Below are 97,566 nucleotides of genomic sequence, written 5' to 3'. Positions count from 1 at the left end.
ACCCGCCGATATCACCACAGCCCGGGCGCTTAGGCGGCGGCCGCGGCGCCCGCGGTGGGGGGGGTGTTTTTGTTGGGCCCCCCCCCCCCCCCCGGGGGGGGGGGGCCCCCCCCGCGGCCCCCCCCCCCCCCCGCCGCTCGGCCCCGCCGCCCGGCGGGCCACGAAAGGGGTACGACCATGGCGGTGGGCGACCACACCGTAGCGGTGATCGGCGCGGGCAAGATCGGCGAGCTGATGCTCTCCGGGCTGCTGCGCTCCGGCTGGCCGGTCGACCGGCTGCTGGCCACGGCCCGGCGGCCGATCCGCGCCGAGGAACTGGCCACCCGCTACGGCGTACGGGTGGTCGACAACCTGACCGCCGTCGGCGAGGCCGACGTGCTGGCCGTCGCCGTCAAGCCGCAGGACGCCGCCGCCCTGCTCGACGAGATCGGGCCGAAGGTACCCGCCGACAAGCTGGTCATCTCGCTCTGCGCCGGCCTGCCGACCAGCTTCTTCAACCGGCGGCTGCCCGAGGGCACCCCCGTGGTGCGGGTCATGACCAACACCCCGGCCCTGGTCGACCAGGCGATGAGCGCCATCTCCGCCGGCGCCCACGCCACCGGCGAGCACCTTGCCCTGGCCGAGGAGATGTTCACCCCGCTGGGCGCGACCGTCCGGGTCCCCGAGTCGCAGCAGGACGCCGTCACCGCCCTGTCCGGCTCCGGGCCGGCCTACTTCTACCTCCTCGTCGAGGCGATGGTCGACGCCGGCATCCTGCTCGGTTTGCCCCGCCAGGTCGCCCACGAGCTGATCGTGCAGACCGCGATCGGCTCGGCGGTCATGCTGCGCGACTCCGGCGAACACCCGGTCAAGCTGCGCGAGGCGGTCACCTCGCCCGCCGGCACCACCATCTCCGCCATCCGCGAGCTGGAGAACCACGGCGTACGCGCGGCGATGCTCGCGGCCCTCGAAGCGGCCCGCGACCGCGCCCGGGAACTGGCCGCCCAGTCCGAGTGAGGATCAGGTCTGCCGGCACCCGGCCCAGGCATTCTCAGCGTGGGCTGTGCGTGAGCCGCCCTGATGGGCAGCGGAGACCGCCGTCCATCGGGGAGCATCGCGCCGGTGGCGATCCCCGCGGTCAGCGGGATCGCAGTCGCCTTGATGAGTGTCATCACGCGGAACCCGGGATGAATCTTGGAAGCGGATGGCCCCTCTGGGGGCCGAAATCTTCCAAGGTCTTTGAGCTCCGGAGCTTTCAGGCGGAGACTGTCTTGGCGTCCGAGGACACGTCGCACCCGTTGCGCCGTCTCGGCGAGCCGTGCCATCAGCGCCAGCCGGGTCCGATTCTGGTTCGCGGCGTCCGCGCCGACGGCGAAGTCGCCCATCCCGACGATGGCCTCGCTTAGTCTCGTGGTGCCGCTGACCTTGATCGGCTGGCCGTTCCGATCGAGACGCTCGGGTCGGCGGGCGTGCGCGACGCGGTGGCCCGCTGGCTGCGGCTGGTGGCGGCGGACGCCGAGCTGGCGCCGTACCTCATCGGGGTCGATCGGGCCCGGCTCGCCGGGCACCTGGCGCTGACCCTCACGGTGGCGCTCGGCGGGCCGGCGGGCGACATCGCGCGGCCGGCGGCCGGGGCGTGGCGCGGCCTGGGCCTGACCGAGGAGCAGCACCGCCGCGTGGTCGATTATCTGGCCGGGGTGCTATGGGCGCTCGACGTGCCGGCCGGCGCGGTGGACGCGGCCCGGCGGGCCTTCGCCGACGAGGCCGGCGCGTGACCGCCGCCCTGGCCGCGTCGTGGTCCACCCTGCTGCGGTACGCCCGCGCGGCGGCCGACGAATTCTGGTGCGCGGTCGAGGAGCGCTGCCCGGGGCGGCTGCCGGCGAAGGAGGCGGCCGTGTTCCTCGCCGCGCTGGGGCGGCTGGCCTCCGGCGGCGACGACCCGGCGGGGCGGGCGGCGCTGCTGGCCGTGCTCGGCCACGCCTACCGCCGCCACCGCCTGCTGCCGCACCAGCATGCCGTGGAGGCCGCGCTCGCCGCCACCGTCGCCCGGCACGCCGGGGCTGGCGGCGGCGTGGGCGCAGGCCGCGCGGCGGGCGTCGGCGGCGGTGACCCGCGCCGCCGAGCGGGCCGGCGGCGGCCCGGCCTGGTGGCCGGCGCAGGTCATCGGCCACGACCGGCCCGCCGAGGGCGTCGCCATCCTGACCGTACGCCCCTGGCGACGCCTGCCCTTCCGACCCGGCCAGGCGGTGCCGGTCTGCACCGGGCGCTGGCCCGGCCGGTGGCGCTGGTATTCCCCGGCCAACGCGCCGCGCCCCGACGGCACCGTGGAGCTGCACGTCCGGGCGGTCGCGGCCGTCTCCCGCACCCTGGTCCACGTGGTACGCCCCGGCGACCCGCTCTGACTCGGCCCGCCGCGCGACGTCGGGCTGGGTCTCGACCCGGCCTCGCGGGCGGACCTGCTGCTGGTGGCCGGGGGCACCGGGCTCGCGCCGCTGCGCTCCCTCGTCGAGCAAATCGTCGCCGCGCCGGCCGGGCGGCGGGTGACCCTGGTGGTCGGCGCGCGCGCCTTCGGACCTCTACGACTCGGTCAGCCTCGACAAGCTCCAGCGCGCCCACGACTGGCTGACCCTGGTGCCGGCGTTGTCGCACGACCCGCTCGCCGGGGCGGGGGAGCGGGGCGACGCGCTGACCGTCGCGCTCGACCACTACCGGCCCGGCCAGGAGGTCTACCTGTGCGGGCCGCCGCCGATGCTGGCCGGGTCGCGGCTGCGGCTGCTCGCCGCCGGGGTCCCGGCCGAACGCATCCACCTGCCGACCGGCCCCGTCGCCTAACCCTATCGTTTTTTTCGCTTTGGCGGGTATCGTGGTGACGGGATCGATGAGGTCGGAGGGTCTTGTGACGGTGGTGCCGGCAGGCGGATCGGCGCCCAACGGTGACGAGCTGCGGCGCTTTGCCCGGCGGTCGCTGCGGGGGCGGCGGCTGCAACTGATCGTCGACGGCGGAGAGCCGGTGGACGTGCCGCCCGTGGTGGGCGAGGCGCTCGCCGAAGTCGTGTCGATCCTCGGTCGCGGGCGGCCGGTGCGGGTGATGGCGGAGAATGTCGAGCTGTCGACCGGGGAGGCCGCCGCGATCCTGGGCGTGACCCGCCCGACGGTGGTCAAGCTGATGAACGATGGCGTGCTGCCCTACACCCGCCCCAACTCCAGCCGCCGGGTCGCTTTGCACGACGTGCTGGCCTACAAGGAACGCCGGTCGAGAGCGCGTCTCGAGGCGCTGGACGAGTTGACGGCGGACGCGATCGACATGGGCGTATACGACGAAGCGATTCGGCGTGGCCGCCAGCCCTCGGACGACCAGCCGGACGAGTGACCGTCCACTGATGATCGTTGCCGTGCTGGACGCCTGTGTCCTCGTGCCCAGCGTCCTCGCCGACACGCTGCTGCGCTGCGCCGAGCAGGAGCTGTACCGCCCGCTCTGGACCCGGGCGATCCTCGACGAGGTTCGCCGGAACCTGCCGCCGTCGGTGCTCGGTGTCAAGGCCGAACGCAGGGTCGAGGTCATGCGAGAGCACTTTCCGAATGCGTTGGTCTCGGGCTATGAGCGCCTCGTCGCAGAGATGACCAACGATCCCAAAGACCGCCATGTGCTTGCCGCCGCCGTCGCGGCCGACGCGGACGTGATCGTCACCGCCAACCTCCGTGACTTTCCGGACCATGCGCTCGCGCCGTACGCCATCGAGGCGCTGCACCCGGACGACTTCCTCTGCATGCTGCTGGAGGACGACCCGGAACGGATCACCGACGTCGTCGTGCAGCAGGCCGAGGCTACCGGGAAGGGCGGCCGGCCGAAGCTCAGCGTGGACGACGTCCTGAGCGGCCTGGCCGGTTGCCGAACGATCAGGTTTGCGCACCGGGTCGCCCGCTACCTGGCCGAAGACCATTAGACCCGAACATTCCCACCATCGACACCCCTGCGCGAGACGAGACCCGTGCCCCATACTGGCGCGGTGTTCACCCTCGCCCAGGCGCGTCACCTCGTGGCCACCCTGCAACCGCGCATCGACGAGCTGATCCGGCTCCGCGCCGACCTCGCCGAGCTGCGCGCCGACCTCGCCGACGGCGGGCTGAGTCCGCTCGGCGGCCTCGCCGAGGTCAAGGGCCTGGAGGCCCGGCTGCACGGGGTCGTGGACGAGCTGCACGAGCACGACATCCAGGTCAAGGGCATCGCCCCGGTGCTGCTGGACTTCCCCGGCGAGCGGGCCGGCCGCCCGGTGCTGTGGTGCTGGCTGGAGGGCGACTCGGACGTGCGCTGGTACCACCGCGTCGAGTGCGGCTTCGCCGGCCGCCGCCGGGTGTGAAAGGAGGGGGCCCCTGTTAACGCCTACGGTCGAGAAGGGCACCCTTCTCACACCCATCCGTGGGGCGGCGGGAGGGTCAGCGCAGCGTGGCCAGCGCCGCCGGTGAGACGTTGCCGCCGCTGAGCACCAGCACCACCCGGGTGCACGGCGCGGCGGTGACCAGGCCGGTGCGCAGCGCCGCATAGGTGACGGCGGCGGACGGCTCGACCAGGAGCTTCGTCGCGTCCAGCAGCTCCCACCACGCGCCCCAGATCGCGTCCTCGGCGACCTCCACCACGTCGTCGACCAGGGCCCGGATGTGAGCCAGGGTGTGCCGGCCGGCGAAGGGGGCGGCCAGCCCGTCGGCCATCGACCGGGGCGGCGTCGCCGGGGCCGCGCCGCCGGTGCGCAGGGCGTGCCCGACGGCGTTGGCGGTGGCCGGCTCCACGCCGACGATCCGCGCGGCCGGTGCCGCCGCCCGTACCGCCGCCGCCACGCCGCTGATCAGCCCGCCGCCGCCCACCGGCACCAGGACCAACCCCGGCGGCGGGCCGTCGGCCAGGATCTCCCGGCCGATGGTGGCCTGGCCGGCGATGACGTCCGGGTCGTCGAACGGCGGCAGCAGGTGGTATCCGCGTTCCGCCGCGACGGCCTCGCAGGTGCCGAGCAGGTCGTCGGTGAGCACGACCTCGCCGCCGTACCGGCGGACCGCCTCGATCTTGGTCGGCACCGCGTGCGGCGGCATGCACACCACGGTGGGCAGGGCGTACGCCTGGCCGGCGTACGCCACGGCCATCGCGTGGTTGCCGGCCGAGAAGGCGGTCAGGCCGGCGGGTCGGCCGGCGCGTTCGGTGAGCGCGAGCAGCGCGTTGAGCACCCCGCGCGTCTTGAAGCTGCCGGTGTGTTGCAGGTTCTCCGCCTTGACCCACAGGTCGAGGCCGTACTCGTCGCCGATGCGCGTGCAGGCCAGCAGCGGGGTGCGGACCACCCGCCCGCCGATCCGCCGCTGCGCCGCCGTGATGTCGTCCGCGCTCACCAACTGCACACGGCGCAGCCTAGCCGCCGCCCGCGCCGCCTCCACCCCCTGCGCCCGCCACCGGGTACGGTCCGGGCGTGGTCACCGTGCGTCGAGCGGCCGTCGAGGACGCCGCCCAGATCGTCCGGCGCCCCGGCGCGGTCTCGGTCGCTCCACCCCAGCGGCTGTGGTGAGAAGGGACCCCTTCTATACCGAAAGCGTTAAGAAGGGGCCCTTCCTTGCACCTCAGGCGTCGGCGTAGCGGCGGGCGGCGGCGAGGGCCGCGCGCAGCTTCTCCGCGTCGACCCGCGCCGGGCGGTCGAAGTCGTTCGCCGGGTCGGCCGCATAGAGGGCGGCGTACGCGGTGGTGTCGCGCTGGAACCGCCAGCCCTCGGCGAGCGGGCCGACGTCGACCGCGTCGTACCCGAGGGAGTCGAGGAACGCGGTGACGGTGGCCTTCGCCGTGGGGTCGTCGCCGGCGATGGGCAGGGCGGTGCGGTCGGCGGCGCCGGACGGGCGGGCCAGGGCGAGCAGGTGCTTGAAGTAGATGTTGTTGAAGCCCTTCACCACGGCCGAGTCGGGCAGGTGCCGCTGGAGCAGTTCGCTGGTGGTGGTGGACTCGTCGTCCAGCTCCGGGAAGTGGCCGTCCCGCTCCGGGTAGTAGTTGTTGGTGTCGATGACGATCTTGCCGGCGAGCGGCCCGGCGGGCACCTCGCGGTAGGCCCGCAGCGGGATGGTGACGACGACGAGGTCGCCGGCCGCCGCCGCCTCGGCGGGAGTGGCCGCCCGGGCCCGCGGGCCCAGCTCCTCCACCAGGTCCTTCAGCGTCTGCGGTCCGCGCGAGTTGCTGAGCACCACGTCGTGACCGGCGGCCACCGCCAGCCGGGCCAGGGTGCCGCCGATGCTTCCGCTGCCGATGAGTCCCACAGTTGTCATGTCCCTCGACAACCGCCTCGGCCGGCGAGGTATTCCCGATCGGGTTGCTTGGTTATCGACCCCCGCCACTCCGGACGGCTGCGGACCGAGCCACCCCTATCCCGCCCGGTAGGGGATCGGTGATCTTCCATTTAGCCTGCATTCGGTGATATCTATCTCTCACTACCACTTCCCACCCCCAGGAGTGCGACGTGCGGAGATCCCGTCTCGTTACCCTCGCCGTGAGCCTCGCGGCGTCCATCGGCGCCACGCTCACGCTGGCCGTCCCCGCCCAGGCGGCGCCCACCGACCGCTACGTCGCCCTCGGCGACTCGTACGCCTCCGGCGTCGGCGCGGGCAGCTACACCTCCGAGAGCGGAAGCTGCCAGCGCAGCACCAACGCGTACCCGGCGCTCTACAACGCCAACGTCAAGCCCGCGTCGTACAAGTCGGTGGCCTGCTCCGGGGCGACCACCACGGACGTGATCAACAACCAGCTCTCCGCGCTGTCGTCGACCACCACGCTGGTCAGCGTCACCATCGGCGGCAACGACGTCGGCTTCGCCAACATCATGACCACCTGCGTGCTCTACGGCGAGAGCCAGTGCGTGGCCGCCGTGCAGGCCGCCGAGGACAAGGCGCGCGCCGAGCTGTCCGGCAAGCTCGCGAGGGTCTACAGCGGAATCAAGTCCAAGGCCCCGTCGGCGCGGGTGGTGGTGGTCGGGTACCCGGTCTTCTACCAGCTCGGCACGGTCTGCGTCGGCCTGAGCGCGAACTCGCGGGCGAAGATCAACGAGGGCATCAACCTGGTCGACGACATCACCCGCAGCGCGGCGACCTCGGCCGGCTTCACGTTCGCCGACGTCCGCTCGATCTTCGTCGGGCACCAGTTGTGCAGCTACGGCGAGAAGTGGCTGCACGCGCTCAACTTCGCCAGCATCGGCATCTCGTACCACCCGACGGCGGCCGGTCAGTCCGGCGGCTACTACCCGGTGTTCCGCTCCGCCGCCGGCTGACCCGACGGGTGCTTCCGCGAGCCCGGGACGGCTTCCGCCGCCCCGGGCTCGTCCGCGTTCGCGGGGTCAGACCGGCAGGACCTTCTCGATCGCCGCGCGCAGTTGCGGGGAGTCCGGCGTGACGGTCGGGGCGAACCGGGCCGCCACCGTGCCGTCCGGGGCCACCAGGAACTTCTCGAAGTTCCACCGCACGTCGCCGGTGTGCCCGTCGCCGTCCGGAGTGGACACCAGCGCCGCGTAGAGCGGGTGCCGGTCCGGGCCGTTGACGTCGACCTTCTCCGTGAGCGGGAAGGTGACCCCGTAGTTGACCTGGCAGAACTCGCCGATCTCGGCGGACGTGCCGGGTTCCTGGCCGGCGAACTGGTTGCACGGCACGCCGAGCACCACCAGGCCCCGGTCGGCGTACTCGGTGTGCAGGGCCTGGAGGCCGGCGTACTGGGGGGTGAGCCCGCAGCGGGAGGCCACGTTCACCACCAGCAGCGCCCTGCCCCGGTAGCGGGCGAGGTCGGCCGGGCCGCCGGTCAGGGCGTCGATCTCGGTGTCGAAGACGGTCATGGGGCGAGGCTACCCAGACAGCCGCCCGGCCGGCGTCGCGACGGCCTGCGGCCCGATTCCCGCGACTATCGACGCATGTGCATCTTGACGAACTGGTGACGGCGTGAGTAGCGTCTCACCATCCTTTTGGAAAGTTTCCTAACTGTTTGGGGAGCCGCCACATGAAGAGATCGCTCCGCCGGGCCCTCTGGGCCGGTGCCGTGGTCGCGGTGACCGCCGCGGTGGTCCCGGTGACCTCGGCGTTCGGCGCTGGCAGCGTGACCGCCACGTTCGCCAAGGTGCAGGACTGGGGGACCGGCCACGAGACCCGGGTCACCGTCACCAACGGCTCCGCCGCCAGCGTCAGCACCTGGCGCATCGAGTTCGACCTGCCCGCCGGCACCACCATCAGCAGCGCCTGGGACGCCGACGTCACCAACAGCGGCAACCACTGGGTCGCGGTGAAGAAGAGCTGGGCCGGCCCGCTCGCCCCCGGGGCGACCTTCAGCTGGGGCTACAACGGCACCGGGGCCTACAAGGCGCCGCTGAACTGCACCATCAACGGCGCGCCGTGCGGCGGGGGGACCACGCCCACCACCGCCCCGCCGACGACCGCCCCGCCCACGACCGCGCCCCCCACGACCGCCCCGCCGACCACGCCCCCGCCCACCACCACCCCGCCGACCGGCGGCAAGAAGGTCGTCGGCTACTTCGCCGAGTGGGGCGTCTACGGCCGCAACTACCACGTCAAGAACATCCACACCAGCGGCTCCGCCGCGAAGCTCACCCACATCCTGTACGCCTTCGGCAACACCACCGGCGGTCGCTGCGCCATCGGCGACAGCTACGCCGACTACGAGAAGGCGTACACCGCGGCCGACAGCGTCGACGGCGTCGCCGACACCTGGGACCAGCCGCTGCGCGGCAGCTTCAACCAGCTCCGCAAGCTGAAGAAGATGTACCCGCACCTCAAGGTGATCTGGTCCTTCGGCGGCTGGACCTGGTCGGGCGGCTTCACCCAGGCCGCGCAGAACCCGGCCGCCTTCGCCGAGAGCTGCTACAACCTGGTCGAGGACCCGCGCTGGGCCGACGTCTTCGACGGCATCGACGTCGACTGGGAGTACCCGAACGCCTGCGGCCTCACCTGCGACTCCAGCGGCCCGAACGCCTTCAAGAACGTGATCTCCGCGCTGCGCTCGAAGTTCGGCTCCTCGGCGCTGGTCACCGCCGCCATCACCGCCGACGGCAGCAACGGCGGCAAGATCGACGCCACCGACTACGCCGGGGCGATCGGCAACCTCAACTGGCTCATGCCGATGACGTACGACTACTTCGGCGCCTTCAACGCGCAGGGCCCCACCGCCCCGCACTCCCCGCTCTACTCCTACACCGGCATCCCGCAGGCGGGCTTCAACTCCGACGCCGCGATCCAGAAGCTCAAGGGCAAGGGCATCCCGGCCGACAAGCTGCTGCTCGGCATCGGCTTCTACGGCCGGGGCTGGACCGGGGTCACCCAGTCCGCGCCGGGCGGCACGGCCACCGGGGCGGCGCCGGGCACCTACGAGGCCGGCATCGAGGACTACAAGGTGCTCAAGAACACCTGCCCGGCCACGGGCACGGTCGGCGGCACCGCGTACGCCAAGTGCGGCAGCAACTGGTGGAGCTACGACACCCCGTCGACCATCGGCGGCAAGATGACGTACGCGAAGAACCAGGGCCTCGGCGGCGCGTTCTTCTGGGAGCTGTCCGGAGACACCACCAACGGCGAGCTGATCGGCGCGATCCGCGGCGGCCTCGGCTGAGGCAAGGAAGGGCCCCCTGTTAACGCATTCTGCATAGCAAGGGTCCCCTCCAATCAACCCCCCCGGGCCCGGGAACCGCACGCACGGCGGTTCCCGGGCCCGGCGCGCGTGGGCGCGGCCCGGCGTGGGCGTGGCGCGCCGGTGATGTGTCAGACTCGCCCATCGGCGGCGTCCCCGGTGCCGGGGCCGAGAAGGAGGGACGGATGGGCGTGACGAACACCAGGGTGGCCAGCAGGGCGGCGCTGGGCGCGACACTCGCGGTCCTCCCGTTCGCCCTGCTCGGCTGCGGCGACGACGGGGAGGCCGCCCAGCAGCCCGGCCGGGCGCCCGCCGAGGAGGCGGCCACGAAGTCCCGGGAGCGGGTCCAGGCGTACCTCGACGCGATGATCGCCAAGGACGTGGCCGCCGGGCGCGGCCAGCTCTGCGCGCCCGCCCAGGCGGCCTTCGACGCCGCCGCGACCGGCCCGAACGGCGACTTCGCCGATCACTTCACCGTGACCGGGGCGACGATCACCGACGTCCGCCCGGGCGAGAGCGGGCAGGAGGTCAGCACGGAGATCACCGTGACCGCCGGCTCCCGCGAGGCCACCCGGCCGCTGCTGTTCACCGTCACCCGCAGCGGCGCCGACTGGTGCGTGGCGCGCGAGGCGCCGGGCGGGAACACGCCGGAGCCGTCGGTCACCCCCTGATCACGCCCCGGGTCGGCGTTGATCTTCCAACTGCCGGAAACCGTCCCCCTCGCCCGTCGGGTGCCCGGGCGGTCGCCGTACGCTTTCCGGCATGCGCCATGAGTGGCATCAGCTGAGCCATCCCGCCGTGGGCAGCCCCGGCCTACAGACCAGCCGCCCGACCGTCGACTCCGCCGAGGACGCCGCCCTCGGCCTCGACCGCTGGCGGGAGCTGCCCCGCGCGCAGGTCCCGCCGTGGCCGGACCAGGCCCAGGTCGCCGAGGTCTGCAAGGTGCTCGACACCGTGCCGTCGGTCGTCGCGCCGTACGAGGTCGACCAGCTTCGGCGCAAGCTCGCCCTGGTCTGCGAGGGCAAGGCGTTCCTGCTCCAGGGCGGCGACTGCGCCGAGACCTTCGCCGACAACACCGAGAGCCACCTGCTGGCCAACGCCCGCACCCTGCTCCAGATGGCGATCGTGCTCACCTACGGCGCGTCCCTGCCGGTGGTCAAGGTCGCCCGGGTCGCGGGGCAATACACCAAGCCCCGGTCGCTGCCGACCGACGCCCGCGGGCTGCCGGCCTACCGCGGCGACCTGATCAACTCGCTGGAGGCCACACCGGAGGCGCGGGTCGCCGACCCGCAGCGCATGATCCGGGCGTACGCGAACTCGGCCGCCGCGATGAACATGCTCCGGGCGTACCTGGCCGGCGGGCTGGCCGACCTGCACGCGGTGCACGACTGGAACAAGGGCTTCGTCAAGAACTCCCCGGCCGGCGAGCGCTACGAGGCGATCGCCCGGGAGATCGACCGGGCCATCGCGTTCATCCAGGCGTGCGGGATGACCGAGGACGACGCGCTGCGCACGGTCACCCTCTACTGCTCCCACGAGGCCCTGGCCCTGGAGTACGACCGGGCGCTCACCCGGGTCTCCGGCACCCGGGCGTACGGGCTGTCCGGGCACTTCCTGTGGATCGGCGAGCGCACCCGGCAGATCGACGGGGCGCACATCGACTTCATCTCCCGCATCGCCAACCCGATCGGCGTGAAGCTCGGCCCGACCACCACCCCCGACGAGGCGATCGAGCTCTGCGAGAAGCTCAACCCGGAGAACGTCCCCGGCCGGCTCACGCTGATCAGCCGGATGGGCAACCACAAGGTCCGCGACACCCTGCCGCCGATCGTGGCGAAGGTCACCGCCGCCGGCGCCAAGGTGGTCTGGCAGTGCGACCCGATGCACGGCAACACCCACGAGTCCTCCAACGGCTACAAGACGCGGCACTTCGACCGCATCGTCGACGAGGTGCTCGGCTACTTCGAGGTGCACCGGGGGCTGGAGACCCACCCGGGCGGCCTGCACGTCGAGCTGACCGGCGAGGACGTCACCGAGTGCCTCGGCGGCGCGCAGGGCATCGAGGACCTGGACCTGCCCGACCGGTACGAGACCGCCTGCGACCCCCGGCTGAACACCCAGCAGTCGCTGGAGCTGGCGTTCCTCGTGGCGGAGATGCTCCGTGGCTGAGAGCGGCGTGGCTGACCGGTCGGTCGTCGACCTGCGGTCGGACACCGTGACCCGGCCCACCGCCGGGATGCGGGAGGCGATGGCCACCGCCGAGGTCGGCGACGACGTCTACGGCGAGGACCCGACGGTCAACGCCCTCGAAGCCGAGGTCGCCGCGCTGTTCGGGCACGAGGCGGCGCTGTTCGCCCCGACCGGTTCGATGGCCAACCAGATCGCCCTGCAGACGGTGGTGCCGCCCGGCGACGAACTGCTCTGCGACGCCGACGCGCACGTGGTGACGTACGAGATCGGCGCGGCGGCGGCGTACGGCGGGATCTCGTCGCGGACGTGGCCGGCGGCCGGCGCGGACCTCGACCCCGGCGTGGTCGCCGGGATGGTCCGGCCGGACGGCTACTTCGCGGTGCCGACGCGGGCGATCGCCGTCGAGCAGACCCACAACCGGGGCGGCGGCGGGGTGATCCCCCTGGCCACGCTCCGCGAGCTGCGCCGGGTCGCCGACGCCGACGGGCTCGCCCTGCACTGCGACGGGGCCCGGATCTGGCACGCCCACGTGGCCGACCGGGTGCCCCTGGCGGAGTACGGCGCGCTGTTCGACACCCTGTCCGTCTGCCTGTCCAAGGGGCTCGGCGCGCCGGTCGGCTCGCTGGTGGTGGGCAGCGCGGAGCGGATCGGGCGGGCGCGGACGATCCGCAAGCGGATGGGCGGCGGGATGCGCCAGGCCGGGGTGCTCGCCGCCGCCGGCCGGTACGCCCTCGCGCACCACGTCGACCGGCTCGCCGACGACCACGCGAAGGCGGCCCGCCTGGCGGAGGCGCTCGCCCCGTTCGGGGTGCTCGCCGCGCCGGTGCGCACGAACCTGGTCCCGCTCGACTTGACGAAGACCGAGCTGGACGCGCGGGGCCTGGCCGCCGCCGCCCGCGCCGAGGGGGTGCTGATCTCGGTGCTCGGCCCGCGCCAGGCCCGCCTGGTCACCCACCTCGACGCCGACGACGACGCGATCGACCGAGCCGCCAAGGTCCTAACCGCGATCCTGCGCCACTGACCCCACCCTGACTCCCTCACCCTGACTCCCTCACCCGGACCCCACCCCGTCGGTGATCAAGAGGTTTGCGTCATCCGGAGGGCGGACGGTGACACAAACCTCTTGATCGACAAGGCGGGGGAGGGGGGAGGGGGAGGGGCGGCGGGGCGGGGCTAGGGGTGCAGGCGCTTCAGGGTGGCGATGTCGGTGGCGTGGCCCTCGTGCCTCTCGGTCGGGGTCTCCACCACGACCGGAATGCCCGCCGTGGCGGGGTGGGCCATCAGCTCGGCGAACGCCGGCTCGCCGATGCTGCCCTTGCCGATGTTCTCGTGCCGGTCCCGGGTCGAGCCGCACAGGTCCTTCGAGTCGTTGGCGTGCACCAGCCGCAGCCGGTCCGGCCCGACCGTGGCCACCAGCGTGTCCAGGCAGGCCGTCATCCCGCCCTCGGCGGCGAGGTCGTGCCCGGCGGCCCACGCGTGGCAGGTGTCGAAGCAGACGCCCAGGCCGGGGTGGCGGTCCACCGCGTCCAGGTAGGGGCCGAGGTGCTCCACCCGGGAGGCCAGGGACCGGCCGCCGCCCGCGCTGGGCTCCACCAGCAGCAGCGGGCCGTCCGTGGCCGTGGTCTCGTCGAGCAGCGGCAGCAGCGCCTCGCGCACCTGGCGCAGGGCCGCGTCGGCGTGGCCGGCGTCGACGGCGCTGCCGGCGTGGAAGACCACGCCCCGGGCGCCGATCGCCCGCCCCCGGCGCAGCGCGTGGGCCAGGGTCTGCGCGGAACGCTCGACCGTAGCCGGGGTGGGCGAGCCCAGGTTCACCAGCAGGGACGCGTGGATGAACACGGGCACCCCGCGGGCGGCGCAGCCGTCGCGGAACAGCGCGTCCTGGGCCGGGTCGCCCGCCGGCAGCGCCCAGCCCCGGGAGTTGGACACGTAGACCTGGACGGCCTCGGAGGCGGCGGCGTCGACGTACGGCAGGGCGGCCTTCGCCAGCCCGCCCGAGGTGGGGGTGTGCGAGCCGACCGGGCGGCGGGACGCGGGCGTGCTCACAGGCACCCGATCGTGACCGGGGTGCCCGGCGGCACCTGAGAGTTCTCCCCCGGGTTCTGATACCGGACGGTGCCGTTGGGGTTGAACTGCACGGTCACCGGCAGGCCCTGGGCCTCCAGTTGCTGCTTGGCCTGCTGGCAGGGCAGGTCGACCACCCGGGGCACGACGACCTGCGGCGGGCCCTCGCTGACGTCGAGCTTGACCTGGGCGCCCTTCTCCACGCCGGTGCCGTTGGCGGGGCTCTGCCCGAGGATCTCGTCGCGCGGCTTGTCCGACTGCTTGTAGGTCTCCACCGGCACCAGGCCGAGCTGGGCCAGGGCGGTGCGGGCCTCGGCGAGGTTCTTACCGACCAGGTTGGGCACCGAGATCGGCGCCTTGCCCTTGCTGAGGATGACGGTGACCTTCGCGCCGGGCTTCACCTCGGTGCCGACCTTCGGGTCGGTGGCCACCACGACGCCCTCGGGCAGGTTGTCGTCGTAGCGGGAGCCGCCCTTGACCACCACCAGCTCGGCGCCGGTCAGGTCCGCCTCCGCCAGCTCGAAGTCCTTGCCGACCACGTCGGGCACGGGGAGCCGCTCCGGGCCCCGGGACAGGGTGAGGGTGATCGTGCCGCCCTTGACGATCCGGTCCGCCGAGGCCGGGTCCTGCGCCAGCACGGCGTCGCGGGGGACCTGCTCGTCGTAGCGGGGCTCGGCGTAGCGCAGCACGAACCCGCCCCGGCTGGCCTGCCCCTCCGCCGCGGCCCTGTCGAGGCCGACCAGCTCCGGGGCCACCGTGTACCGGCCCATGCCGAACCACCAGCCGGTGAGCGCGACGACCAGGCCGAGCACCACCAGGGCCGCGAGGACGCCCCGGCGGCCGCGCGGGTCGCCCATGATCCGGGTACGCAGCGCGGCGAGCCGCGCCATCGGCCCCTCGGGCTCGGGGGCGGCCCGCCGCCGGTGCGGGCGCTGCGGCTCGGCCTCGGGCAGCCGCGCCCAGGCGGGACGCTGCGCCGGGCGGACCGCCGCGACCACCATGGTCGGTTGCGCCACGGCGGTGGTCTCGTCGGCCACCGGGCGCAGCACGGCGGTGTGCGTGTTGGGGTTGCCCAGGTCGTCGCGGGCCACCTGCACCTCGGCCAGCAGGGCGCCGGCGTCGGTGGGGCGGGCGCCCGGGTCGCGGCGGGTGGCCCGGGCGACCAGGTCGTCGAGCGCCCGGGGCAGGCCGGGCACCAGCGTCGACGGGGCGGGCACGTCCCGGTCGACGTGCTGCCAGGCGACGTCCACCGGGCGGTCGCCGTCGTAGGGGACCCGGCCGGTGAGCATCTCGAACAGCACGATGCCGGCCGAGTAGACGTCGGTGCGGGTGTCGGAGCGGCCGTCGGTGACCAGCTCCGGGGCGACGTACGCCACGGTGGCCATGAGCTGGTTGCCCGGCTCCTCCTCGGAGCTGGCCTCCACGGCCCGGGCCAGCCCGAAGTCGGCGACCTTGACGACGCTGTCGACCAGGTTCGCCACGCCGCCGGTGGGCGCCTCGGCGACCAGCACGTTCTCCGGCTTGACGTCGCGGTGGACCAGGCCGGCGCGGTGCGCGGCGGCGATCGCGGCGAGCATCTGCTCCATGATCGCCAGCGCCTCGTCGGGGTTGAGCCGGCGGCGCTCGGCGAGCACGTCGCGCAGGGTCCGGCCCCGCACGTACTCCATCACCAGGTACGGCAGGCCGGCGTGGGTGCCCTGGTCGTAGACCGCCACCACGTTCGGGTGGGTCAGCCGGGCGATGGTCTTCGCCTCGTCGGTGAAGCGCGCCAGGAACCCGGCCATCCGGGACCGCGCCTCGGTGGCCTGGGTCGGGTGGATGATCTTGACCGCGACGGTGCGCTCCAGGCGCTCGTCGGTGGCGGTGTACACGGTCGCCATGCCGCCACGGGCCACGCGACCGCGAATGCGGTAGCGCCCGTCGAGCAGCGAGCCCAGCAACGTGTCGGCGACCTGTGTGTCCATCGGCAGGAAGTCTATGTCTCCGGAGGGTGGAGGTTGCACCGGATGCTACAGCCGGATGGCCCGACGCCCGTCGCGCCGCGCGTGTCGACCGGCCCCGGAGCCCCCGCCGGCCCTCGGCTGCGGGGCGAGGGGGGTGCCGCGCGCCGTCCGGGCGGGGGCGTGACAGGGTGATCGGGTGACCGACTCCGTACCCTCCGGCCAGGCCGCCTCCGACGCCGACCTCGCCGGCCCGACCGATCCGGCCGGCTGGCTGGCCCTGCCGGACGTCGCCGAGCGCCTCGGCCTGTCGATCAGCAAGGTCCACCAGATGATCCGGGACCGCGAGCTGCTCGCCGTGCGCCGCGACGGCGTGCGGCGGGTGCCCGCCGACCTGGTGGCCAACCGCACCGTGCTCAAGCACCTGCCCGGCGTGCTCACCCTGCTCGCCGACGCCGGCTACGACGACGAGGCGGCGCTGCGCTGGCTCTACGAGCCCGACGACACCCTCTCCGGCGGCACCCCAGCGGCCACGCTCGGCGGCGACCACGCCCGCGAGGTGAAGCGCCGCGCCCAGGCACTCGGCTTCTGACCGGTTCCGGCTGCTGGTCTTCGCTCCGGCCGGCGCGGGTCGGCCCGCGTGGCGGGCGGGTCAGTCGGTGCGGCGGGTGGCGGCGATGGCCAGGTCCACCAGCGCCTGCCGGGCCTCGGTCTCCAGGTCGACGGCCGACAGTGCGGCGAGCGCCGTCTCGGTCAGCGCCGCGATCCGCTCCTCCGTGCGGGCCAGCGCGCCGGTCGAGGCGATCAGCTCGCGCAGCCGCGCCACCCCGCCGGCGTCCAGCTCCGGATCGCCGAGCCGGTCGAGCAGCAGCGCGCGGCCCGCGTCGTCGCTCGCCGCCACGGCCGCCGCCACGAGGTACGTCCGCTTGCCCTCGCGCAGGTCGTCGCCGGCCGGCTTGCCGGTCTGCGCCGGGTCGCCGAACACCCCGAGCACGTCGTCGCGGAGCTGGAACGCCTCGCCCAGCGGCAGCCCGTACGCCGAGTAGGCCGCCCGCACGTGGGCGGGCGCGTCGGCCAGCGCCGCGCCGAGCAGCAGCGGGCGCTCGACGGTGTACTTGGCCGACTTGTACCGGGCGACCTTGCCCGCGCGCTCCACCGACGTGTCGCCGGTGGCCTGCGTCAGCACGTCGAGGTACTGCCCGACGGTGACCTCGGTGCGCATCTCGTCGAACACGGGCCGGGCCCGGGCGACGATCCGTGGGTCCAGCCCGGCGGAGTGCAGCAGCTCGTCGGACCAGACGAGGCAGAGGTCGCCGAGCAGGATCGCCGCCGCGTCGCCGAAGCCGTCGGCGTCGCCGCCCCACCCCGCCCCCCGGTGCCGGGCGGCGAAGCGCCGGTGCACCGCCGGCTCGCCGCGCCGGGTGTCCGAACGGTCCATCAGGTCGTCGTGGATCAGCGCGCTGGCCTGCACGAACTCCAGCGCGGCCAGGGCGGTGACCACCTGGTCGGCGTCGCCTCCGCCCGCCCCCCGGAACCCCCAGTACGCGAACGCGGGGCGCAGCCGCTTGCCGCCGCCCAGCACGAACGCCTCGATCGCCTCGGCCACCGGCACCAGGGCCTCGTCGACGGCCGTCAGCCAGGTGCGCTGGCCGGCAAGGAACCCGGCGAGGGCCTTGTCGACCCGTTGCCGCAGGTCGGCGCGGTCGACGGGGGATACGGGAGCAGCGTGGGTCACGCCCCGACGCTATCGGGTCGCCCGCTGGCTGCCGCATCGGCGGTGCGTGGCGTGTCACCGGCCGCTCGTGCAGGCGAGGCGGGGTGTCCGGGCGACGGGATGCCGCCGGGCCGGCGGCCCGGAGTCGGTCCGCCCGGGTGGGTTCGCCGCCGACGGGGCGCGCCGCTCGGCCCGGGTATCGAAAGTTACGACTTGACGAACGGCGTGTTATCGCTCACAGTCGATGGTCAAGGACGACGACGCCTACGGCTACCGGGCAAGCCCGCTTCGTTGGTCTTGATTGGCGTGCGCTAGGCCTGCGTACGTGATGTTAGCGCTCACATCATCGAGCGCGCGGCCGTCCCCGCGCTGCCCATCTCTGGTCATTGGAGGAGGATCATGTCTGCCCTTGGTGGATCGCCATCGATCGCGCCGCCGCCGCAGCGGCGCGGGTGGCTGTCTCGGGTCGTCGCCGCCGGCGTGTCGGCGGTGGTGCTCGGCGTGGCCGCCGCAGCCGCGGTGTCGACGCCCGCCGCCGCGGCGACGGTCGACACGAACGCGTGGTACGTGTTGGTCAACCGCAACAGCGGCAAGGCCCTGGACGTCTACAACCTGGCCACGAGCGACGGCGCGCGGATCACCCAGTGGACGCGCAACAACGGCAACCAGCAGCAGTGGCAGTTCGTGGACTCCGGCGGCGGCTACTACCGGCTGAAGTCGCGGCTGTCCGGCAAGGTGCTGGACGTCTACAACTTCTCCACCGCCAACGGCGGCAGCATCGTGCAGTGGAGCGACCTCAACGGCACGAACCAGCAGTTCCGGTTGGCCGACTCCGACGGTGGCTACGTCCGGTTCATCAACCGGAACAGCAACAAGGTGATCGAGGTGCAGGGCGCGTCGACCGCCGACGGCGGCAACATCGTGCAGTACGACGACTGGAACGGCAGCAACCAGCAGTGGCAGCTCGTCCGCGTCGACGGTGGGACGAACCCCACCACCCCGCCGCCGACGACGCCCCCGCCGGGCGGCACGTGCGACCTGCCGTCGACGTACCGGTGGTCGTCGACCGGCCCGCTGGCGCAGCCGAAGGCCGGCTGGGCGTCACTCAAGGACTTCACCATCGCCCCCTACCAGGGCAAGCAGTTGGTGTACGCCACCACCCACAGCAGCAGCGCCACCGGCGGCTGGGGTTCGATGAACTTCGGCCTTGTCGACAACCTCAACCAGCTCGGCTCGGCCAGCCAGAACACCATGAGCCAGAGCACCGTGGCGCCGTCGCTGTTCTACTTCGCGCCGAAGAACATCTGGGTCCTCGCCCACCAGTGGGGCCCGACGTCGTTCTCGTACCGCACGTCGACCAACCCCGCCAACGCCAACGGCTGGTCGGCCCCGCAGCCCCTGTCGACCGCGACGATCACCGACTCCGGCACCGGCGTGATCGACCAGACGATCATCGGCGACGACCAGAACATGTACCTGTTCTTCGCCGGCGACAACGGCAAGATCTACCGCCAGATCATGCCGATCGGGAACTTCCCGGGCAGCTTCGGCTCCAGCTACACGACCATCATGAGCGACACCTCGGAGAACATCTTCGAGGCGCCGCAGGTCTACAAGGTGCAGGGCCGCAACCAGTACCTGATGATCATCGAGGCCAGGACCAGCTCCTGGGAGCGCTACTTCCGCTCGTTCACGGCGACCAGCCTGAGCGGCACCTGGACGCCGAACGCGACGACCTACAACAACCCGTTCGCGGGCAAGGCCAACAGCGGTGCCACCTGGACCAACGACATCAGCCACGGCGAGCTGCTACGCACCAGCGCGGATCAGACGAACACGATCGACCCGTGCAACTTGCAGCTGCTGTACCAGGGGCGTTCCCCCAGCTCCGACGGCGTCGACTACGGCCTCCTGCCGTACCGGCCGGGTCTGCTGACCCTCCGCCGCTGATCCCATGACCAGGTGAGACAACGAAAGGCGGGCCGGGTTTCCACCAGGCCCGCCTTTCGGTCGAGCGGTGGGTCCGGCGTAGGCCGGGCCCGCCGCTCGACCGTTCGGCGTCAGTGGCGAGTCAGAGGCGGCAGGGCGTCAGGCGGGCCGGCTGCGCCGCCGGGCGGGGCGGGTGGCGTGCCGGGGCGGGCGCAGCCGCTCCGGGCCCCTCGGCCGCAGGCCGGCGCGGGGCGTCGGGCCGCCGGCCGGTGGGCGTGCCGGGGCGGCCGGCAGCGCCCGGTGGCGCGCGCTCCGGGCGTGCCCGGCGGCGTCGGCCAGCAGCTCCACCGGCACGGCCAGGACCACGGCCAGCCAGCCCAGCCAGAAGCCTCCCGGCACCCGGAGCTGCCGCTCCCAGCGGGACACCTCGTGCCGGCTCAGCGTGGGCACGCCCGAGGCGGCGCACAGCTCGGCGGCGAGGGCCTGCTGGCTGCGGCCCCGGGCCCGCCGGAGCCGGGCGAGCAACGGCCCGAGCGGCTCCGGGCCGGGCGGCGTGGTCGGCGTCATGGGTCCTCCGGCAGGGTCGGCGCGAGGGCGGCGTCGACCCGCGCACCAGGCGGGACCGGCGCGCCGCCGGTCGGTGCTGACCCCCGCGCGGGCCCCGTCCGCGCTACCGCCTGTCTACCCCAGGGGTACGACGATCCGCCCGGACCGCCGTCGGCGCGGGGGCTCGGGGCGGTCGCGTCAGGTGGGAAGGCCCTGGGTGCGGTGCGTCCCGACCGCTAGAGTCGGTCCATGGCTCTCGGTCTACCATCGGTCCTCCCCAATCCGCAGCCGGCGATCGGGGAGCTGATCCGTGACCGTCAGCCCACCTTCTCGTTCGAGTTCTTCCCGCCCAAGACAGCCCAGGGCGAGCGGCTGCTGTGGCAGGCGATCCGCGAGCTGGAGCCGCTGCGTCCCTCGTTCGTGTCGATCACCTACGGGGCCGGCGGGTCGACCCGGGACACCACGGTCGCGGTGACCGAGCGGATCGCCACCGAGACCACCCTGCTGCCGATGGCGCACCTCACCGCCGTCAACCACTCCGTCGCCGAGCTGCGCAACGTCATCGGCCGGCTGGCCGGCGTCGGGGTGCGCAACGTGCTGGCCGTGCGGGGCGACCCGCCGGGAGACCCGGGCGGCGAGTGGGTCCGCCACCCCGAGGGGGTGCTCTACGCCGAGGACCTGGTGCGGCTGGTGCGCGACTCCGGTGACTTCAGCGTCGGGGTGGCCGCGTTCCCCTACAAGCACCCCCGCTCACCCGACGTGGCCAGCGACACCGCGCACTTCGTGCGCAAGTGCCGGGCCGGTGCGGAGTTCGCGATCACCCAGATGTTCTTCGACGCCGACGACTACCTGCGGCTGCGGGACCGGGTGGCGGCGGCGGGCTGCGACACCCCGATCCTGGCCGGGGTGATGCCCGTCACCCAGCTCGGCACGATCGAGCGTTCCGTGCAGCTGTCCGGTGCGCCCTTCCCGCCGGCCCTGGCCGCGCGCTTCGCCGAGGTGGCCGACGACCCGGAGGCGGTCCGCCGGCTCGGCATCGAGCAGGCGGCCGAGATGTGCCGGCGGCTGCTCGACGAGGGCGTGCCCGGCATCCACTTCATCACCCTCAACCGCTCCACCGCGACCCGGGAGGTCTGGCAGCAGTTGCAGGTCGGCGCGCGGGTGTGACCCCAGTGGCGCGACACCACGGCGCCGGTGCGACGGTTGTTCCGTGGTGGGCACTTCGCTGAACTGGGACGAGTACGCGACGGCGTGGGCGCGGCTGCACGGCGGCTTCGACCCCCGGGCGGCGGCCCCGGTGGTCCGCGCCTGGCTGCGGTTCGCCTACCACGTCGGTTACGTGCTGGGCCGGCTCCGGGTCACCCCGACCGCCGTCACCGTGGCGGGGGTGCTGCTCTGCCTCTGCGTGCCGCTGTTCGCCGTCCGGCCGGTGAACGGGCCGGTGCTCGCGGCGCTGTTCGTGCTGGCCGCCTCCGTGGCCGACAGCGTCGACGGCGCGGTGGCGGTGGCCACCAACCGCACCACCCGGCTCGGCTACGTCTACGACTCGGTCGCCGACCGGCTCGGCGAGGCCGCCTGGCTGGCCGCGTTCTGGCTGGTGGGCGCGCCGGGGGCGCTGGTCGTCGCCGCCGGCGGGCTGTCCTGGCTGCACGAGTACGTCCGGGCCCGGGCGGTGTCGGCCGGGATGCGGGAGATCGGCGCGGTCACCGTGGGGGAGCGGCCCACCCGGGTCTGCGTGGCCCTGGTCGGGCTGCTGCTGTCCGGCCTGGCCGGGCTGATCGACCCGGACCTGACCGCCGGCACGATCACCATGGCCGCCGCCGTCTGGGTGCTGCTGGCCGGCTTCGGGCTGGGCCAGCTGCTCGCCGCCGTCCGCCGCGCCCTCATCGACGCCGGCTGACCCCTCGTCGAGGCCGGCTGGCCCGCCGCAGCGGGGCGTTAAGAAGGGGCCCCTGCTCTACAGAATGCGTTAACAAGGTGCCCCTCCTTACTCCCAGGCGGGGCCGATGGCGTCGGCGACGATCTGCGCGGAGAGGGCGACCATCGGCAGGCCGCCGCCGGGGTGCCCGGAACCGCCGACCAGCCACAGGCCGGCCACCGGCCCCCGGTTGGCCGGCCGCAGCAGCCCGCCGGCCGTGCCGTAGATCGCCCCGCCGGGCGTGCCGGTGGCGGCGTCCAGGTCGGCCGGGGTGCGCACCTCCCGGAACACCAGCCGGTCGCGCACGTCCACGCCGCGCTCGGCGAGCACGGCGAGGACCCGGTCGGCGTACGCGTCGGCCAGGCCCGGTCGCCGCCAGTCCACCGCGCCCGTGGCGGTGCCGTGGCGGGGCGCGTTGACCAGCACGAACCACGCCTCGTGCCCGTCGGGGCGCACCGCCGGGTCGGCGGCGACGGTGACGAAGACGGTCGGGTCGGGCGCGGGCCGGGCCCGCACGCCCCGCCCGGGGTGGCCGAAGACCGCATCGAACTCGGCGTCGTAGTCGCGCGGGAAGAACACGTTGTGGTGGGCCAGGCCGCTCCCGCCGGCCACCCCGAGCAGCAGCACGAAGCCGGCCAGGCTGCGGTCGGTGAGCCCGGCCAGCCGGCGCGGGCTGGGCAGCAGGTCCCGGTAGAGGGTCAGCGCGTCGACGTTGGCGACCACCACGTCGGCGGGCACGGGCGCGGCGACGCCGGCGAGGCGTACCCCGTGGACCCGGCCGCCCGCCGCGTCGATCCGGGTCACCGCGGCGCTGGTCTGCACGACCACGCCCAGGTCCAGGCAGCGGGTCAGCAGCGCGTCGGCGAGGGTGCCCAGGCCGCCGCGCAGATACCAGCCGCCGAACGCCAGCTCCGCGTACGGGACGGCGACCAGCGCCGCCGGGGCCCGGCGCGGGTCGGCCCCGGCGTAGGTGGCGTACCGGTCCAGCAGCATCCGCAGCCGGGGGTCGGTCAGGTGCCGGCGGCCCAGCCCGCGCAGGGTGCGCCCGGGGGCGATGGCGGCGAGGTCGCCCAGCCGCCAGGCCAGCGCGGCCAGGTCCAGCGGCGAGTCGACGGCCCGGCGCAGGACGTCGCGGTGCGAGGCGTCCCAGACCCGGGCGGCGCGCCGCCACAGCCGCTGCCAGTCCGCGGCGGCCCGGTCGCCGAACGCCGCGCCGACGCGGCCGGCGAACTCGCCCGGGTCGGCGCAGGAGTCGAGGGTGGGCCCGCCGCCGGGGAAGACGTGCCGGACGATCGGGTCCAGCGGGGCCAGGTCGAGATACTCGTCGAGCTTCGCGCCGGTCGCCTCGAACAGGTCGTGGAAGACCTCCGGGAGGGTGAGCAGGCTCGGCCCGGTGTCGAAGTGGAACGCGCCGGCCGGGGTGTCGTGGACGTGCCGGCCGAGCTTGCCGCCGACCGTGCCGGCCTGCTCGAAGACGGTCACCTCGTGCCCGGTGGCGGCCAGCCGGGCGGCGGTGGCCAGCCCACCCACCCCGGCGCCGACGACCACGATCCGCGCCATGACGCGCCCTCCTAGCTGACCGGGCGACCCCGCCAGGACAGGCGGCGTCGCTTTCGCAGATGGTACGACCGCGCGGTCAGCCAGCCGAGGACCACGACCGACACGGGGTGGCCGAGCGCGTCGGGCCACCACCGGCCGCCGGTGGCGCGGGCGCTGACCGCCCGCCCGGCCACCCCGAGCAGCCAGGCCAGCGCCGCCGCCGCCGCGACCGCCGGGACGCCCGCGACCAGGGCGGCCAGCGCCACCAGCGGGGGAGCCGTATAGAGCAGCAGCAGCGCCGCCACCACGGCCGCCGCCGCGGTCGGGTGGCCGAACGAGGCCCACAGCGACTTGGTGTAGCCGTCGCGCAGCTGCGGCCAGTCGTCGTACATCCGGCAGGTGGCCAGCCGGGAGCCGTCGGCCAGGGCGATCCGCCCGCCGGAGCGCTTGACCGCGCGGGCCAGCTCGACGTCCTCCAGCACCCGGTCGGCCACGGCGGCGTGGCCGCCGGCCGCCGCGTAGCCGGCCCGGTCGACCACGAGGAACTGCCCGCCGGCCGCCGCCAGCGACGGCCGCGGCGAGCGCTCCATCGCCCGCAGCGGCAGGAAGGTCAGCCACAGCCACTGCAACAGCGGCTGCACCAGCCGGTCCGCCGGGGTCCGGGTCACGATCTGCGGGTACGCCGACAGCAGCGTCGCCCGCGCGGCGCGCAGCTCGGCGACGGCCGCCGCCACCGCGTAGGGGGCGAGGACGACGTCGGCGTCGACGAAGGCCAGCGCGGTGGCGGCCGGGTCGGCGCGGGCGGCGAGCTGGTGGCAGGCGTGCGGCTTGCCCAGCCAGCCCGGCGGCGGTGCGACGCCGGTGAGCAGCGTGACCCGGTCGTCGCCGCCGGCGACCGCGCGGACCACGTCGGCGGTGCCGTCGGTGGAGCCGTCGTCGAGCACCACGATGCGCAGGCCGGGCACGCCGCGCTGGGCGAGCAGCGCCCGCAGGCACGGGGCGACCCGGCCGGCCTCGTCGCGCAGCGGCAGCAGCACCGCGACGGCCTCGGCGACCTCGACGGGCCCGCCGGCCGGGCGGCGCAGCCACCGGGTCGCGTTGACCCAGGTGTGCGCGGTGAGCGCGGCGACGGCGGCGAGCAGCAGCAGGACGCCGGTCATGCGGTCGCGTCGGCGGGCGGGCCCTGCTGGGGCTGCCGGCTCTGCTGGCTCTGCTGGTCCTGCTGGTCCTGCGGGCCCTGCCGGTCCTGCGGGCCCTGCCGGCGGTGGCGGCCCAGCGCCAGGGCCAGCGGGACGGCGGCGACCGCCATGCCGGCCGCGCCCCACGCCGCCGCCGCGGGCAGGCCGAGGAAGACCGCGTGCGCCAGGATGCTGGAGGCGTACGTCCACAGGTAGAGCGCGAACATCGGGGCGTCGCCGGGGCCCGCCCGGTCGACGGCCGGCCCGGCCAGCGGGCGCAGCGCCGCCATCAGCAGCACCGCGAACAGCAGCCAGCCGAGGTAGTTGCTGACGGGCACCCCGGGCAGGCCGGGCAGCGCCGGGGTGGCGTCCCGCCACACCCAGTAGCCCTCGGCGACCATCTGCGGGTCGAGGAACAGGTCCCAGGCGGCGAGCCCGACGGCGGCGAGGGCCACCCGGGCGACGCCGGGGCCGACGAGCCGGGCCGCCGTGAGCCAGGCGGGCCAGGCCATCCAGGTCCAGGCCAGGGGGATGACCAGCGGCACCCCGGCCAGCTTCGGGCCCAGCTCGCCGGAGTAGTCGTAGCTGCCGAACGGGAAGCCGGTGGCCACCCCGATGGCCTCGATGGCGAAGCCGCCCCCGGTGGCCACCGCGACCAGCGCCGCCGCCGCGCGGGGCCCCCGGGTCAGCAGCGCGTGGCCGACCGAGAGGACGTACCCGAGCACGACGGTGGCCACGGTCAGCCCGGCCCTGGTGGCACCGGCGGTGAGCGGGTAGCAGATCTGGGCCAGGACCAGCGCGCCCAGCCCCACCCAGGGCAGCAGCGGCCGGAGCCCCGGCCGGGTCACGGCGCGGCCGGGCCCGGTGTCGAGGCGGCCGGGCCGGCCGGCGCGGCGGCGGGACCGGCCCGGTCGGCAGGGCTCGCCGCCGCCGGGTCGGCCGGGGTCGGCGGGGTGAGCGGGAGGTCCCGGCCGAGGATGCCGAACGGGCGCTCGTCGCCGGGGAAGTGGAAGTGGCGCAGCACGTCGACGAAGCCGAACCGGCGGTACAGCCGCCAGGCCCGGGAGCGCTGCTCGTCGGCCTCGGGCGTGGAGAGCAGGGTGGTGCTGCCCGGCGCCATGGTGAGCAGCGCGGTGAGCTGCCGGGTGCCCAGGCGGTGCCCCTGGGCGGGCGGCCGGACGTGCAACTCGACCACCTCGAAGCAGTCGGCGAGCCAGCGCCGCCGGGCACCGGCGGTCAGCGCCCGGTGCACCTGGTCGTGCCACCACTGGCCGGGCGTGCCGAGGTAGCCGTACCCGAAGCCGGCCAGGTGCCCCTCGGAGGTGAGGCTGGCCACGGCGCGGAAGCCGGGGCGGCGCACGTGGGTGGCGATGTAGCCGCGCCGCGCCTCCAACAGGTCGGCCCGGTAGTTCATCGCCTCGCCGTAGACGGCCACCACGTCGTCCAGCCGTCGGACCAGGTCGTCCGGCGTCCAGCGCACCAGCCTCATGCCCGCCCATCCTTCGCCGTTGCCGCGTCGCCGTCGGCGACCCACCCCAGCACCGCCCGGTCGCCGACCACGTCGCGCACCTCGAACCGCGCGAAGAGCTCCTCCGCGTACCACCCCGCGGTGGGGGTGCGCGCGATCGCGGCGCGGTGCTCGGGGTGACGGTACGCGAACGCGACGAGGTCCGCCGGGTCGCGCCACACGCTGACCGTGCCCTGCCAGCCCAGCGGGGCCTCGCCGACGCCGAACCGGGCCAGCAGGCCGGGCGCGGCGTGCAGGGCGGCGGCCACCGGCGGGACGGCCCGCCAGAACGTCGCCGCCCGGCGGGCCCGCAGCCGGGCCCGGGTCAGCGCCAGCACCGGACCGGCGACCCGACCGCCGGGCGGCTCGCCGAACGGCCGCCGCCCGGACCACTCGCCCCGGCTGGTCAGCGGGCGCAGGTCGACCCGCGCCGACGAGCAGGCGACGCGGGCCCAGGAGCGGCCCACCGGCGAGGCGTCGAAGGCGGCGGCGTCGGCCACGGAGTCCCAGACGGCGAGGGCCGCCCAGCGGGTCGGGTCGGCGTCGCCGGGGCCGAAGCCGGTGCCCGTCCCGGTGCCGAGCAGCTTGCCGAACCGGACCCCGGTGGTGCGGCGCAGCCGCGCCGGGTGCGTCGCCATCCGGGCCAGCGCGCCGGGCAGGGCCGCCCGGCCGATCCGCCAGACGTGCAGGGTGACCAGCTCGGGGACGCCGCTCACGCCACCTCGGTCGCGGTGCCGCCGGTGATCCGCAGCAGCTCCGCGTACGTCGTGGGGAAGACCGCCTGGGGCACCCCGCCGGCCGCCCAGACCTCGTCGTGGTCCGCCAGGGCCACGTCGACGAGGGTGCGCAGCGGCGTGGGGTGGCCGAGCGGGGCGACCCCGCCGATCGGCTGGCCGGTGTGCGCGCGGACGAACTCGGGGGTGGCCCGGCGCAGGTGGGTGAACCCGAGGTGCGCGGCCAGGCCGGCGACGTCGACCCGGTGCGCGCCGGAGGTGAGCACCAGCAGCGGCGCGTCGTCGGCGGCGAAGACGAGCGAGTTCGCGATGGCGCCGACGGCGACGCCGAGCGCGTCGGCCGCCGCCGCGGCGGTGTGCACCGCCGCGGGCAGCAGGCGGACCTCGCTGGGCCGGCCGGAGCCGTCCCGCGCGCCCGCGGCGTCGAGGGCCGCCTGCACGGCCCGCACGTTCGGGTGTGGCTGCATGCCGCCCATTGTCCCCGCCGCCGCTGCGCCGCTGGCACCCACCCACGCCGCCGGCGGGCTACGCCGCGCCGGCCCACGCCGTCGGTCGGGCGCCCGGCCAGCCCGGGGTGGCCCGGACCTGGCCGTCGGCGGTGGCCTCGACCGGCCCCTTGCGAAGCCCTGTGCGCGTACCGGGAATCCCGGCGGTCAGCGGGCGGCGGCGGGCGCGCCGGTGACCACGGCGTCGGGCGCGGGCGGCACGGTCTGCTGCCCGGGCGGGGCGGCCCGGGCCGACTCGGCCAGCGCCACCCCGAGCAGCACCAGCGCGCCGCCGCCGAGCTGGGCGGCGTTGAGCGCCTCGCCCGCGCCGATGACGACCCAGGCGACCGCCGCGGCGAGCACCGGCTCCACCATGCCGACGATCCCGACGCTGGTCGCGGGCAGGTGCCGCATCGCGCCGGCCACCAGCAGGTACGGCACGACGGAGCCGAGCACCACCACGTACGCGCAGAGCAGCGCGACCGGCACGCCCCCGGCGCGGCCGGTCAGCGGCTCCCAGCCCCCGACGCCGGCGGTGACCGCCCGGGTGAGCAGCCCGGCCACGGCGGACCCGCCGAACGCCCAGGTGCACAGCGACAGGGTGTCCCGGCCCTGCACGCCCCGCGCCCCGAGCACGTAGTAGCCGGCCAGGAAGACCGCCGCGCCCACGCCGGCGAGCACGCCGAGGCCGTCCAGCCGCAGCCCACCCCACACCTCGGCCACGCAGCCCAGCCCGGCGAGGCTCAGCGCCAGGCCGACCCAGAGCCGGGGGCGGACCCGGTGCCGCTGGCCGAACCGGGCCCAGAGGGCGACCAGCAGCGGGGCGGAGTATTCGAACAGCAGGCCGATCCCGACCGGCAGCCGGGAGATGGCGACGAAGTAGAGCATCGGCACCAGGAAGAAGCCGGTCAGGCCGTAGCCGAGCAGCAGCGGGAGCTGCCGGGCGGTGACCCTCAGCCGGCGCGCCCCCGGACGCAGCGCGACGCTGAGCAGCAGCAGGATGGCGACCGCGCCCAGAGCCCGCAACAGGGTCAGCTGCTGCGCGTTGAGGCCGGCCCGGAGCACCAGCTTGGAGACCGTGCCGTTGACGGCGAACAGGGCTCCCGAGCCGAGCACCATCGCGACACCGAGGGCGGGGCGGGGAGTCGTCACCAGCAGAGGCTAGCGCCGCCGTGGGTTTCGGCACGCAGGCCGCCGCACGTTGCGTTTTCGTCGGGCGCGGGGTGTACTGTCAGCAGCAGTTAGAACGAGTGTTCGATTGCCTCGAACGCCCGTTCCAACAGCCCGGGACGGTGTTTCGCGGCGCCGGTCCCGGGCGGTGCGGCTCCGCGGGCCGCACCTGGGTCCCGGGCAGTCGCGAGTCCGGGCCCGTCAGGCAGGAGCGTCGCCCGCCGCCCACGACCCCCGGGCGGCGGGCGACGAACCCGCCGGTCGCCGGCCGGGTGTGGTGTGGGGAAGCGTCCACACCCGGCCGGCCCCACCCGGTGCGTCTTCCTCCGCACCACCCGACCCGGCCCGTGCCGGCGGCCCCGGCCGCCGCGTCCGGCCCCGGCCACGTGGAGGAGACAGCCCATGCCGACCAACCCGGCCCAGCCACCGACGGTGCCGGCGCACGTGCTGCCGAACCGCACCCCGGCGCAGCTCCTCGCGGTGGCCCGCCAAGGGCTGGCGGAGGCCGCCCGCACCCGCCCCGACGGCCTGCGCTACGCCGCGGCCCACCTCGCCGCCCTCCGCGCCGCCGCGGCCGTGCTCGCCGCCCGCGCCCGCCCCGCGCCGACTCGGCGACACCGCATCACCAGCGTCTGGGTCCTGCTCTGCGCCGTCGCCCCCGAGTTGGACGAGTGGGCCGCCTACTTCGCCGCCGGTGCGGGCAAGCGCGCCGCCGCCGAGGCCGGCATCCCCCGGGTGGTCAGCGCCCGCCAGGCCGACGACCTGCTCCGGGCGGCCGAGCAGTTCGTGACGGTGGTGGAGACCTCCCTCGGGCTGGCCCACCAGCCGGCGCTCGACGGCCTCGCCGCCTGACCGCCACCCGGCACTTCGAGCACTTCGAGCGACATCCCGCACTCCGACAACGACGGGCGAGGCACGACAGGGGGTAGGTCCGATGGCGGGCCGCATGGTGGTCGGTTCCGCCGCACTGGCCGGCCTGGTCCGTCCGGCGAGCGCGCCGGACCCGGCCGGGGCGCACCGGATGCTGCCGGTGGTCCCCGAGCTGACCGGCCTGCTGCCCAGCCGGGGGCTGCGCCGGGGCAGCACGATCGCGGTCGCCGCCGGCGAGCCCCGGCGCAGCGGCGGCACCTCCCTGGTGCTGGCGCTGCTCGCCGAGGCGTCCCGGGCCGGCTCGTGGTGCGCCGTGGTGGGGGTGCCGACCTTCGGCGCGGGGGCGGCGGCCGAGGCCGGCATCGCCCTGGACCGGCTCGCCCTGGTGCCGCAGCCCGGGCCGGACTGGCCCACCGTCGTCGCCGCCCTGATCGACGGGGTGGACGTGGTGGTCGCCGCCGTGCCGGCCACCGTCTCCGCCTCCGTGGCCAACCGGCTGGCCGCCCGGGCGCGGCAGCGCGGCAGCGTGCTCGTCCCGTACGGCCGGTGGGACGGCGCGGACGTCACGTTGCAGGTGGTGCGGGGCGTCTGGGAGGGGCTGGGCCAGGGCCGGGGCCGGCTGCGGCGGCGCGAGGTCACCATCTGCGCGCGGGGGCGTGGCGCGGCGGCCCGGCCCAAGGAGATCAAGGTGTGGCTCCCCGGCGCCGCGCTCACCCGGGTCATCCCCCGCCCGCCCGTCGCGTCGGGCGTCTCCGCCACCGGCCGCTCGGCCGCCGGCCGGCTCCGCCCCGTCCCGCCGTCGGCCGCGCCGCTGCGGTCGTCCGATGTGCCGTGGTCGTCCGAGTCGCCGCCGTCGCCCGCCGCGTCGCCACTGTCGTCGGCCGTCCCGCCGCCGTCGGCGTCGGCTGCCGCACCGCCCCGCCGTGGCGCGCTCACCGTGGTCGGTCCCGCGTGACCGGTGCGCCGGTGCGGACGCTGCTGCTCTGGTGCCCCGACTGGCCGGTGCTCGCCGCCGAGATCGTCGACGGGGTGCCGGCCACCGGGGCGGTGGCCGTGCTGCACGCCAACCGGGTGGTCGCCTGCTCCGAGGCGGCCCGCGCCGAGGGCGTCCGCCGGGGTCTGCGCAAGCGGGAGGCGCAGGGGCGCTGCCCCCGGCTGACCGTCGTCGACCACGACCCGGGGCGGGACGCCCGGGCCTTCGAGCCGGTGGTCGTCGCCGTCGAGGAGCTGGCCGCCGGCGTCGAGGTGGTGCGCCCCGGTGTCTGCGCGCTGGCCGCCCGGGGCCCGGCCCGCTATTTCGGCGGCGAGGAGGCGGCCGCCGAGCGCATCATCGAGCACGTCGCCCAGACCTGCGCGGTGGAGAGCCAGGTGGGCATCGCCGACGGGGTGTTCGCCGCCGGCCTGGCGGCCCGTGCCGGGCGGGTGGTGCCCCCCGGCGGCACCCCCGGTTTCCTGGCCGGCCTGCCGGTGGAGGCGCTCGGCCGGCCGGCCCTGGCCGACCTGCTGCGCCGGCTCGGCGTACGCACCCTGGGGGGCTTCGCCGCGCTGCCGGCCGGGGACGTGCTGGCCCGGTTCGGGTTCGACGGCGCGCTGGCCCACCGGCTCGCCGCCGGCGGCGACCACCGGCCGTTGGCCGTCCGCCGGCCCCCGGTGGACCTGGCCGTCACCGCCGACCACGACGAGCCGATCGACCGGGTCGACGCCGCAGCCTTCGCCGCCCGCGCGCTGGCCGAGCGGCTGCACGACCGGCTTGCCGCGCACGGGCTGGCCTGCACCCGGCTGGGCATCGAGGCGGTCACCGCCGACGGCCAGGAACTGCACCGCGTGTGGCGGCACGACGGGCTGCTCACCGCGGCGGCCGTCGCCGACCGGGTGCGGTGGCAGCTCGACGGCTGGCTCACCGGCAGCGCCGGCCGCCCCGGCGCCCGCCCGACCCGCCCGACGGCCGGGATCATCCGGCTGCGCCTGGTGCCTGACGGGGTGCTCGCCCGGGCCGACCTGCAACCCGGGCTGTGGGGGGAGACGGGCGAGGAACGCGAGCGGGCGCACCGGGCGCTGAGCCGGGTGCAGGGCCTCCTCGGCCCCGAGGCGGTGGTCACCGCGGTGCTCGGCGGCGGCCGGTCACCGGGCGACCAGGTGCGGCTGGTGCCGTGGGGCGACGAGCGGCTGCCCGCCCGCCCCGGCGACCCGCCCGGCCCCGCCCAGGCCGGGGACTCGGCCGGCTCCGCCCGTGCCGGTGGCTTGGCTGGCCCCGCCCAGGCCGGGGACTCGGCTGGTCCCGCCCAGGCCGGCGGCTTGGCCGGCCCTGCCCGTGCCGGTGGCTTGGCTGGTCCCGCCCAGGCCGGCGGCTTGGCCGGTCCCGCCCGTGCCGGTGGGGCTGGTGGGCCTGGCCTGGCCGACCGGTGTGGTGGGTCTGCCCGATCTGGTGGGGCTGCCTGGTCCGGTGGGGCTGCCCGGGGCGGTGGGGCGGCCTCGGCGGGGCGGGGCGCGTCGCCGCCGTGGCCGGGTCGGCTGCCGCCGCCCTCGCCGGCCGTGGTGCTGCCCGTCCCGCTCGCCGCGGCCGTCCACGACGCGGCCGGCGAGCCGGTCGGGGTCAGCGCGCGGCTCCAGCTCACCGCCGCCCCGGCGCGGCTGGCCGTCGGCGCGGCCCGGCCGGTGGAGATCGTCGGCTGGGCCGGCCCGTGGCCGGTGGACGAGCGCTGGTGGTCCCCGGCGGAGGCCCGCCGCCGCGCCCGGTTCCAGGTGTGCCTGGCCGACGGGGCGGCCCTCCTGCTGGCGGTCGAGTCGGGCCAGTGGCTGGTGGAGGCGATCTATGACTGACCGCCAGGCCACCCCCACGCGGCCGACCTCCGTGGATCTTGGAAGTTTCCGGCCCCTCCAGGGGCCGGAAACTTCCAAGATCTCCGTGGCTCGGGGTGCGCGGTGAGCTTTCACAATCCCGGGATGGGGTGGGGGGAGCTGGAGCGGGTGCTCTCCGGGCGGGCCGGCTCCGGGCGGGGCGGGGAGCTGGGCCAAAGCGGTGGCTCTGGGCGGGGCGGGGAGCTGGGCCAAAGCGGTGGCTCCGGGCGGGGCGGGGAGTCGGGCCAAAGCGGTGGCTCCGGGCGGGGCGGGGAGCCGGGGCGGGGCGGGCGGCACCTGCGTGCCGTGGACCCACCCGTGGTGGATCCCCTCGCCGTCGACGCCGACGGGGGCGACGGTCCCGCCTGGAGCCGCCGCCGGGGCCGGTACACGCCGCCGGCACCACCCCGCACCGGCGGCGACGGTCCAGGCGGCGGCCCGGGCAGCGGCGGCCCGGGCAGCGGCGCGGTGCCGTACGCCGAACTGCACGCGCACAGCAACTTCAGCTTCCTCGATGGGGCCAGCCACCCCGAGGAGCTGGCCGAGGAGGCGGCCCGGCTCGGGCTCACCGCGCTCGCCGTCACCGACCACGACGGCTTCTACGGTGTGGTGCGCTTCGCCGAGGCGGCCCGCGCGCTGCACCTGCCCACGGTCTTCGGCGCGGAGCTGTCCCTCGGGCTGCCCGGCCCGCAGAACGGCGAGCCCGACCCGCTCGGTGCGCACCTGCTGGTGCTCGCCCACGGCCACGAGGGGTACGCGCGGCTCGCCGCCACCATCTCCCGGGCCCAGCTGCGCGGCGGCCAGAAGGGCCGCCCCGACTACGGGGAGCTGGAGGAGGTGGCCGCCGAGCTGCGCGACCACGTGCTGGTGCTCACCGGCTGCCGCAAGGGGCACGTGCCGGCCGCGCTGCTCACCGCGGGCGTCGACGCGGCGGCCCGGGAGTTGGACCGGCTCACCGCGCTGTTCGGCGCGGAGACGGTGGCGGTGGAGCTGACCGACCACGGGCACCCGGTCGACGGCGACCGCAACGACGCGCTCGCCGCGCTGGCCCGCGCCGCCGGGCTGCCCACGGTGGCCACGAACAACGTGCACTACGCCACCCCGGGCCGCCGCCGGCTGGCCACCACCCTGGCCGCGGTGCGGGCCCGCCGCAGCCTCGACGAGATCGACGGCTGGCTGCCCGCCGCCGGCACCGCCCACCTGCGCGACGGGGCGGAGATGGCGGCGCGGTTCGCCGCGTACCCGGGCGCGGTGGCGCGGGCCGCCGAGTTCGGCGCGGAGCTGGCGTTCGACCTGCAACTGGTCGCGCCGAAGCTGCCGGCGTACCCGGTGCCGCCGGGGCACACCGAGATGAGCTGGCTGCGCGAGCTGACCATGGCCGGGGCCCACGAGCGGTACGGGCCGCCCGAGGCGCACCCCGAGGCGTACGCGCAGCTCGACCACGAGCTGCGCATGATCGACGGGCTGGGCTTCCCCGGCTACTTCCTGGTGGTCTACGACATCGTCGCGTTCTGCCGCAAGCAGGACATCTACTGCCAGGGCCGGGGGTCGGCGGCCAACTCGGCGGTCTGCTACGCGCTGCGGATCACCAACGTGGACGCGGTGCGGCACCGGCTGCTGTTCGAGCGGTTCCTCGCCCCGGAGCGCGACGGCCCGCCCGACATCGACGTGGACATCGAGTCCGACCGCCGGGAGGAGGTGATCCAGCACGTCTACGCCCGGTACGGCCGGGAGCACGCCGCCCAGGTCGCCAACGTCATCTCGTACCGGCCCCGGTCGGCGGTGCGGGACGTGGCGAAGGCGTTCGGCTTCTCGCCCGGGCAGCAGGACGCCTGGAGCAAGCAGATCGACCGCTGGGGCTCGGTGGCCGCGGTCGACGCCGAGGACATCCCCGAGCAGGTCGTGGCGTACGCCGACGCGCTCCAGACGTTCCCGAGGCACCTGGGCATCCATTCCGGCGGGATGGTGATCTGCGACCGGCCGGTGATCGAGGTCTGCCCGGTGGAGTGGGGGCGGATGCCCGGCCGCAGCGTGCTCCAGTGGGACAAGGACGACTGCGCCGCCGTCGGGCTGGTCAAGTTCGACCTGCTCGGCCTCGGCATGCTCTCCGCCCTGCACTACGGCTACGACATGATCGGCGAGACCCTCGACCTGGGCGACATGACCCTGGACGACCCCGAGGTCTACGACATGCTCTGCCGGGCCGACTCGGTGGGGGTGTTCCAGGTGGAGAGCCGCGCCCAGATGGCCACCCTGCCCCGGCTGAAGCCCCGCGAGTTCTACGACCTGGTGGTGGAGGTGGCGCTGATCCGGCCCGGCCCGATCCAGGGCGGCTCGGTGCACCCGTACATCCGGCGGCGCAACGGCCAGGAGCCGGTGACGTACCCGCACCCGCTGATGCGCAACGCGCTGGAGAAGACCCTCGGCGTGCCGCTGTTCCAGGAGCAGCTCATGCAGCTCGCCATCGACCTGGCCGGCTTCGACGCGGCGGAGGCCGACCAGCTGCGCCGGGCGATGGGGGCGAAGCGGTCGGTGCAGCGGATGGCGCGGATCGCCGACCGGCTCTACGCGGGGATGGCCGAGCGGGGCATCGCCGGCGAGCTGGCCGACGACGTCTACCGCAAGCTCACCGCGTTCGCCAGCTACGGCTTCCCGGAGAGCCACGCGATGAGCTTCGCCTACCTGGTGTACGCCAGCTCCTGGCTCAAACGCTACCACCCGGGGCCGTTCCTGGCCGCGCTGCTCAACGCCCAGCCGATGGGCTTCTACTCGCCGCAGACCCTGGTGGACGACGCGCGGCGGCACGGGGTGCAGGTGCGCCGGCCCGACGTCAACGCCAGCGGCGCGAAAGCCGTGCTGGAGTCCACCCCGGACACCCGGTGGGGCAGCGCGCCGGGCGAGCCGCCGCACGCGTGGGGGCTGGGCGGTCCGGCGGTGCGGCTCGGGCTGGGCGGGGTGCGTAACCTCGGCGATCCGGTGGCCGAGCGGATCGAGGCGGAGCGGGCGGCGCACGGGCCGTACCGTGACATGTCGGACCTGGCCCGGCGCGTGGGCCTGTCGGCCGCGCAGCTGGAGGCGCTGGCCACCGCCGACGCCTTCGCCTGCTTCGGGCTGACCCGGCGGCAGGCGCTCTGGGCCGCCGGGGCGGCGGCGCAGGACCGGCCGGGCCGGCTGCCGGGCACGGTGACCGGCGCGACCGCGCCGACGCTGCCCGGCATGGACGCGGTGGACCGCCTCGTCGCCGACGTCTGGGCGACGGGCCTGTCGCCGGAGAGCCATCCGGCCCGGTTCCTGCGCGACCGGCTCGACGCCCTCGGCGCGGTGCCGATCGCCCGGCTGGGGCGGGTGGAGCCGGGCCGGCGGATCCGCGTCGGCGGGATCGTCACCCACCGGCAGCGGCCGGGCACCGCCGGCGGGGTCACCTTCCTCAACCTGGAGGACGAGACCGGCATGCTCAACGTCACCTGCTCGCCGGGGCTGTGGCAGCGCTACCGGCAGGTGGCGCGCACCAGCGCCGCGCTGGTGGTGCGCGGCCGGTTGCAGCGGCACGAGGGGGTGACCAACCTGACCGCCGACCGGCTCGATCCGATCGAGCCGCCGGTCGCCCCGGCCTCCCGCGACTTCCGCTGACGTAAGGAGGGGCACCTTGTTAACGCTTTCTGCATAGCAGGGGCCCCCTGTTAACACCGTCGGGGCTGACTAGGCTCGACCGTGTGGAGCAGACCCGTGCCCGGTTCACCGGCCCGCCGTTGACCCCCCGTACCGCCGTCATCTGGTCGGTGCTGCGGGCCGAGCTGGAACGCCGCGCCGGCGGCCGGCTCACCGTCCTCGACGTCGGCGGCGGCACCGGCGGCTTCGCCGTGCCCCTGGCGCAGGCCGGGCACCGGGTCACCGTGGTCGACGCCAGCCCCGACGCGCTCGCCGCGCTCACCCGCCGGGCCGCCGAGGCCGGCGTCGGCGACCGGGTGCGCGCCGTGCAGGGCGACGGCGACGCCCTCGCCGGGCTGGTCGAGCCGGCCAGCGTCGACCTGGTGCTCTGCCACTCCGTGCTGGAGGTCGTCGACGACCCCGCGCCCGTCGTGACCGCGCTGGTCACCGCGTTGCGCCCGGGCGGCGCGGCGAGCGTCCTGGTGGCCGGGCAGGCCGCCGCCGCGCTCGGCCGGGCGATGAACGGCCACCTCGACGTGGCCGCCGCCCTGGCCGCCGACCCGGCCGGCACCGCCGGCCCCCGCGACACCCTGCGGCGGCGCTACGACGCCGACCGCGCCGCCGCGCTGCTGGCCGCCGCCGGCCTCACGGTCGAGGAGATCCACGGGGTACGCGTCCTGGCCGACCTCCTCCCCGCCGCCGTCGCGGACGGCCAGCAGGCCGCCCTGGTCGAGCTGGAGCGGGCCCTGGCCGCCCGGCCGCCGTACCGGGACCTGGCCGCCCAGCTGCACCTCTTCGCCCGCCGCCCGGCATGACCCCCGTCGTCCCGCCCCCCGCGGAGGAGCCCCCGGCGGGGCTCGCCGGGCCGGCCGGCCGCGGGGCCGGCGTGCCGCCCCCGCGCGGGCCCGTCGATCCGCTGGCCCCGGTGCCGCCCCGCTACGGCGGCGCGAGCCTGGCCGACGTGCTGCCCAGCGCCCTGGCGGTGCTCGGCGTGCCCGGGGCCGTCGACCTGCTCGGGCTGACGCCCGCGCTCGCCGGGGTGCGGCGGGTCGCGGTGCTGCTGGTCGACGGGCTCGGCTGGCACCAGATCCCCACCGCCGCCCCGCACGCCCCGACCCTGGCCGGGCTGGCCGCGACCGTCGGCCGCCCACTCACCTGCGGCTTCCCGTCGACCACCCCGACCAGCCTGGTGACGCTGGGCACCGGGGCCGCGCCCGGCGCGCACGGGGTGCTCGGGTTCCGGGTGCGGGTGCCCGACACCGACCGGGTGCTCAGCCACATCGAGTGGACCGGCGACCCGGAGCCGCTGCGCTGGCAGCCGGTCGCCACCCAGCTCGAACGCGCCCGCGCCGCCGGGGTCGCGGTGACCGTGGTGAGCCGCCCCGAGTACGCCGGCAGCGGGCTCACCCTGGCCGCCAACCGGGGCGGGGACTACCGGGGCGCCGCCGACGCCGACGCGCTGGCCACCGCGATGCTGGCCGCGCTGCACGCCGGGACCGGGCCGGCCCTGGTCTCCGGCTACCACCCCGACCTGGACCGGCACGGCCACCTCTCCGGCGTCGACTCGCCGCCGTGGCGGGCCGCCGCGACCGTGGTGGACGCGCTGCTCGCCCGCCTGGTCGACGGGCTGCCGCCGGACGCCGCGTTGCTGGTCACCGCCGACCACGGCCAGCTCGACGTGCCGCAGGCCGACCGGATCGACTTCGACGCCGACGACCGGCTGCGGGCCGGGGTGCGGGTGCTCGCCGGGGAGCCCCGGGTCCGCTACCTGCACGTCGCCCCGGGTGCGGCCGACGACGTGGTGGCCGCCTGGGAGGCCGTGCTCGGCGACGCGGCCCGGGTGCTGCGCCGCGAGGAGGCGGTGGCCACCGGCTGGTTCGGGCCGGTGCCCGAGGCGCACCTGGGCCGCATCGGCGACGTGGTGGTGGTCTGCCGGGGCACGTCCGCGGTGGTCGCCACCCGCTCGGAGCACCCCATGGACGCCCGCCTGGTCGCCTACCACGGGTCGGACACGGCCGCCGAGATGACCATCCCGCTGCTGGTCGTGCGCGGCTGACCGGGGCGGCGCGGCGGCGGTGCCGGCCCCGGGGGCCGCGGCGTGTCGTACCCGAGGGCTAGCCTGCGGGCATGGGTCGCAGTCAGTCGTTGCCGCGCGGCGGCGACCCGCGCTTCGGGCCCGACGGCGACGACTCCGGCAGCCCGATCCTGCACGTCGACATGGACGCCTTCTACGCCTCGGTCGAGGTGCGCCGCCGCCCCGAGCTGCGGGGCCGGCCCGTCGTGGTCGGCGGGGTCGGCCCGCGCGGCGTGGTCAGCGCCGCCAGCTACGAGGCCCGCCGGTACGGCGTCCGCAGCGCCATGCCGATCATGCGCGCCCGGGCGTTGTGCCCGCACGCGGTCTACCTGCCGCCCGACTTCGCGCAGTACACGGCGGCCTCCCGGGCGGTGATGCAGATCCTGCGGGACGTCACGCCGCTGGTCGAGCCGCTCTCGCTCGACGAGGCGTTCCTCGACGTGGCCGGGGCCCGCCGGCTGTTCGGTTCGCCCGCCGAGATCGCCCGCGGCATCCGCGCCCGGGTCGCCGACGAGCAGGGGCTGACCTGCTCGGTGGGGGTCGCGCCGAGCAAGTTCGTGGCCAAGCTCGGCTCCACCCGGGCCAAGCCCGACGGGCTGCTCGTGGTGCCGGCCGACCGGGTGCTCGACTTCCTGCGGCCCCTGCCGGTCGACGCCCTGTGGGGCGTGGGGGAGCGCTCCGCCGAGACGCTGCGCCGGCTCGGGCTGGCGACCATCGGCGACCTGGCCGAGGCGCCGCGCGGGATGCTCCGCAAGGCGCTCGGCGAGGCCGCCGCGGCCCACCTGCACGAGCTGGCCTGGGGGCGCGACCCGCGCCGGGTCAGCCCCGAGCAGGTGGAGAAGTCGATCGGCGCGGAGGTGACGTTCGACGCGGACGTGGCCGACCCGCTGGAGATCCGCCGGGCCCTGCTCGCCCTCGCCGAGAAGGTCGGCGCCCGGCTGCGCCGGGCCGGGCAGGTCGGCCGCACGGTGTCGATCAAGGTGCGCACGGCCGATTTCCGCACGGTCAGCCGGTCCCGCACCCTCGACGTGGCGACCGACACGGCGCGGGAGATGTTCGACACGGCGTGGGCCCTCTACACCGTCCTCGACCCCGGTGAGCGGATCCGCCTCGTCGGGGTGCGGATGGAGGGTCTCGCACCGGCGGGCGAGACGCCGCAGCAGCTGACCCTGGGCGCCCCCGAGCGCGGCTGGCGGGAGGCGGAGGCCGTGGCGGACGCCGCCGCCGCCCGATTCGGGCGTTCCGTCATAGGTCCGGCGAGCCTGCTCGGCCGGCGCGATCCCGGGCGAAACGAAAATCCGCCCCGCCCATAGGTCGTCCCGCTTTCCGACGCGCGACCCCCCTCGTAGACTTGTCGTTAAGCAGCCGGTTGGCTGCCACGGTCTGTCGGTCCGACCGGGCCGACCAGCGTGACCGGGGAGGAGTGCCGTGCCGCTCTCGGAGCACGAGCAGCGGCTGTTCGAGCAGATCGAGCGGTCGCTTGCCGAGGACCCAAAATTCGCCTCGGCCGTGCGTGCCAGCGATCCGCGTTTCCACGCGCGGCGTCGTCTGCTCGTCGCTGCCGGCGCGATCATCGTTGGCCTGGCTCTACTGGTCTACGGTGCGGTGATCAAGACGCCACCGCTCGCGGTGGTGGGTTTCGTCATCATGCTGGGTTCGGCGGCGTACGCGGTGCAGTCGCACCGCAAGGCGCAGTCCCCCGACCTGCACGTGGTCGGGGGGACGACCACCAGCCGACGCCGCCCGCGCGGGCGGTCCGGCCGGCGGTCGTCGTTCGTGGATCGGATGGAGGACCGGTGGCGGCAGCGCCCGGAGGGGCACCGCTGACCCGGCTCCACCGCTGATCCTCGGTTCCGCCGGCCCGGCGGGACCACGCTGATCCGGCCCGCCGACGGCGGGCCGCTGTTTCCTGTCCGCACCGGGGCCACGTGCGCTGCTTCCGCATGCGAAAAGCGCGTTCGGTGGCCGGTTGCGGTGGAATCACGTCGGCGTGTCGTGTGCTGGAAGCAGCCAACGTTCCCGGCCGCCGCCCGGCCAGCCCGTCAGCGGCCGGTGCGGGTGGCCAGCAGCCGACGTGGGCTCCAGCGCAGCAGCCGGTACCGGGCGTCGCCCGTCCTGGCCACCAGCCGGGAGGACGCGTTGCCCAGCGCCGTGCGCCAGCGCAGCAGCACCGACGGCGGCAGCACCGCCGCCAGCAGCCGGGTCCGCCGGTCGGTCCGGGTGGCGAGCGCGCCCCGGACGGCGCGCAGCGCCGGGTGCAGCTCCCCGCCCGCGAGCGGGGTGCGGGCGTACCGGGCCAGTTCCTCGGCGCGGCCCAGCAGCCGCACCGCCGTGGCGGCGGAGGCGTCCTCCCCGACGGCCTCGGTGACGAGGCGCTCGGCGGTCGCCCTCGGCGTCTCCGTCCGGTCCACCCGGACCCGGTAGTCGACCAGGGTGTCGAGCAGCTCGTCCCAGGCGGCGTGCGCGTCCGCCCGCGCCCTGTCGGGGTCCACCACCACCGTGACGGACCGGCCCGGTTCGCCGGCCGGGCCCGCGTCGGCGTCCACCGTGGCCGGTGCGAGCGTCACCGCCGGCCGGGCGGCCCGCCTGCGGCGCAGCGCCATCCGCAGCAGCGCCGGCGCGGCGAGCAGGGCCAGCAGCGCCAGCGCGCCGGCCGTCCACCAGGGCCACACCGGGGCCTGCCGGGTGGGATGGTCCGCCCCGACCGCCAGGCCGGCGTCGGTGTCCTCGTCGGCGGCGTCCGGGTCGGCGGCGTCCGGCGTCGGCGTCGAGTCGTCGGGGGCGGCCGGTGCGCCCGGCTCGGTGGCCGCCGGCTCCGGCGCGTCGATGTCCGGGGCCCACGCCGAGCGGGTGGAGCCCTGCACCCCGTACGCCGGGGTGGCGTCGAACGGCACCCAGCCCATCCCGTCGAAGTAGACCTCCGTCCAGGCGTGCAGGTTGCGGTTGGTCAGCACGTACCCCTCGTCGGTGCGGCCGGTGCCGTTGGTGAAGCCGAACGCCACCCGGGCCGGGATGCCGGCCGACCGGACCAGCCAGGCCATCGCCGCCGCGTACTGCTGGCAGAAGCCGGCCTTGTTGTTGAGGAAGTCGACGATGTCCTGGCCGCTGGTGCCGCCCTTCGTGGTCAGGCTGTAGATGAAGCCGTTGTCCGCCGAGAAGTGGTCGTAGATCGCCCGGACCTTGTCGTAGTCGGTGCTGCGGCCCCGGACCAGGTCGGCGACCAGCGTGTCGACCTGCTCGACCGGCGGGGTGACGGTCTGCTGGAGCCGGATCGGGTGGTCCGACGGCAGCGACGGGGCCCGGCGCAGCGCCGCCGGCGTGTACGTCGAGCGGACGTAGTCGAACGAGTAGCGCTTGCCGCGGGAGTTCTCCCGGTTGGAGAAGACCACCTGCTGGTTCGGGTCGTAGAGCCAGTTGCCGCTGAGCTCCGCGGTGCGCACCGGCTCGGCGTAGGCCGGCAGCAGCGGCATGTTGAGGTTCTTGGAGACCTCCACGGTGGCCTGGTACCGCGTCCGCTCGACGCCGTTGCCCGCGCCGGAGCGCTGGGTCGGGTCGGGCAGGTCCCGGGTGACGGGCCGACCGGTCGGGTTGCGCACCCGGAAGCCGTCGGGCCGCAGCTCGTCGGCGACGCCGTAGCGCAGGTAGAACGGGTTCGGCTCGTTGGTGGTCACGGTGACCATCTCGTAGACCTCGGACTGGTTCAGCTGACCGCTCAGCGAGGCGAAGAGGTCGATGCGGCCCGGGTTGCCGCCCTGGCCGTTGCCCGACCCGGTGCCGGTCCCGGCGCCCACGGCGTTGAGCAGGCCACCGGTCATCCCCGGCACCGCCAGCGGCAGCGCCACCGCCAGCACCACCCCGACCACGGCGAGCCGCCGCCCGGCGGCGGCCAACGGGGAGGACTCCCACACGTCGACGTCGCGGCCGTCGCCGGTGAACCGGCGGCCGAACCGGCGGACCCGGTCGACGTTGTCGGTGACCAGCAGCCACAGGTAGCCGGCCGCGCCGACCACGAACGGCACGGCGGGGACGCTGTCGACGTAGACGGCGACGGGCACCGAGTAGATGGCCAGCATCGGCAGCCCGGCCAGCGCCGGGCGGCGCAGGCCGACGGCGAGCACGTCGACCACCACGGCCACCCCGCCGATGCCGAGCGCGCTGACGAACAGCAGCGGGTCGGTGTCGGGCACCTTCACCCCGTACGAGCGCATGTCCACCACGGACGCGCTCAGCAGCTCGCCGAAGTGGGCGAACGTGCCCGGGGTCGGCAGGAACGCCACCAGCTCGGTGCCGGCGGGGAAGAGCCAGGCCAGCGCGAGCGTCAGCCCGCCGAGCATGCCCAGCACCTGCCCCCACAGCGGGGCCCGGACCAGCCTGGTCAGCGCGGCTGCCCCGGCGACCACCGTGACCGCGATGGCGGCCTGGATGAGCCAGGTCCACCGCTCGAAGATGGCCGACAGCGGGGCCGCCGCCAGCAGGGTCGCGGCGGCGGCCACGAAGCCGAGGTTGCGGGTCGCGGTCACGGGGGAGCCCTTTCCGGTCATCGTGCCGCCGGATCGGGCCGACAGGAGCGCCCGGCCCGGCGGATCGTCACTTGACGCCCCCGGCCACGGTCTCGGCCAGCGCGGCCCGCAGGGCGAACCCCTGCGAGCCCCGGCCGGCCTGCGGCCACAGCGCGGGCAGCCGGGCGCCGTGGTCGACCCCGACGACCCGCCACCCGCTCTGCAACAGGGCGAGCGCGGCGGCGCCGTGCGCGTGGTCGGCCTCGGCCCGGGCCCGGGGCGGAAGGTGGAGCCAGGTGGAGCTGTCCAGCAGGAAGCCGACGCAGGTCGCGCCGTTGCCGCGCAGGCCGGCGAGCAGCTCCGCCTCGGCGGTGCTCACCGTGCCGAACAGGCCGATGATCAGGCCGCCGTCGCCGCGCTGCCGGACCTGCCGCACCAGCGTGGTGATGTCGCCGCGCGGGTCGAGGCGGACCTCCGCGAGCTGGTCGAGCAGCAGCCCGTCCCCGGCGGCCTCGGTGGCGTCGACGTCCGCGCCGTCGCCGGTGACCAGGCGCAGCTTGTAGCCGGCCTGGCGCAGGTGCACGGCGATGCTGGCCGCCGCGGAGACCGCCCACTCGAAGCTGGCGGTGGGGCCGTCGCCCCGGTGGCCGTAGCCCCGGGTGTCCAGCACCACCGTCGCCCGGCTCTCCCAGGGCTGCTCCTCGCGGCGCACCATCAGCTCGCCGGTGCGGGCCGTGGACTTCCAGTGCACCCGGCGCAGGTCGTCGCCCATCCGGTACTCCCGGGTCGCCGCGTCGTCCTCGCCGTGCACCGCGACCGACCGGGCGCGGCTGGAGCCGCTGCCCGCGTACTCGCCGGGGAGCCGGACCGAGGGCAGCGGGGTGACCTGCGGGATCACCGTGAGCTGGTCGACGCTGGGGAACGACCGGGTCAGCTCGCACAGCCCGAACGGGTCGGTGAGCCGCACCACCAGCGGGCCCACCTCGTACCGGCCGCGCACGTCCGCGCGGACCGTGTACGCCACGGAGCTGGCCTGGTGCGCGCCGAGCCGCTCCAGCACCACCCGGGGCCGGCTGCCCAGGGCGTACGGCAGCCGGTCCTCCAGCAGCAGCGTGCCGGTGGGCAGGCGGGACATGTTCTGCAACCGCAGCACCACCCGGGAGCTGGCCCCGACCGGCACCCGGTGCGGGTCCAGCGACCGGTTGCAGGCCAGCTTGTAGCGGCTGCGCCCCACGTAGGCGGCGGCGAGCAGCGGCAGGACGGCGAGCAGCACGGCCACCCGGAGCAGGTCCTTCTCGCCGAGGATGACGGCGGAGACCGCCGCGGCGAGCGCGGCGGCCAGGAACGAGCGGCCGCGGGTGGTCAGGCCCCGGAGCCCGTCGCGCACGCTCACCGCCTCCGCGGCTCGTACGGGGCGCGGCCGTTGCCGTCGGCGGCGGGCCGGTTGTCGTACGGGGAACGCTGGCGGTCGTGCGGCAGCGGCAGCCGGTGCACCAGCTCGGCGACGATCGCGTCGGTGGTGCGCCGGGCGAGCTGGGCGTCGGCGGTCGGGATGATCCGGTGGGCGAGCACCGGCACCGCGAGCGCCTGCAGGTCGTCGGGGAGCACGTAGTCGCGCCCCTCCAGGGCGGCGACGGCCCGGGCGGTGCGCAGGAGCTGGAGGGTGGCCCGGGGCGACGCGCCCAGCCGCAGGTCGGGGGCCTCCCGGGTGGCGGTGACCAGGTCCACCGCGTACTGCTTCACGGCGTCGGCGACGTGCACCTCGCGGACGGTGGCGATGAGCCGGCGCACGGTGTCGGCGTCGGAGACCGCCCGCAGCTCCTGCAACGGGTCGGCCGCGCCGTGCCCGTCCAACATGGCCAGCTCCGCCTCCGGCCCCGGGTAGCCCATCGCGATGCGGGCGGTGAACCGGTCGCGCTGCGCCTCGGGCAGCGGGTAGGTCCCCTCCATCTCGATCGGGTTCTGGGTGGCGATCACCATGAACGGGGTCTGTAGCTGGTAGGTGACCCCGTCGACGGTGACCTGCCGCTCCTCCATGCACTCCAGCAGGGCGGACTGGGTCTTCGGCGAGGCCCGGTTGATCTCGTCGCCGACGACCAGGTTGGCGAAGACCGCGCCGGGGCGGAACTCGAAGTCGTGCGTCTCCTGGTTGTAGACGCTGACGCCGGTGACGTCGCTGGGCAGCAGGTCGGGGGTGAACTGGATGCGCCGCACCGAACAGTCGATGGACCGGGCGAGGGCCTTCGCCAGCTTGGTCTTGCCCACGCCCGGGACGTCCTCGATGAGGAGGTGGCCCTCGGCGAGCAGGACGGCCAGGGCGAGCCGGACGGTGGCCGTCTTGCCCTCGATGACCTGCTCGATGTTGGCCACGATGGCCTCGCTGGCGGCGCGGAACTCGTCGTGCGGCAGCAGACCGCCCACCTCGTCCCAGGTCTGTTGTGTCACGGGCCTCCTCCTCGTCGCCACGACGGCAGCTCTGTTAAGAGCACCTGGACCCGCCGTTGGGTTCGCGACGGGAGAGCCTCGTCTGCCGCAGAAATCTCACTGGCCTCTCAGGCTAACCATGTTTGTCGTGAACGCCGAACCCCGCAGCAAGTCGGTCGGTTACGCCCGGAATATTCGCTCGACGGGGGAAACGTGTCGTCACCCAACGTGAGAGGGGTGTCCCGCGTCCCGCCTCGCGGCGGCGGGCCGCGTGCCCGGCGGGCCGGCGGGGTACACTGCCCGACATGGCCGGAGTCTTCCTGCTTCTTACCGGGCCGTGCTGATGCGCTGACGCGCGACAGCACGGCGGCCCCTCCTGCGCGAGGGGCTTTTTTGCGCCCTCCACCGGGCCGGCCCGGCGAGCCGAGATTGCCGGCCCGGGTCCGGCGGGCCGAGACCGCCGGACCCGGCCCGGCGACGCCGCGACGAAGCGAACGAGGAGAGACGATGAGTGAGGCGACAGCGGCGGGCGACATCCCCCCGTACCGGTACACCGCGGCCCTGGCCGAGGAGATCGAGCAGCGCTGGCAGGACACCTGGCAGCGGGAGGGCACGTTCCACGCCCCGAACCCGACCGGGCCGCTGGCCGACCCCGGCCACCCCCGGGCCGGCGCGGAGAAGCTGTACGTGCTGGACATGTTCCCGTACCCGTCGGGGGCGGGCCTGCACGTCGGGCACCCGCTGGGCTACATCGGCACCGACTGCTTCGCGCGCTACCAGCGGATGGCCGGCCGCAACGTGCTGCACGCGATGGGCTTCGACGCGTTCGGCCTGCCCGCCGAGCAGTACGCGGTGCAGACCGGCACCCACCCCCGCACCACGACCGTGGCCAACATCGAGCGGTACAAGGCGCAGCTGCGCCGGCTGGGCCTGGCCCACGACGACCGCCGCTCGGTGGCCACCATCGACACCGACTTCTACCGCTGGACCCAGTGGATCTTCCTGCAGGTCTTCAACTCCTGGTACGACGCGGACGCCCGCAGGGCCCGGCCGGTCGCCGAGCTGATCGCCGAGTTCGCCGCAGGCGAGCGCCCGACGCCGGACGGCCGGCCGTGGGCCGAGCTGACCGACGCCGAGCGGCGGGCGATCGTCGACGGGCACCGGCTGGCGTACGTCTCGGAGGCCCCGGTGAACTGGTGCCCGGGGCTGGGCACCGTGCTGGCCAACGAGGAGGTCACCGCCGACGGCCGCTCCGACCGGGGCAACTTCCCCGTGTTCAAGCGCAACCTGAAGCAGTGGATGATGCGGATCACCGCGTACGGCGACCGGCTGCTGGAGGACCTGGACGCCCTGGACTGGCCCGAGCCGATCAAGCTGATGCAGCGCAACTGGATCGGCCGGTCCACCGGCGCGCACATCGACTTCGCCACCGACCGGGGCCCGGTGCGGGTGTTCACGACCCGCCCGGACACCATCTTCGGGGCCACCTACATGGTGCTGGCCCCCGAGCACGAGCTGGTCGACGCGCTGGTGCCGGCCGCCTGGCCGGACGGGACGCGGGACGCCTGGACCGGCGGGCACGCCAACCCCCGGGCGGCCGTCGAGGCGTACCGCAAGGCGGCGGCGGCCAAGACCGACGTGGAGCGGCAGGCCGACACGAAGGAGAAGACCGGCGTCTTCGTCGGCGCGTACGCCACCAATCCCGTCACCGGCGGGCAGATCCCGATCTTCATCGCCGACTACGTGCTGGCCGGCTACGGCACCGGCGCGATCATGGCGGTGCCGGCGCAGGACGAGCGGGACTGGGCGTTCGCCGAGGTCTTCGAGCTGCCGATCGTGCGTACCGTGCAGCCCGCCGACGGCTTCGCCGGCAAGGCGTACACCGGGGACGGGCCGGCGATCAACAGCGCCGCGCCCGAACGCGGCCTGGACCTGAACGGCCTGGGGGTCGCCGACGCGAAGGCGGCGATCATCGCGTGGCTGGAGGCCAACGGCCACGGCGCCGGCGCGACCACCTACCGGCTGCGCGACTGGCTGTTCTCCCGCCAGCGCTACTGGGGCGAGCCGTTCCCGATCGTCTACGACGCCAGCGGCGCGGCGATCGCGCTGCCCGAGTCGATGCTGCCGGTCGAGCTGCCCGAGGTCGACGACTTCTCCCCGAAGACGTTCGACCCCGACGACGCCGACAGCAATCCGGAGACCCCGCTGTCGCGCCGCCGCGACTGGGTCGAGGTCGAGCTGGACCTGGGCGACGGGCCGCAGCGCTACACCCGCGAGACCAACGTGATGCCGCAGTGGGCCGGCTCCTGCTGGTACGAGCTGCGCTACCTGGACCCGACCAACGCCGACCGGTTCGTCGACGCGGAGAACGAGCGGTACTGGATGGGCCCACGCGCCGAGGGCGACTGCGGCGGCACCGACCTGTACGTCGGCGGCGCCGAGCACGCCGTGCTGCACCTGCTGTACGCCCGCTTCTGGCACAAGGTGCTGTACGACCTGGGCCACGTGTCCAGCTTCGAGCCGTTCCGCAAGCTGTTCAACCAGGGCATGATCCAGGCGTACGCGTACACCGACGCCCGGGGCTCCTACGTGCAGGCCGAGGAGGTCGTCGAGCGCGACGGCGCCTGGTTCCTGGGCGAGGAGGAGGTGCGCCGCGAGTACGGCAAGATGGGCAAGTCGCTGAAGAACGTGGTGACCCCCGACGACATGTGCGCCGCGTACGGCGCGGACACCTTCCGGGTGTACGAGATGTCGATGGGTCCGCTGGAGGTGTCCCGCCCGTGGGAGACCCGGGCGGTCGTCGGGTCGTACCGGTTCCTGCAACGGGTCTGGCGGGCCGTCGTCGACGAGCAGACCGGCGCGACGCGGGTCACCGACGACCCGGCCGACGAGGCCACCCGGCGGCTGCTGCACAAGGTGGTCGACGGCGTCCGGGGCGACATGGAGGGGATCCGGTTCAACACCGCGATCGCCAAGCTGATCGAGCTGACCAACGCGCTGACCCGGCTGCCGGCCACGCCCCGCGAGGTGGCCGAGCCGCTGGTGCTGATGCTGGCCCCGTTCGCCCCGCACGTCGCCGAGGAGCTGTGGCGGCGGCTGGGCCACGACACCTCCCTGGCGTACGCGGACTTCCCGACCGCCGACCCGGCCCTGCTGGTCGCCGAGACGGTGACGTACCCGGTGCAGATCAACGGCAAGGTGCGCGGCCGGATCGAGGTGAGCGCCGACGCGTCCGAGGACGACGTGCGGTCGGCGGCGCTGGAGGCGGTGGCGGGCGCGCTGGCCGGCAAGCAGCCCCGCAAGGTCATCGTGGTGAAGGGCCGGATGGTCTCCGTCGTCGCCTGAGGTGCAAGGAGGGGCCCCTTGTTAACGCATTCTGCATAGCAGGGGCCCCTTATTAACTCCCCGCTGGGCGGGGCGCGGCGGCGCGGCGGTGGCGTTCCGCGCGCCACCAGCGGTGCAGCAGCACCGCGCTGGCGATCAGGCCCAGGCTCGCGGGCGCGGCGGCGTACCAGTTGACGTCGCCGGGGGAACTGGCCGCCGCGCCGAGCGCCGCGTAGCCGAACGAGGTCGGGGCGGAGGCGAGGACGCTGCCGGCGAGGTACGGCAGCACCCGCGCGCCGGTGGTGCCGTAGCCGTAGCTGACCAGCCCGTATCCGGAGATCGGCAGCAGCCGGACCGTGGCCACGCCCAGCACGCTCTGCCGGGCGAACCAGCCGTCGAGGCGGGCGAGCCGCCCGCGGGCCCGCTCGGCGACGAACTCCCGGCCCAGCGCCCGGCCGACGGCGAAGCCGAGCGCGGCGGCCAGCAGCGCCGCGCCGAGCGCGTACGCCGCGCCTTCGAGGGGACCGAAGACCGCGCCGAAGGCGAGGGTGACGAAGGTGCGCGGCACCAGGACGACCAGCAGCAGCGCCCCGCCGACGATCGCGGCGACCGGGGCGTAGCCGCCGAGGGAGTCCGCGAGCCGGGGCAGCGCCGCCGGGTCGGGCCGGGGGAGCACCGGCAGCAGCGCCGCCAGCCCGGCGAGCAGGAGCAGCAGCAGGGCGAACCGGCGCGCCGGCGGCTGCCCGAGCAGCCGCCGGGCGGCGGGAAGCAATCGTCGGGCCGCTGGCAGCAGTCGTCGGATGGCGAGCAGCAGCCGCCGGGCCGTGGGCAGCAGCCGCCGGGCGGCGGAGAGCAGCCGGCGCGGGGCCCGGGTCATGCGCGGGCGCGCCGCGGCAGCCGCCGGGCGGCCGGGATCATGCCCGGGCGGCGGCCACCGCGGCGCGGCGCTCGGCGCGGAGCCGGTCGGCCCAGGTGTCGTCCAGCGGCGGGAGCTGGTGCGCGCCGGTCGCCCAGCGCAGCAGCAGGTCGGCCAGGGCGGGGTTGCGGGCCAGGGCCGGCCCGTGCGAATACGTGCCGAGCAGCTTGCCCCGCCACGCCCCCTCGGTCGCGCCGTCGTTGCCGACCCCGGCGGTGACCCGGGCCAGCGGGGACACCCCCGGCCCGAGGTGGGTGCGGCCACCGTGGTTCTCGAAGCCGGTGAGCGCCGGCACCCCGAGCCGGGGGTCGACGTCGCCGGCCAGCTCCCCGACGGCCCGCGACGGGCCCCGGTCGGAGGAGAGGTCGAGCAGCTCCAGCCCGGCGCACTGGACGCCCTTGGCGAAGAACGAGGTGCCGAGGAGCTGGTAGCCGGCGCAGACGCCGAACACCACCGACCCCTGGGCGACGGCCCGGTGCAGGCCGCCGTCGGCCCGCAGCCGCTGCGCGCCGAGCGCCTGCGGGCCGTCCTCGCCGCCGCCGATGAGGTAGATGTCGGCGGTGGCGGGCAGCGCCTGGTCGGAGCGGACCTCCAGCACCTCCACCGGCATGCCGCGCTGCTGGGCGCGGCGCGCCAGGATCAGCATGTTGCCCCGGTCGCCGTACGTGGACAGCAGGTCGGGGTAGATCCAGACGATACGCAGGCTCTCAGTTGACACGGTCCAGCTCCGCTCGGATGTCCTGGAAGGCGGTGTAGTTGGCGATGACCTCCAGCCGGCCCGGCGGGACCGCCCGGACCGCCTCGCCGAACGTGCGGACGTGCTGGAAGGGCACGCCGTTGACGTCGAGGCGGACCGCCAGGTCGTACGCCCGGTCGCCGGTGATCAGCACCTGCCGGCCGCGCAGCGGGGCGAAGTCGACGTCGAAGAGCCAGGAGGTGTCCAGCCCGTCGGGGTCCCGGGCGTTGATGGACAGCAGCGTCGGCGCGAAGTCGGCCATGTCGAACGCCTCCAGCCAGCTCGCCGGGTTCTTCGCCAGCAGCAGCCGGATGTTGCGCCCGTCCCGCTCGACCTGGGCGTAGCGGCCGGCGACGGAGGTGACCGTGCCGAGCCGGGTGACCGCGTCGACCGGGCGGACGCCGAACTCGGCGGCGACGGCGAGGGCGGTGGCGGCGTTGCCGAGGTTGACCTTGCCGGGGAGCTGGAGCATCACCTTGTGCCAGGCGCCGGTCGGGTCGAGCACCCCGTCGTCCTCGACGGCCCACTGCGGCTCGGGCCGGCGTAGCGGGCAGCCGCTGCACCACCACTGGCCGCCGTTGCGCTGGATGGTGTGCCCGCACTCGGGGCAGACCCACGAGTCGTCGTGCCAGCGTTGGCCGGCGCTGAACCAGGTGACGTGCGGCGGCCGGATGCCCCGGGCCGGGTCGCCGGGCGGGGTGGCCGCCCACACGACCATCGGGTCGTCGGCGTTGGCGACCACCCGCACGTCGGGGTGGTTGACCAGCGCCGCGCGCCAGAGCTGCGCCATCATGGCGACCTCCTTGGCGCGGTCGAGCTGGTCGCGGGAGAGGTTGAGCAGCGCCACCACGTGCGGCTCGGTGGCCTCCAGGACCTGGGCCAGGTAGTGCTCGTCGACCTCCAGCACCGCGTACGGGGTGCTGCCGGCCTTGGCCAGCGCCGAGGTGTGGCCGGTGGGCATGTTGGCGCCGAAGGAGTTGGTGGCGACCCGGCCGAGGACGCCGACCGCCGCTGTGGTCAGGCGGGTGGTGGTGGTCTTGCCGTTGGTGCCCGAGACCAGCGCGATGGCGCGCCCCGCCGAGAGGTGGGCCAGCAGGTCGGGGTCGATCTTCAGGCCGATCCAGCCGCCGATCACCGAACCGTCGCCACGACCCGCGGCCCGGGACAGCGCCGCGGCGGTCCGCGACACGGAGCTTGCCACCTTTGCCCGCAGGGGCATCTTCGCGTCCGTCACGCGAGCGAGGTTACCGGACCGCCGCCCCCGCCAGATCGCCGCCGACGGCGAACCGTTCGGTCGGGCCGGCCGGGCGGACGGCCGGAGCGCGGTCGACCGGATGGAGTCGATCTATGTCGGGTAGTGGACGCCGGGGTGGGGGCGCCGCAGCCCTCCACTTCCCTCCACCCCCTCTGACGTGCGGTTTTGTCGGCGACGACGACGCGCCGCGCGGGCGATTCTGGTTGCGGGTGGAGGGAAGTGGAGTAGAGTGGGGACCAATGGTGAGGCCGGGAGGGCCCACCGGCCCGGGGGGAGCGGCGCCGCGAACGCCGCTGCAAGGGCGAGGGGGTTGGGCCGATGTTCCTCGGCACCCACACCCCGCGCCTGGACGACAAGGGCCGGTTGATCCTTCCGGCGAAGTTCCGGGATGAGCTGGCGGGGGGTGTCGTGATCACCAAAGGGCAGGATCGCTGTCTCTACGTCTTCCCGATGCCCGAGTTCCAGCGCATCGCCGACCAGTTGCGCGCGCAACCCATGACGAACAAGGCGGCCCGCGCCTACAGCCGGGTCTTCTTCGCCAGCGCGCACGACGAGGTCCCGGACAAGCAGGGCCGGGTCACCGTCCCGGCGCACCTGCGGGCGTACGCCGGGCTCGACCGCGACCTGGTGGTCATCGGCGCGAGCACGCGGGTGGAGGTCTGGGACAAGGCGGCCTGGGAGTCCTATCTCGCCGACAGCGAAGACGACTTCGCCGACATCGAGGAGGGGGTGCTGCCCGGCGGTCTGTAGGGCGTGACGACGCCCGACGTACTGCGAGATCTCCAGCCGCTTTCGAGTTCCTGGCACCCCTTCCCCGGTGCCAGGCGCACGATCTCCCGGAGGGCCGCGGCCTCCGGCGGGCGGGAGCGGATGGGGATCTGGCGGTACGACGGAGGCGTCGTCCGACGACAGGCGCGGAGAGAAACGGACGGTTCAACCGGTGGGGGTCGACATGGGGGAGCTTCGCGGCACGCACGTGCCCGTGCTGCTCGAGCGGTGCCTCGAGTTGCTGGCCCCCGCACTGGACAGGGGCGACCGCACGATCCACGTCGACGCCACGCTGGGCCTGGCCGGTCACGCCGAGGCGGTGCTGCAACGGCATCCGCGCACGGTGCTGATCGGGCTGGACCGGGACACCGAGGCCCTCGCCCACGCGCGGGTCCGGCTGGCCCGGTTCGCCGACCGGGTCCACCTCGAACACGCCGTCTACGACGAGCTGCCCGAGGTGTTGGCCCGGCTGGGTTACCCGGCGGTCGACGGTGTCCTGTTCGACCTGGGCGTCTCCTCGCTCCAGTTGGACGCGCCCGACCGCGGGTTCGCCTACGCCCAGGACGCGCCGCTGGACATGCGGATGGACCAGACCCGGGGGGTGACCGCCGAGGAGGTGGTCAACACCTACTCCCACCCGGACCTGGCCCGGGTGCTGCGGGTGTACGGGGAGGAGAAGTTCGCCCCGAGGATCGCCTCGGCGATCCTGCGGGAGCGGGAACGGGCCCGGATCACCTCGTCGGCGCGGCTGGCGGAACTGGTCAGGGAGAGCATTCCCGCACCAGCCCGGCGAACCGGGGGACACCCGGCCAAGAGAACGTTTCAGGCTTTACGGATCGAGGTAAACAGGGAGCTGGCGGCGCTGGAGACGGCGCTGCCGGCCGCTCTCGACAAGCTCAGCGTGGGCGGTCGCATGGTGGTCCTGTCCTACCACTCGCTGGAGGACAGGCTCACCAAGGCGGCCCTCACCGACCGGGTCCGCAGCAAGGGCCCGGTCGACCTCCCGGTCGAACTGCCCGGGTCGGGTCCGACGTTCCGGCTGCTCAGCCGGGGCGCGGAGCTGCCCGGGGAGGCGGAGGTCGCCGCGAACCCGCGTGCCGCATCGGTGCGGCTGCGGGCCGCGGAACGGATCGACCCGGATGCGCAGCGACAGGGGCGGGCCGAACGCGAACGGCCCCGCCGGCGGGTCAGGGCGATGCACCAACCGGGAACCGGATCGGCGGATCCGGGGTCGACGGGCGCAGGGACGGACGAAGAGGGGGAGGGAAGACGAAGATGAACGCTGACAAGCGCGACGGCCGGGACACCGGCGTCGGGCAGCGCGCACCGCGGTCGGGGGGCCGGATCGCGGCGCAGCGGACCACGCGGGCCGGGATGCCGGCTGCGGGGGCCGGCCGGCTCGACCGGCAGGGGGAGGCTCGCGCCCGGGGGGCGCGCGAGTTCCCGACCAACGGCAGCGCCGCGCTGCGCCCGGCCGAGCGGGTCAGCCCGGCCGAGCGGGCCCGTCCGGTGGCGACCCCGTCGCCGCGGCTGCGGGTCGCCCCGCCGCCGCCGGTGTCGGTGCCCCGGGCGCCGTTCGTGGCGCTGATCCTGGTGCTGGTCGTCGGCGGGGTGCTCGGCATCCTGCTGGTCAACACCAAGATCAACGAGAACTCGTTCCGGCTGGAGCGGCTCCAGCAGCAGCAGGCCAAGCTCGACGTGGACCAGCAGCAGCTGGAGAAGGAGATCGCCGACGCGAAGGCGCCCGGCAACCTCACCGCCACGGCCCGCCGGCTCGGCATGGTCGAGGCGGAGGAGCCGGCGTACATCCGGCTGCCGGACGGCCGGGTGATCGGGGTGCCGCAGCCGGCCAACGGCCAGCCGTCGGTCACCAGCCAGCAGGGTGCGGGAGGCTGACCGAGGTGCCGCCGAGAGCTGAGGAACCGCGCCGGGACCCCACGGGCTCCCGGCGCGGTTCGTCCCGGGCCACCGGCGGCGGGCGGGGCGAGCCGCGCACCGGCGAGCCCGGCGTGCAGGGCATCTCCGACGCGCGGGCGTACACGCCCCGGGGGCGCACCGTCCGCGAGGAGCGCCAGGCGGCGGGCCGGCCGACCGCCGGGGGCGCCGAGCAGCGACGCACCCCGCGCGCCGCCCGGGCCGGCGGCGATCCGTTCCGGCCGGCGTTGCAGGTGCTCGACGGCGGCCGGGCCGGCGGCGTACGCACCGGCCGCCGGGAGCCCGTCCCGGCCGCGCGCGCCGCGGTGGTCCGTACCGTGCCCACCCGGGCCCGGCCCGACGGCGACGATGACGCGCCGCGCCCGCCGCGCCGCCGGCCCGCCGGGCGCGGCCCACGCCGCCCCGCCCGGCCCGCCGCCGGCCGGTCGCCGCGCAAGCCCCGCAAGCCGCCCCGGCTGGCCGACCCGCGCCGCCGGCTGCGCCTGGGCACCCTGCTCGTCCTCGCGCTGTTCGCCACCATCGGCGTCCGGCTGGTCTTCCTCCAGGCGGTCGACACCCCGGCGTACGCCGGCGGCGGCCTGGCCAACCGGCTCACCCGGGTCGACCTGCCGGCCCCCCGGGGAGCGATCTACGACCGCACCGGCGCACCGCTGGCCAACAGCGTCGAGGCCCGGTACGTCTTCGCCGACCCGACCCGGGTCAAGGACCGCACGGCGACCGCGCAGGCGCTGTCGCCCCTGCTCGGCCTGCCGGCCTCCGAACTGGCCGAACGGATGAAGCCCCGCACCCTGGAGAACGGGAACGCCTCCCAGTTCGAGTACCTGGCCCGGGGCGTCGACATCCCCACCGCCAAGAAGATCGTGGCGCTCGACCTGTACGGCATCGGCGTGCACCGCGACGAGCGGCGCGAGGTGCCCGGCGGCGACCTGGCCGCCAACCTGATCGGCTTCACCAGCCAGGACATGGTCGGCCTGGAAGGGCTGGAGGCCCGCTACGACGACCTGCTGCGCGGCGAGAACGGCCGCCGGGTCTACGAGGCCGGCCAGGGCAAGCTGGACGCCCCGATCCCCGGCGGCTACAGCAGCACCACCCCCGCCAAGCCGGGCAGCTCCCTGACGCTGACCATCGAACGGGACCTCCAGTTCAAGGCGCAGCAGGTGCTCAAGACCCAGGTGGCCAGGGCGCAGGGCAGCGTCGGCGTCGCCATCGTCCTCGACGTGCCCACCGGCGAGGTGCTGGCCCAGGCCAGCCACCCCACCTACAACGCGGCGAAGCCGCAGGAGAGCGAGCCGACCGACCGGGAGGACGCGGCCACCAGCTTCGTGGTCGACCCCGGCTCGATCCACAAGGCGATCACGTTCGGCGCGGCGCTCCAGGAGGGCGTGATCACCCCCGACACGGCGCTGCCGATCCCCGACACCATCGTCCGGGGCGACACCACCTTCCGCGACACCCACCCGGCGAACGGGCGGCGGATGAGCCTGCCCGGGATGCTCGCGTACTCGTCGAACGTCGGCACCATCGAGATCGCCGACAAGCTCGGCCCGGACCGGCTGATCGACTACCAGAAGCGCTTCGGCCTCGGCCAGCCCACCGGCGAGGGCATCCCGGGGGAGGCCAGCGGCCGGCTGCTGCCCGCCCGGTCGTGGAGCGGGTCGTCGTACGGGTCGGTGCCGATCGGGCACAGCGTCGACGCCACCCCGTTGCAGATGGCCGCCGCGTACGCCGCGATCGCCAACAACGGCACGTACGTCCAGCCGCACCTGATCAAGGAGGTGATCAGCGGCAAGGACGGCAGCCGCACGCCGGGCAAGGCGCCGGTCACCCGGTCGGTGCTCAGCCCGGCCAACGCGGCGGCGCTGCGCACCATGCTGGAGGCGGTCACCACCGTCGACGGGGCCACCGGGCTCGCCGCGGCGGTGCCCGGCTACCGGGTCGCCGGCAAGACCGGCACCGGCATCCGCTACGTCGACGGCAAGCAGCAGCCCGGCGAGGTCGGCTCGTTCATCGGGATGGCCCCGGCGGACAACCCGCGCTTCGTCGTGGCGGTGTTCGTGTGGAGCCCCGGCGGCGGGGGCGGGGCGGTCGCCGCGCCCGCGTTCCGCGACATCATGGGCTTCACGCTCAGCCGCAACCGCGTCCCCCCGTCCGGCGCGCCGGCCCCCAAGTTCGAGGTCTTTCCGCGCTGACCAGGCACGGCGGGACATCATCGGTTGGTGGGGACGAACCACCGGGGCGGCTGTACGGTCGGAACCGGACGACCGGGTAGGGTCTGACGCCGTGCCCGGCAATCCACGCCCACGTTCCGTGACCGGAATCCGGCTCGGCGAACTCGCCGACCGGCTCGCCGTCGAGGCCCCCGAGGGGGCCGCCGACCCGGCGGTGACCGGGGTGACCCACGCCAGCCAGGAGGTCCGCCCCGGCGACCTGTACGCCGCGCTGCCCGGCGCCCGCCGCCACGGGGCGGAGTTCGCCGCCGCCGCCGCCACGGCCGGCGCGGTGGCCGCCCTCACCGACCCGGCCGGCGCGCCGGCGGTGGCCGCGGCGGGCCTGCCGGCGCTGGTGGTGCCCGACCCCCGCGCGGTGCTCGGCCCGCTCGCCTCCGCCGTCTACGGCGACCCCACCGCCGGCCTGACCGTCATCGGGATCACCGGCACCGCCGGCAAGACCTCCACCGCCTACCTCGTGGAGTCGGGGCTGCGCGCCGCCGGCCACGTCACGGGCCTGATCGGCACGGTGGAGACCCGGTTGGGCGACCTGGTCGTCGACAGCGTGCGCACCACCCCGGAGGCCACCGACCTGCACGCCATGCTCGCCGCCGCCCGGGAGCGCGGGGTCACCGCGCTGGTCATGGAGGTCTCCAGCCACGCCCTGGCCATGGGCCGGGTCGGCGGGGTGCGGTTCACCGTCGGCGGCTACACCAACTTCGGCTCGGACCACCTGGACTTTCACGCCGACTCGGCGGACTACTTCGCCGCGAAGGCGCAGCTCTTCGACGGGCGCTGCGCCGCCGAGGTGCTCAACCACGACGAGCCGGCGCTGCGCCCGCTGTACACCCCCGCCACGGTCAGCTACTCGGCCGCCGGCGACCCCACCGCCACCTGGTACGCCACGGACGTCGACGGCGAGGGCTACGCGCAGCGGTTCACCGCGCACGGCCCCGGCGGGCTGACCGTGCCGGCCGGGGTGGCGCTGCCCGGGCGGCACAACGTCGCCAACGCCCTGCTGGCCATCGCCGCGCTGGTCGGCGCGGGGGTGGACGCGTCCACCGCCGCCGCCGGGGTGGCCGCCTGCGGCGGGGTGCCCGGCCGGCTGGAGCTGGTCTCGGCGGCCGGGCCGGTGCGCGGCGTGGTCGACTACGCGCACAAGACCGACGCGATCGTGGCGGCCCTGGCCGCGCTGCGCGAGCTGAGCGCCGGGCGGCTGATCTGCGTCATCGGCGCCGGCGGCGACCGGGACCGCGGCAAGCGGCCGGAGATGGGCGCCGCCGCCGCCCGGGGCGCCGACGTGGTGCTGGTGACCGACGACAACCCGCGCACCGAGGAGCCGGCCGGGATCCGGGCGGAGGTGCTGGCCGGGGCGTACGCCGCCGCCACGCCGGCCCGGATCGTCGAGGTGGCCGGCCGGCGCGCGGCGATCGACGAGGCGGTCCGGCTGGCCGCCCCGGGTGACGTGGTCGCCGTGCTCGGCAAGGGGCACGAGCGTGGGCAGGAGGTGGGCGGCGAGGTGCTGCCGTTCGACGACCGTACGGAGCTGGCCGACGCGCTGCGCGCCCGCTTCGGTGACCTGGCGGGCCGGCGATGATCCCGCTGACGCTGGCCGAGGTGGCCGGGGCGGTCGGCGGCCGGCTGGTCGCCGCCGACCCCGCCGCCCGGGTGACGGGCCCGGTGGAGTTCGACTCGCGCAAGGCCGGGCCGGGCGCGCTGTTCGTCGCGTTCCCCGGCGAGAAGGTGGACGGCCACGACTACGCCGCCGCCGCGGTGGCCGCCGGCGCGGTGGCGGTGCTCGGCACCCGGGAGGTGCCCGGCGTGCCGATGGTGCTCGTCGGCGACGCGCTCGACGCGATGGGCCGGCTGGCCCGCGCGGTCGTGGACCGGCTGCCCGCGCTGACCGTGATCGGGCTGACCGGCTCGTCGGGTAAGACCACCACCAAGGACCTGATCGCCCAGCTCACCGCGCGGCTCGGCCCCACGGTGGCCCCGCCCGGGTCGTTCAACAACGAGCTGGGCCACCCGTGGACGGCGTTGCAGGCCGACGCGGACACCCGCTTCCTGGTGCTGGAGAAGGGCGCCCGGGGGGTGGGGCACGTGCGCTACCTGTGCGAGGTGGTGCCGCCGCGCATCTCCGTGGTGCTCAACGTCGGCGTGGCGCACCTCGGCGAGTTCGGCTCGGTGGAGAACATCGCGCTGGCCAAGGGCGAGCTGGTCGAGTCGCTGCCCGCCGACGGGCTGGCCGTGCTCAACGCCGACGACCCCCTCGTCGACGCGATGGCCGCCCGCACCGCCGCCCGTGTGGTGCGCTACGGCGAGGCCGCGCACGCCGACCTGCGGGCCGTGGACGTGACGCTGGACGGGCGGGGCCGTGCCGCGTACACCCTGGTCACGCCGGAGGGGAGCGCGGCCGTGCGGCTCGGGCTCACCGGCCGGCATCAGGTGTCGAACTCGCTGGCCGCCGCGGCGGTCGCCCGGGAGCTGGGCATGCCGCTGGCCGAGCTGGCCGGCGCGCTGGGCGAGCTCGGTCTGGTCTCCACCCGCCGGATGGACGTCTTCGACCGCCCCGACGGCGTGACGGTGATCGACGACTCGTACAACGCGAACCCGGCGTCCACGGCGGTGGCGCTGCGGGCGCTCGCCGGGATGCGCGGCGCGGGCCGCGCGGTCGCGGTGCTCGGCTACATGGCCGAGCTGGGGGAGTACGAACGACAGGGACACCTGGAGGTCGGCCGGCTCGCGGCCGAGCTGGGTGTGGACCGGCTGCTCGTGGTGGGCGAGCCGGCGGCGCCGATCCACGAGGGCGCGACAGCGGTAGAGGACTGGGGAGGAGGATCGGTGCTGCTCACCGATCAGGCGGCGGCCGTCGAGGTGCTGCGGAGTGAACTACGGGCGGGCGACGTCGTCCTGGTGAAGGGCTCCCGGTACCGCACCTGGGAGGTGGCCGACGCGCTGCGCGCCGACGCCACGGACGGGGGTGCCGCCGCATGAGGGCGGTGATCGTCGCCATCGGGGTGGCGTTCCTCGTCTCGCTCTTCTGCACCCCGATCGCGATCAAGGTGTTCGCCCGGCTGAAGGCCGGCCAGCCGATCCGATCGAACCTCGGGCTGGCCAGCAACGAGGGCAAGAAGGGCACGCCGACGATGGGCGGCGTGGTCTTCATCCTGGCCACGGTCATCGCGTACGTCGCCGGGCACCTCGCCCTGACCACCCTGCCGGACGCGCAGATCGCCCAGGTCGAGCCGACCATCACCGCGCTGGTCCTGCTGGGCCTGATGGTCTTCTCCGGCGCGGTCGGCTTCATCGACGACTTCCTGAAGGTCCGCAAGCGCAACAGCGGCGGGCTCAACAAGCGGGGCAAGCTGGCCGGGCAGATCCTGGTCGGCGCGGCCTTCGGCGTCGTCGCGCTCTACTTTCCCAGCAGCATGACCGACGCCAGCGGGGCGGCCACCAACACCGAGACCGTGGGCGCCACCACGCTGAGCTTCATCCGGGACATCCCCGCGCTGGACGTCACCAAGATCGGCGCGGTGGTCATCTTCATCTTCGTGGTGATGGCGGCGACCAACGGCGTGAACCTCACCGACGGCCTGGACGGCCTGGCCACCGGCGCGTCGGTGATGGTCCTCGCCGCGTACGCGCTGATCGCGTTCTGGCAGTACCGGCACTGGTGCGCCGACCCGTCGTACACGGCGAACCCGGACAACTACTGCTACACGGTGCGGGACCCGCTGGAGATCGCGCTGATCGCCGGGGCGGCGGCCGGGGCCTGCGTGGGCTTCCTGTGGTGGAACACCTCGCCGGCCCGGATTTTCATGGGCGACACCGGCGCGCTGGGCCTGGGCGGCCTGATCGCCGGCATGGCGATGTCCACCCGGACCATCCTGCTGCTGCCGATCATCGGCGGGCTCTTCGTGATCATCACGATGTCGGTGGTCATCCAGATCATCTCGTTCCGCACCACCGGCAAGCGGGTGTTCCGCATGTCGCCGCTGCAGCACCACTTCGAGCTGGCCGGCTGGAGCGAGGTCAACATCGTGGTCCGGTTCTGGATCATCGCGGGGATCGGCGTGGCCATCGCGCTCGGCCTGTTCTACAGCGACTTCCTCGCCGCGATGGGCTGAGCCGCCGGCGCGGCCCCACCCCGCGCGGCCCCACCCCGCGCGGCCCGGCGCGCTGGGCGTCAGGCGCCCGGCGCGCCGGGCGTCAAGCGCTAGGCGTTAAGAAGGGGCCCCTGCTATGCAGAATGCGTTAACAGGGGGCCCTTCCTTTCGCCCGGCGACACGCCGACCACGGCGTTCGGCCGGAACGGGCCGCTCGCATTCGCGATGATGGGCGGGTGGGGGAGGACCGAGGCGCCAGCGCGACAACGACCGACACGTCCGGCCGACGCGGCCCGGGGGGCGGCCGGGGGGCCGACCCCCCGGCCGCCGCGCCGGGTTTCGGCCTGGACGCCGCCGGCGGGCTGGCCGCGCTGCGCGGCCTGCTCGCCCGGCCCCTGGCCTCGTACTACCTGCTGATCTCCAGCGCCGGCCTGCTGCTGGTCATCGGCCTGACCATGGTCTTCTCGGCCACCAGCGTGAAGAACTACGCCGAGGAGGGCAACGCCTTCGCCGACGCCACCCAGCAGGCGATCTTCGCGGTGATCGGGGTGGTGGCGTTCTGGGTGTGCCAGCGGCTGCCGGCGAGCACCTACCGGTCGGTGGCCGGCACGGCGCTCGGCGTCGCCGTGGTGCTGCTGCTGGTGCTCAACCTGCTGCTCGCGCTCAACTCGTTCTTCGGGGTCAAGCGGGTGGGGCCGCTGGAGGCCAACCTGCTGTGGCTGTTCGTCGGCGGCGTCCAGCTCCAGCCCTCCGAGCTGGCGAAGTTCGCGCTGGTGCTGTGGGGGGCCGACGTGCTGGCCCGCAAGGGCGCCCGGCTCGGCTGGTGGAAGGAGCTGGCCACCCCGCTGTTCCCCGTGGTCGCGCTGCTGTTCGTGCTGGTCGGCTACAACGACGTCGGCACGATGCTCTGCCTGCTGGCCCTCGTCGTCGGCCTGCTCTGGGCGGCCGGGGTGCGCACCAAGGTCTTCGCCGTGCTGTCGGTGATCGGGCTGGTCGGCATCGGGCTGCTGGTCGCCGCCGCCTCGCTGGGCGCGGGCTCGGGGGAGAAGGGGGAGGAGAACTACCGGCTGGCCCGGCTCACCATCTTCTTCAACCCGCCCGAGCCCAAGGACTGCTTCGAGAACTGGTGCTACCAGCTCGTCCAGGGCCGCAACGCCATCGAGCACGGGGGCTGGTTCGGCGTCGGGCTGGGCAAGAGCAGCTTCAAGTTCGGCTGGCTGCCCGAGGCGCACAACGACTTCATCTTCGCCGTGCTCGCCGAGGAACTGGGCGTGGTCGGCTGCGTGGTGCTGATCACCCTGTTCGCGGTGCTCGGCTACACCGGGCTGCGCATCGCCCGGCGGGTGGAGGACCCGTTCCGCCGCCTCGCCGCCGCCGGGGCCACCACCTGGCTGGTCGGCCAGGCGATCATCAACATCGGCGGGGTCATCGGCCTGACGCCGATGACCGGCGTGCCGCTGCCGTTCATCTCCGACGGCGGAAGCGCCCTGGTGGTGACCCTGGCGGCGGTGGGCATGCTCGCCTCGTTCGCCCGCTGCGAACCCGACGCGGCCCGAGCCCTGCATGCCCGTCCGCCCGCCCGGTGGGTCCGACTACTCTGGGCCCCGTTGCCGCCGCTTCCCGGCCGGCGCCGTCGTCCGGCGCCGCCACCGGCGGACCGTGGGTCCGTGCCCCGGTCGCGGGCGCGGCGCGAGGACGACCAGGCCGCATCCCGTGGCGCCCGGCCGGACCGGGCCCGGGGCGGGACGGCGAGCGAGAGGAGACGCTGATGGGTCCGCTGCGTTCGGTGGTGCTCTGCGGAGGGGGCACGGGTGGGCACATCTACCCGCTGCTCGCCTTCGCCGACTGCCTGCGCCGACACGACCCGGGCGTCCGGATCACCTGCCTCGGCACACCCAAGGGCCTGGAGAACGAGCTGATCCCGCCGGCCGGTTACGACCTGCGGCAGATCCCGGCGTACCAGCTCCCCCGGTCGGTGAACATGAGCCTGGTCCGCACCCCCGACCGGATGTGGAAGGCGGCCCGCGCGGCGGGCAAGGTGATCGACGAGGTCGCCGCCGACGTGGTCGTCGGCTTCGGCGGGTACGTCTCGGTGCCCGGCTACCTGGCCGCCTGGCGGCGCGAGCTGCCGATCGTCATCCACGAGGTGAACGTGCCGCCGGGGGTGGCCAACCGGCTCGGCATGAAGTTCACGAGCAACGTCGCGGTGGGCTTCCCGCACCAGCCGGCGCAGGCCGAGGCGCTGCGCGACGCCCGGGTGGTCGGGGTGCCGCTGCGCCGGGGCATCGCCGGGCTGGACCGGGCCGCCAACGCCGCCGCCGCCCGCGCCCACTTCGGACTCCGGCCGGACCTGCCGGTCCTCTTCGTCGCCGGCGGCTCGCAGGGCGCCCGGTCGATCAACCTCGCCGTCGCGGGCGCGGCCAAGGAGCTGGCCCGGCACGGCGTGCAGGTGCTGCACGTGATGGGGGCCCGCAACGAGCCGGTGCCGATCCCCAGCGACCTGCCGGTGCCGTACGTGACGCTGCCGTACCTGTCCCAGATGGAGATCGGCTACGCCGCCGCCGACCTGATGCTCGGCCGGGGCGGGGCGATGACCTGCGCCGAGGTCGCCGCGATCGGGCTGCCCACCGTCTACGTGCCGTACCCGCACAGCAACCAGGAGCAGAAGCGCAACGCGCTGCCCGTGGTGGAGGCCGGCGGCGGGCTGCTCGTGGACGACGCCGAGCTGACCCCGGACTGGGTGGAGCGCACGATCATCCCGCTGATCCGCGACCCGCACCGGCTCGCCGCGATGGGCGCCGCCGCGGCGGCGTACGGGCGGCGCGACGGCGACGAGGCGCTGCTGAACTTCGTCTACGAGGCGGTGGCCCGATGAGGGGCGCGGCCGTCGCGACCGGAAGGTTCCCGTCATGAACACCGCGCAGTTCACCCCGGCCGGCACGCTGACCGCCGAGGACCTGGGCCGGATCCACCTGATCGGGGTCGGCGGCGTCGGCATGAGCGGGCTGGCCCGGCTGTTCCTCACCCGGGGCCTGCCGGTCTCCGGCAGCGAGCTGCGCGAGTGGCCGTCGCTGGCCGGGATGCGGGCGCTGGGCGGGACCATCCACATGACCCACGAGCCGTCCAACCTCGACGGCGTCGACACGGTCGTCTACTCCTCGGCGATCCCGCAGGACCACGTGGAGATGGCGGAGGCGCGGCGGCGCGGGCTGCGGGTGCTGCACCGCTCCGAGGCGCTCGCGGCGGCGATGACGGGCCGGCGCACGGTGGCGATCGCCGGCACCCACGGCAAGACCACCACCACCTCGATGGTGACGATGGTGCTCCAGCAGGCCGGCGCCGATCCGTCCTTCGTGATCGGTGGGGAGATCTCCGAGGTCGGCTCCGGGGCGCACCACGGCACGGGCGAGCACTTCGTGGTCGAGGCGGACGAGAGCGACCGCTCGTTCCTCATCTACCGCCCGTACGTCTCGGTGATCACCAACATCGAGGCCGACCACCTCAACACGTACGGGGACCTGGCCACGCTGGAGGCGGCGTTCGCCGAGTTCGCCCGGCTCACCGACCCCGACGGGTTCATCGTCACCTGCGCCGACGACCCGGGCGGGCGGCGGCTGGCGCAGACCCTGCGGGCCGAGGGCCGCCGGGTGCACACGTACGGCGAGGCGGCCGACGCCGACCTGCGGCTGAGCGAGGTCGTCTCCTCCGCGCAGGGGGTGCGCTACCTCGCCGAGGTCGACGGGCGCTCGCTGGGCGAGTTCCGGCTGCCGGTGCCGGGGCGGCACATGGGGCTCAACAGCGCGTCGGCGGTGCTCACCGCGTACCTGCTGGGGTTGCCCGTCGAGGCGGCGGAGGCCGCGCTCGCGGCGTTTCCCGGGGTGCGGCGGCGCTTCGAGCGCAAGGGCGTCGCCGACGGGGTGCTGGTCTACGACGAGTACGCCTACCACCCGACCTCGATGACGCTGGCGATGCGGACGCTGCGCGAGGTGGCCGGCGAGGGCCGGCTGATCGTGGTGTTCCAGCCCTACCGGCTCTACCGGACCAGGGACCTGCAGGCGGAGATCGCCGCCGCCCTGGCCATCGCCGACGAGCTGGTGCTGCTGGAGGTCTTCGGCCCCGGCGAGCTGCGCCAGCCGGGGGAGGGCGCGGTGGCGCTGCTCGCGGCGGTGGCGCTGCCGGAGGACCGGAAGGTGTTCGTCGAGGCGTGGGACGACGTGCCGGCCGAGGTGGCCCGCCGGGCGCGTCCGGGCGACGTGGTGGTGACGATGGGCGCCCCACCGATCTCGCTGATGGGCGACGAGCTGCTGGCGGCCCTGTCGGTCCGCGCCGGTGACGCCGCCGGCGGTGCGGGCGGCTCGGCGGCCACCGCCGGATGAGCCCCGGTCCGGCGCGCGGCCGCACGGCCGGGGTGGACCCGGGCGGCGGCCGGCGGGGGCCGGTGCGGCGCTGGCAGTTGGTGCGGGCCGGCTCGGACGCGGTGCCGCCGTCGACCCGGCGGTTCATGGCCCGGGCGCGGCAGCGCCGGATGCGCGCGGCGCTGCCCTGGGCGGTGACCGCCGGGGTGCTGGCCCTGGCCGCCCTGGTGGCCTGGACGGTGCTCGGCACCGGGCTGCTCGGGGTGCGCGAGGTGCGGGTGGAGGGCGCGGAGCTGGTCTCCGCGGTGGAGGTCCGCGAGGCCGCCGCGGTGCCGGACGACCAGCCGCTGGCGCGGGTCGACCTGGCCGCCGTCGCCCGGCGGATCGGCGCCCTCCCCCCGGTGGAGCGGGCGACGGTCACCCGGGACTGGCCGGGCGCGCTGGTGGTGCGGGTGGTGGAGCGCACGCCGGTGGCGGTGGTGCCGCAGGACGGGCGGTTCGCCGTGGTCGACGGGTCCGGGGTGGTGTTCCAGTCGGTGTCCCGGCAGCCGGACGGCCTGCCGGTGGTGCGGGTCGGCCGGCCGGGGCCGGCGGATCCGGGCACCCTGGCCGGGCTGGAGGTGCTGGGCGCGCTGACCCCGGAGCTGCGCGGGCAGCTCGTGGAGGTCGGCGTCGAAGGGCTGGCCCGGATCAGCCTGCGGCTGCGCGGCGACCGGACCGTCGTCTGGGGGGACACCACCCGGGGGGCGGACAAGGCCCGGGTCGCCACGGCCCTGCTCGGTCGGAAGGCCGACACGATCGACGTGAGCGCGCCGGACGTGGTCACCTTCAGGTGACCGGCGGGTCAGCGGCCCGCCCGTGGTGGCCGCCCGCGAGGCGGGCCGGCCGGCGGCGCGGGCCGAAAGATGAGGCATGGCCCTCTCCGGCGGCGACACGCCGGGCGGGTCCTTGGCTCCGGGCGTGGGGCCGCTTACGTTGCCCCGAAGAGGATCAGTAGTTGACATAACAGTAAGCCTCTAGTAGAGGGTGAGGGTTCACCTCTCGCCCTCGTTGGGGGCCCGGCCGTGTCGGCGCTGGTCTGGCCAAGCCGTGTGGGGTCGGCCCATGCCAATCTCGAAGGGAAAGGACCGGAGATGACACCTCCGCACAACTACCTGGCGGTCATCAAGGTCGTCGGCATCGGGGGCGGCGGCGTCAACGCCGTCAACCGGATGATCGAGGTTGGGCTCAAGGGCGTCGAGTTCATCGCGATCAACACCGACGCGCAGGCGCTGCTGATGAGCGACGCCGACGTCAAGCTGGACGTGGGGCGCGAGCTGACCCGAGGGCTCGGCGCGGGCGCCAACCCCGACGTCGGCAAGAACGCCGCGGAGGACCACCGCGACGAGATCGAGGAGGTGCTCAAGGGCGCCGACATGGTCTTCGTGACCTGCGGCGAGGGCGGCGGCACCGGCACCGGCGGCGCGCCGGTGGTGGCGAACATCGCCCGCAAGCTCGGCGCGCTGACCATCGGCGTGGTCACCCGGCCGTTCTCGTTCGAGGGCAAGCGCCGTCAGGTGCAGGCCGAGGCGGGGATAGACGAGCTGCGCAACCAGTGCGACACGCTGATCGTCATCCCCAACGACCGGCTGCTGGCGCTCGGTGACCGCAACATCAGCATGATGGACGCGTTCCGCACGGCCGACCAGGTGCTCCTCTCCGGTGTCCAGGGCATCACCGACCTGATCACCACCCCGGGTCTGATCAACCTGGACTTCGCCGACGTCAAGAGCGTGATGAGCGGCGCGGGCAGCGCGCTGATGGGCATCGGCAGCGCCCGGGGCGAGAACCGCGCGGTCGAGGCGGCGGAGGCGGCCATCTCCAGCCCGCTGCTGGAGCAGAGCATGGACGGCGCACGCGGGGTGCTGCTCTCCATCGCCGGCGGCTCCGACCTCGGCCTTTTCGAGATCAACGACGCGGCGCAGCTGGTCACCGACGCGGCCCACCCGGACGCCAACATCATCTTCGGCGCGGTCATCGACGACGCCCTCGGCGACGAGGTGCGGGTCACCGTGATCGCCGCCGGGTTCGACGGCGGGACGCCGGCCTACAAGCCGGAGCCGAGCCGCAAGAGCAACCAGAACCAGCCGGCCCAGCCGACCACGCCGACGCCGCCCCCGGCCACGATGCCGGCGCCGTCCCAGTCGCCGCGGCGGGTGCTCTTCGACGACGTGGACGTGCCGGACTTCCTCAAGAACGGATCCTGACGGCCGGAGATGACCGACGTGAACCCGACGGTGCGCCCGGGCCCGGGGCGCCCCGACCGCCGGGCCGAGCTGGCAGCCGGGCTGGCCCGGGTCCGGTCCCGCATCGCCGACGCCTGCGCGGCGGCGGGGCGGGACCGCGCCGAGGTCACCATGGTCGCGGTGACCAAGACCTACCCGGCCTCCGACGTGCTGGCCCTGGCCGGGCTCGGCGTGGTCGACATGGGGGAGAACCGGGACCAGGAGGCCGCCGGCAAGGCCGCCGAGGTGGCCGCCGCGGGGGCGACGCCCCGCTGGCACTTCATCGGGCAGCTGCAGCGCAACAAGTGCCGGTCGGTGGTCCGCTACGCCGACGTCGTCCAGTCGGTCGACAGCGTCCGGCTGGCCCGGGCGCTCGACGCCGCGGCCCTGGCGGGCCGGGACCGGCCCGTCGACGTGCTGGTGCAGGTCAGCATCGACGCCGACCCGGCCCGGGGCGGGGCGCTGCCGGGCTCGGCCGACGCGGACGTCGGGCTCGGCCCGGTGGCCGAGGCGGTGGCCGGCGCGGCGGGGCTGCGGCTGGCCGGGCTGATGGCGGTGGCGCCGCTGGGCTGGGAGCCGCAGCGGGCGTTCGCCCGGCTCGCGGAGGTGGCGCAGGCGTTCCGCGCGGCCCATCCGGGGGCGGTCGTGCTCTCTGCCGGGATGAGCGGGGACCTGGAGGCGGCAATCCGACACGGCGCGACACATGTCCGCGTCGGCAGCGCGTTGCTCGGAATGCGTTCCACGCTGCGGTAGCCTGACCCGCGAGAGAAGCAAATTACATCAGTGTTGTTTCAGGAGCGGCGTCCCGTCGTCAGGGGGCGCGGCCCGCGACCGCGAATCGTGGGCCGGGGGATTGCTGTTCCGGTCCGGTGGGCAGGTTGTCCACTCGCGAGAAGCGACACGGCACGGGGGCGCGTGCCGCACGGCGGACGGAAGGGCGCGGGATGGGTGCACTGCGCAAGGCGGGGGTCTGGCTCGGTCTGGTCGAGGAGGACGACGAGCGGGCGTACGACGACGGTGGCTACGACAAGGGTGGCTACCGCGAGTCGTCGCGCTACCGGCAGGGCCGGTACGCCGAGGAGTTCGCCGACGACGACGATGACGATGCCGACGAGCCGCCGGCGCCGCGGCCCCGGGCCGGCGAGCGGGGGCGGCTGACCGAGCGTTCCGCCACCCGTTCGCTGGAGTCCGACCGGGACCGGGCGGATTCCGACCGGCCGGAGCGCGCCGAGCGGGTCGAGCGCCCCGACCGGTCCAGCGTCCGGTCGATCACCCGCAGCTCCGGCGGGGAGGGCTCCGGCGCGCTGACCTACCACACCCGCGACAACCTCGCCCTGGCCCCGCAGGCCCAGCCGCGCGAGCGGGTGGCCCCGGTGGAGGAGGAGCAGCGTTACCAGATCACCACGCTGCACCCCACCACCTACCGGGAGGCCCGCACGATCGGGGAGCACTTCCGCGACGGCGTCCCGGTGATCATCAACCTCACCGAGATGGACGAGGCCGATGCCCGCCGGTTGGTCGACTTCGCCGCCGGGCTGGCCTTCGGGCTGCGCGGTACGATCGAGCGCGTGACCAACCGGGTGTTCCTGCTCTCACCGGCCAACGTCCAGGTCACCGCGGAGGACAAGGCCAAGATCGCTGAGGGCGGGTTCTTCAGCCTGAGTTAGCCCCGCCCGACCGAGGGACGTCGCCTGCTGTGTTGTCGATCCTGCTGCAAGTGCTGTACCTGATCCTGTATGTCTTCCTGATCGTTCTTCTGGCCCGGTTTGTCCTCAGCGCGGTCCTCGCCTACGGGCGTCGCTGGCAGCCCGGCCGGGGAGCGACGGTGGGGCTGGAATCCGTGTGGAGCGTCACTGATCCGCCTCTCAAGGCGTTGAGGCGTGTGATCCCTCCGCTGCGAATTGGTACCGTGAGCATCGACCTGGCCTCCCTTGTGCTCCTGGTTATCCTGTTCGTGCTGATGGAGTTCGTGTTGAAGCGGCTGATCCTCGGGTGATGCAGACCCGCAGGTCCAGCCCGCTACGCGGCCGCAACTGACCCGAGGAGTTTCGATGCCGCTGACCCCGGCCGACGTTCACAACGTCGCCTTCAAAAAGCCGCCGATCGGCAAGCGGGGGTACGACGAGGAGGAGGTCGACGCCTTCCTGGACGAGGTCGAGCGCGAGCTCGCCCGTCTGATCGAGGAGAACAACGAGCTGCGCGCCCAGGTGGAGCGCGGCGGTCGCGGCGGTGCCCCCGCCGGTCCAGGCGGCGACGCCCGGCTCGCCGCGGAGCTCAACGACGTCAAGGCCCAGCTCGACCGGGTGCAGCGCGACAAGGTGGCCGCCGAGCAGGCTGCCCGGGCGATGCAGGCCGAGCTGGAGCAGGTCCGCGCCCAGGGCGGCCCGGCCGTGGCCGGCGACGGCGAGCAGCAGGCGCTGCGGGTGCTGATGATGGCCCAGCGCACCGCCGACGACCACGTCTCCGACGCCCGTCGCGAGGCCGACCAACTGCTCTCCGAGGCCCGTTCCAAGGCCGAGGAGGTCACCCGCGAGGCGCGCGCCAAGGCCGACGCCCTGGAGCGCGACGCCCGCCAGCGGCACCAGGAGGCCATGGGCGGCCTGGACGCCAAGCGCACCGCGCTGCAGAAGCACATCGAGGAGCTCAAGCAGTTCGAGCGGGAGTACCGCACCCGGCTCAAGGCCTACCTGGAGAGCCAGCTGCGCGACCTCGACGGCCGTGGCCAGGGCCTGGAGGCCGAGATGACCCGGGCCGAGGGCGGCCGGGCCGTCGGGGGCAGCAACGGCCTCGCGGCCGCCGGCCTCGCCGGCTCGTACGGCGGCGGGCGCTCCGGCGCGCTGGAGTCCGGCCGCTGATCTTCGGTGTGGCGGCCGTCGTGGGGACGGCTGCCGACCGTGCCACCTGAATCCGATGCGGCGGGGGTGAGCCGTGCTAGTCGCAAGCCTGTTGCTCATCCTCGTCGCGGTCGTGCTCCTGGTGGTCGGCCTCACCGGTGGCTCCAGCGGGCTGCTGGCCGCGTCCATCGCGGCCAGCCTGCTGGCCGCCGTCGCGTTGGTGGTGGGTGCCCGCCAGGCGGCCGCCACCCGGGCGGCAGCCGCGCGGGTCGACCCCGACCCGTCCGGGGAGCGCCGGCCCCCGGCGGGCCGCGCCCCGTGGGACGCGGCCGAGCCCCCGGCCGGTCCGGACATTCCGGCCCAGCGCGTTTCGTCCACGCTCGACGCCGACGACCCCGGGTGGCGGCAACCGCCCGGGTCGCCGGCCGCCGACGCGGACCTGCCCGCCGACGCGGCGGGCGAGACCCTCTCGCTCCCGGACGAGCCGCCCGCGCTGCGGGTGTCCCCGGCCGACGCGGCGCTGGTCGCCGCGCTCGACGCGGAGGTCCAGGTGGTGGACGGCCGGCCCCGCTACCACCTGTCCGACTGTCTCCACCTCTACGGCCGCGAGGCGGAGCCGCTGCCGGTGGGCGAGGCGGTGCGGCTGGGCTTCACCCCGTGCGCCCGCTGCGCGCCGGACGACGTCCTCCTCGCCGACGCCCAGCCGCTCTGACCGCCCGATGGACGACACGCTCACCGTCGCCGTACGGGTCAAGCCGGGTGCCGCCCGCGCCCGCGTCGGCGGCCGGCACGACGGCCCGCACGGGCCGGCGCTGGTGATCGCCGTGAACGCCCCGCCGGTGGACGGCCGGGCCACCGAGGCGGCCCGCCGGGCCCTCGCCGACGCGCTCGGCGTCCGGCCGGCGGCCGTCGCGCTGCGGGCGGGGGCGGCGAGCCGCGACAAGCTCTTCGCGGTGGAACGCCCGACGCCGGGGTTGGCGGAGACGCTGCGCCGACTGCGTGACGGGGCCGGCCGGTGACGGCTGGCCGCACCGGGGCGGCATGACCCCCGGGTTCGATCTCGCACTGCTGCTCGGCGCCGGGGTGTTGCTGGTGGCGGTCGGCGCGGTCCGCTTCTCCACCCGCCTCGGCGTGCCCAGCCTCCTGGTCTACCTGGCGCTCGGGGTGGCCATCGGCGAGTCCGGGCTGGGCATCCGCTTCGACGACGTCGACCTGACCCGCACCCTCGGCTTCTGCGCCCTGATCGTGATCATCGCCGAGGGCGGGCTGACCGCCCGGTGGAGCACCCTGCGCCCGGTGCTCGGCCTCGCCTCGGCGCTGTCCACCGTCGGCGTGCTGGTGAGCATCCTGGTGGTCGGCCTGGCGGTGCACCTGCTGCTCGGGCTGGACTGGCGGCTGGCGATGCTCTATGGCGCGGTGCTCTCGTCCACCGACGCCGCCGCCGTCTTCGCCACCCTGCGCCGGCTGCGCCTGCCGCCCCGGCTGGTCGCCACGCTGGAGGCGGAGTCGGGCATGAACGACGCCCCGGTGGTGCTGCTGGTGGTGCTGCTGTCCCGTGCGGCCACCGAGGCCGGCCACCCCTGGTGGTACGAGGTGCTGCTGCTCGGCTACGAGCTGAGCGCGGGCGCGGCCGTCGGGGTGGGCGCGGGGCTGGCCGGCCGGGCGGCGCTGCGCCGGGCGGCGTTGCCCTCGGCGGGGCTGTACCCGATCGCGGTGGTCGGCTTCACCGTGCTCGCGTACGCCGCCGGGGCGGTGCTGCACGCGTCGGGCTTCCTCGCCGTGTACGTGGCGGGGGTGCTGCTGGGCAACGCCCGGCTGCCGCACCGGCAGGCGATCCTCGGCTTCGCCGACGGGCTGGCCTGGCTGGCCCAGATCGGCCTGTTCGTGCTGCTCGGGCTGCTGGTCTCGCCGGGCCGGCTGGAGGCGGCGGTGCTGCCGGCGGTCGTCGCCGGGCTGGCGCTGCTGCTGCTGGCCCGGCCGCTGTCGGTGGCGGTGTCGGCCACCCCGTTCCGCATCGGCCCGCGCGAGCAGGCGTTCCTGTCCTGGGCGGGGCTGCGCGGGGCGGTGCCGATCGTGCTGGCGACCATCCCGCTGTCGGAGCGGGTGCCGGGGGCGGAGCGGCTCTTCGATGCGGTCTTCGTGCTGGTGGTGATCTTCACGGTGCTCCAGGCGGGCACGCTCGCCCCGGCCGCGCGCCGGCTGCGGGTGACCGCTCCGGCCGAGCCGGCGGAGATCCGGGTGGAGACCGCGCCGCTGGAACGGATGCGGGCCGACCTGCTCCAACTGGAGGTGCCGCCGGGCTCGCGGCTGGGCGGGGTGCACGTGGACGAGCTGCGGCTGCCGGTGGGCGCGTCGGTGACCCTGGTGCTGCGCGACGGGGTGGGCTTCGTGCCCGGCCCGGACACCCGGCTGAAGGCGGGCGACAGCCTGCTGATCGTGGCCACCGCCGGGGTGCGGGACGCGGCCGAGCGGCGGCTGCGGGCGGTCAGCCGCCGGGGCCGCCTGGCGCGGTGGTTTGGCGAGTACGGCGACGACCGCGACGACTGATCTGCTAGCGTTCGTTTTGCCCATTTGAGGGCTTTTCGAGGCGGATTAGCGGTGCGGCGGTGCGGCACGTTGTCGGACGCCTGTACGTTCCGTATTCTTGCCAACCTCCGGAGTGCGCGGCGGTCCTCGCCGCGCGCCCGTTTTGTTACCTGGGGGCGCCAGGCCGGTGACCCCTGTCCAGAGGCCGCGGCACGCCGCGGTCCCGTGGCGCGAGGGAGTGACGATGGTGAAGCCAGCCGACACCAGGACCGCCGGGCGCAAGCCGGTGGCCAGGACCACCCGCAGCGCCGCGGAGACCGAGAAGATCCGGGCGGCGCTGGCGGCCCGCCGCGACGAGCTGAGCGCCGAGTACGATCAGACGCTGAGCGAGATCACCGAGCTGCAGCGCGACCGGCTGACCGACTCGGCCGGGGACGACCAGGCCGACACCGGCACCAAGACGTTCGAGCGGGAGCAGGAGATCTCACTCGCCAACAGCATCCGGGAACGGATCACGCAGGTCGAGCGGGCCCTGGAGCGGCTCGACGAGGGCGGCTACGGCTGGTGCGAGAAGTGTGGCGACCCGATCCCGGTGGAGCGGCTCGCCGCCTTCCCGTCGGCGACCCTCTGCGTGAAGTGCAAGCAGCTGGAGGAGCGGCGCTGACCTCGCTCCCCGGCCGGTCAGGGCGGTGAGCGATCACCGCCGGGAGCGTCGATGGGGAGCAGATGACGGCTACACCGCCCGCTGGAACCGAGACCGGCACCGCCGAGCCGGGCGGGGGCAGGGCCCGACGCCGGGCGATCGTGATCCTCGCCGGCGTCGGCCTGTTCGCCTTCCTGGCCGACCTGCTCACCAAGCACCTCGCGTTGCAGGCGCTCAGCGACCGGGAGCCGGTGAAGCTGCTCGGTGGCGCGGTCTACCTCAGCCTCACCCGCAACAGCGGGGCGGCGTGGAGCATCGGCAGCGACCACACCTGGGTCTTCCCGCTGATCACCATCGCCGTGATCGGTTGGATCGGCTGGATGGCGCTGCGGCTGCGTTCGGTGCCGTGGGCGGTCTCGCTCGGCCTGGTGCTGGGCGGCGCGCTGGGCAACCTGGCCGACCGGATCTTCCGCGCGCCCGGCCACTTCGTCGGGCACGTGGTCGACATGATCAGCCTCTTCGACCCGTACGGGCAGGTGTGGCCGGTGTTCAACCTGGCCGACAGCGCGCTGGTCTGCGGCGTGGTGCTCGCCGTGTTCCTGGAGCTGACCGGCCGCCAGCGCGACGGGTCCCGGCTCGGCCGGGACAAGCCCGCCGCCGACGCCCCCGTCGAGCAGCGGGAGCGGGCGTGACGGCCGCGTTCGCCGCCGGCGGCGACCACCGTTCCCTGCCGGTCCCCGACGGCCTGGACGGGATGCGGCTCGACCAGGCCGTGGCCCGGCTGTTCGGGCTCTCCCGCACCGCCGCCGCGAACCTGGTCGACGCCGGGGACGCGCTTGTCGACGGCGTCGCCCGGCCCAACTCGCACAAGGTCAAGGCCGGCTCCTGGCTGGAGGTGACGCTGCCCGCCCCGGCCGCCCCGCCGACCGTGGTGCCGCAGGCGGTGCCGGGCCTGCGGGTCGTGTACGCCGACGACGACATCGTGGTGGTGGACAAGCCGGTCGGCGTCGCCGCCCATCCCAGCCCCGGCTGGACCGGGCCGACCGTGATCGGCGGGCTGGCCGGGATCGGGCACCGCATCTCCACCAGCGGCGCGGCCGAGCGGCAGGGCGTGGTGCACCGGCTCGACGTGGGCACCACCGGGATCATGGTGGTCGCCAAGAGCGAGCAGGCGTACACGGCGCTCAAGCGGGCGTTCAAGCACCGCGAGGTGGAGAAGCGCTACCACGCCGTGGTGCAGGGGCACCCCGACCCGTCGCGCGGCACCATCGACGCCCCGATCGACCGGCACCCGCACCACGACTACCGGTGGGCGGTGGTCTCCGGCGGCAAGCCGAGCATCACCCACTACGACACGCTGGAGGCGTTCCCGGCGGCGAGCCTGCTCGACGTCCGGCTGGAGACCGGCCGCACCCACCAGATCCGGGTGCACTTCTCCTCGCTGCGCCACCCCTGCGTGGGCGACGTCACCTACGGCGCGGACCCGACCCTGTCGGCCCGGCTCGGGCTGGCCCGGCAGTGGCTGCACGCCCGGTCGCTGAGCTTCCTGCACCCCCGCACCGGCGACGAGGTGACCTTCGTGAGCGACTATCCCGACGACCTGGACCGGGCGCTGCGGGTCCTCCGCGACTGACCCGGTGACCAGCCGAGCCCCCGGACGGCCGGACCGCCCCGCGCCGGCCCGGCGTCGGCCCCGCGCGCTCACCGTCGCCGCGCTGCTGTCGGTGGCGACGGTGCTGGTGGCGGCCGGCTGGGCGGGCCGCCACGACCGGCCGGCAGGCGACCGCACGGTGGGCGAGGTGACCCGGGTCGGTGTGCTGCCCGGCGCGTCGATTCCGGAGTACCTGCGGGCCGCCGCCGCCGAGCTCGCGGCCCTGCCGTCCGGCGGGCCGCCGCCCGGCACGTACGCGCTGGTGTCGTTCGCGGACTATCTCGCGCCGGACCGGCTGGCCGACGTCCTCGCCGGGGCCGCGGTGGCCGAGGTGGTGGCGCGGGCGCCGCTGCCCGGCCGGCAGACCGAGATCGTCCGGCTGCCGGCCCAGCGGCTCCCGCAGGACGTGGTGGCGGGGATGGCCGCGGTGGCGGGGCGCAAGGACCGCGAGGCCGCCGACCAGCGGGCCCGGGCCGCCGCCGCCGACGACGCCGAGCTGCGCCGGGCGTACGAGACCGGGGCGCTGGTCGCGGCGGGCGAGGCGGCGGCGTACCGGTCGGGGTGCCGCTGCGCCTACGCCGCCGTCGTGCGGGCCGCGCCGGACGCGCTGCGGGCCCTGGCCGCCCGGCCCGGGGTGCGCGCCGTCGACCCGGCCCCGGAGCTGCGCCGGCTCGACCGCACGGTGGTGACGCCGCCGCTGCCCGAGCAGCGCGACGTGGCCCGCCCGCCGGCCGACGCCGGCCCGACGCCGGTGGTGGGCGAAACGTCGGAAGCGGCACGGGCGGCGACGGAGCCCTCACCGAACGTCAGCCGGGTCGGATCGGCTGCGGCCCCGTCCGGCGTCGCGACCTCCCCGGACGCGTCCGGGAGCGGCCGAACGGCGGGGCAGAAGTGACAAAGCCGAATCAGGATGTGCGCGGACCGGTGTGGTCCGAATAGGGTTTCGTTCGTAGCCTGTCAGGCGGAGATCGATGGCGCTGGGAGGGCGAGCCTTGGACGGCACGGAGACCAGCTGGGGTCGCCCGGCCGAACCAGCACCGCGGTGGCGGGCGCTGCTCGACCGGGCCCGGCTCGGCGGTCGCACCGCGGAGCAGGCCGAGGCCGACCGCCACGCCGAGGACACGCCCCGCGCGACGCCCGAGCCGCTGCCCCGGCGCGGGTCCGGCAACGGCTACGCCGGGCGGGCGGCGGCGATCGGCCCGCCGGGCGAGCAGCCGTACGCCGCGGAGCCCGGCTATCCGGCCGAGCCGGCGCGCGGCGGCTACCGGGCGGGGGCGAGCTACCGGGTGGACCCGGCCCACCGGATCGACCCGGCGTACCAGCCGGAGCCGCCGGGCTACCAACCGGAGCCGCCGGGCTACCAACCGGAGCCCTCGGGCTACCAGCCGGACCACGCGGGCTACCCGGCCGCCCCGCTGGGCTACCAGCCCGAGCCTTCCGGCTACCAGCCCGAGCCGGGCTATCCGGCCGAGCCGTCGTGGCGGTCCGGCCCTGGTCGCCCCGACCCGGAGCCGGTGCGCCGCGCCGACCCGCCGCCGCCCGCCCAGTCCCGCTACTCACTGCTCGACGGCGGCGGCTACCGCCCCGAGCCCCCGCCCGTCGAGTCGCGCTACTCGCTGCTGGACAGCGGCGGCTACCGCCCCGAGCCGGCCTACCAGCCGCCCCCGGCCGACCCGGTCTACCGGGCCGAGGTGGCCTACCCGCCCGTCGCCGAGCCGGTCTACCAGCCGCCGCCCGGGCCGCCCGCGGTGGTCGAGCGGGGCTACCCGGCCCGCATCGAGTGGCGGGCGCAGAGCGCCGAGAGCGAGCTGGAACGCGCCGCCAATGTGCTCCGCCGCGACCTGGGCACACCCCGGGTGCTCGCCTTCGCCAACCCCAAGGGCGGGGTGCACAAGACCACCGCCACCGTGCTGGCCGCCGCCACCGTCGGCAGCGTACGCGGCCGGGGCGTGCTCGCCTGGGACGACAACGAGCTGCGCGGCACCCTCGGGCTGCGGGCCGGCAGCGCCCGGCACGCCCGGACGATCCGGCACCTGATCCACGACCTCGCCCAGATCGAGATCCTGGAGGGCTCCACCCTGCTGGGCAGCCTCGACGACTACCTGCGGCACGCCGCCGACGGCTCGTACGACGTGCTGGCCGGGGAGGAGAGCCCGCGGTTCGCCCAGCGGCTCGACCAGTTCACCGTCAAGCGGGTGCTGGAGCTGCTGCGGCGCACCCACGACGTGGTCTGCGTGGACACCGGCAACAACGTGGAGAGCCCCAACTGGCGCACGGTGATGCAGGCCGCCGACCAGCTCGTGGTGACCACCGTGCCCCGGGAGGACGCCGCGTTCAGCGCCGACTGGATGCTCGACCTGCTGCACGAGGTCGGCATGGGCGAGCTGGCCGACAACGCCGTCACCCTGATCTCCTGCCCGACGCCGGGCCGCTCGCCGTTGCAGACCGACCTGGAGCGGCACTTCGCCACCCGCACCCGGGCGGTGACCGTGGTGCCGTACGACCCGGCGCTGGAGACCGGTTCCTCGATCGAATACCACCAGCTCCAGCCGGAGACCCGGCAGGCGTGGCTGCGCGCGGCGTCGGTCATGCTGGAGCCCTTCGCCCGCTGAGCCGGCCGCGATCACGGGCCGCTGCGGCGGCCGAGCCGGCTGCGGCGGCACCGACGCCCCCGGGGACGCCCCCGGTCTGTAAGGATCATCGGGTGAGCCCGGACACCTCCGACGCCGACCGCCCCGAGTCCCGTCCCGACCCGGCCGCCGGGCCGGGTGACGAGCCGCCCGTCGACCCGGTCCCCGACCCGGCCGCCGGGCCGGGTGACGGGCCCCCGGCCGAGCCGGTCCACCAGCCGCCCGGCGGTCCGTTCGCCCGGCCGCCCCAGCACCCGTTCGGCGCGCCGCCGGCCGGGCCGGTCCCGGCCGATCCGACCCCGCCCGAGCGCCGGCCGGGCCGGGTGGCCGGGGTGGCGCTGGGCGTGGCGGCCCTGGTGACCGCGCTGGGCGTCCCGCTGGGGCTGCTCTGGGCGGCCGTCGCCCCCGACACCCCGGTGGTCAAGACCGCCGAGGGCGCCGTCTACGCCCAGCCGCAGCCGGAGCAGCCGATCGCCGCCGACGGCTGGTTCAGCCTGCTCGGGCTCGGCTTCGGCGTGCTCGCCGCGCTGGCCCTGTGGGTGCTGTTGCGTCGGCGGCGCGGCCCCGTCGGGCTGCTCGCCGGGGCGGCCGGCGGCCTCGGCGCGGCGCTGGTGGCCTGGCAGGTCGGCCGGCGGGTGGGCCTGTCGGCGTACGAGCGGCTGCTGGCGTCCGCGCCGGACGGGCAGGCGTTCACCAAGCCCGCCGACCTGCGCGCCGGCGGCCTGCACCGGCTGTTCGACGTGCTGCCCCTGCCGTACGGCAACCTGCTGCTGCCGGCGTTCGGCGTGGCCGTGACGTACACCCTGCTGGCCGGCTGGTCCCGCTGGCCGTCGCTGCGCCCGGAGCCCGAGCCCGACCTGTCCTGGGTCTACGCCGCCCCGCCCGCCACCGGGCCGCAGGTCAGTTCGGGGCCGGCGGACTCGCCAGCTCCGACAGCGGCACCGGAACCGCCCGCACCTGGCGCAGCAGGGTCGCCTCGCGATTGAGCAGCCGCAGCTCGGCGCGGAGCCGGGCGGCGGTGCCGTCGACCGCGAGCAGCCGCTGCCGGTCGTCGACGGTCAGCATGGCGGTCGCGGCGACCAGGTGGGACAGCACCGTCGGGTCCTCCGGAAGCTGCTCGGAGATGTCCTCCGGGTCGGGGCGGATCAGCCCGAGATACTGCCGGAAGACCGAGATCACCCGGGCCGCGAGCAGGTCGGCGGCCTCGTCGGGGCCGCCCGGCTCGGGCAGCCACTGCACCTCGGCCGTCAGGTAGGGCTCGGCGGTCTCGTCGAGCCGCGCGACGCGGAACCGCCGCCGCCCCACGGTGACGATGTCGAACCCGCCGTCGGCCAGCTCGGTCACCTGCCGCAGCTCGGCGGTGCAGCCGACCTCGTGCAGCGTGACCCCGCCGACCCCGGGGACGGGCCGCCCCGGCGTGCCGGGGGCCACCTCCCAGCCGGCCCGGATGGCCACCACGCCGAACTCGCGGGGGACGCCCTCGGGCAGGCCCGTGAGGTGGCGCACCAGGGCCCGGTAGCGCTCCTCGAAGATGTGCAGCGGCAGCACCAGGCCGGGGAAGAGCACCGTCCCGAGGGGGAAGATCGGCAACCGTGCAGTCACGGGATCGAGCCTAGCCCGCCCGCGCCGTCCCGGCGGGGCCCGTCCCGCCCCGGAGGACCCGCCGGCCCCCGGCGGGGCCGCCCCCGGGGCGTTCCCCCGCCCGCCCGGTGGCCGGCGTGGCTCCGCTCACCGTCCCGCCGTGCGGGCGGCGCGGGCCGCCGCCGGCCCGGCCGCCTAGACTCGCAGGCGTGTTGAATCGGATCGACCTGCGCGGCGGCGTCCGTGACCCCCGCCGCCTGCTGCCCCGTGCCCAGCTCGACGTCTCCGTGGCGGTCGAGCGGATCCGCCCCCTCGTGGAGGCGGTCCGCGAGCATGGGTACCCGGCGATCCGCGAGGCCAGCGAGCGCTTCGACGGGGTCTCGCCGGAGCGGCTGCGGGTGCCGGCCGAGGCGATCGCCGAGGCCGAGGGGACGCTCGACCCGCAGGTCCGCGCGGCCCTGCTGGAGTCGATCAGCCGGGCCCGCCGGGTCCACGCCGACCAGCGCCGCGTCGACCACACCACCCGGGTGGCGTCCGGCGGCACCGTCACCGAGCGCTGGGTGCCGGTCGACCGGGTCGGCCTCTACGTCCCCGGCGGCCTGGCGATGTACCCGTCGACCGTGGTGATGAACGTGGTCCCCGCGCAGGCGGCCGGCGTCCGGTCGCTGGTCGTGGCCAGCCCGCCGCAGCAGGAGAACGGCGGCCTGCCCGACGCCCGGGTCCTCGCGGCCTGCGCGCTGCTCGGCGTCGACGAGGTCTACGCCGTCGGCGGCGCGCAGGCGGTGGCGATGCTGGCCTACGGCGCGACGGTCGACCCCGACGGCGAGCAGCGCTGCGACCCGGTCGACATGATCACCGGCCCGGGCAACATCTGGGTGACCGCCGCGAAGCGGCTGCTGCGCGGCGTGGTCGGCATCGACGCCGAGGCCGGCCCCACCGAGATCGCGATCCTCGCCGACGACACCGCCGACCCGGCGCACGTCGCCGCCGACCTGGTCAGCCAGGCCGAGCACGACCCCCTCGCGGCCAGCGTGCTGGTCACCTGCTCGGTCGCGCTGGCCGACGCGGTCGAGGCCGAGCTGGCCCGGCAGGTGCCGGCGACCAAGCACGCCGACCGGGTCACCACCGCGCTGACCGGCGAGCAGAGCGGCGTGGTGCTGGTCGACGACCTGGAGGACGGCCTGCGGGTGGTCGACGCGTACGCCGCCGAGCACCTGGAGATCCAGACCGAGAACGCCCGCGAGTGGGCGCTGCGGGTCCGCAACGCCGGGGCGATCTTCGTCGGCGCGTGGTCGCCGGTGTCCCTCGGCGACTACTGCGCCGGCTCCAACCACGTGCTGCCCACCGGCGGCTGCGCCCGGCACTCCTCCGGCCTGTCCGTGCAGTCCTTCCTGCGCGGCATCCACCTGGTGGAATACACGCGCGACGCGCTGCGCGAGGTGGCCGGGCACGTGGTGACCCTGGCCGGCGTCGAGGACCTGCCGGCCCACGGCCAGGCGGTCGCCGTCCGCTTCCCGGGGGAGGCCCGGTGACGACGCTGGACGAGCTGCCGATCCGCGACGACCTGCGGGGCCTGACGCCCTACGGGGCCCCGCAGCTCGACGTGCCGGTGCGGCTGAACACCAACGAGAACTCCTACCCGGTGCCCGAGGCGGTGGCCGACGCGATCGGCAAGGCCCTCGCCGCCGAGCTGCGCGACCTCAACCGCTACCCCGACCGCGACGCCGTGGCGCTGCGCGCCGACCTGGCGGCCTACCTGGGGCACGGGCTCACCGTCGAGCAGGTGTGGGCGGCCAACGGCTCCAACGAGATCCAGCAGCAGCTCCTGCAGGCGTTCGGCGGCCCGGGGCGCACGGCGCTCGGCTTCACGCCGGCGTACTCGATGCACCCGCTGCTGGCGCTCGGCGCCGGCACCCGGTGGGTGCCGGCGCAGCGCGGGGCCGACTTCGGGCTGACCGCCGACGAGGCGGTGGCCCAGGTCCGCGCGCACCGCCCCGACGTGGTGTTCCTCTGCTCGCCGAACAACCCGACGGGCACGGCGCTGGACCCGGCGGTGGTCGCCGCCGTGCTCGACGCCGCGCCCGGCATGGTGGTGGTCGACGAGGCGTACGCCGAGTTCGCCCGCCCCGGCACGGTCAGCGCCCTCGCGGTGCTGCCCGGCCACCCGAGGCTGGTGGTGACCCGCACGATGAGCAAGGCGTTCGGCTTCGCCGGCGGCCGGCTGGGCTACCTCGCGGCCGACCCGGCGGTGGTGGCGGCGGTGCAGCTCGTGCGGCTGCCCTACCACCTGTCGGCGCTCACCCAGGCCGCCGCCCGCGCGGCCCTGGCGCACCGCGACGCCCTGCTGGCCACGGTCGAGGCGATCATGGGGCAGCGGGACCGGATCGTCGCCGAGCTGCGCGCCCGGGGCCTGCGGGTCGCCGACAGCGACGCCAACTTCGTCCTGTTCCAGGTGGGCGGCGACCAGGCGGTGGCCTGGCGCGCCCTGCTGGAGCAGGGGGTGCTCGTGCGCGACGTCGGGCTGCCCGGCTGGCTGCGGGTCACCGCCGGCACCCCCGCCGAGACCGACGCCTTCCTCACCGCGATGGAGAGTTTGTGATGAGCCGCACCGCCCGGGTCGAGCGGATCACCAAGGAGACCAAGGTGCTCGTCGAGATCGACCTCGACGGCGCCGGCCGGGCCGAGATCGGCACCGGGGTCGGCTTCTACGACCACATGCTGCACCAGATCGCCCGGCACGGCGGCTTCGACCTGACCGTGCGCACCGTCGGCGACCTGGAGATCGACGCCCACCACACGATGGAGGACACGGCGCTCGCCCTGGGCGCCGCGTTCGACCAGGCGCTGGGCGACAAGGCCGGCATCCGGCGGTACGGCTCGGCCACCGTCCCCATGGACGAGGTGCTGGTCCGGGCCGCCGTCGACCTGTCCGGCCGCCCGTACGTGGTGCACGACGAGCCGGCGCTGGCCCCGTACATCGGGCCGGTCTACCCGACCAGCATGACCCGGCACATCTGGGAGTCCTTCGGCCAGGCGGCCCGGATCACCCTGCACGTGGACGTGCTGCGCGCGGCCCGCCCCGGCGGCCACCCCGACGCCCACCACGTGGTGGAGGCCCAGTTCAAGGCGGTCTCCCGCGCCCTGCGCGAGGCCACCGCGCTCGACCCCCGGTCGGCCGGCGCGATCCCCAGCACGAAGGGCGCGCTGTAGCCGTGGGCGGGGTGCTGCCGACCCTGCTGTTGATCCTCGCCGGGGTGCTGGTCGGCGGGGCGGTCTCGCTGCACCGCCAGGGCGCGACGCGCGGCGCGGTGGTGGTCACCGCGCTGCTCGCGGTGCTGGCCACGGCCGGCGGGGTGCTCTGGCTGCTGCCCGGGGAGGGCTGATGGGCGATCGGACCAAGCGGGTCGTGGTGCTCGACTACGGCTCGGGCAACCTGCGTTCGGCCGAGCGTGCCCTGGCGCGCACCGGCGCCGACGTCACCGTCACCGCCGACCTGGCCGCCGCCGCCGACGCGGACGGCCTGGTGGTGCCGGGCGTGGGCGCGTACGCCGCCTGCATGGCCGGGATCGAGGCGCTCGGCGCGGGCCCGGTCATCGCCGAGCGGGTCGCCGCCGGCCGGCCGGTGCTGGGCATCTGCGTGGGCATGCAGGTGCTCTTCGAGCACGGCGACGAGCACGGGGTGGTCACCAAGGGGCTCGGGCTGCTGCCGGGCGGGGTGACGCGGCTGCCCGCCGCCCGGCTGCCGCACATGGGCTGGAACACGGTGCGGCCCCCGGCGTCGTCGGTGCTCTTCGCGGGCCTGCCCGCCGACAGCCGCTTCTACTTCGTCCACTCCTACGGGGTGGTGGACGCGGGCGCGCTGGCGGCGTCGGGGGCGGCGGTGACCACCGCCCACCACGAGGCGGACTTCGTGGCGGCGGTGGAGCGGGGCGCGCTCTCGGCCGCCCAGTTCCACCCGGAGAAGTCGGCCGACACCGGCGCGGCGCTGCTGCGCAACTGGCTCGGCACCGTGCCCGCCGGTGGCTGAGCCGGGCCGGGGCGTCGGGCCGGGGGGAGCGGCGTGAGCAAGGAGCGGGCCCGCCGCCGGGAGGCCCGCGAGGCCCAGTTGGAGCGGGAGCGGGCCGCGCGCCGCCGCCGGGTGGCGCGCCGGGAGCGCCGCCGCGCCGTGGTACGCCGGCTGACGCCCCGCTGGCCGCGTCGCCGCACCGGCCGGCTGGCCCGGCACTCGCGGGGCGAGCGGGCGGCGATCGTCGGCCTGACCGGCGTGGCGCTGGTCGCCATCTGGAGTTTCGTCGACGACCTGGCGCTGCGGGTGGTGCTTGTCGTGTTGTTGCTGCTGGTGCTGCCGGCGGCCGTGGTGATCGCACTGGGCCGCCGGTCCTGACGCGCACGTTATCGATCCGAGGAGAAGAGCGTTGAGCCTCACCCTGTTGCCCGCCGTGGACGTCGCCGACGGCCAGGCCGTCCGGCTCGTGCAGGGCGCCGCCGGCAGCGAGACCGCCTACGGCGACCCCCTGGAGGCGGCGCTGGCCTGGCAGCGCGACGGCGCGGAGTGGATCCACCTGGTCGACCTGGACGCCGCGTTCGGCCGGGGCTCCAACGCCGCGCTGCTGGCCGACGTGGTCGGCCGGCTGGACGTGAAGGTGGAGCTGTCCGGCGGGATCCGCGACGACGCGTCGCTGCGGGCCGCCCTGGGCACCGGCGCGGCGCGGGTCAACATCGGCACCGCCGCGCTGGAGGACCCGCAGTGGTGCGACCGGGTCTGCGGCGAGTACGGCGACCGCGTCGCCATCGGCCTGGACGTGCGGGGCCGTACCCTCTCGGCGCGGGGCTGGACCCGCGACGGCGGCGACCTGTACGAGGTGCTGGAGCGGCTCGACAAGGCGGGCGCCTCCCGCTACGTGGTGACCGACATCACCAAGGACGGCACGATGCGCGGGCCGAACCTGGACCTGCTGCGCGAGGTCTGCTCCCGCACCGACGCCCCGGTGATCGCCTCGGGCGGCGTCTCGACGCTGGACGACCTGCGCGCCCTGGCCACCCTTGAGCCGGTCGGCGTGGAGGGCGTGATCGCCGGCAAGGCGCTGTACGCCGGCGCGTTCACCGTGCGGCAGGCCCTCGACGTGCTCGCCGCGTGACCGTCACCCGGCTGGGCTCGGGCGGCCCCTGGGAGGCGCGGTACGGCTACTCCCGGGTCGTCCGGGCCGGCGACCGGGCCGTCACGGCTGGCTGCACGGCGACGGTCGACGGCCGGGTGGCGCACGTGGGGGACGCCGCCGCGCAGACCGCGCAGGCGCTGCGGATCGGCCTGGCGGCCCTCGCGGAGGTCGGCGCGGGGCCCGGCGACGTGGTGCGCACCCGCATGTACGTGACGGACCGCGCGTACGCCGACGAGGTGGGCCTGGCTCACAACGCGGTGTTCGGGGCGGTCCGGCCGGTGGCGACCCTGGTCGTGGTGGCCGCCCTGCTCGACCCCGAGCACCTGGTCGAGGTGGAGCTGGAGGCGTACCTCGGCGACCGCTGACCCGGCGCGCCCCGCCGCCCGGGTGCCGGGCCGGCGGCGGCGGGCCGGCCGGCGGCGGTGAGCCGGGGCACAGTGCGGCCAATTGAATTGTGCACAACTTAGTTGCGCGCTACGTTTTTCCCGTGACCGACGATCTGGTGCTGGGACGGCAGGTGTGCTTCGCGCTCTACGCCGCGTCGCGCGCCCTCACCGACGTCTACCGGCCGATCCTCGACGAGTTCGGGCTGACCTACCCGCAATACCTGGTGCTGCTGGTGCTCTGGGGGCGCGGCGACGATGCGCCCACCGTCTCCGAGCTCGGCGCCGCCCTGCGGCTGGACTCCGGCACGCTCTCCCCGCTGCTCAAGCGGCTGGAGGCCGCCGGGGTGCTGGTCCGGTCGCGGTCGGCGGCCGACGAGCGGCGGGTCGAGGTGCGCCTCACCGACGCCGGCCGCGCGCTGCGCGAGCGGATGTGCGGGGTGCCGCCGCGGGTGGCGCTGGCCACCGGGCTCACCGAGGCCGAGCTGATCGGGCTGCGCGACACCCTCAACCGGGTCACCGAGACGATCCACCGACAGAAGGAGAAGTGACCGCCATGCAGGTCCTCTACACCGCCAACGCCCGCGCCACCGGCGACGGCCGCGACGGCCACGTCCGCACCTCCGACGGCACCTTCGAGCTGGACCTCGCGATCCCGAAGGAGATGGGCGGCGCGGGCGGCGCGGCGAACCCGGAGCAGCTCTTCGCCGCCGGCTACGCCGCCTGCTTCCACTCCGCGCTGCGCGTGGTGGCCCGGCGGGCCAAGGCCGACGTGACCGGCTCGGTCGTCGAGGCCGAGGTGGGCATCGGCGGAGACGGCAGCGGCGGCTTCGGCCTGACCGTCGCCCTCGTGGTGGACCTGCCGGCCGTGCACCGCGCCGGCGCCGAGCAGCTCGTCGAGCAGGCCCACCGGGTCTGCCCCTACTCGAACGCGACCCGGGGCAACGTCGAGGTCGCCCTCACCGTCCGCGAGGCCCTCGCCGCCTGAGCCGTGGCGCGGCGTCGGCGCACCCGCGCGCCCCGACCCGCCCGGCGCAGCCCCGACCAGCCTCCGAGAGGACGACCCACACCGTGACCGTCAACCGTGAGATCCACCTCGCCTCCCGCCCGCAGGGGTGGCCGACCGCCGACAACTTCCGGCTCGTCGAGACCGAGGTGCCCACCCCGGGCCCCGGCCAGCTCGTGGTCCGCAACCAGTTCATGTCCGTCGACCCGTACATGCGGGGGCGGATGAACGACGTCAAGTCGTACGTGCCGCCGTTCGCCCTCGACGCCCCGCTCGACGGCGGCGCGGTCGGCGAGGTGGTGGCCGGGGAGGGCAACGGGATCGTCCCCGGCGACACCGTCCTGCACGGCCTCGGCTGGCGGGAGTACGCGCTGCTCGACGCCAAGGGCGCCCGCAAGGTCGACCCGTCCCTGGCCCCGGTGAGCGCCTACCTGGGCGTGCTCGGCATGACCGGGCTGACCGCGTACGCCGGCCTGCTCGACGTGGCCGCCATGCAGCCCGGGGAGAGCGTCTTCGTCTCCGGCGCGGCCGGCGCGGTGGGCAGCATGGTCGGCCAGATCGCCAAGCTGAAGGGCGCCGCCCGGGTGGTCGGCAGCGCCGGCTCGCCGGCCAAGGTCGAGCGGCTGCGGGCGCTCGGCTTCGACGCCGCGTTCGACTACCACGACGGCCCCGTGGCCGACCAGCTGAAGGCCGCCGCCCCGAACGGGATCGACGTCTACTTCGACAACGTCGGCGGCGAGCACCTGGAGGCCGCGATCGGCGCGCTGCGGCTGCACGGCCGGGCGGCCGTCTGCGGCATGATCGCCCAGTACAACGCCACCGAGCCGCCGGCCGCGCCGCGCAACCTGGCGCTGCTCATCGGCAAGCGGCTCACCCTGCGCGGCTTCCTCGTCGGCGACCACGGCCACCTGCGCGACCAGTTCGTCGAGGAGGTCGCCGGCTGGCTGCGCGAGGGCAGGCTCTCGTACGACGAGACGGTCGTCGACGGCATCGCCGCCGCCCCGGAGGCGTTCCTCGGCCTGCTGCGCGGCGACAACCTCGGCAAGATGCTGGTGCGCCTGTAAGGAAGGGCACCTTGTTAACGCTTTCGGTATAGGAAGGGCCCCCTGCTAACAGGAGCGGAGTCGCGTCGCGCGCCCGCCCCGGTGGCCCGGTGGTCGGCCTCACGTCGGCGGCCGGCGGGGCGGGCGGGCCGGGGCGATAGGCTTCGCGGCATGACGGTGGCGGTGCGGGTGATCCCGTGTCTCGACGTGGACGCCGGGCGGGTGGTCAAGGGGGTCAACTTCCTCGACCTGCGCGACGCCGGCGACCCGGTGGAGCTGGCGGCGGCGTACGACCGGGCGGGCGCGGACGAGTTGACCTTCCTGGACGTGACCGCCTCCTCCAGCGACCGGGGCACCATGCTCGACGTGGTGCGGCGCACCGCCGAGTCGGTCTTCATCCCGCTCACCGTCGGCGGCGGCGTGCGGCAGGTCGCCGACGTCGACACGCTGCTGCGGGCCGGCGCCGACAAGGTCGGGGTGAACACCGCGGCCATCGCCCGCCCCGAGCTGATCGCCGAGATCGCCGACCGGTTCGGCCGGCAGGTGCTGGTGCTCTCCCTCGACGTGCGCCGGGCGTCGGCTGGCGTCACCGCGAGCGGCTTCGAGGTCACCACCCACGGCGGTCGCCGGGGCACCGGGCTCGACGCCGTCGAGTGGGCGCGGCGCGTCGCCGAGCTGGGCGCGGGGGAGATCCTGCTCAACTCGATGGACGCCGACGGCACGAAGGCCGGCTTCGACCTGGAGCTGATCGGCGCGGTCCGGGCCGTCGTCGACGTGCCGGTGGTGGCCAGCGGCGGCGCGGGCGAGGTGGCCCACTTCCCGCCGGCCATCGCCGCCGGGGCCGACGCGGTGCTCGCCGCCAGCGTCTTCCACTTCGGCGAGCTGACCGTCGCCGAGGTCAAGGCCGCCCTGCGCGGCTCGGGCCACCCCGTGCGCTGACCCGCCCGCGCCGGCCCTCGTGCGGGGGCGCTCAGTGCCGCCCGGAGTGGCCCTCCGGCGAGCGGCGCGGGGCCGGGATCGAGCGGACGGCGTATTCCTGCACGGCGGCGGCGTGCTCGTCCTCGGGGAGCGTCCAGTCGGCGCTGCCCGGGGCGTGTCGCCGGCTCAGCACGCCCTGCACCGTGTCGACGGCCGTGGCCAGGCCGGCGCTCGGGCGGGAGCGCCACAGCCGCTCCCCGTCGGGGGTGAGCCGGAACCAGCCGTCGGTCACGCTCACCAGGCCGGCGCCGACGAGCCGGCGGACCGCGGTCTCCACCTCGTGCCGCTCGGGGATGGCGTGGTTGAGGTGGTCGGCTGTGGAGAGCACGTCAGCGAGCCGGACGCCCTCGGGGCGTCGGGTGGACGCCGACCTGCGGTGCCGGCCGGCACCGTTGGCGATCACCAACGAAACGAAGATCCAGGCGTCGGTCCAGCGCCATCCGCTCTCCCCCATGCAGGAATGATGCCGTGCGTCGCCGCCGGAGGAAACACCCACTTTTCCGGTGGGGGCATCACCGCAGCTCAGCGCGGTCGCCCGGGCACGGACCGGCGGGACGTGGCCCGGCGACCTTCACCTCGACCGGCCCCGCCCCGCCCGGCTGCGCCTCGACGGTGAACAGGGGCAGGAACAGTTGGGCCAGCGGCCCGATGGCGAGGGCGTACGCGACGGTGCCGACGCCGACGGTGCCGCCGAGCAGCCAGCCGAGGGCCAGCACGGTGACCTCGATGACGGTGCGGACCAGCCGGATCGACCGTCCGGGGTGGCGCGCCACGTACCCGGTCATCAGGCCGTCGCGGGGGCCCGGGCCGAGCCGCGCGCCCAGGTAGAGGGCGGTGGCGGCGCCGTTGGCGACGATCCCGGCGACCAGCAGCGCCGCCCGCGCCGGCAGCGGGGCGCCGCTGGGCAGCAGGGCCAGGGTGGCGTCGACCACGAGGCCGATCACCACCACGTTGCTGACCGTGCCGAGGCCCGGGCGCTGCCGCAGCGGCACCCACAGCAGCAGCACGAGCGCGCCGACGGCGATGGTGACGGTGCCGAACGACAGCCCGGTCCGCCGGGCGACGCCCTGGTGGAAGACGTCCCACGGGTCGAGGCCGAGGCCGGAGCGGATCATCAGCGCCATGCTGACGCCGTAGAGGGCCAGCCCCGCGTAGAGCTGGACCAGCCGCCGGACGGGCCGGTGCCGCAGATTGCCAATTGCCAACATGCATGCCACCCTAGGTGCCAATCAGGCGGTGGGGAGAGCCAATATCGGGAGGGTGGCATGACGAGTCAGGTGCGTGGGGCGCAATTGGCTCGGCTCCTCGGGCAGTGGCACGCGCTGCCGGGCCGCCGGCGCAGCCCGGACTACGCCGCGCTCGCGGGCGCCGTGCGGGGCCTGCTCGCCGACGGCCGCCTGCCCCTGGGGGTACGCCTGCCGGCCGAGCGGGAGCTGGCCGAGGCGCTGCGGATCAGCCGGACCACGGTGACCGCCGCGTACCGGCAGTTGCGGGAGAGCGGCCACCTGGCCAGCCGCCGGGGGGCGGGCAGCTGGACGATGCTCCCGGGCACCCACCGGGTCGCCAGCACCGGCCTGTGGACCCCGCTGGACGACCGCGACATGATCGACCTCGGGGTGGCCGCGCTCGCCGCCCCGCCGCAGCTGCTGCCCGCCGCCCGGGCCGCCGCCGAGGACCTCCCCCGCTACCTGGGCGGGGCCGGCTACCACCCGACCGGCGTCATCGAGCTGCGCGAGGCGGTCGCCGCCGGCTACACGGCGCGGGGCCTGCCCACCTCGCCCGACCAGATCATGGTCACCAGCGGCACCCAGCACGCGCTGGACCTGGTGCTGCGGCTGGCCCTGGCCCCCGGGGGCAACGTCCTGGTCGAGTCGCCGACGTACCCGAACGCCCTCGCGGCCCTGGCCGGCCGCCGGGCCCGGATCGCCACCCACGGGCTGGCCGCCGACGCCGCCGGCTGGGACGCCGACCTGTTGCTGGGCAGCCTGCGCCAGGGGCGGCCGAAGCTGGCGTACCTGATCCCCGACTTCCAGAACCCGACCGGGCACCTGATGCCGGCCGAGCTGCGCGAACGGGTGGTCGCCGCGGCCCACGCCGCCGGCGCCGACCTGGTGATCGACGAGTCGTTCGTGGACCTGCCGCTGGACGGCACCGAGCTGCCGCCGCCCGTGGCCACGTTCGACCGGCACTCCCGGGTGATCTCTATTGGCGGGATGAGCAAACCCTACTGGGGCGGCCTGCGCATCGGCTGGGTCCGCGCGTCCGCCCCGCAGGTGCAGCGGCTCGCCGCCGCCCGGGTCGGGGTGGACATGGCCAGCCCGGTGCTCGACCAGCTCGTCGCGGTCCACCTGCTCGCCGACGCGCCGGCCATCGTGACCGCCCGCCGCGCCCAGCTCGCCGCCCAGCGCGACGCCCTGACCGACGCGCTCGCGCGCCGCCTGCCCGACTGGCGGGTCACCCCGCCGCGCGGCGGGGTGACGCTCTGGGTGGAGCTGGACGGGCCGATCTCCAGCGCGCTGGCCCGCGCCGCCGAGGAGGTCGGCGTACGGCTGGCGCCCGGCCCCCGGTTCGGCCTGGACGGCACCCTCGAACGCTTCCTGCGGCTGCCGTTCACGCTGCCCGCCGCGGACCTGGCGGAGGCCGTCGGCCGGCTCGCGGCGGTCCGCTACGACCTGGACCGCGCCGGCCGCCCGCGTTGGCAGGAGCCGGCGGTCATCGCCTGACCCGGCCGGCCGCGCGGCACACCGATCCGGCCGAACCCGGCCGCCCGGCGGCCCCCGGTTGGGAGACTGCGGGGGTGGGCAGCGGGGGGTGGTCGCTCGGGGTGCGGCCCGGCGCGCCCGGCTCGCGCACCACCCGGCTGGAGCTGTTCTACGACCTGGTCTTCGTCTACGCGTTCCTCAACGTCACCACGCTGACCGTGTACTACCCGAGCCCCGTCAACCTGTGCCGCTGCCTGCTCGTGCTGGGGTTGCTGTGGTGGTGCTGGACGGGCTTCGCCGGGCTCGGCAACGCGGTCCGCGCCGACCAGGGCGTCCTGCCGCTGGTCGGCTTCGTCACGGTCGCCGCGACCTTCCTGCTGGCCCTGAGCATGCCGGGCGCGTTCACGGACCGGCCCGGCGGGCTGAACGGCCCGCTGGTCTTCGCCAGCTGCTACTTCCTGGTCCGCGCCTCGCAGCTCGCGGTCTTCGGCTGGGTGGCCCGCGGCGACCCGGCCCGGCTGCGCCGCTGGGCGCTGCTGTCCGGGCTGCCGGTGGTCGCGGCGGCCCTGCTCGTCGCGGCCGCGCTGGTGCCGCCGCGGATCACCCACGACGGCACGGCGACGACCCTGCAACTGGTCTTCTGGGCCGCCGCGCTGACCCTGGAGTACGCGGCCGGGACGCGCCTCGGCGGCGCGTACTGGGTGGTGGTGTCGGCGGGACACTGGGCGGAGCGGCACGCCCTGATGGTGCTGATCGCGCTCGGCGAGTCGATCATCGCGCTGGGGCTGGGCTCGAAGTTCGTCACCGGCCTGCCGCTGACCTGGCCGGTGGTGGTCGCCGCGGTGACCGGCATCACGATCGCCGCGTCGCTGTGGTGGGCGTACTTCGACGTCCTGGCGCTCGCCGTCGAGCAGGCGCTGCACCGGGCCCGCGACCCGGCGTCGCGGGCCCGGCTGGCCCGCGACGCGTACACGTACCTGCACCTGCCGATCGTCACCGGGGTGATCTTCTTCGCCCTCGGGATCAAGGACCTGCTCGTCGAGGCGGCGGACCCGACCTCGCCGGCCTGGGGCGCGCCGTTGGGAGCGTTCTGGATCCTCGTCCTCTACGGCGGGGTCGGCCTCTATCTGCTCAGCCTCGTGGCCTGCTGGGGGCGGGTGCTGCGGGTGCTGCGCTGGCCGCCGGTGGTCGCGGTGGCGGTGCTGGCCGTGCTCGCGCCGCTGGCCGCCCGGATCGGGGCCCTGCACGCGCTGCTGCTGCTGGGGCTGGTCTGCGTGGCGCTGGTCGTGGTGGAGACCCGGGGGGAGGGGCGTCGCCGGCACCGAATCCGCCAGTTGGCGCTGGCGGAGCAGACCGAGGCCGAGGCCGAGGCGAGCCGGTGGCGCGCCGAGCACCTGTGAGTCCCGACCGCTTCCCTCGCGTGGCGACCGGGCGACCGGCGGCCGTGCCCCGGGACGGTGGGGCACGGCCGCCGGCGGGTCGAGGCCGCCGTGGGTCGCTGCCGCCGGCGGATCGCCGGCTCAGATCTCGGCGAGGCTGCCCTCGTACATCCGGTCGATCTCGGCCGCGAAGTTGCTCTCCACGCCCCGGCGCTTGATCTTGAGGGACGGGGTCATCTCGCCGTCCTCGATGGTCAGGTCGCGGGGCAGGACGGTCACCTTCTTGATCGTCTCCCAGCGGTTGAGCTTGGCGTTGAGCTGGGCGACGTACTCCTCGACCATGGCCCGGGCCTCGGCGGAGGCGGCGATCTCGGCGTAGCTGCGCCCCTCCAGCGGGCCGCCGGCCGCCCAGCCTTGGATCGCGTCCGGGTCGAGGCTGACCAGCATCGTGCAGTAGTTGCGGGCCTGGCCGATGACGACCGCCTGCGACGTGTACGGGCACAGCGCCTTGAACATGCCCTCGATGTGCGAGGGGGCGACGTACTTGCCGCCGGAGGTCTTGACCAGGTCCTTCTTCCGGTCGGTGATGCGCAGGTAGCCGTCGTCGTCGAGGCTGCCGATGTCGCCGGTGCGGAAGAAGCCGTCCTCGGTGAACGCGGCGGCCGTGTCCTCGGGGAGGCGGTGGTACCCCCGCATGACCGGCCGGCCCCGGACCAAAATCTCCCCGTCGGTGTCGATGCGGCACTCCAGGTCGCCCATCGCCCGGCCGACGGTGCCGATGCGCAGGCCGCCGGGCGGGTTGACGAAGTTGCCGGCGCTGGTCTCGGTGAGGCCGTACCCCTCGGAGATCGGCAGGTTGGCGGCGGCGAAGAAGGTCGCGATCTCCTTGCTCAGCGGCGCGGCGCCGGAGACCAGCACCCGGATCCGCCCGCCGAGGCGGGCCTGGAGCTTGCTGAACACCAGCTTCTCGGCCAGCGCGTACCGCAGCCGCAGCCCGGCGGGGACGGGCCGCCCGGCCTGCTCCAGCGCGATCTTCTCCTTGCCGACCCGCACCCCCCAGGCGAAGATCTTCGCCTTCGCGCCGCCGGCGTCCTGCGCGGTGGTGACCGCCTTGTTGTAGACCTTCTCGAAGACCCGGGGGGCCCCGCACATCAGCGTCGGCCGCACGACGGCCAGCAGCTCGACCAGCTTCTCGACCCGGCCGTCGACGTAGGTCGGCAGGCCGACGTGGGTCGCGCCGCAGAGCAGCGTCTTGCCGAACGAGTGGGCCAGCGGCAGCCACAGGTACTGGAGGTCGTCGTCGCGCAGCAGCCCCACCTCGGCCTGCGCGACCCCCTCCCAGCACCAGCCGCCGTGCAGCAGCTCGACCCCCTTGGGCCGGCCCGTGGTGCCGGAGGTGTAGATGAGGGTGGCCAGGTGCTCGGGCCCGAGGTCGGCGATCAGGCGCTCGATCAGCTCCGGGTCGTCGGCGAGCGCCCGCGCGCCCCGCTCCTCCAGGTCGGCGAGGGTCAGCTGCGGCACGGCCGCCGCCGGGTCGGGCGTGCCGTCGAAGAGCACCACGTGGGTCAGCGCCGGCAGCGTCGCGCCGGCGATCTTGGCGGCCTGGGCCGGGTTCTCCGCGAACAGCACCCGCGAGCCGGAGTCGGCGACGATGTACGTGGCGTCCTCGGGCTCGGTGGTCGGGTAGACGGTGGTGGTGGCGCTGCCCGCGCACATGATGCCGAAGTCGGCGATCACCCAGTCGAGCCGGGTGCTCGACAGGATCGCCACCGGGTCCTCGCGGCCGACACCGAGCCCGTGCAGCCCCGCCGCGACCGCCCGGGCCCGCTGCCCGACCTGGGCCCAGGTCAGCCAGACCGGCCCGGAGTCGTCGGGGGCGGGGTGGGCGAACGCGGGGCGGTCGGGGGTGGCCGCCACGCGCTTGAGGAACATGTCGGGGATGGAGCGGTACGGTACATCGAGAGACATCGCTGTAGCCGCCTTCGGGGGGTGGAGGCGTGACGGGGGTCACGTCGTTTGCGGTTACCGAAGGGTATTGCCTGCATCGCGCATCGGCTAGTCCTCGCGCCGGCCCGCCGGGCCCTGGCGCGGGTCAGGCGTACCGGGCGGCCCGCAGCGACCAGTCGTAGGTGGCCCGCACCCAGTTGCTGCGGGCCGCCAGGAACGAGCGCAGCGCCGAGTCGTCGCCGACGCCGCACAGGGCCGCCTCCCGCTCGGCGTAGCGCGCCAGGGCCCGGTTGAACCGGTCGGCCGCCGCCCGCAGCGCCGCCGGCTCGCCCCGGCCGGTCTCGGCCGCGATCGCGCTGACCAGGTTGTGCGCGTCCGGCCCCGCCCGGTTCTCCTTGCCGTACGAGAACAGGTCGTTGCACCAGCAGACCAGGTCCGCCGCCAGGATCTCGACGTCGACGAGCGCCGGCTCGACGCGGCGGTCCGCCTCCGGCGGCGCGTCGTACGCGAGGTCGGTCAGGGTGAACGCGGGATGCACCGCGCCGGTGTGCCGGCGCAGCGCGACGTACTCGGCCACCCCGGGCACCCGGCCGTGCTCCCGGTTCGCCGCCTCCCACAGCAGGGCCAGCAGGTAGTCGCGCAACTGGCCGACGAAGCGCAGCAGCAACGGCGGGCGGCCGTGGGCCCGGATCCGCCGGCAGAGGTCGTCCAGCGCCGCGCCCAGCGGGCCGCCGGCCGGGGCGACGCCCGGGAAGCCGTGCCGGTCCAGCACGTCCAGCAGGTCGGCGACGACCGGGGCGAGCCGGGCGGGCGCGTCGCCGAGGCCGTCGTCGTCGCAGGTGTCGTCGACGACGAACAGCCAGGTGATCAGGTCGGTGAGCAGCCGCAGCCGGTCCCCGGGCGCGTCCGGGCAGGTGCGCCCGGCCAGCTCGGCGGCGGCGGCGTGCCGCAGCCGGTGCAGCCGGCGTCCGTTGGTGATCAGGCCGAACGCCCGTGCCCAGTCCAGGCTCTGCGCGGCGGCCAGGTCGGTGTCGGCGTGCCGGCGCGGGGGGAACGGTGGCTCGTCCAGGGCGGAGACCGCGAAGCTCCGCATGTCACCCCCTGCCGCATCGGGCCACCCCGGGTGGGGCGACCGGCCGAGGGTACGCCAGGTGAATAGATATTCATAGCTCGGCCGAAGTTCTGCCCGTGTCGCCGGGTGACCGTTCCCAGGCAGGGGGTCAGATGCCGAGCTGGGCGGCCCGGAGCCGGTCCACCACCGCCGCCGGCCCCTCCACCTGCACCCGCGAGACCCGCTGCCGGCCGGTGAGGAAGATCGCCAGCTCGCCCGGCGCGCCGACCACGCGGACCCGCGGCCCGCCCCGCCCCGCCGACAGCGCGCCGTGCCCGGGCGCCTGCACCAGCAGGTCGGCCGGGAAGCGGCGCAACGCCAGCCGGCCCAGCACCGAGGCCCGCCGCCACAGCACGGCGTCCAGCCCGGCCGGCAGGTCGCGCGGGCCCCACCCCGCCCGGGCCCGCCGGACGTCCTCGTGGTGGACGTAGAACTCCATGGTGTTGACCAGCTCGTCGGTGAGGGGATTGCTCAGCGGGCTCCACAGCGGCGGCCGGCGCACCAGCGCCACCAACTCGTCGAAGGGCCGCGCCGCGGCCCGCAGGCGCACCCGTTCGGCGTACCCGCGCAGCGCCGGCAGCGCGATCCCTGCGGCGGCGTCCGGCCGCCGCTCCCGCACGACGAGGTGGGCGGCGAGGTCCCGCACCGACCAGCCCTCGTTGACGGTCGGCGCGTCCGGACCCAGGTTCTGCATGAGGTCGGCCAGCGCCTCGCGCTCCGACCGGGCGTACCGCGGCATGGCCCGATCGTAGGCCGGTCCGCCGCCGTCGGCCCCGCCGTGGCGGGGACGGCCCTCGACGTGACCGCCGACATACCCGTTCCGGGACAGCGTGGCTCGACCCGTCCGGTAAGGATGAGGGAGATACTTGCAACTTACGGCGGGGGAGAGCGTGACCAGCAGGACAAGTCGGGACGTGCTCCGCAGGGGGCTGTCCGTGCTCGGCCGGGCGATCCGGGAGCAGCCCCGGATCTTCGCGGTGGCGGTCAGCGGCAGCGTGCTGTTCGGCCTGCTGGTGATCGCCAGCGCGTACGTCGTCGGGGCGGTGGTCGGCGACGTCGTGGTGCCGGCGATCGCGCGCGGGTCGGTGGGCGTCGCGGCCCTCGCCCTCGCCGCCGGCGCGCTGTTCGGCATCAGCGTGCTGCGGGTGGTCGGCATCTTCGGCCGCCGCCTCGGCGCGGGCTACATGCAGTTCCGGCTCCAGGCCGCCTACCGCCGGCAGGTGACCCGCCGCTACCTGGACCTGCCGCTGTCCTGGCACCAGCGCAACGCCACCGGCACCCTGCTGTCCAACGCCAACTCCGACGTCGAGGCCGCCTGGTACCCGATCGCCCCGCTGCCCTTCGCCGTCGGCACCGTGGTCATGCTGGTCGGCGCGATCGCCTCGCTGTTCGTCACCGACTGGGCGCTGGCCCTGGTCGGGCTCGCGGTCTTCCCCGCCCTGTTCGCCCTCAACGTGGTCTACTCCCGTCGCATGGCGCCCCGCCAGGCGCGCGCCCAGCGGCTGCGCGCCGAGGTCAGCGGCATCGCCCACGAGAGCTTCGACGGCGCGCTGGTGGTCAAGACCATGGGCCGCGAGGCGCAGGAGACCGCCCGGTTCGCCGCCCGGGCCGGCGAGCTGCGCGACGCGCTGATCTCCGTCGGCCGGCTGCGCGGCGTCTTCGACCCGATGCTGGAGACCCTGCCCAGCCTCGGCACCCTCGCCGTGCTGGTGGTCGGCGCGTTCCGCCTCCGGCAGGGCGCCATCACCGTGACCGAGCTGGTCAGCGTGGCCTTCCTGTTCACCGTGCTGGCCTTCCCGGTGCGGGCCATCGGCTGGGTGCTGGCCGAGCTGCCGCGCAGCGTCGCCGGCTGGGACCGGGTGCGCCGGGTGCTCGACGCCACCGGCGAGATGCCGTACGGCGACGTCACGCTCGACCCGGCCGATCCGACGCCGGCCACGCTCGCCTTCGCCGACGTCGGCTTCGCCTACGAGCCTGCCGAGGCGCACCTGCCCGGCGCCGAGGTGCTCGGCGAGGTCACCTTCACCGTGCCGGCCGGCAAGACCGTGGCCCTGGTCGGGCCCACCGGCTCGGGCAAGTCCACCGTCGCCGCGCTGGCCGTGCGGCTGGTCGACCCGCAGTCCGGCACGGTCAGCCTCGACGGCGTGGACGTCCGCCGGCTCACCGCCGCCTCGCTGGCCGGCACCGCCGCCCTGGTCGCCCAGGTGCCGTTCGTCTTCGACGACACCGTCCGAGCGAACGTCGCGCTGGACCGGCCCGGCGTCACCGACGACGACGTCTGGGCCGCGTTGCGGCTCGCCGAGGCCGACGGCTTCGTCGCCGCGCTGCCCGAGGGGCTCGACACCATGGTCGGCGAGCGGGGCACCTCGCTCTCCGGCGGGCAGCGGCAGCGGCTCACCCTGGCCCGGGCCCTCGCCGGGCGGCCCCGGCTGCTGGTCCTCGACGACGCCACCAGCGCGGTCGACCCGCGGGTCGAGGCGGCCATCCTCGCCGGGCTGCGCGCGCCGGCCGCCGGCGGCCCCGCCGCCTCGATCCTCGTGGTGGCCTACCGGCGGGCCACCATCGCCCTCGCCGACGAGGTGATCTACCTGGAGCAGGGCCGGGTGGTCGCCCGGGGCACCCACGCCGAGCTGCTCGCCACCGTCTCCGGCTACGCCGACCTGGTCACCGCCTACGAGCAGGCCGAGGTCGACGGCGAGCCGCAGCCCCGCCCGTACGACGAGGTCACGGCGCTGACCTCCGGCCTGGAAGTCGAGGTGGACCGGTGAGTGTGGTGGAGGCCGAGCAACCGGCGGAGAGCACCTGGCGCACGCTGCGGCGGGGCCTGGCCCTCTCGCCCGAGCTGCGCACCGGCCTGGCCGGCACCCTCGCGCTGGCGCTGGTCTACATGGTGGGCCGGGTCGCCGTCCCGGTGGCCGTGCAGCAGGGCATCGACGAGGGCATCGTCGGCGGTCTCGACCTGGGCGTGGTGTGGACCGTCGTCGCGGCGACCGCCGCCGTGCTGGTGGTGACCACCACCTGCGGCTACCTGATGATGCGCCGGCTGTTCACGGTCAGCGAGACGGCCCTGGCCAACGTGCGCACCCGGGCGTTCCGGCACGTGCACGACCTGTCGATGCTGCACCAGCAGTCCGAGCGGCGCGGCTCGCTGGTCTCCCGGGTCACCAGCGACGTCGACCAGATCACCCAGTTCCTCCAGTGGGGCGGGGTGATCCTGATCGTCAACCTCGGCCAGCTCGCGGTGACG

The 97,566-nt window shown here is 75.4% G+C and carries 89 protein-coding genes and 3 pseudogenes (1 of these 92 running past the window's edge); 66 read left to right on the top strand and 26 right to left on the bottom strand.

What is annotated here, in order from left to right; all coding sequences use genetic code 11:
- Nucleotides 1-177 precede the first annotated feature (177 nt).
- The 7 genes and pseudogenes from proC to ACFYWL_RS17855 all read left to right on the top strand — a co-directional run bounded on the left by proC (nt 178) and on the right by ACFYWL_RS17855 (nt 4,337).
- Entirely contained in the window at nt 178-996 is an 819-nt protein-coding gene (gene proC, locus ACFYWL_RS17885) for a pyrroline-5-carboxylate reductase (RefSeq protein WP_386973766.1), read from the top strand.
- A gap of 452 nt (nt 997-1,448) precedes the next feature.
- On the top strand, nt 1,449-1,754 hold the full coding sequence (locus ACFYWL_RS17880) for a hypothetical protein (RefSeq protein ID WP_386973763.1): 306 nt from the start codon (nt 1,449-1,451) through the stop codon (nt 1,752-1,754).
- 237 nt (nt 1,755-1,991) lie between these two features.
- A complete protein-coding gene (locus ACFYWL_RS17875; protein WP_386973760.1) occupies nt 1,992-2,381 on the top strand; it encodes a hypothetical protein in 390 nt (129 codons plus the stop codon).
- 63 nt (nt 2,382-2,444) lie between these two features.
- Nucleotides 2,445-2,811: pseudogene (locus tag ACFYWL_RS17870) on the top strand (hypothetical protein).
- 64 nt (nt 2,812-2,875) lie between these two features.
- A complete protein-coding gene (locus tag ACFYWL_RS17865) occupies nt 2,876-3,349 on the top strand; it encodes a helix-turn-helix domain-containing protein (protein WP_386973757.1) in 474 nt (157 codons plus the stop codon).
- Nucleotides 3,350-3,359: 10 nt separating this feature from the next.
- On the top strand, nt 3,360-3,923 hold the full coding sequence (locus tag ACFYWL_RS17860; RefSeq protein ID WP_386973754.1) for a PIN domain-containing protein: 564 nt from the start codon (nt 3,360-3,362) through the stop codon (nt 3,921-3,923).
- Nucleotides 3,924-3,986: 63 nt separating this feature from the next.
- Complete coding sequence (locus ACFYWL_RS17855; protein ID WP_350672965.1) at nt 3,987-4,337, top strand: DUF2203 domain-containing protein; 351 nt, start codon at nt 3,987-3,989, stop codon at nt 4,335-4,337.
- Between the two features lie 76 nt (nt 4,338-4,413).
- On the opposite strand, the gene ACFYWL_RS17850 is transcribed toward ACFYWL_RS17855, so the two are convergent.
- Nucleotides 4,414-5,361 (bottom strand): threonine/serine dehydratase, encoded by a 948-nt coding sequence (locus ACFYWL_RS17850; RefSeq protein ID WP_386973751.1) that lies wholly within the window; start codon nt 5,359-5,361, stop codon nt 4,414-4,416.
- 216 nt (nt 5,362-5,577) lie between these two features.
- A complete protein-coding gene (locus ACFYWL_RS17845) occupies nt 5,578-6,267 on the bottom strand; it encodes an NADPH-dependent F420 reductase (protein WP_386973749.1) in 690 nt (229 codons plus the stop codon).
- A 191-nt stretch (nt 6,268-6,458) separates the two neighbouring features.
- Here ACFYWL_RS17845 and ACFYWL_RS17840 point away from each other — a divergent pair, with 191 nt between their 5' ends.
- Nucleotides 6,459-7,262, top strand: coding sequence for an SGNH/GDSL hydrolase family protein (locus ACFYWL_RS17840; RefSeq protein ID WP_386973747.1), 804 nt, complete (start codon nt 6,459-6,461; stop codon nt 7,260-7,262).
- Between the two features lie 66 nt (nt 7,263-7,328).
- Here ACFYWL_RS17840 and ACFYWL_RS17835 read toward each other — a convergent pair whose 3' ends face one another.
- Nucleotides 7,329-7,817, bottom strand: a complete 489-nt coding sequence (locus tag ACFYWL_RS17835; RefSeq protein WP_386973744.1) for a glutathione peroxidase — start codon at nt 7,815-7,817, stop codon at nt 7,329-7,331.
- A gap of 161 nt (nt 7,818-7,978) precedes the next feature.
- On the opposite strand from ACFYWL_RS17835, the gene ACFYWL_RS17830 reads away from it, so the two are divergent.
- The 4 genes from ACFYWL_RS17830 (at nt 7,979) to ACFYWL_RS17815 (ending at nt 12,827) form a co-directional block, all read left to right on the top strand.
- Nucleotides 7,979-9,598, top strand: a complete 1,620-nt coding sequence (locus ACFYWL_RS17830; RefSeq protein ID WP_386973742.1) for a glycosyl hydrolase family 18 protein — start codon at nt 7,979-7,981, stop codon at nt 9,596-9,598.
- Nucleotides 9,599-9,801: 203 nt separating this feature from the next.
- Nucleotides 9,802-10,287, top strand: coding sequence for a hypothetical protein (locus ACFYWL_RS17825; RefSeq protein WP_386973739.1), 486 nt, complete (start codon nt 9,802-9,804; stop codon nt 10,285-10,287).
- Between the two features lie 91 nt (nt 10,288-10,378).
- Entirely contained in the window at nt 10,379-11,785 is a 1,407-nt protein-coding gene (locus tag ACFYWL_RS17820; protein WP_386973737.1) for a class II 3-deoxy-7-phosphoheptulonate synthase, read from the top strand.
- Nucleotides 11,778-12,827 (top strand): threonine aldolase family protein, encoded by a 1,050-nt coding sequence (locus ACFYWL_RS17815; RefSeq protein ID WP_386973735.1) that lies wholly within the window; start codon nt 11,778-11,780, stop codon nt 12,825-12,827. Before ACFYWL_RS17820 ends, ACFYWL_RS17815 begins: the two co-directional genes overlap by 8 nt.
- Nucleotides 12,828-12,979: 152 nt before the next feature.
- On the opposite strand, the gene ACFYWL_RS17810 is transcribed toward ACFYWL_RS17815, so the two are convergent.
- Nucleotides 12,980-13,849, bottom strand: coding sequence for a deoxyribonuclease IV (locus tag ACFYWL_RS17810; RefSeq protein ID WP_386973733.1), 870 nt, complete (start codon nt 13,847-13,849; stop codon nt 12,980-12,982).
- Nucleotides 13,846-15,831, bottom strand: coding sequence for a Stk1 family PASTA domain-containing Ser/Thr kinase (pknB, locus tag ACFYWL_RS17805; RefSeq protein ID WP_386973730.1), 1,986 nt, complete (start codon nt 15,829-15,831; stop codon nt 13,846-13,848). The genes ACFYWL_RS17810 and pknB overlap by 4 nt, the downstream gene beginning before the upstream one ends.
- Before the next feature lie 175 nt (nt 15,832-16,006).
- Between pknB and ACFYWL_RS17800 the strand changes: the two genes are divergently transcribed.
- Entirely contained in the window at nt 16,007-16,399 is a 393-nt protein-coding gene (locus ACFYWL_RS17800; protein ID WP_386973727.1) for an Rv2175c family DNA-binding protein, read from the top strand.
- Nucleotides 16,400-16,459: 60 nt separating this feature from the next.
- Here the strand turns inward: ACFYWL_RS17800 and ACFYWL_RS17795 are convergent, their stop codons facing one another.
- Nucleotides 16,460-17,542, bottom strand: a complete 1,083-nt coding sequence (locus tag ACFYWL_RS17795; RefSeq protein ID WP_386973725.1) for a polyprenyl synthetase family protein — start codon at nt 17,540-17,542, stop codon at nt 16,460-16,462.
- A 378-nt stretch (nt 17,543-17,920) separates the two neighbouring features.
- Here ACFYWL_RS17795 and ACFYWL_RS17790 point away from each other — a divergent pair, with 378 nt between their 5' ends.
- Nucleotides 17,921-19,471, top strand: a complete 1,551-nt coding sequence (locus tag ACFYWL_RS17790; protein ID WP_386973723.1) for a non-reducing end alpha-L-arabinofuranosidase family hydrolase — start codon at nt 17,921-17,923, stop codon at nt 19,469-19,471.
- 138 nt (nt 19,472-19,609) lie between these two features.
- On the opposite strand, the gene ACFYWL_RS17785 is transcribed toward ACFYWL_RS17790, so the two are convergent.
- The gene (locus ACFYWL_RS17785) at nt 19,610-20,017 is read right to left on the bottom strand and encodes a helix-turn-helix domain-containing protein (RefSeq protein ID WP_386973721.1); all 408 of its coding nucleotides are present in this window, start codon (nt 20,015-20,017) and stop codon (nt 19,610-19,612) included.
- A 228-nt stretch (nt 20,018-20,245) separates the two neighbouring features.
- Between ACFYWL_RS17785 and metF the strand changes: the two genes are divergently transcribed.
- Nucleotides 20,246-21,163 (top strand): methylenetetrahydrofolate reductase [NAD(P)H], encoded by a 918-nt coding sequence (metF, locus tag ACFYWL_RS17780; RefSeq protein WP_386973719.1) that lies wholly within the window; start codon nt 20,246-20,248, stop codon nt 21,161-21,163.
- 43 nt (nt 21,164-21,206) lie between these two features.
- On the top strand, nt 21,207-21,896 hold the full coding sequence (locus ACFYWL_RS17775; protein ID WP_386973717.1) for a CDP-alcohol phosphatidyltransferase family protein: 690 nt from the start codon (nt 21,207-21,209) through the stop codon (nt 21,894-21,896).
- 87 nt (nt 21,897-21,983) lie between these two features.
- Here ACFYWL_RS17775 and ACFYWL_RS17770 read toward each other — a convergent pair whose 3' ends face one another.
- From ACFYWL_RS17770 to ACFYWL_RS17740, 7 genes and pseudogenes are all read right to left on the bottom strand, one after another.
- Nucleotides 21,984-23,474 carry a phytoene desaturase family protein gene (locus ACFYWL_RS17770; protein WP_386973715.1) on the bottom strand — a complete coding sequence of 497 codons (1,491 nt, stop codon included), beginning with the start codon at nt 23,472-23,474 and terminating at the stop codon, nt 21,984-21,986.
- 11 nt (nt 23,475-23,485) lie between these two features.
- On the bottom strand, nt 23,486-24,613 hold the full coding sequence (locus tag ACFYWL_RS17765; protein WP_386973713.1) for a glycosyltransferase: 1,128 nt from the start codon (nt 24,611-24,613) through the stop codon (nt 23,486-23,488).
- Nucleotides 24,610-25,479, bottom strand: coding sequence for a carotenoid biosynthesis protein (locus ACFYWL_RS17760; RefSeq protein ID WP_386973711.1), 870 nt, complete (start codon nt 25,477-25,479; stop codon nt 24,610-24,612). The genes ACFYWL_RS17765 and ACFYWL_RS17760 overlap by 4 nt, the downstream gene beginning before the upstream one ends.
- Before the next feature lie 74 nt (nt 25,480-25,553).
- A pseudogene (locus tag ACFYWL_RS17755) lies at nt 25,554-26,120 on the bottom strand (GNAT family N-acetyltransferase); the annotation flags it as partial.
- Nucleotides 26,117-26,854, bottom strand: a complete 738-nt coding sequence (locus ACFYWL_RS17750) for a monooxygenase (RefSeq protein WP_386973710.1) — start codon at nt 26,852-26,854, stop codon at nt 26,117-26,119. The gene ACFYWL_RS17750 and the pseudogene ACFYWL_RS17755, both read right to left, overlap by 4 nt.
- Nucleotides 26,851-27,339, bottom strand: coding sequence for a YbaK/EbsC family protein (locus ACFYWL_RS17745; RefSeq protein ID WP_386973707.1), 489 nt, complete (start codon nt 27,337-27,339; stop codon nt 26,851-26,853). Before ACFYWL_RS17745 ends, ACFYWL_RS17750 begins: the two co-directional genes overlap by 4 nt.
- Nucleotides 27,340-27,525: 186 nt before the next feature.
- Entirely contained in the window at nt 27,526-28,509 is a 984-nt protein-coding gene (locus ACFYWL_RS17740) for a DMT family transporter (protein ID WP_386973705.1), read from the bottom strand.
- A 420-nt stretch (nt 28,510-28,929) separates the two neighbouring features.
- Here ACFYWL_RS17740 and ACFYWL_RS17735 point away from each other — a divergent pair, with 420 nt between their 5' ends.
- The 8 genes and pseudogenes from ACFYWL_RS17735 to ACFYWL_RS17700 all read left to right on the top strand — a co-directional run bounded on the left by ACFYWL_RS17735 (nt 28,930) and on the right by ACFYWL_RS17700 (nt 39,784).
- On the top strand, nt 28,930-29,379 hold the full coding sequence (locus ACFYWL_RS17735; RefSeq protein ID WP_386973703.1) for an SAV_6107 family HEPN domain-containing protein: 450 nt from the start codon (nt 28,930-28,932) through the stop codon (nt 29,377-29,379).
- A gap of 82 nt (nt 29,380-29,461) precedes the next feature.
- Nucleotides 29,462-30,199: pseudogene (locus ACFYWL_RS17730) on the top strand (hypothetical protein); the annotation flags it as partial.
- A 149-nt stretch (nt 30,200-30,348) separates the two neighbouring features.
- The gene (locus ACFYWL_RS17725) at nt 30,349-32,217 is read left to right on the top strand and encodes a DNA polymerase Y family protein (protein ID WP_386973701.1); all 1,869 of its coding nucleotides are present in this window, start codon (nt 30,349-30,351) and stop codon (nt 32,215-32,217) included.
- 102 nt (nt 32,218-32,319) lie between these two features.
- Nucleotides 32,320-35,865, top strand: coding sequence for an error-prone DNA polymerase (locus tag ACFYWL_RS17720; RefSeq protein WP_386973699.1), 3,546 nt, complete (start codon nt 32,320-32,322; stop codon nt 35,863-35,865).
- 65 nt (nt 35,866-35,930) lie between these two features.
- Nucleotides 35,931-36,698, top strand: a complete 768-nt coding sequence (locus ACFYWL_RS17715; RefSeq protein ID WP_386973801.1) for a class I SAM-dependent methyltransferase — start codon at nt 35,931-35,933, stop codon at nt 36,696-36,698.
- Complete coding sequence (locus ACFYWL_RS17710) at nt 36,695-37,939, top strand: alkaline phosphatase family protein (protein ID WP_386973696.1); 1,245 nt, start codon at nt 36,695-36,697, stop codon at nt 37,937-37,939. Before ACFYWL_RS17715 ends, ACFYWL_RS17710 begins: the two co-directional genes overlap by 4 nt.
- A gap of 71 nt (nt 37,940-38,010) precedes the next feature.
- Nucleotides 38,011-39,270 carry a DNA polymerase IV gene (locus ACFYWL_RS17705; RefSeq protein ID WP_386973693.1) on the top strand — a complete coding sequence of 420 codons (1,260 nt, stop codon included), beginning with the start codon at nt 38,011-38,013 and terminating at the stop codon, nt 39,268-39,270.
- 115 nt (nt 39,271-39,385) lie between these two features.
- Nucleotides 39,386-39,784 (top strand): DUF3040 domain-containing protein, encoded by a 399-nt coding sequence (locus tag ACFYWL_RS17700; RefSeq protein ID WP_043967266.1) that lies wholly within the window; start codon nt 39,386-39,388, stop codon nt 39,782-39,784.
- 215 nt (nt 39,785-39,999) lie between these two features.
- On the opposite strand, the gene ACFYWL_RS17695 is transcribed toward ACFYWL_RS17700, so the two are convergent.
- The 3 genes from ACFYWL_RS17695 to ACFYWL_RS17685 form a co-directional block, all read right to left on the bottom strand.
- Nucleotides 40,000-42,477 (bottom strand): DUF3488 and DUF4129 domain-containing transglutaminase family protein, encoded by a 2,478-nt coding sequence (locus tag ACFYWL_RS17695; RefSeq protein WP_386973690.1) that lies wholly within the window; start codon nt 42,475-42,477, stop codon nt 40,000-40,002.
- Nucleotides 42,478-42,544: 67 nt separating this feature from the next.
- The gene (locus tag ACFYWL_RS17690; protein ID WP_386973688.1) at nt 42,545-43,843 is read right to left on the bottom strand and encodes a DUF58 domain-containing protein; all 1,299 of its coding nucleotides are present in this window, start codon (nt 43,841-43,843) and stop codon (nt 42,545-42,547) included.
- A 2-nt stretch (nt 43,844-43,845) separates the two neighbouring features.
- Nucleotides 43,846-44,901 carry a MoxR family ATPase gene (locus tag ACFYWL_RS17685; RefSeq protein ID WP_077939049.1) on the bottom strand — a complete coding sequence of 352 codons (1,056 nt, stop codon included), beginning with the start codon at nt 44,899-44,901 and terminating at the stop codon, nt 43,846-43,848.
- A 486-nt stretch (nt 44,902-45,387) separates the two neighbouring features.
- Here ACFYWL_RS17685 and leuS point away from each other — a divergent pair, with 486 nt between their 5' ends.
- Nucleotides 45,388-48,225, top strand: a complete 2,838-nt coding sequence (gene leuS / locus ACFYWL_RS17680; RefSeq protein WP_386973685.1) for a leucine--tRNA ligase — start codon at nt 45,388-45,390, stop codon at nt 48,223-48,225.
- A gap of 52 nt (nt 48,226-48,277) precedes the next feature.
- On the opposite strand, the gene ACFYWL_RS17675 is transcribed toward leuS, so the two are convergent.
- Genes ACFYWL_RS17675 through ACFYWL_RS17665 form a run of 3 tightly spaced genes read right to left on the bottom strand, consistent with a single transcriptional unit; the run spans nt 48,278 to nt 51,075 of the window.
- Nucleotides 48,278-49,081, bottom strand: a complete 804-nt coding sequence (locus ACFYWL_RS17675) for a TVP38/TMEM64 family protein (protein ID WP_386973682.1) — start codon at nt 49,079-49,081, stop codon at nt 48,278-48,280.
- A gap of 37 nt (nt 49,082-49,118) precedes the next feature.
- Nucleotides 49,119-49,838 (bottom strand): type 1 glutamine amidotransferase, encoded by a 720-nt coding sequence (locus ACFYWL_RS17670; RefSeq protein ID WP_386973680.1) that lies wholly within the window; start codon nt 49,836-49,838, stop codon nt 49,119-49,121.
- The gene (locus tag ACFYWL_RS17665; protein ID WP_386973799.1) at nt 49,828-51,075 is read right to left on the bottom strand and encodes a MurT ligase domain-containing protein; all 1,248 of its coding nucleotides are present in this window, start codon (nt 51,073-51,075) and stop codon (nt 49,828-49,830) included. The genes ACFYWL_RS17670 and ACFYWL_RS17665 overlap by 11 nt, the downstream gene beginning before the upstream one ends.
- A 354-nt stretch (nt 51,076-51,429) precedes the next feature.
- Here ACFYWL_RS17665 and mraZ point away from each other — a divergent pair, with 354 nt between their 5' ends.
- The 25 genes from mraZ to ACFYWL_RS17540 all read left to right on the top strand — a co-directional run bounded on the left by mraZ (nt 51,430) and on the right by ACFYWL_RS17540 (nt 78,016).
- Nucleotides 51,430-51,861 carry a division/cell wall cluster transcriptional repressor MraZ gene (gene mraZ / locus ACFYWL_RS17660; protein ID WP_386973678.1) on the top strand — a complete coding sequence of 144 codons (432 nt, stop codon included), beginning with the start codon at nt 51,430-51,432 and terminating at the stop codon, nt 51,859-51,861.
- A 202-nt stretch (nt 51,862-52,063) separates the two neighbouring features.
- Nucleotides 52,064-53,158, top strand: a complete 1,095-nt coding sequence (gene rsmH, locus ACFYWL_RS17655; RefSeq protein WP_386973676.1) for a 16S rRNA (cytosine(1402)-N(4))-methyltransferase RsmH — start codon at nt 52,064-52,066, stop codon at nt 53,156-53,158.
- A complete protein-coding gene (locus ACFYWL_RS17650) occupies nt 53,155-53,775 on the top strand; it encodes a hypothetical protein (protein WP_386973673.1) in 621 nt (206 codons plus the stop codon). The genes rsmH and ACFYWL_RS17650 overlap by 4 nt, the downstream gene beginning before the upstream one ends.
- Before the next feature lie 5 nt (nt 53,776-53,780).
- Entirely contained in the window at nt 53,781-56,003 is a 2,223-nt protein-coding gene (locus ACFYWL_RS17645; protein ID WP_386973671.1) for a peptidoglycan D,D-transpeptidase FtsI family protein, read from the top strand.
- 91 nt (nt 56,004-56,094) lie between these two features.
- Nucleotides 56,095-57,618, top strand: coding sequence for a UDP-N-acetylmuramoyl-L-alanyl-D-glutamate--2,6-diaminopimelate ligase (locus ACFYWL_RS17640; RefSeq protein ID WP_386973668.1), 1,524 nt, complete (start codon nt 56,095-56,097; stop codon nt 57,616-57,618).
- Complete coding sequence (murF, locus tag ACFYWL_RS17635; RefSeq protein ID WP_386973665.1) at nt 57,615-59,015, top strand: UDP-N-acetylmuramoyl-tripeptide--D-alanyl-D-alanine ligase; 1,401 nt, start codon at nt 57,615-57,617, stop codon at nt 59,013-59,015. Before ACFYWL_RS17640 ends, murF begins: the two co-directional genes overlap by 4 nt.
- Nucleotides 59,012-60,148, top strand: a complete 1,137-nt coding sequence (mraY, locus tag ACFYWL_RS17630) for a phospho-N-acetylmuramoyl-pentapeptide-transferase (RefSeq protein WP_043967300.1) — start codon at nt 59,012-59,014, stop codon at nt 60,146-60,148. Before murF ends, mraY begins: the two co-directional genes overlap by 4 nt.
- 341 nt (nt 60,149-60,489) lie before the next feature.
- Nucleotides 60,490-61,896, top strand: coding sequence for an FtsW/RodA/SpoVE family cell cycle protein (locus ACFYWL_RS17625; protein ID WP_386973796.1), 1,407 nt, complete (start codon nt 60,490-60,492; stop codon nt 61,894-61,896).
- Nucleotides 61,896-63,002 (top strand): undecaprenyldiphospho-muramoylpentapeptide beta-N-acetylglucosaminyltransferase, encoded by a 1,107-nt coding sequence (gene murG, locus ACFYWL_RS17620; RefSeq protein WP_386973663.1) that lies wholly within the window; start codon nt 61,896-61,898, stop codon nt 63,000-63,002. Before ACFYWL_RS17625 ends, murG begins: the two co-directional genes overlap by 1 nt.
- A 34-nt stretch (nt 63,003-63,036) precedes the next feature.
- Complete coding sequence (gene murC, locus ACFYWL_RS17615; RefSeq protein WP_386973660.1) at nt 63,037-64,503, top strand: UDP-N-acetylmuramate--L-alanine ligase; 1,467 nt, start codon at nt 63,037-63,039, stop codon at nt 64,501-64,503.
- Between the two features lie 32 nt (nt 64,504-64,535).
- Nucleotides 64,536-65,318, top strand: a complete 783-nt coding sequence (locus tag ACFYWL_RS17610; RefSeq protein ID WP_386973793.1) for a cell division protein FtsQ/DivIB — start codon at nt 64,536-64,538, stop codon at nt 65,316-65,318.
- Nucleotides 65,319-65,615: 297 nt separating this feature from the next.
- Nucleotides 65,616-66,728 (top strand): cell division protein FtsZ, encoded by a 1,113-nt coding sequence (gene ftsZ, locus ACFYWL_RS17605; protein WP_043967306.1) that lies wholly within the window; start codon nt 65,616-65,618, stop codon nt 66,726-66,728.
- Nucleotides 66,729-66,737: 9 nt separating this feature from the next.
- Nucleotides 66,738-67,499 carry a YggS family pyridoxal phosphate-dependent enzyme gene (locus ACFYWL_RS17600; RefSeq protein WP_386973658.1) on the top strand — a complete coding sequence of 254 codons (762 nt, stop codon included), beginning with the start codon at nt 66,738-66,740 and terminating at the stop codon, nt 67,497-67,499.
- Between the two features lie 191 nt (nt 67,500-67,690).
- On the top strand, nt 67,691-68,413 hold the full coding sequence (locus ACFYWL_RS17595; RefSeq protein WP_386973656.1) for a cell division protein SepF: 723 nt from the start codon (nt 67,691-67,693) through the stop codon (nt 68,411-68,413).
- 29 nt (nt 68,414-68,442) lie between these two features.
- Nucleotides 68,443-68,742 (top strand): YggT family protein, encoded by a 300-nt coding sequence (locus ACFYWL_RS17590; RefSeq protein ID WP_377586481.1) that lies wholly within the window; start codon nt 68,443-68,445, stop codon nt 68,740-68,742.
- A 55-nt stretch (nt 68,743-68,797) separates the two neighbouring features.
- Nucleotides 68,798-69,601 (top strand): DivIVA domain-containing protein, encoded by an 804-nt coding sequence (locus tag ACFYWL_RS17585; RefSeq protein ID WP_043967314.1) that lies wholly within the window; start codon nt 68,798-68,800, stop codon nt 69,599-69,601.
- A gap of 73 nt (nt 69,602-69,674) precedes the next feature.
- Complete coding sequence (locus tag ACFYWL_RS17580) at nt 69,675-70,292, top strand: hypothetical protein (protein WP_386973653.1); 618 nt, start codon at nt 69,675-69,677, stop codon at nt 70,290-70,292.
- A gap of 7 nt (nt 70,293-70,299) precedes the next feature.
- Nucleotides 70,300-70,599 carry a DUF167 domain-containing protein gene (locus ACFYWL_RS17575; RefSeq protein ID WP_386973650.1) on the top strand — a complete coding sequence of 100 codons (300 nt, stop codon included), beginning with the start codon at nt 70,300-70,302 and terminating at the stop codon, nt 70,597-70,599.
- Between the two features lie 22 nt (nt 70,600-70,621).
- The gene (locus ACFYWL_RS17570) at nt 70,622-72,127 is read left to right on the top strand and encodes a potassium/proton antiporter (RefSeq protein ID WP_386973647.1); all 1,506 of its coding nucleotides are present in this window, start codon (nt 70,622-70,624) and stop codon (nt 72,125-72,127) included.
- 223 nt (nt 72,128-72,350) lie between these two features.
- Nucleotides 72,351-72,770, top strand: coding sequence for a TraR/DksA family transcriptional regulator (locus ACFYWL_RS17565; protein WP_043969309.1), 420 nt, complete (start codon nt 72,351-72,353; stop codon nt 72,768-72,770).
- A gap of 62 nt (nt 72,771-72,832) precedes the next feature.
- Nucleotides 72,833-73,441, top strand: coding sequence for a signal peptidase II (gene lspA / locus ACFYWL_RS17560; RefSeq protein ID WP_386973643.1), 609 nt, complete (start codon nt 72,833-72,835; stop codon nt 73,439-73,441).
- Nucleotides 73,438-74,382 (top strand): RluA family pseudouridine synthase, encoded by a 945-nt coding sequence (locus ACFYWL_RS17555; RefSeq protein ID WP_386973641.1) that lies wholly within the window; start codon nt 73,438-73,440, stop codon nt 74,380-74,382. The genes lspA and ACFYWL_RS17555 overlap by 4 nt, the downstream gene beginning before the upstream one ends.
- A gap of 4 nt (nt 74,383-74,386) precedes the next feature.
- The gene (locus ACFYWL_RS17550) at nt 74,387-75,295 is read left to right on the top strand and encodes a hypothetical protein (protein WP_386973639.1); all 909 of its coding nucleotides are present in this window, start codon (nt 74,387-74,389) and stop codon (nt 75,293-75,295) included.
- Nucleotides 75,296-75,371: 76 nt separating this feature from the next.
- Nucleotides 75,372-77,012, top strand: coding sequence for an AAA family ATPase (locus ACFYWL_RS17545; protein ID WP_386973637.1), 1,641 nt, complete (start codon nt 75,372-75,374; stop codon nt 77,010-77,012).
- 92 nt (nt 77,013-77,104) lie between these two features.
- Nucleotides 77,105-78,016 (top strand): DUF2567 domain-containing protein, encoded by a 912-nt coding sequence (locus ACFYWL_RS17540; RefSeq protein WP_386973634.1) that lies wholly within the window; start codon nt 77,105-77,107, stop codon nt 78,014-78,016.
- Here ACFYWL_RS17540 and ACFYWL_RS17535 read toward each other — a convergent pair.
- Complete coding sequence (locus ACFYWL_RS17535) at nt 77,931-78,632, bottom strand: LON peptidase substrate-binding domain-containing protein (RefSeq protein ID WP_386973632.1); 702 nt, start codon at nt 78,630-78,632, stop codon at nt 77,931-77,933. The two genes, ACFYWL_RS17540 and ACFYWL_RS17535, sit on opposite strands and share 86 nt — an antisense overlap.
- Nucleotides 78,633-78,820: 188 nt before the next feature.
- Between ACFYWL_RS17535 and hisD the strand changes: the two genes are divergently transcribed.
- The 12 genes from hisD (at nt 78,821) to hisF (ending at nt 87,141) form a co-directional block, all read left to right on the top strand.
- Entirely contained in the window at nt 78,821-80,143 is a 1,323-nt protein-coding gene (gene hisD, locus ACFYWL_RS17530; protein ID WP_386973629.1) for a histidinol dehydrogenase, read from the top strand.
- A complete protein-coding gene (locus tag ACFYWL_RS17525) occupies nt 80,140-81,210 on the top strand; it encodes a histidinol-phosphate transaminase (RefSeq protein ID WP_386973626.1) in 1,071 nt (356 codons plus the stop codon). Before hisD ends, ACFYWL_RS17525 begins: the two co-directional genes overlap by 4 nt.
- A complete protein-coding gene (hisB, locus tag ACFYWL_RS17520) occupies nt 81,210-81,821 on the top strand; it encodes an imidazoleglycerol-phosphate dehydratase HisB (RefSeq protein WP_074474440.1) in 612 nt (203 codons plus the stop codon). Before ACFYWL_RS17525 ends, hisB begins: the two co-directional genes overlap by 1 nt.
- Nucleotides 81,822-81,823: 2 nt before the next feature.
- Complete coding sequence (locus ACFYWL_RS17515) at nt 81,824-81,994, top strand: hypothetical protein (protein ID WP_386973623.1); 171 nt, start codon at nt 81,824-81,826, stop codon at nt 81,992-81,994.
- A complete protein-coding gene (hisH, locus tag ACFYWL_RS17510) occupies nt 81,994-82,638 on the top strand; it encodes an imidazole glycerol phosphate synthase subunit HisH (protein WP_386973620.1) in 645 nt (214 codons plus the stop codon). Before ACFYWL_RS17515 ends, hisH begins: the two co-directional genes overlap by 1 nt.
- A 33-nt stretch (nt 82,639-82,671) precedes the next feature.
- On the top strand, nt 82,672-82,995 hold the full coding sequence (locus ACFYWL_RS17505) for a hypothetical protein (protein ID WP_386973618.1): 324 nt from the start codon (nt 82,672-82,674) through the stop codon (nt 82,993-82,995).
- A 31-nt stretch (nt 82,996-83,026) separates the two neighbouring features.
- Nucleotides 83,027-83,749: a bifunctional 1-(5-phosphoribosyl)-5-((5-phosphoribosylamino)methylideneamino)imidazole-4-carboxamide isomerase/phosphoribosylanthranilate isomerase PriA gene (gene priA / locus ACFYWL_RS17500; RefSeq protein ID WP_386973615.1), complete on the top strand. Its 723-nt coding sequence runs from the start codon at nt 83,027-83,029 to the stop codon at nt 83,747-83,749.
- Nucleotides 83,746-84,135, top strand: coding sequence for a RidA family protein (locus ACFYWL_RS17495; RefSeq protein WP_386973613.1), 390 nt, complete (start codon nt 83,746-83,748; stop codon nt 84,133-84,135). Before priA ends, ACFYWL_RS17495 begins: the two co-directional genes overlap by 4 nt.
- 122 nt (nt 84,136-84,257) lie before the next feature.
- On the top strand, nt 84,258-84,704 hold the full coding sequence (locus ACFYWL_RS17490) for a MarR family winged helix-turn-helix transcriptional regulator (RefSeq protein WP_386973611.1): 447 nt from the start codon (nt 84,258-84,260) through the stop codon (nt 84,702-84,704).
- A 5-nt stretch (nt 84,705-84,709) separates the two neighbouring features.
- Nucleotides 84,710-85,141, top strand: a complete 432-nt coding sequence (locus ACFYWL_RS17485; RefSeq protein WP_386973791.1) for an organic hydroperoxide resistance protein — start codon at nt 84,710-84,712, stop codon at nt 85,139-85,141.
- Between the two features lie 83 nt (nt 85,142-85,224).
- Nucleotides 85,225-86,223, top strand: a complete 999-nt coding sequence (locus ACFYWL_RS17480) for an NADP-dependent oxidoreductase (RefSeq protein WP_386973609.1) — start codon at nt 85,225-85,227, stop codon at nt 86,221-86,223.
- Between the two features lie 150 nt (nt 86,224-86,373).
- Nucleotides 86,374-87,141: an imidazole glycerol phosphate synthase subunit HisF gene (gene hisF, locus ACFYWL_RS17475; protein ID WP_386973606.1), complete on the top strand. Its 768-nt coding sequence runs from the start codon at nt 86,374-86,376 to the stop codon at nt 87,139-87,141.
- A gap of 31 nt (nt 87,142-87,172) precedes the next feature.
- Here hisF and ACFYWL_RS17470 read toward each other — a convergent pair whose 3' ends face one another.
- The gene (locus ACFYWL_RS17470) at nt 87,173-87,634 is read right to left on the bottom strand and encodes a hypothetical protein (RefSeq protein ID WP_386973603.1); all 462 of its coding nucleotides are present in this window, start codon (nt 87,632-87,634) and stop codon (nt 87,173-87,175) included.
- A 58-nt stretch (nt 87,635-87,692) separates the two neighbouring features.
- Nucleotides 87,693-88,388 (bottom strand): YitT family protein, encoded by a 696-nt coding sequence (locus ACFYWL_RS17465; protein WP_386973600.1) that lies wholly within the window; start codon nt 88,386-88,388, stop codon nt 87,693-87,695.
- 57 nt (nt 88,389-88,445) lie between these two features.
- On the opposite strand from ACFYWL_RS17465, the gene ACFYWL_RS17460 reads away from it, so the two are divergent.
- A complete protein-coding gene (locus ACFYWL_RS17460; protein WP_386973597.1) occupies nt 88,446-89,903 on the top strand; it encodes a PLP-dependent aminotransferase family protein in 1,458 nt (485 codons plus the stop codon).
- 74 nt (nt 89,904-89,977) lie between these two features.
- Nucleotides 89,978-91,282: a low temperature requirement protein A gene (locus tag ACFYWL_RS17455; protein ID WP_386973595.1), complete on the top strand. Its 1,305-nt coding sequence runs from the start codon at nt 89,978-89,980 to the stop codon at nt 91,280-91,282.
- A 120-nt stretch (nt 91,283-91,402) separates the two neighbouring features.
- Here the strand turns inward: ACFYWL_RS17455 and ACFYWL_RS17450 are convergent, their stop codons facing one another.
- The 3 genes from ACFYWL_RS17450 to ACFYWL_RS17440 form a co-directional block, all read right to left on the bottom strand.
- Nucleotides 91,403-93,229 carry an AMP-dependent synthetase/ligase gene (locus ACFYWL_RS17450; RefSeq protein WP_386973592.1) on the bottom strand — a complete coding sequence of 609 codons (1,827 nt, stop codon included), beginning with the start codon at nt 93,227-93,229 and terminating at the stop codon, nt 91,403-91,405.
- Nucleotides 93,230-93,353: 124 nt separating this feature from the next.
- Nucleotides 93,354-94,301, bottom strand: coding sequence for a terpene synthase (locus ACFYWL_RS17445; RefSeq protein ID WP_386973589.1), 948 nt, complete (start codon nt 94,299-94,301; stop codon nt 93,354-93,356).
- Between the two features lie 127 nt (nt 94,302-94,428).
- Entirely contained in the window at nt 94,429-95,058 is a 630-nt protein-coding gene (locus ACFYWL_RS17440) for a TIGR03085 family metal-binding protein (protein WP_386973586.1), read from the bottom strand.
- A 151-nt stretch (nt 95,059-95,209) separates the two neighbouring features.
- On the opposite strand from ACFYWL_RS17440, the gene ACFYWL_RS17435 reads away from it, so the two are divergent.
- Together ACFYWL_RS17435 and ACFYWL_RS17430 are read left to right on the top strand one after the other, a co-directional pair.
- Nucleotides 95,210-97,087 carry an ABC transporter ATP-binding protein gene (locus ACFYWL_RS17435; RefSeq protein ID WP_386973584.1) on the top strand — a complete coding sequence of 626 codons (1,878 nt, stop codon included), beginning with the start codon at nt 95,210-95,212 and terminating at the stop codon, nt 97,085-97,087.
- Nucleotides 97,084-97,566 carry the 5' end (the start) of an ABC transporter ATP-binding protein gene (locus tag ACFYWL_RS17430; protein WP_386973581.1) on the top strand. 1,293 nt of this gene lie beyond the right edge of the window, so 483 of the gene's 1,776 nt are visible here — the first part of the coding sequence; its start codon is at nt 97,084-97,086; its stop codon lies off the right edge, out of view. Before ACFYWL_RS17435 ends, ACFYWL_RS17430 begins: the two co-directional genes overlap by 4 nt.

Source organism: Micromonospora sp. NPDC002575 (genome assembly GCF_042889525.1).
In the GTDB taxonomy this organism is placed as follows: domain Bacteria; phylum Actinomycetota; class Actinomycetes; order Mycobacteriales; family Micromonosporaceae; genus Micromonospora; species Micromonospora carbonacea.
Note: the sequence above shows the minus strand (reverse complement) of the source record. Positions and strands in the feature narration are given on the sequence as shown.

What these genes read in the sequence shown, in the direction of transcription:
- ACFYWL_RS17470 (WP_386973603.1), bottom strand. Translation starts at nt 87,634, where the DNA reads ATGGGGGAGAGCGGATGGCGCTGGACCGACGCCTGGATCTTCGTTTCG.
- ACFYWL_RS17445 (WP_386973589.1), bottom strand. Translation starts at nt 94,301, where the DNA reads ATGCGGAGCTTCGCGGTCTCCGCCCTGGACGAGCCACCGTTCCCCCCG.
- ACFYWL_RS17790 (WP_386973723.1), top strand. Translation starts at nt 17,921, where the DNA reads ATGTCTGCCCTTGGTGGATCGCCATCGATCGCGCCGCCGCCGCAGCGG.
- ACFYWL_RS17450 (WP_386973592.1), bottom strand. Translation starts at nt 93,229, where the DNA reads ATGTCTCTCGATGTACCGTACCGCTCCATCCCCGACATGTTCCTCAAG.
- ACFYWL_RS17575 (WP_386973650.1), top strand. Translation starts at nt 70,300, where the DNA reads ATGGACGACACGCTCACCGTCGCCGTACGGGTCAAGCCGGGTGCCGCC.
- ACFYWL_RS17545 (WP_386973637.1), top strand. Translation starts at nt 75,372, where the DNA reads ATGGCGCTGGGAGGGCGAGCCTTGGACGGCACGGAGACCAGCTGGGGT.
- ACFYWL_RS17770 (WP_386973715.1), bottom strand. Translation starts at nt 23,474, where the DNA reads ATGGCGCGGATCGTGGTCGTCGGCGCCGGGGTGGGTGGGCTGGCCACC.
- metF (WP_386973719.1), top strand. Translation starts at nt 20,246, where the DNA reads ATGGCTCTCGGTCTACCATCGGTCCTCCCCAATCCGCAGCCGGCGATC.
- ACFYWL_RS17735 (WP_386973703.1), top strand. Translation starts at nt 28,930, where the DNA reads ATGCCGACCAACCCGGCCCAGCCACCGACGGTGCCGGCGCACGTGCTG.
- ACFYWL_RS17565 (WP_043969309.1), top strand. Translation starts at nt 72,351, where the DNA reads ATGGTGAAGCCAGCCGACACCAGGACCGCCGGGCGCAAGCCGGTGGCC.
- ACFYWL_RS17765 (WP_386973713.1), bottom strand. Translation starts at nt 24,613, where the DNA reads ATGACCGGCGTCCTGCTGCTGCTCGCCGCCGTCGCCGCGCTCACCGCG.
- ftsZ (WP_043967306.1), top strand. Translation starts at nt 65,616, where the DNA reads ATGACACCTCCGCACAACTACCTGGCGGTCATCAAGGTCGTCGGCATC.
- ACFYWL_RS17745 (WP_386973707.1), bottom strand. Translation starts at nt 27,339, where the DNA reads ATGCAGCCACACCCGAACGTGCGGGCCGTGCAGGCGGCCCTCGACGCC.
- ACFYWL_RS17665 (WP_386973799.1), bottom strand. Translation starts at nt 51,075, where the DNA reads ATGCCCCTGCGGGCAAAGGTGGCAAGCTCCGTGTCGCGGACCGCCGCG.
- mraZ (WP_386973678.1), top strand. Translation starts at nt 51,430, where the DNA reads ATGTTCCTCGGCACCCACACCCCGCGCCTGGACGACAAGGGCCGGTTG.
- murC (WP_386973660.1), top strand. Translation starts at nt 63,037, where the DNA reads ATGAACACCGCGCAGTTCACCCCGGCCGGCACGCTGACCGCCGAGGAC.
- ACFYWL_RS17585 (WP_043967314.1), top strand. Translation starts at nt 68,798, where the DNA reads ATGCCGCTGACCCCGGCCGACGTTCACAACGTCGCCTTCAAAAAGCCG.
- ACFYWL_RS17835 (WP_386973744.1), bottom strand. Translation starts at nt 7,817, where the DNA reads ATGACCGTCTTCGACACCGAGATCGACGCCCTGACCGGCGGCCCGGCC.
- lspA (WP_386973643.1), top strand. Translation starts at nt 72,833, where the DNA reads ATGACGGCTACACCGCCCGCTGGAACCGAGACCGGCACCGCCGAGCCG.
- murG (WP_386973663.1), top strand. Translation starts at nt 61,896, where the DNA reads ATGGGTCCGCTGCGTTCGGTGGTGCTCTGCGGAGGGGGCACGGGTGGG.
- ACFYWL_RS17460 (WP_386973597.1), top strand. Translation starts at nt 88,446, where the DNA reads ATGACGAGTCAGGTGCGTGGGGCGCAATTGGCTCGGCTCCTCGGGCAG.
- ACFYWL_RS17830 (WP_386973742.1), top strand. Translation starts at nt 7,979, where the DNA reads ATGAAGAGATCGCTCCGCCGGGCCCTCTGGGCCGGTGCCGTGGTCGCG.
- ACFYWL_RS17440 (WP_386973586.1), bottom strand. Translation starts at nt 95,058, where the DNA reads ATGCCGCGGTACGCCCGGTCGGAGCGCGAGGCGCTGGCCGACCTCATG.
- ACFYWL_RS17570 (WP_386973647.1), top strand. Translation starts at nt 70,622, where the DNA reads ATGACCCCCGGGTTCGATCTCGCACTGCTGCTCGGCGCCGGGGTGTTG.
- ACFYWL_RS17595 (WP_386973656.1), top strand. Translation starts at nt 67,691, where the DNA reads ATGGGTGCACTGCGCAAGGCGGGGGTCTGGCTCGGTCTGGTCGAGGAG.
- ACFYWL_RS17820 (WP_386973737.1), top strand. Translation starts at nt 10,379, where the DNA reads ATGCGCCATGAGTGGCATCAGCTGAGCCATCCCGCCGTGGGCAGCCCC.
- ACFYWL_RS17785 (WP_386973721.1), bottom strand. Translation starts at nt 20,017, where the DNA reads ATGACGCCGACCACGCCGCCCGGCCCGGAGCCGCTCGGGCCGTTGCTC.
- ACFYWL_RS17860 (WP_386973754.1), top strand. Translation starts at nt 3,360, where the DNA reads ATGATCGTTGCCGTGCTGGACGCCTGTGTCCTCGTGCCCAGCGTCCTC.
- ACFYWL_RS17875 (WP_386973760.1), top strand. Translation starts at nt 1,992, where the DNA reads ATGCCGTGGAGGCCGCGCTCGCCGCCACCGTCGCCCGGCACGCCGGGG.
- ACFYWL_RS17465 (WP_386973600.1), bottom strand. Translation starts at nt 88,388, where the DNA reads ATGTTGGCAATTGGCAATCTGCGGCACCGGCCCGTCCGGCGGCTGGTC.
- ACFYWL_RS17650 (WP_386973673.1), top strand. Translation starts at nt 53,155, where the DNA reads ATGAACGCTGACAAGCGCGACGGCCGGGACACCGGCGTCGGGCAGCGC.
- ACFYWL_RS17825 (WP_386973739.1), top strand. Translation starts at nt 9,802, where the DNA reads ATGGGCGTGACGAACACCAGGGTGGCCAGCAGGGCGGCGCTGGGCGCG.
- mraY (WP_043967300.1), top strand. Translation starts at nt 59,012, where the DNA reads ATGAGGGCGGTGATCGTCGCCATCGGGGTGGCGTTCCTCGTCTCGCTC.
- rsmH (WP_386973676.1), top strand. Translation starts at nt 52,064, where the DNA reads ATGGGGGAGCTTCGCGGCACGCACGTGCCCGTGCTGCTCGAGCGGTGC.
- proC (WP_386973766.1), top strand. Translation starts at nt 178, where the DNA reads ATGGCGGTGGGCGACCACACCGTAGCGGTGATCGGCGCGGGCAAGATC.
- ACFYWL_RS17600 (WP_386973658.1), top strand. Translation starts at nt 66,738, where the DNA reads ATGACCGACGTGAACCCGACGGTGCGCCCGGGCCCGGGGCGCCCCGAC.
- hisH (WP_386973620.1), top strand. Translation starts at nt 81,994, where the DNA reads ATGGGCGATCGGACCAAGCGGGTCGTGGTGCTCGACTACGGCTCGGGC.
- pknB (WP_386973730.1), bottom strand. Translation starts at nt 15,831, where the DNA reads ATGGACACACAGGTCGCCGACACGTTGCTGGGCTCGCTGCTCGACGGG.
- ACFYWL_RS17675 (WP_386973682.1), bottom strand. Translation starts at nt 49,081, where the DNA reads ATGACCCGGGCCCCGCGCCGGCTGCTCTCCGCCGCCCGGCGGCTGCTG.
- leuS (WP_386973685.1), top strand. Translation starts at nt 45,388, where the DNA reads ATGAGTGAGGCGACAGCGGCGGGCGACATCCCCCCGTACCGGTACACC.
- ACFYWL_RS17845 (WP_386973749.1), bottom strand. Translation starts at nt 6,267, where the DNA reads ATGACAACTGTGGGACTCATCGGCAGCGGAAGCATCGGCGGCACCCTG.
- hisF (WP_386973606.1), top strand. Translation starts at nt 86,374, where the DNA reads ATGACGGTGGCGGTGCGGGTGATCCCGTGTCTCGACGTGGACGCCGGG.
- ACFYWL_RS17710 (WP_386973696.1), top strand. Translation starts at nt 36,695, where the DNA reads ATGACCCCCGTCGTCCCGCCCCCCGCGGAGGAGCCCCCGGCGGGGCTC.
- ACFYWL_RS17485 (WP_386973791.1), top strand. Translation starts at nt 84,710, where the DNA reads ATGCAGGTCCTCTACACCGCCAACGCCCGCGCCACCGGCGACGGCCGC.
- hisB (WP_074474440.1), top strand. Translation starts at nt 81,210, where the DNA reads ATGAGCCGCACCGCCCGGGTCGAGCGGATCACCAAGGAGACCAAGGTG.
- ACFYWL_RS17705 (WP_386973693.1), top strand. Translation starts at nt 38,011, where the DNA reads ATGGGTCGCAGTCAGTCGTTGCCGCGCGGCGGCGACCCGCGCTTCGGG.
- murF (WP_386973665.1), top strand. Translation starts at nt 57,615, where the DNA reads ATGATCCCGCTGACGCTGGCCGAGGTGGCCGGGGCGGTCGGCGGCCGG.